Raw genomic sequence first — 115343 nt, 5'->3', positions numbered from 1 at the left:
AAAATTCGGCCAGCTCTCCCAGTTGAAATAATGATTTTTTATAATTTCCAGACATTTTGGGAAAGCATAAATAAACTTTGCTGTATCCTCAGGCGCGTTTGTGATCATGCCTGAAACGTGATCCAGATGTGCATGAGAAATAAGGAATCCTTTGATAAAACTTCTTGATACCTGATCTGCCGTGGCCGCAAAAGCACCGTTGGCAACTGCTACTTCAACTCCCTGCCGAACCGTTCCGCCATCCAGACAAACATAAGCCTCCGAATTAACCGGAGCGATCATATAAGCCGAAAGATTCCCTTCCGCACCGCCGCCTTTTACACCAAGCGGCACCACATTAAAAGCTGGTTGCGCCAGACAGTTTGAAATGAAAATCAGGTATAAAATGGATATCGAAATCAGGTTGCAAATTCGCTGTCTCATGATGATTGGATTAAGAGGTATCATAAAATAAAATCCTTCACCCAAAAGTACGGATGAAGGATTTATATTATTGTTTATTTAAAATTCAATTCGACATTCAGCTTATTAAAAGTCAGATTTAAATCCTTAAAATGCCACAGTATATCGTACGGAAATAGCACGGCCGGGTAAGTTGTAGCCACGTTTTTCGTAATAATTTTCGTCTGTCAGATTGTTTACTTTCAAAGCCAGCATATGTTTTTGGGCAATTTTGAAAGCTGCCGTGAAGTCTAGCACCATGTATTTTGGATAATCAATAACCGGATTAATCGGATCGGTATAATCGATATCCATCCGTGTTCCTATTGTACGACCAGATAAACGAAGTCGCAGCCATTTCAAATTATCATATTCCAAACCATAATTGAAGGTGTTTTTCGCCACATTCTGAATATCGCGGGTCACTTTTGACTCATCAGTGCCAATAATATCTTCCGCCGCTTTGAACATGGAAGTAGCATTTACAAAAGTTTTCAGCGAATATCTGTAATTTGATAGTGCTCCAAAATCATAAGTCACTTCCGTTTCCAAACCACGGATTTCCGCATTGGCTGCGTTGACAAAAGTCGCCCGGGATACAATCACATCTTTATTTGCCAGCGGCTCATTAACCGTTCTGATCACCTTCGCTATACGGTTGGTTACCTTTGTTGAAAAATAAGTTACGTTTGCAGACAATCCAGTTTTTGGTTTGTTAAAACTTAATCCCAAATCCCAACTCACGCTGCTTTCATTTTTCAGATCAGGGTTTCCGGCCGTCACCGCAATTCTTCCTTTTGCATCGCGCACTTCATTATATCCTGCCACACTGTAAGCATCCGTCGTCACAAATGCCCGGCCGATTGTTCCTTTCACACGCAAAGCAGGAACAAGTTCATAACTCACGCCCAGGCTTGGACTTGTAAACGGAATTGTTTTTTTCCCTGCTTTATAAGTTGGTAAAAGCGCAGTTTCCTTCACATTAAAAGTAATATTATCATAACGAACGCCCGGCTGTACCGTCAGACGGCCGAAATTCAACATCGCTTGCGCAAAAAACGCAGAAGAAATTAGTGCATATGCTGGCTGTGTCGGAGCGCGTTCGGTCGTATCGTTCGTCCACCGGCGACTTTCGGTTGAAGAATTCAAATAATCATAACCTACAATTAAAGAATGATTTCCGATTGTCCAGACATCTTTAACCTGAATACCTTTCCAGTTATTCCCAAGTTCAGCAGAACGGAAAGGAACGACAGGTTTGCCGGAAACATTCAGCGTATAATTTTTCGTATTTTCTTCCGAAGTAAAAACTTTCAGGCTCGGGTTGTGATTCCCGATTTTCCCGGTTAGCGAAACATCAAATCCTGCACGATCAACATCCTTGGTGCTTGCCTCGGTGGATCCCGAAGAAATCTCTCCCGGCGATTCTACATTTTTCGCCTGGAATTTATCACCACGAATATCAACTCTCCAATTGTCATTTAACTGGTAACCCAATCTCAAAGAGCCTGTGAAATAATGAAGTTTTGTGTAAGGTCTCGTTGCACCATCGGCCTGTGTTTCATCCACTTCCGTCTCAGGCTGGGCAGTATAGTTTTTTGTAACTTTGGTATAATCAAAGGTATCACGGAACAAATTCCACTTCCCGATCTTGTAATTTTTTGATCTTTCAAAATAGGAAAAGGACATATCATAATCCAGTTTTTTTGTCAGATTCCCGCCTGCATTCAAGCCAGCCTGATAGGATTGAAAACTGCCGTATTCCAGAAAACCGTTTCCTTTGGTATCACCTTTTGATCTTTGGGTAATAATATTAATAACCCCGCCCATCGCCTGAGAACCATACAATGAAGAAGCAGGACCTTTTAAAACTTCAATTCTTTCGACACCATTCAGATTAATCTGAGACAAATTGGTAGCCCCCGCCGCGCGGCCGTCAATCAGTAATAAAGTGCGCTGATTTAAGCCTGAAAACTGAGGCCGAAAACCACGGATACCGATTCCTGATGACAAATTCGGATATTGAATCACATCGACAGCTGCCGTTTTTCTTACAATATCTGTAAGGTCATTCGAAGGTGTCATCTCAATATCCTGACGGGTGATAATATCCAGTTTTTGAGGAATTTTTTCTTTCCTTGTTTCATAACGTGTGGCCGTTACGACAACAGGATTCAAAATATTTTCTCTTGTAGAATCAGATAAAACCACTTCCTGCGCTTCCGCGGAGAAAGTGGCGGTCATGGCTAATAGACCTGCAAATGTGAGTTGATGAATGGTGGCTTGGTAAAAATTAAAATTCATTGGGTATGGATATATAAAATGGTATGCGATTTAGCGAAACAAAAGAAAATGTACCGAGCACTATTGCCCTTCAAAAGCTCCGTATAGTGTAATCAGACCAATAATGATTGAAAAAGTGCCGACTACATAATTGATGATTTTCAAAACAGAATCCCGTTTTGCAGCGAATTTGTTGATTGAAAAAGCGAAGAAATAACCGTAAGCGGACATAGAGAAAATGATCCCGAAACTTTGCAGAATAATAATCCAGACAGCCGTGTAAGCATCACTTGCAGCCAAGGTTAATGCTACTGCGCAGGCTCCGCCAGTTCCAGCCAGTCCGTGTACCATACCAACCCAAAATGAACGGCTGAATTTTTGATCTATTATCGGTTGATCTGTCAAATCAGGCTTTCTGAAATTCCGCCGAAAGGCAACAATTCCCAACCAGATCATTAATGGTCCGATTACTAATTCAACTTTTTCAGAAATATTAAGAGAGATTGTAGATTTCAATATCAAAACCAGACAAGCGAAAAGTATCAACGTCAAAGAATGCCCGAGTGCCCAGTGCGACGACCGCCAGATCAGCTTCAGACGATCTTTGGGCTTCTGGTTTTTCTCTGTTGCCAAAACAGAAACCGCCGCCATATGGTCCGGCTCAAAAGAGTGCTGAACACCAAGAAGAAGAGAATCTACAAGTAAATAATTGATCATGTTCTTTCACATAAGTTATTGAGAAAAACCCGTTTATCATACCACGGGTAACTTATGGAAAATACAATACGAAGTAACCTGACAACAAAATACCGCTGCCAAACCAGTAACTTCACGCCTTTTTTCCCGAAAGCATTCCGAATATGATGTTAATTGGCAGGTCTTCTGGCTCGTTCAGTCTCCCAACGCCTTCCCGGTTCAATGTTGAATGAGAGAGTTTTGAATGAGAGAATGATGGAGCGCGCCAGACTTTGGCGTTATCAACCATTCTATCATTCACTCATTGAATCATTCAACATTAATTCCCCAGTGGCAAAAATGTTGTGACTTTTTTAGTGAACTTACAGCAGCGGGTACTACTCCGGATTTTCACCGGATTCCCTTTTAAGTGTAAAGCAAATATTACTTCACACACCACTTAACGGTTGCAAACTTACTATTAAATTTTTTAGAGCGTCAAAATTATTTTGCAAGAAACTAGTTTGTGCAATTGCACGAGACGTTCCAAAAGGAACGAACCGGATTATTGTCAAACGTTTTTCTACCTACGAAATGTCCCGATGGGACAAGTCCAAATCAATCATATTCCGCTAGAAACTTTTCGTCGGGAGAAATTATCATTCAACAATCCCGTTCCGATAGGAATATCTCGTCGGAAGAAAACACCATTATCATTCAACAAGCCTATTCCAATAGGAACATCTTGTCGGTAGAAATCATCACGATCGTTCATCAATCCTGTTCCGATAGGAACATCTCGTCGGTAGAAATCATCATTATCGCTCAACAAGCTTTGTTCCGATAGGAACATCTTGTGGGTAGAAATCATCACGATCGTTCATCAAGCCTGTTCCGATAGGAACATCTTGTCGGTAGAACTCATCATTTTCGTTCATCAAGCCTGTTCCGTTAGGAACATCTCGTCGATAGAATTCATCATTATCGCTCAACAAGCTTTGTTCCGATAGGAACATCTCGTCGGTAGAAAAATATATGCATTGCTTATTTTCCGCGTTCCTTCGGAACGTTTCGTGATTTCGGAACACTTGGAAACTATTCTAATTCCTTAAAAATGTATTGCTCCTCCCAATCAATATCAAAAGCGACGAGCAACTTTCTATACTCTTCCAGGAAACTTTTCTTTTGATGATGTATTTCCTGGTTTTGAATATATCTGATTACATCCGGCACTTGACTTTTTCCATATGAAAAAGCCCCATATCCTTCTTGCCAGGCAAAAGGGTATTTATTAAAATTCTGGTATTTAACCCATTTACTACTTTCGGTTTTTACATTTTGGATTAGTGAAGAAATTGATTGATGCGGACGAATTCCGGCGAAGATATGAATATGGTCAGGCATGCTGTTTATTTGAAGCATTTTATGCCGGTTTTCCTGAAATATTCCAGTAATATATTTGTGTAACTTTTCTTTCCATTCAGGTTGAATCTGTGCCTCCCTATGTTTTACAGCAAATACGAATTGTACATGAAGTTGTGTGTAAGTGTTGGCCATTATGCATTTATTTAGCGTGTGTAAAAGTTGCAATCTATTGAAAATTAAGAAGGGACCAAAAGATTATACACGCATTTTTATTAACGAAGAATCGGCACGAAACAAGCACACAAACAAGCACAGAAACAAAATCACGAAACGTTCTCCTAACGGAACGATCTCCCAGATGATATCGCCACTTTCTACCGACGAAATGTCCCAAGGGACAAAAACATTCAAACATTTAAGAGGCAGATAATGAGATAGTACTGTACTTTTTCTGTTCCGACAGGAACATTTCGTCGGTAGAAAAATTATCAGTTTCCGGATAATCGTTCCTTCGGAACGTTTCGTATAATTACCAGTTACTCCATTTAAAACCCTACATTTGCACCCCAATAAGTTCTTTTCTATATTTTTCCAACAGAAGAAGGTTTTACTATCAGTGAATTAATAGGGAATCGTGTGCAAATCACGAACTGTCGCGCAACTGTAAGTAACATCAAAAGTTTATATCAACAATGTCCACTGGGGTATTAATGTTGAATGATGGATTGAGAGAATGATAGAATGGTGGAACGGGCTGAGATTTGGCATACTCTAACATTCGATCATTCACTCATTCAAAATTCAATCATTATTCCGGGAAGGACGATATAAATGTTACAAGTCAGGAGACCTGCCTTTTTCTTTGTTGACAATGCTTTCGCGGAATGAAGCTTCGTCAGGTTTGGTGTTATAATATCCGGGCAATTTTGCCGTGGATAACCGTGCTTTTTTTGCTCGATTCTAAACCTTTTTCTCGTCTTTTCTTCTTTCCTCCGTTTGCGTTGTAAAATGCTGTAAAGAGCTTTTAACTCATCTTTCTAACCAAGTTAAAAGTATGCAAACGCAAAAAAACTGTTTCCCGCGGACTGGAAACGGCAATCTTCCTTTTCAAAAAAAACGATACAGTTTTGTGCTGAAAATCGCTTTATTTTTTCAATTATTCCTGATTAATAATGCCCTTGCACATCATTTTGGGACGCTCAAAGGCTCCATTCAAAATGAGGCAGGAGAGCCAATAATCGGAATTCATGTTAGGTTGGAAGGCACTTCTTTCGCCACGATTACGAACGAATCAGGGCATTTTGAAATCAAGAATATTCCGACTGGAAGTTATACGTTTCTGGCAAGTGGGATTGGTTATGAAGCAAAAAAAGACAACATCGAAATCAGGCAAAATGAGATAACACTTTTACAATACAAACTGAATAGCAAAACGAACGAATTGTCGGAAGTAGTGGTCAGTTCTGGTTCAAACCGTTCCTTTTCTGCGATTAATAAAATTGATGTTGCCTTGCGTGATATGCCGATTACCACATCGACAGTTTCTTTAAAAACCATTGAACAACGCGGCGTAGATGATTTGGGCGAAGCGATGAAAAATACAACCGGCGTTCGCGCAAATAATACGTATGGAGGTTTTCAACATTTTACCATTCGTGGCTTTTCAAATTTCGTCTTGCTGGTTGACGGCGTTCGTGATGAAAGACATAATATTTCAACCAGTGCACCGAATACAAATCTTGCTAATGTTGAAAGTATTGAAGTTCTGAAAGGCCCGGCATCGGTACTTTTCGGTCACTCGGCTTTGGGTGGAATTATCAATATCGCCAGAAAAAGACCCACCGCTAGCTTCAAAGCAGATTTTTCTGCTACTTATGGAAGTTTCAACACAAGACGAATACGTGCCGGGGCCGGTGGTGCGATCAGTGATAAATTACGTTACCGCGTAGATTTTGGAATGTCAGATACGGATGGCTACCGACAATCCGGATCGAATACCAACAACGGATACCTGGCGCTGGAATACACGCCAACAGACAAAGATTTATTTTATCTAACCATCGGTGCAAACAAGGATATTTATGATACTGATACCGGAATTCCAATGCTTGAAGGCAGCAAAATTATTCCCGGTCTGGATATCAATACGCGCTACAATGACCCGGCGGATATCCTGAAACATACCCGCTATGATTATCAGCTTAAATACGTCCATGAGTTTAATGAGAGGTTAAAAATATCAAATCAGCTTTCGTATTACGATGATAATATCAACTATTTTTCAACAGAGGAATTAACCCCGAATGTCACGCTGGACTCTCTCAAAAGATCTTATCCATTCTATTTCAACCATTTAACAAAGCCATTACAAAACCAGTTGGAGTTGACTTATGAATTTAATAGCGGCAATATAGGACACAAGGTGGTTGTCGGTTATTCACTGAGTTTATTGAACAGAAAAACCTACAACGGTGATGTATATGGCTCTGGAAAGAATGCGACGATCGCTATCACAAACCCAATTCTGAACCAGGGATATGTTAATTTCACAGACAAAAATTACCGGGCGACTATGGAAAACGTGCACGGAATTTATGTGCAGGACTGGATCAAAATCACGGATAATCTGAAAGCATTGGCGGGCCTGCGTTACGATATTTTCGATGGAACTTACTATACCAATTTGGTAGATACTGACAGAAATGTGACAGAAAAAGGAGCAAAATCTACTATCTCAAAAGCAGCTTTAACCTACCGCGCTGGACTGGTTTATCAGCCCATTGAACCGCTATCAGTTTATGGATCATATTCTACCTACTTCAAACCATCACGCCGCGTAGCACCGAACGGAGAGACTTTTGACCCGGAAACAGGCTATCAGGGTGAAGTGGGAAGTCGCCTGGAATTATCTTCACGATGGACAGCCAACCTTGCTTTTTACTACATGCGGAAAAATAATCAACTGGAAGCTTTGCCGGGCGGAATTTACAAAAGAATCGGATCAGCAGAATCCAAAGGTTTTGAAGCAGAGATCAATGGAAGTCTTTTTCCGGGTCTGGATTTGATTGCTGGATATACCTATTCAAAAGCAAGATATTTGCCTTATGCAAGTGGAGAAATCAATGCCGCTGCCGGAAAAAGAGTAGCTTTCGCACCAACGAATATGTTGAATGTCTGGCTGAACTATGAATTACAAACGACTGCTTTTAAGGGTTTAAGCATAGGAGCCGGGACAAATTACATGAGCGAGACATTTACTACGAGTGCTAACAATTATGCATTGCACGGCTACACCACCACGGATGTCGCAATCGGATATCGTGTTGGACGCGTCGGTCTGAGACTAAATATTAATAATGTGCTGAATGAAAAGTATTTTGCCAATGCGATTTTTGATAATCAGTTCTCACCAGGACCGACAAGAAATTTCTTGTTAAGCCTGAAATACAGTATTTAAGAAAAGGTGCAGCGCACCGAAATACTTGTAGGTATAAGTCAGATCCTCAAAGATTCCAATAGGTGCGGCTCACCGGAATAATTAACTACGATCAATTTTCATAAAAAATATAATTGCCAATAATATATAATAACTAATTCTTTAACCTGAAAAACAACAAAATTTGCCAATGTAGCTTATAAATCTCTCCCACTCCAACATTCATGAATACAGTTTAAAATCCATCAATACCAACAAACCCGATTCTTAATGTATTTTTGTTAAGACAACAATTAACGCCAATCGCCGACTCCTATGAAGCACAGATTTCTTTACCTCCTCGTATTTTTAATTCCGCTGCTCTCAGACGCACAAAATGCAGCAATGCCTGACACAGGTTGGGTTAGGAAAAACTATCAGAAAACGGAGCAATTCATTGAAATGCGGGATGGTGTAAAACTTTATACCGCCATTTATACACCAAGAGACAATGACGAAAAGTATCCGATTCTGATGCAGCGGACGCCTTATTCCTGTCGTCCTTATGGTGTAAATAATTACCGTCCCCGCATCGGACCGAATGGCATTTTGATGAAAGAAAAATACATTTTTGTTTATCAGGACGCACGTGGCCGTTATAAAAGCGAAGGAAATTTCCGGGAAATGACACCGGCGATTGACAATAAAAAAACAAATAAAGATGTCGATGAATCAAGCGATACCTATGATACGATTGAATGGCTTTTGAAAAATACGGCTTCCAATGGCAAAGTGGGGATTTATGGAATTTCCTTTCCTGGTTATTATTCCTCGGCAGCCTTGCCCGGCGCACATCCGGCTTTGAAAGCAGTTTCTCCGCAAGCTCCCATGTCGGATGAGTTTCTAGGCGATGATTGCAACCATAACGGTGCATTTTTCCTGATGGACAATTTCGGATTTTACAGCCATTTTGATGGTCCGAAAAGTGCGAACGGAGAAAGTTACAAACCATTTTTCAATGCAGATTTCAGCGATGCATATCAATATTTTCTTGATTTCGGTCCATTGAAAAAAGCCAATACCAATGCATACTTTTCAGACCCAAACAGTGTGTGGCGGCAGGTTACTTCCCACGACACGTACGACGAATTCTGGCAATCCAGAAATATCAAAAAGCATTTAAACAACATTAAACCTGCGGTAATGGTTGTAGGCGGCTGGTTTGATGCGGAAGATTTATACGGCGCTTTGAAAACATATTCTGCCATTGAAAAACAATCACCCAACAATAACACAAGATTGGTTATGGGGCCATGGACGCATGGCGGCTGGGCTTCTCCAACCTGGAAATCGTTTGCAGATTATCAGTTTGGGGCTGACTTGAACCAGTATTATCAAAACGAAATCGAGACTAAATTTTTCAATTTTTATTTGAAAGATAAAGGAGAATTCAATCAGGCAGAAGCGACAGTTTTTGAAACGGGTTCAAACCAGTGGAAAAATTATGATGTCTGGCCGCCAAAAAACAGTCAGCCGGAAACATTTTATTTCCATTCCAAAAGAAAACTTTCAGCTGAAAAACCAAAAGCAGCGAAAGCGGTTACCGAATACATCAGCGACCCTGCCAAACCTGTTCCGTATACCAACGAAATCAGCGGCGACCGGAATAATAAATACATGGCCGAAGATCAGCGTTTTGCGTCCCGCCGCCCGGATGTAATTTATTTCCAAACAGATTCTTTAACCTCGGATCTGACTTTAACCGGCGAGATAACGGCAAATCTTTTCGTCTCCATCACCGGAACGGATGCTGATTTTGTTGTAAAAGTAATTGATGTATGGCCGGATAGTTTGCCTGCACAAGTGCAACGCGGACAGCCAAAACCTATGGATATGAGTGGTTACCAGCAAATGGTGCGTGCAGAAGTATTTCGTGGAAAATTCCGTAACAGCTTCTCAAAACCGGAACCGTTTGTAAAGGATAAGGTTGAAAAAGTGTCTTTTAAACTAAACGAAGTTGCGCATACGTTCAAAAAAGGTCACCGCGTGATGGTACAAATCCAAAGCAGCTGGTTCCCCTTGGTTGACCGCAACCCACAAAAATTCATAAACATCTTCGAAGCCACTGAATCCGATTTCCAAGCCGCCAAAATCACCGTTCACCACGATCTAAAAAACAGCAGCAACATCATATTGCCCGTTTTGAAATAGGTAGATTACACAGAGGGCCGCAGAGTTCAAGGGGAGGGACACAGAGTTTTTCTTTATTTACGTAATTCTCAAAACACTCTGTGTATCTCTTTTTAGCTCTGTGAACCTCTGTGTAACCTAAAAAAAATGACTCATTTTCTGATTTCAGCTCCGTCCAGTAATTCAGGTAAGACCACGCTTACCCTCGGCCTTTTGCGGGCTTTGAAAAACAGAGGATTGAATGTTCAACCTTTCAAATGCGGGCCGGATTATATTGATACACAACACCATACAACCGCATCAGGAAATCCGGGAATAAATCTGGATACTTTCATGGCTTCGGAAGCGCATGTCCGGGATATTTATGAACATTATTCTGAGACGGCTGATGTTTCGGTAACAGAAGGAGTTATGGGACTTTTTGATGGCGCTGATAAAATGAAAGGAAGCAGTGCTGCCATTGCTGAATTGCTGGATATCCCGGTAATTCTGGTAATTAACGCCAAATCAATGGCTTATTCTGCGGCACCTTTGTTATATGGTTTTAAAAATTTTTATAAAGGAATCCGCGTTGTTGGGGCGATTTTCAACTTTGTCAGTACTATTTCGCATTACCGGTTTTTACAGGAGGCTTGCGAGGAAGTTGGAATAGAATCACTTGGTTATTTGCCAAAAAACGAAGCGTTGGCCATTCCTTCCAGGCATTTGGGATTGCACATTTCTGCTGAAACGGATTATGAAAGTATTATCGAAAAACTGGCCGAAGAAATTCCAAAAACGATAAATATTGATCGGTTACTGGAAATTTCTGCGCGAGAAATTTCGCCAAAAACCGGGCCAAAAACTGTATCTAAAAATCCTGTTTCAGCTAAAAAATATAAGATATCCATTGCCCGGGACGAAGCTTTTACTTTTACTTACCATCAAAATATCAAAGTACTTTCTTCCCTTGGCGAGATCACATTTTTTAGTCCGATTCATGATAAGGAACTTCCGGAAACAGATTTCCTATACCTGCCTGGTGGTTATCCTGAATTGTTTGCAGATGCATTAAGTGAGAATAAATCGATGCTTGAAAGTATTAAATATTACTGTTTAAATGGCGGTTTGACGTTTGCAGAATGTGGAGGTTTGATGTATTTGGGGAATGAAATTATTACTTCCGAAGGCTTGAATTTCCCAATGGCTGGCGTTCTGGATTGCTCGACTTCCATGGAAAATTCAAAATTGACATTAGGATATCGTACGATTCAATGGAATGATCTCGAAATGAAAGGACATGAATTTCATTATTCCAGATTGGTTGAAAATGCTTTGTGTGCTGAATCTGTCATTATTAAAAATGCCAAAGGAATTGAGGTGGAAACGCAGCTTTTACGAAAACTCAATACGTTTGCTTCTTATGTGCATTTGTATTGGGGAGAAAGTCTTGGCTTCATTGAATACTTATTGGAAAATTTCGCGTCTAAATGTTTCACGCAAAGTAGGTAAGGGAAATCGCAAAGAAAGCGGAGCTTCTACTTTGCGAACTTAGCGTTTTTTATCCGCGCGGCGCCCGCTTTTTTGCTTTGCGTGAAAGAAGAAATACAACACACAACTTAAATCTAAAAATGAATAAAGATGACACACTATGGAAAGGCATACTCGAAAATATCTGTGATGATTTCCTAAAATTCTTCTTCGAAGATGCCGAAAAGCTATTCGATCTGGAAAGAGGTTTTCAATTTTTAGACAAAGAACTCGAACAACTTTTCCCAACCAATGAAATTGAATCGCCCAAATTTGTAGATAAGCTTGTGAAAGTCTACACCAAAACCGGAGAAGAAGACTGGATTTTAGTACATATTGAAGTGCAGGGATATGATGATAAGGATTTTGCTAAACGAATGTTCACCTATTTTTATCGCATTCTTGACAAGTATGGAAAGCCGGTAACAGCCATCGCCATATTCACAGATACGAACAAGAAATTTCATCCTGGTGTTTATGAATACAAATATCTCGGTTCAAAAATCATTTACGAATTCAATACGTATAAAATTATTGAGCAGGATGAAACCGAACTGATTGAAAATGAAAACCCGTTTGCTATCATTGTATTAACTGTATTATTGGCACTAAAAAAGAAAAAGCTGGATGATGAAAGTTTGTTTGATCTAAAATATTCGCTGGCCAAAAATTTGCTCAGGCGAAAGATTTCAAAGAAGAAAATAGATGATTTGCTGATCTTTCTGCAACGCTACATAACCTTTGCAGATCAAGGATATAATGCTAAATTTGATAAAGAAATCGGAGAGCTAACCGGAAATCAGAAAAGTATGGGAATTAGAGAAATGGTACTCGATAAGGCTGAGAAGAAAGGTATTGAGAAAGGAGTTGAAAAAGCAACCGTCGCATTTATTATAAGTTTATGGGAAACGGGAAATCATAATGTTTCTCAAATCGCGAGTTTACTTAAAGTTTCGGAGGAATTTGTGCAAAATACTATTGCTTCAAAATAATCTGTGAAGCTTTCTTTCAAAAATAAAACACCTTACACACCATCAGCCTAAAAAGACTCCCACTCCGGAGTCTTTCTTTTTATCAACAAATGAAATAAATTTTCACGCAGAGCAGGTAAGAAAAAACGCAAAGAACACAAAGAAAAACTTTGCGACCTTCGCCCAACCCGCGCGGCGTCCGCTTCCCTGCTTTGCATGAACCCCTTGAAAACTTATGTCAGAAATAAAACGCCAACGTATCACCCGCGCAGATGGGAAAGCCATCAATCTTGTACAGCGCCGGGGACATTTGTCTTATTGTTATAACGCTTGCTGCTGCGGTCGGGTGGATCGCGGGTATGCCCCTATTCCGGTTGAATTGTACAAAAGTGAATGGCTGCGCCGGAAAATGCGGAACGTGGTGCATATGACAAAAGGCGGCTGCCTCGGTCCTTGTACGCTGGCGAATGTGGTTACGCTTTTGTTTGACGGGAATTCTGTCTGGTTTCATTCGGTGAACAGCGACTGGCAGATTATTGCCATTTTTGATTACATCGACAGCATGATCGCGGCCGATCGTTTCCTTGTTCCGCCAGCAGAATTATCTGAAAATGTATTTCAATTTTATACCTGGAAAGGCTCCGAAGCTTCCACAAAAATCGGGCAGACTCCCATGCCTACGGAAGGGATTGTGTTCCTTACCCATGCGGATACTGACTTATTAACATTGCACCGAACCATTCAGGATTTGCCGGATGATTTTCCGAAAACATTAGGCATTAACCTGATGGCCGTGAAAAGTGAAGCGCAGATGGAGCAGTTGCTCGATGGTGAAATTGCCTCAGCACAGATTATTATTCTTCGGATTCTCGGTCGGCCGAGTGCTATTCCGGGGTTTAATGAATTGATCAATCGGGCTAAGAAAAACGGACAGCATCTTATTGTCGTGAGCGGAACGGGTGATTTAAATCCTGATTTTGCAGCTGCATCTACGGTTTCTCCTGCGATTTTGCATGATGCCATGTTATATCTCCAGGCCGGCGGTTATACCAATTTTACTTCGCTGCTTTATTACCTTTCTGATCATTTATTAATGACAGGTTTTGGCTCCGAAACGCCGGTTACCTTGCCAGAACATGGCATTTACCACCCGGAACTACCCGAAAACGCTGATCTTTCCGATTGGCTCAAACGATATAATCCAGACCAGCCCACAGCCGGAATTACTTTTTACCGCTCGCACTGGACGAGTGGAAATACTGCTTTTATTGACGCGATGGTCGGCGCTTTGGAAGATCGTGATATGAATGTTTTACCCATTTTCACGTCATCACTCAAAGTTACCGATCCGGTTTCCGGACAACCTGTTGCTTTCCAGTTTTTCAATGGAGAAAAAGGTGTTCAGATTGATGTTTTGGTCAATACGCTTTCTCTTGCGATTACCGATATCCAAAAGGCAGGTTCTGATAATACCGGCGCAGAAAAAGCATTGAGTCAGCTTAACGTGCCGATTATCCAGGCCATTTCCAGTACCATGAACCGCAATGCCTGGGAATCTTCCAGTCGCGGATTAAGTACCTTGGATACCGCTATGAATGTCGCCATTCCGGAATTTGACGGGCGGATTATTACCGTTCCGATTTCTTTCAAGGAAAAAGACAGACAGGCAAAAGGATATGAAGCACTCGACAACCGCATCGATCGCGTGGCCGGAATTGCGCTACGGTTTGCCCGTTTACGTCATTTGAAAAACTCGGAGAAAAAAGTCGCTTTCATTTTTACCAATTCCAATACCAAAGCTTCCCAGATCGGAAATGCGGTCGGACTGGATGCACCGGCTTCGCTGATGAATATTTTGTATTCGATGCAGGCGGAAGGTTATCAGATCAAAAACCTGCCGGCTACCGGGACGGAATTAATTCATCAGTTAATTGACCGCTGTTCTTACGACCAGACTTACCTCACACCTGAACAACTTTCCAACGCTGCCGGTAAGGTTTCGTTTGAAAAATATGCGGGCTGGTTTGATGAATTACCGGAAGTTTTACGCCAGAAAATAACCAAACAATGGGGACAGGCACCCGGCGAAACTTATGTCCACGATGGCCATATCGCCCTCGCCGGACTTGAACTTGGTAACGCGTTCGTAGCATTGCAGCCGCCCCGTGGATATGGTATGGATCCGGATGCCATTTATCACCAGCCAGATCTCGCCCCGACGCATCATTATTACGCATTATACCGTTGGCTGCGTGATGGCTGGGATGCAGATGCGATTGTACACGTAGGAAAACACGGAACGCTGGAATGGCTTCCGGGCAAAGGAATCGGGTTGTCGGAAAACTGTTTTCCGGATGCGATTCTGGGCGATCTGCCGCTTTTTTATCCGTTTATTATCAACGATCCCGGTGAAGGTTCGCAGGCGAAACGCCGTGCTCATGCCGTGGTGGTGGATCACCTGACGCCGCCTATGACTTCCGCGGATAGTTATGGCGAACTGGCGCAGCTGACCCAGCTTGTCGATGAATATTATCAGGTGGAAACGCTCGACCCTTCAAAATTGCCTTTGCTGCAAAGACAGATCTGGGAGCTGATCAAACAGACCAATCTGGATGCCGATCTGGCTGCAATGCTGAGCCGCGACCATGGTGATCACAAGCACGATTGGGACGATGATATGACACCCGAAGGTGTGCCGGCGAGTCTGACGGAGATGGATGGAAAGGATATTGCCCACCTGATCGAGGACATCGACGGGTATTTGTGTGAACTGGGTGCAGCGCAGATCCGTAACGGTTTGCACACGCTCGGACAAATGCCGGAAGGTGACGCGCTGATCGATATGCTGCAAGCACTGACCCGACTGCCCAATGCTACGGTACCAGGTTTGCAGTCGGAAATGGCTTCGCTTTTTGGATTTGAAATAGAAGATCTTTTGCAGAAAAAAGGTCAGAAAATAGCTTCGGTTTCGCCGCAGTTTCAGTCGCTGGCCGGTCGGCCGGTGGTGACAGCGGCGGATGCGATGGAGATTATTGATGAGCTGAATAATCATTTGTTCCGGGTGCTGGCTCAGCATCGTTTTCATCCAAAATCCGTTGATCAGGTTTTGTATGAAACGCTGGATATGGCACCTTCAACGGCTGGTCTGGCAGGAATCCGGCTTGTGCTGGAATTTGTCTGTACCCAGCTGGTGCCGAATCTGGCGCGGACGGATGAAGAAATTACCAACCTCATGCACGGACTTTCCGGTGGGTATATTCCTGCCGGTCCGAGTGGCGCGCCTACACGGGGTATGGCGCATATTTTGCCAACCGGACGAAATTTTTACGCCGTAGATCCGCGCGCACTTCCGTCCAAAGCGGCCTGGGAAGTGGGCCAGCAGCTTGCACGGGAGGTTCTGGATCGTCACATGAAAGAAACAGGGCGTTATCCTGAAAGTGTCGGGATCAGTATCTGGGGCACTTCAGCGATGCGTACCCATGGGGACGATGTGGCGGAAGTGCTGGCTCTGATGGGTGCCCGGCCGGTATGGCAGCAGGAAAGCCGGCGCATTACCGGCGTGGAAATTATTTCGCTCGAAGAACTTGGCCGGCCGCGGATTGATGTGACCACCCGGATCAGTGGATTTTTCCGTGATGCTTTCCCGCATCTGATCGAATTGCTGGATGATGCCGTGCAGCAGGTTATCGCGCTGGACGAACCGCTGGACCAGAATTTTGTCCGCAAACATTACTTGAAAGATCTGGCTGAACTGCAAAAAGACAATGAATTATCGATTGAAGATGCCGAAGAACGGGCCAGTTACCGGATTTTCGGGGCGGCTCCGGGTGCTTATGGTGCGGGGATTTTGCCTTTGATCAATGAAAAAAACTGGCATGGGGATGCGGATTTTGCGCAGGCCTATGTCAACTGGGGCGGTTATGCCTATACGAAGAACGCGCAGGGTGTAGATGCCCGCAGCGAATTTCAGCAATGTCTTTCCGGCGTGGAGGTGGCGCTGCACAACCAGGACAACCGCGAACATGATATTTTTGACAGCGACGATTATCTGCAATTCCATGGCGGGATGATTGCGACCATACGCAGCCTTACCGGACAGCAGCCAAAACATTATTTCGGCGACTCGCAAAACCCGGCCCAACCGGTGGTGCGCGACCTGAAAGAGGAAACGTTGCGTGTTTTCCGTTCAAGGGTTGTGAACCCGAAATGGCTCGACAGCATCAAAAAACACGGTTACAAGGGCGGACTGGAACTTACTGCTACCGTTGACTACCTCTTCGGTTATGATGCCACAGCCAACGTGATCGACGACTGGATGTACGAAAAAGTAGCCGAAACCTACGCCCTGGACGCCAACATGCAGCAGTTTTTCGCCGAAAGCAACCCATGGGCCTTACACGCCATCGCCGAAAGATTACTCGAAGCCGCGCAAAGAGGCTTATGGGCCGAGCCGTCCGCTGAGGTTTTGCAGGGGTTGAAGGAGGTTTATCTGGAGAGTGAGGGGTTGTTGGAGGTTAGGGGGGAATAGAATTTAATACGGTAATTAAGAAATTAGATTGTTACAGTCTGATTTCTTAATTGCGTTATAATTGTTCTTGCCTATATTGGTAAAACAAATAGATAATCAAAATTAGCCTCCTTTATGAAAGCCAAATACCTTTGGATAATTGCCTTATTATTAATGATATCGCAATTTTCAATTGAACATATTTTTGTAGGAACTGGAAGTTTATCAGATCCCAATGGATTATCTAATTTAATCATTTCATTTCTGGGCAGTCTCGCCACAACAGCATTTTTCTCAATTATCTTAACTCTCGTTTTGGCTATTTTTCTTCATAGAAAATATCCGTTTACGATTAGGTTAAAAAAAATACTTCCACTCAGTTTTTGTATTATTTTAATATTATTAATTTCGACTTTGGGGTTTATGGCTTATCAAAAGGAAGTAAGAGGAATTGAATTACACCCAGTTACAGAATAGCCTTGGCATCATTACAATTCAATTTAGGAATATTTTTCAGGTATGCGTATTAGACCATGGCAACGGCTCAGGCATACCATTAGGAAATGATTGTGAGCATCGATTAAAGTATTTGCTGTCATATTCCAGTGCATGTAAAAGTAGAAGTTCAATGTACCACAATGATAACCTCAATACTTCAATTCTTACATCACTGTTAATTAAATTCAAATTCCTCCTTTTTCCTCTATTTCCATGAACTAAGGCATTTCGGATTTCTATTATTGCAGTTGGACCATTTTTTATTCTAGGTTTAATTCCTACCAAATGAGATAAACTTTCTGGAATACCATTCTTCAATTCAATTTTCTTCAGTAATAAAAATAATTTAGCCTCTGCGTTTTTGTTCTCCAATTTCTTAGCTAATACTGCGTTGACGGCCGGATCATTTTCGATAATTATCCAGTTAAATAGACCCTCCAATGCCGCTTGTGCCATAACAATTGAACCTTCAATAAAAGCTGAATTTATGTTTGCCTCTACATACCAATGAATAATTGAAATTAGTATTGAGCGATCATCTATAGAAAGCCAATATTTTCTAAATTTATTCCAAGTGTGTCCAATATGCTCAAAAGTGTCAATTGTGGACCAAGAATAAACGTATTTATAAGGTCTTACAACATAAGGCGTATAATCTCCCCATTTCAAAATACTTGATTTCCAACCTTTTAAAAAAATAGCAGAGGTATTTATACCATTTAAAAGGTGCAAGAATCTATTCAAGCAATGTAGGACCTCTCGGCCATCGTCATAATTTAACAACCCGTTCTTTTTCCGTAATTCCCCGTTATATTGTATTATATATCCACCGTTAGCTTTTAATGATGTATGCAAATCAGAATAATTTGAACACCTATCAATAATAATTTGGTATTCACCATCCTCTAAAAATATTCTGCTTTGACTTATACTTACTGTATTATTTTCAGATTTATACTTGACAGGTAAACCAATAAATTCTTTTAAATTCGGAATAGAAAAAGTAATTCTATCAACCATCTGGGAGATGTCGCCTAAATAAGAGGTATTAGAAATAGATATTCTTCCCTCAATTACCCCTAATCCAGTCTTTACATCTACTCCACTAACATCTCCAAAAACTTCCCCATTTATAACAATCTCCTTTCGGTCAATCAATAATGTCAAATTGTAGAAATCAATATTTACAAGGGGATTTCCATAAAATCTGGCCTTGAAATCTGGGAGCCACATGAACCAGATTTCTCCATCAATTTCTATTTCAATATTTGCAGTTTTTAGGATATAGATACCCTTAAAAATTAGTATTTCTTGATTGGCATGAGACATCATAACTCCATTATTTAAAAGCGACGGGAGGTCTTTAGACAAGTCTTCAACAGGATGGTTCATAATTTCTATTTATTGATTTTAGCTAACTTTATCAACAATTACATTCACTTCTGCTCACGTATGTCTTATTCCCATTGCCATTAAGATAGTAACATCCACCTTTGAGACCTAAAATTAAAGAATGTCCACTATGAGTTCCACATCCACCAGACGATGGATTTACATCGTCGGAAGACGAACAGGAAAATGCAAACACTAGAATCAAAGACAGGAGAAGACTTTTCATTATTACGTTGATTTATGATGAGGGAATAATTTATCTTCTTCTATATGAAGATCCATAACTTGATCTTGTTCCAGTACTCCGAGATTTTGATGACCCAGATTTATAACTCGAAGATTTACGTGAACGAGAAGATTTCGATGTGCTGTACTTTTTCGAAGAATATGATTTTGATGTTCTTGTTGACGAAGTCGAAGAGCCTCTTTTAACATAAGTTTTATTTCCGTTGGAATTAATATAATATCGTCCTCCGCGCGGTCCAGTGTAAATTGTAGCACCATTCGAAGGAGTATTTTTATAGGAAGAAGTGGATGAAGAACTTGCTATTTCATCATTAGATCTGTTTCGGTATAAATTCCGGTAGCTTCTTCTTGATATTCTAGCCCTAGAAATAAGTCTTGTTTTAGAAGTAAAACCAGTAATCCATACAAGCCGTTTCGAATGTCTGGCGCGAGTGCTTTTTTTGATTTTTGGAAATAAACTTTCAGATACGATTGAGATTGTATCTCCTTGTGGAATGTCAGTATATTCTTCGTCGCCAATTCCATTAGGACCGTAATTAGGTAAAGTCTCAGTAGTGACTAATTCGTAACGGGTTATATAGAAAGGGCTGCAACCGAAAACAAAAAATGAGAGAACAATCAGAAGTAAATATTTTTTCATTGAAGAGGAGGTAGTTGAGTAATTTGATGGCAATGATAGGAATTAAACAATAACTAATTAAACTTTATTTATTTAACGGTCACATCTTTAAATTCACCAAACGTTCCTACGGAACGAAAACCACATCGATCTCTCCCGGCTTCTACCAACGAAATGTCCCGATGGGACAATGACATTGGAATATTCAGGTGTTTTTGTTCCGATATGAACATTTCGTTGGTAGGAAATCGGTGTAAATTTCCGGCTGGCCGTTCCTTCGGGACGGCTCGTGTTTACTTCCGTCAGACGTGATCTGGGGGTTAGATTGAACAATTGAATATAATTAATCTAAACCAACTCAACCCTCAATCAACCCCAATCCTATTCCCATCAACCCACCAATCCACCCCCAGCACAATCACCTGCAAAACCACAAACGAAACAAACAGCATCATGATATTATCTTCCGGTGGCGGGCCGAACATGTTGTAGGCGTTGGCCAGAACGAAAAAGCCAGTCATGATCCACAGTCCCCAGTTTAATAATATCTTTTACCCAACCAACTCATACTCCTTAATCAAAGCATCCGCAGGAATATGCAGCAATTTGCTGAACTTACGGATCATGGTTAGCGAAAGTGCCTGTTTGTAGTTCAGCACTTTGCTGATTGTTCCCTTGTCGCCATATTCATTGGCGAGATCCGCGGATTTATAGCCAAAATCCGCCATTCTGATTTTGATTAATTCAATGGGATCAACCTCCGGCAAGTTGCGGTTTTCCTTTTCGTATTCTGAAATGAGATGTACCAAAAGGATTTTTTCCTTGTGATCAGCAGAATTTTTTGAAGCTCGTTTTACTTCTTCATACCGGGCAAGAGCTCTTTCATACTCCTGCTCTGTTTCTATCAAAAACCATTGTGGCTGTGTCATGTCGTTATTTTCTTTTAAATCCAGTATGATTATATCGTTTCAGCATCTATCAAATCATATTCTGAATGTGTTCCGATAAACCTAATCTCTACAATTCCATCTTCATAATCCACCTCCACAATGAGGCGGTATTTATTACCAACGATCTTGAATCTGGCTCTGTCTCCTTTAATGATTTTGGCTTTGGGGAATTCATGAAGTACATCAAAACTTCTCTTCCAAACTGCCCTTTCCACCACTGATATCCAAACGCGCAGACTTTTCCCCGAGTCGGAATGTTTACTGGCAAACTTGTCCAGTTTGCGGGAATATAATAGTATCATGTCATAAAAGGCTCTTTCTAAACGCTCCATGCACTTATTCCAATGGATTGATTATCAAGATTTTCATAACAATTACATCAATACAAATCTAGGGAAATAGTTGGCTGTTTGCCAACTATTTCACTAGATAATTTTTCATTACAATTGTATAGATAATTTTTGAATTAAAACGGCATGGTGATAATGCCTGAAACCTGAATATCAAATACCTTGACCAAAACGTTCCAATTGCTTAAAAACAGGAATTAGCGACTGGCCCTTTTCGGTAAGTACATATTCAATGTGCAAAGGTTTTTGTTTGATCACATTTTTTTGCAGTAGTCCAACGACTTCCAGCTCTTTTAACGCAACTGCCAGTGTTTGTTTGTTAGCGCCTTCACTCTGGCGAAGCAGGCTGCTGAAACGCAAGGTACCGTCCACAGCCAGGCGAAATATCTCAGGCTTCCATTTTCCGGAAAGCGACTTTAAAAGTGCCTGGGCAGGACAAGTTTCATTGGTTACCAATTCGTTTTTAGTAGCCATAAATATCTGACTTATTGCGCACTCAAAATTTAGTCCTCAACTTTACCTAAATATAGTTGGGTTATGAAAACATAAAATTGAAAATATGGAACAAAACCAACTTCCCGACGCGGAAACACTGAAAGAGCAGAAAAAGATAAAGAACAATAAATTGATCAATGCATTCCTTATTGGCATCTTTATAGGCATTACCGTGTACAGTGCGGTGAAAAATGGCTTCGGCTTTTTTACGTTTTTCCCATTGATTTTAGCTTATTTGCTATTTCATAATAGAGAAAAAATCAAAATATTATAAGTCAGAAATTCCATGCCCATCAATTTAACAGTAGTTTTTAAAAGCAAACCTGAGCATATCGAAGACGTACGTGCCATGCTTTTGAACCTGGTTGAAAAATCAAGAGAAGAAAAAGCCTGTCTGCAATATGACCTGCACCATGGTACAAAAAATCCCGAAATTTTCATTTTTCATGAAATATGGGAAAGCCAGGAAGGTCTGGACCTGCATGATCAGCAGCCTTACATCAAAAAGCTGGTTGCAGAAATTCCTGCGTTAATTCAGGAACCAGCCGCGATTTACCATACTGAATTGTTGAATTTGTAAAAGTTAATGCTAATAAACTCCGGTATTTGGACAACAATGTCAAGAAACCGGTGGCTTAAATCCTGCTGCCAGCAGGAATTTTACGAGACGTTCCTAAGGAACGAAAACCATATCAACACGCCTTAACTTCTACCAACGAAATGTCCCAATGGGACAAACATCTAACAACTAAATATCCCGATTGGACAATGGCATGGGGATATCCGGCATTTGTTCCGATAGGAACATTTCGTTGGTGGAACTTAGTTTGATTTCATGATCATTCCTTCGGAACGGTTCGTATTGGCTGCTGTTAGACAGAGTAATTAAAACTTATGCGGGCATGGTTCAATATAAACCCTCCTACTCCATCCGCAAACTCTTGATCGGATTCGCCAGTGACGCCTTCACACTTCGGAAGCCAACCGTGATTAAGGCCACAATAAAAGTGATCAGGATTGCCAGTAAAAAAATGCCAGCACCCAGTTCGATGCGGTAGGCGAAGTTGTTCAGCCAGTTTTCCATGACCCACCAGGCAAGCGGCGCTGCGAGCACAAATGCGATGAGCAGAAGTCGCAGGAATTCTTTGCCGAATGAAAAAAGAATATTCGTTGTGGTGGCATCCAACACTTTCCGAACACCGATTTCCTTCGTCTTTTGAGCAGCCATAAACGATACCAAACCGTATAATCCCAGACAACCGACAAAAATCGCTATACCGGCAAAGGCCTGAATGAGCCGCAGAAGCATGTTATCGAGCTTGTAGAGCCGCTCAATGTCTTCATCCATAAAACGGTAAGTAAATACGGAAGATGGATAAGTGGCCGTCCAGGCTTTCCGGAAACCTGCAAGTATCGGTTCCAGATTAGCTGTATTGACATTAACTGCACAACTATTGTAAACTTCCCCCCAGGTCGTAAGGCAAAGTGGCTCGATAGTCGTGCGGAATGACTTGAAATGAAAATCCTTTATCACCCCGACAATGGTACCCTTGCGATTATTAATCGTTGCAGTTTTCCCGATTACCTCCTGTGTGGAAGCCAATCCAAGGGCTTTGACTGCCGCCTCATTCAGCACATATTCCCTGACCGTGTCGGATGGATTCAAATTGCGGCCAGCCAGAACGGAAATTTTGAACGTCGGGATATAATTGTGATCTGCGGATTTGAGAGAAATGTTGAATTTTTCAGCTTCCGGTCGTGAATCAAATTGAATCGGTGTACTCCCGATGGTCTCAGTTGCTGGTGGTGAATCAAAAAAGGTCACATTTTCAACGCCTGCCATTTCCGAGAGCTGGGCTGCCAGCGAATTGGTTTTTGCCTTTTGGTTGTTCGGAACGGACAAGATTATCATGGCATCTTTTTGAAAACCCATATCAGCCTGCTGGGAATAACGCAGCTGGTTGGTCACGATAAGCGTACCGATGATCAGCAGCTGCGAAATAGCAAACTGACCCACAACCAAGCCCTTTCGCAGCGAAAAACCGCCCACGGATCTTTGAGAAAGTTTTCCCTTCAAAGCAAGTACCGGCTGGAAACGGGCCAGAATAAGACCCGGATAAGCACCGGAACAGAAAATAACGATGAGTAAAATGCCAAGAAGAAAGGCAAGCAGGTAAGTATCCGTTAAAGGATTGACGATCAGCGCAATGCTGAACCAATTATTAATAAAAGGCAAAGCCAGATAGGTCAGTCCCAGCGCGATGAGCAGCGCCAATGCTGTTATGATGCCTGTTTCTGTGATAAACTGCCAGAAAAGTGCTGCCCGCTGGCTACCAAGCACTTTACGAACACCTATTTCCCGCGCACGCCCCAAAGCCTGCGCCGTAGCCAGATTGATAAAATTCACACAAGCCGTGGCGACCAGAAACAAGCCGATAAGTGCAAAGGTCCACAGGTTTTTCTTCTCTGTATATCCACGTAATTTTGGATTAAAATGGACATCAGAAAGTGGCTGCAATTTGAAATGAAACTGTTTCGCCATTTCCTTGTCGTAATGTTTATCAGCAATATCACGAAGAATTTTGGAGTCTACCATATCGGCAGATACCCCCGGTTTCAAGCGGACAAAACACTGCATTTCTTTGTTGTAACCAAGCCACCAATCCTTTTCGACCATCCAGGGACTGTGGTCTTTCAAACTGGCAAAGGGCAGATAAATTTCCGAACGGAAGTCTGTAGTCGCCGGCAGATTACGGAGAACGCCTGTGATCCTGACAACCAGCGATTCATCGATATGTAACAGCTGCCCGATCGGGTCTTGATTTCCAAAATATTTTTTGGCGATCCGATCCGTGATCAGGGCTGTGTTAGGTTCCTGCAACGCGGTTTGTGAACTGCCTTCTATTAATGGGAAATCGAAAATGTCCAGAAACTCGGGATCTGCAAATGCGAGATCTTCTTCAAACTTTTTCTCCGGCGACAGGCTTACGACCCGTTTATTTACAAATGCAATCCTGCCCACTTTTTCTGCTACGCTATACCCGCTTCGGAACGCCTCGCCCATCGGGTTGGGAACGCCGGTACTATATGTCACCTTTTCCTTATGAAGCTCGGTATAAATGCGGTAGATCCTGTCTTCATTTGCATGAAAATGATCAAAACTCAAATGGTATTTGACCAATGTAAAAATCAAAATAGCGCAGGCGATACCCAGGCTCAGGCTTACGACATTGATAACGGTGTACGATTTGTGGCGACTGAGTTTTCTTAAAGCGACTTTAAAATAATTACTGAACATGGCTGTCGGGTTTGATGGTGAATCGAAAGTAAACTGATTACTTAACTGGGTGGAATGCGCAGGGCTGCGCCAAAGCCGGGGATGCAACAACAGCAGCATTTCCAGCACATAAAACAGCCCCGCTTTTGTTGATCCATGACTGCGAACCCGACTCTGAAATAATTCGTACAGATCGCCCAGAACTTCTTCTCGTATATGCGGGGCTGTGATGCGTCCGATCAGCCATTCCGCCCAGCATGGCGGCAGTGGTCCTTTATCTTTTCTGCTATCCATATCAATTTCCAAAAGCGGTTTCAGGGATACCACCCCACAATTCATCCCGGATTCGCCGTGCTTCCCGCAGCGACTGCTCGCCATCTGCGGTCACCGAAAACATACGCTTACGCCGCCCGCCACGCTCAGCCGTAGCCTCACCAAAACGCGACCGGACCAATCCCTTTTCCTCCAACCGCTGCATGGTCCGGTGCACAACGCCCAGGCTCATAGGTCGCTGCAAACGCTGACTCAACTCCTCCACAACAGCAACACCGTACGCATCATCATACAGCAAAGCAATGGTGAGCAAAACAACTTCTTCAAACTCTCCTAACTGGGTTCCTTTCATCGGCGGATATTACATTTTTCTGCTGGTCGAGTATATCTTTTCTCTTTGCATAGCAAATGTGAGGCCACTGGTGGGAAATTGGGTTTTGGGAGCGTAATGCGGGTTTTGGTGGATCGAGATTGTTCGTTTTTGAACGGTTGAGTGTTCGGATTTGGACGGGGATTTTCATTTGGGTCATTCCGGCGTGTTAAGATGATTAACCACCAGATGTATGGAAAAGTGGTTATAATATACTCTAAAAAAGATTGACGTTGTTTTTACACTAGCAGCAATGTTTCGCATGAAATCTAGTAAAGTATCTTTTTGAGGATAAAAAAGGAAATCTTATTGGAATCCTGGATGACTCCCTCTTGCAGTTCATGAGTGAATTCAGAATCCATTAAAAATTCACGAAACGCTCCTACGGAACGAACGCTACGTTGATATACTTCTGCCAACAAAATGTCCCAATGGCTCAATGACATTAAGATATTCAGGCATTTCTGTTCCGATAGGAACATTTCGTTGGTAGAAAGCAAAGTTTATTTCCTGGCTACCGTTCCTTCAGAACGGCTCGTATTGATGCGCACAATTTTAAATCATGCTTTACGATTGAAATTCAATCGTCCTAAAACCACATAAATTGAAACTCCTCAACCTATTTTATCTCCCGATTCCGATCCACCCACCAGGCCAATCCCAGCACCATCACCTGCAAAACGTCAAATGAAACAAATAAGACCATGACATTATCTTCCGGTGGCGGGCCGAACAGGTTGTAGCCGTTGGCCAGAAGGAAAAAGCCGGTCATGATCCACAATCCCAGGTACCCTGCGCGTTGATGGCTTTCGTGCTTTTTGCATAAATATAAATGCCGCCGAAAAAGATAATACTTGCCAGCAATGTGGTGATCATCTTATAATTCCATAAACCCATCCCTACTTTGAAATCACCAAAAGGCGTCAGAGGCAGATCCGGGATGTGGACAATCACGTCCAGAAACCAGTGGCTCAACACGGCTGCTAACGGGAATTTCACAAAACGTTCCTAAGGAACGAAAACCATATCGACACACCCAAACTCCTACCAACGAAATGTCCCCATGGGACAATTTTCTACCAACCAAATGTCCTGATGGGGACAATGAAATATTCTGCCATTTTGTTCCGATAGAAACATTTCGTTGGTAGGAAATCGGTTGAATTTCCGTCTGCCCGTTCCTTCGGAACGGTTCGTATTTGCTTCCGCCAGGCATGATGATATGGGATAACATAAAAGCCGCAGAAAAAGATGACACTTTCCAGCAATATGGTGATCATCTTATAATTCCATAAACCCATCCCTACTTTGAAATCACCAAAAGGCGTCAGAGGCAGATCCGGGATGTGGATAATCACGTCCAGAAACCAGTGGCTCAACACGGCTGCTAACGGGAATTTCACAAAACGTTCCTAGGGAACGAAAACCATATCGACACACCCAAACTCCTACCAACGAAATGTGCCCATGGGACAATTTTCTACCAACCGAATGTCCCGATGGAGACAATGAAATATTCTGCCATTTTGTTCCGATAGGAACATTTCGTTGGTAGGAAATAGGTTAAATTTCCGTCTGCCCGTTCCTTCGGAACGAAAACCATATCGACACACCCAAACTCCTACCAACGAAATGTCCCCATGGGACAATTTTCTACCAACCGAATGTCCCGATGGGGACGATGAAATATTCTGCCATTTTGTTCCGATAGGAACATTTCGTTGGTAGGAAATCGGTTAAATTTCCGTCTGCCCGTTCCTTCGGAACGGTTCGTATTGGCTTCCGTTAGGCATGATGATATGGGATAACATAAAAGCCGCAGAAAAAGATGACACTTTCCAGCAATATGGTGATCATCTTATAATTCCATAAACCCATCCCTACTTTGAAATCACCAAAAGGCGTCAAAGGCAGATCCGGGTATTTATTTTCAAAATGCGCTATCCCAATTTTATCACTTCGATAGAAATTCACCCGTGAAGATTCGTTGTTTTTGAGTTCTGAAAAAGTTGGATAAACCCAAATAATTCTATTTTGGAGTATTTCACAACTTAAAGTTTTAGAATACTATATCCAGACCCAATACCCCTACTAATCAGTAATTTAAACCCTATTTTAATGTTTAATATTTTATAATATTTTTAACTTTACCCCTAACTGTTGTTGTGACAGGAAACTTAAAAATATTGTAAAAACTTTATTTGCTCTACTTTATGAAAAAAATTTACGTTGCCTTTACCGGATTACTTTTCGCTTTTTTGATTACAGGGTCAGCTATGGCCCAAACAATCTATATTAAATGTACCGATGACAGGGACAGGGTTTTAACCTCTGGTGTGAGCCCGCAGGCAGGTACTATTTTTGATAATGGAAAAAGGGTAGATCTTAAAGATTACATGGAGGTGTCCAGTATGCAGTTTGAAACAGAACAGACTTTGAACATTGGTGCTTCCGGTTCCGGTGCAGGTGCCGGGAAAATATCATTTGGGGATTTTTCTTTCACTAAAAATGTAGATCTCGCTTCCACAAAACTATTGCAATTTCAGGCAAGTGGAATCTTAATAAAGACTGTAGAAATTATATTACAAGGCCGTTCAGGCACGGTAGAGCCTGTCGTTACGTATAAAATTCTGTTGGGCATGGCCGGGGTCAAAGGTTTTTCTGCCAGTGCCAATGGAGATTGCGGCGGATGTGTTGAAGAAAGCTATACTTTGCAATACGGAACTTTGCAAATTTTTACCTACGCTATTGCACCTGATGGCAGAGTGACTCAAAACCCTTCTCCTTTTGGCTGGGATCGTATTAAGAATATAGCTTTTTAAAAGAATATCATGCCAATTTTATATATGAATGGCTACGGGTTTATCCGATTCGTGCTGATTGCTGCTATAAGTTGGATAGCTTTGCTAGAGACTTCCATGGCAGCGGACAGCAAAAAGCCGGTACGACTGTCCAATCCTCCTGTTTCCAAAACAAAAAAGAAGGTTGATGAGATGCTCGCCAGAACAAGAGCCGGTTATTATACCAAGCGTCCTGTTAAAAACAGAAGAGACAATAAAGCAGCCAATACCCGTGTCCTTCAGGATTGCGGCTCATCATGCGCGTTAACACCTCTTCCGGTCACACTTGTAACGTTTACCGGGAAACGTCTTGATGCCAGGCAGATACAACTGGATTGGACGACGACCAGTGAAGTTAATAATGACCATTTTGTGATTGAACGAACGCTTAACCCAGCGGAAGGATTTCAAACTGCCGGATCTGTAAAGGGCCAGGGTAATGCTTCGGCCAACGTATCCTACCAATTCACTGACCCGAATCAGGAAACCAGCTACACTTACTACCGATTAAAGCAGGTCGATCTGGATGGAGGTTTTACTTACAGCAGGATTATTGCCATCAAAGGATATAGTCAGGAACTGACAATTAATGCGTATCCAAATCCGGGTACGGGTAAAGAGCTTGCCTTTATAGTGTCCGGCACTGTTAAAAAGGAAAGTATTTCAATACGCATCTACGACCAAAGAGGAAATTCGATTTATCAGAATACAAAGTATTCATTGCCTGAAAATCAGCTTATAACTTTACCAGGAGTTGCCACACAGCCTGGGTCCTATTATATACAAATCAGTGCAAAGCAACAGCAGGCAAGCAATTCGTTCATAATCACCCGTTAATTTCTTAACGCTTCCGCGTTAGGTGTAGTCTCCGGATCCCCGGCGGTTCGGAGACTAAGCCTAACAATATCATCAGCAGTAACCAAGGTCTTTCACTTAATTTGCCCAACCCTATTCCGATCCACCCACCAAGCCAATCCCAGCACAATCACCTGCAAAACGGCAAATGAAACAAATAAGACCATAACATTATCTTCTGGTGGCGGGCCGAACAGGTTATAGGCGTTGGCCAGAAGGAAAAAGCCGGTCATGATCCACAATCCCCAGATACCTTGGGCATTGATAGCTTTCGTACTTTTTGCATAAATATAAACGCCGCCGAAAAAGATAATACTTTCCAGCAATATGGTTATCGCCTTGTAATTCCATAAACCCATCCCGACTTTGAAATCACCGAAAGGCGTCAGGGGCAGGTCCGGGATGTGGACAATCACGTCCAGAAACCAGTGACTCAACACCGCGAGACCGACAACAACCGCGCTTTTGGTATCCTTTTTGAAAAACCAGAAGCTGCCGCCAACGATAAGTCCCCAGACAACTCCCATAAAAAGGCTGTGCGTATAGGGATAATGGACGAACTCAAAAGGTGTCACTTCGGTAAAACCAGGATGTATTTTCACGGTTTCAATATTGAAGAGCAATAAAAATGGCCAGAGGATATCTACAAATTCCACAGCTACAAAAAGCATGGTAAGCGAAACTTTGGGAGCGATTTTCTTCGCGGCAAGGGCGAGACCGTAATGTCCTAAAAACATGATTTCTGACTTTGATTAGTACATGACAAATGTACTGGTCGGCCAGAGCAAGCTACTTGATAAAAATCAAGAAAACGGATTTGCTGGGAAAATAAGGAGTTTTGGGGTAGTTTATTTTACGGGATTACATCAACTGCTTTCTCCGGATACGGCTGATGGTTTCGGGCGTCATACCCAGCATGGAAGCAAGGTATTGCAGCGGTACCTGATTAAAAATCTCCCGGTTTTTCTCAAAGAAAAAATGGTATCGTTCCTCGGCTGTCATGGAGATAAATGAAAAAATCCGGTCTTCCATCATTTTGAAACAATGTGCAAGAAATAACTTTTCCGTCTCCGGCCATTTCGGGATAATCTCTCCAAGTCTATTGTACTCCGCCCTTTCAATCACAAATATATCCAGGGTCGTAAGCGCCTGCATATTCCAGCGCGACGGCGTTTGGAAAAGCAAACTCGACAGATCGGCTACAAAATAACCTTGGGTCGATATCCACTGCGTCACTTCCTTGCCGTCGACGTCCGCATAAATCCGCAAAAGCCCGGATTGTATGAAACACAGCTGATTACACTTTTTGTCAGCTTTCAGGAAATAATCACCTTTATTCAAAGTTTTCTTTTTGAACAGCGCAGACACTTTCATAAGGTCGTCCTGATCAAAAGTGAAATAAGAATGGAGGTATTGTTCGAGGTCGGTCATTTTTTGGCTTTCGGCTTTCAGATGGTTGCCAGATATTAAAGTTCGGATAATTGTTAGGCCCGGGCATTTTTTCTTGCTTTAAAATTCGTGATTAGAAATCATATAACAAAGCCGGAAGTGCTTTCGTAATGATTTCTTTACCGCTAACCCCGATTTGCAATCGGGGTTGAGTTGTTTGGCGTTTGTAACGCTATTTTATTTAATCGCGTTACAAACGCTTAACCAGCAACGCCCCGATTACAAATCGGAGCGAGCGAATATTTCAGAGAAACAGCTTCTCGTATTCTTTCGGCATGGCTGAGAGCGGTTTGATTCGGATGTCTTTATAAAAAACCTCGGCGGCTTCGCTTTGCAGCTGGATTTTGCCGCTGGTCATCGGCACTTCTTTTCCATCAGATTCAATATAGCGAGAATTTTTCAACACCATCACCACATGCCCGTTCACGATATGCAGACTTTTCCCATCGACACAGATCAGTTCCAGCGTATTCCATTCTCCGGCCGGTTTTTCATAATCAACAGAGCGAAGACAGAAATAATCGCTGCCACTTTTGAAAACTCCAAAGGGCTGTTTTTCGTCGGCAACCCTGTTCATGACACCTTCCGAAGGATACGAACGGATGTCAATAGCCGAATTGGCCTGGCACCAGAAATCGCCCATATGACCTTCCATGATCTGAAATTCCTGCGAAAGCATCCATGAACGAAAATATTCCGCACCGGCAGGTCCGATGGAATGATAAAGAATACCTGAGTCGCGCAACTTCTCCTTCCTCGGCTCAAACTTATCCTTTCCCCATTTCACGAGAAGTTTCAGATGGTAGTTTTTGTACACTTCCCGGGAAATCAGGCAGCCATATATTTCACCGCTTACCCGCAGCACGGGCCCACCGGGCTCATTTAACACTGAAAAAACATGGGTCTCATCCTTGTTATAGCCAATCGGTGCAATATCGGCACCCGAGATATCTTTCGGTATTTTTCCATTATAGCCATTTTTGTGACGATAACTTAAATAAGATTCCCATTGCGACAAATCCTTGTCCAGGAGCACTGTCCACTCATCGGCCTTCTTCATGGAAGAAAGTGCAAAAACACATATAAAAATAAGAATTGGAAGGAAAATTTGTTTCATAGAGTAGCAACTGTTATCAGCATAACTGGCTATGCTGATACAAAGCTAACCAGGCGTAAATTTCGATTCGTTGTAAAAATCTAATATTTATCGGTACGTTTGTCGCTCTGTTATCCCTTTTTATGAAACGATATATACTTCATACTCCTTTCAACATTTATCACTTTGAGGCTGAGCAGTGGATGCATTCGGTGCATAAGCATACCTACTTCGAGATTATTTTTATACTAAAAGGAAAGGGTGTGCACAATATCAACGGGAATACATTCAACTATAAAAAAGGTGATGTGTTTCTTTTAGGGCCGGAAGATTTTCACGATTTCAAAATTGAAGATCTGACAGAATTCTGTTTTATTCGTTTCAATGAATTATTTAATAAAAACCACTTAATAGAAAAAGATAATCCGTGGCAGCAAATCATGAAAGCATTGCTTTACACTTCTTCCCAAAGTCGCGGTTCCATCGTTGAAGATAAAATAGAAAAACAGAAACTTCACAGCCTGCTGACGATTCTGGAAAGAGAATATGAAGATCATCAATCGCAGTATTTCGAAATCATTCGTGACAGTCTGATGCAAAGTATGATGGTTATTCTTGCCAGAAATTTGTTTGGACAAACACGATCAAAAGAAATTTTAAAAGATTCAGTCGAACCGATTTTGTTATACATAAGGCAGCATATTTACAATCCGACGGAACTGACGATGGAACATCTCGCCGGAGTTTTCAATTATGCACCTGCCTATATCAGCATCTTTTTCAAAAAACAAACCGGCGAATCTCTGAAGCAATATATCATCAAACATAAGATCAAACTCATCGAAGCCCGGCTGCTTTACAGCCAGCTATCACTTTCAGAAATTGCTGATGAATTTGGATATACGGATGAAAGCCATTTTTGCAAACAGTTCAGGAAATATACCGGAAATACCCCAACGGAGTTCAGGAGAATGGATGTAGATTAGAATTACAGTACCGCGTTAATTTTCAGATATTCAAAATCGGAAGAAAATTTGCATTTTCTAAACCAAAACGTTTACTTACTACCGTAAAAAATTCTATACACAAAACCAGTTTATTATGGGCAAGTATGTGATAACCAAGCGTGCGAATGGTGAATTTCAGTTTAACCTAAAAGCGGACAATGGCCAGGTTATTCTGGCGAGCGAAGGATACAGTGCCAAAAGTTCCTGCGAAAACGGGATAGAATCCGTAAAGAAAAACTCAACGGATGATGCGCGTTATGAAAAGAAAACTTCCTCAAACGGCAAGTACTTTTTCAGCCTGAAAGCCACGAACGGCCAGATCATTGGCAGCAGCGAAATGTACGAAAGCCAATCAGGAAGAGATAATGGAATTGAGTCCGTGAAGAAAAACGGACCAGATGGAACGGTTGACGATCAGACGGTTTAGTATATATTCTTGTTCTGAAAACTCGCAGGGCTTGGTTTCTGTGAGTTTTCAGAAAATGTAAAAATATTCTATAACATCTAATCCTATTCATTATTGAGTTTTACAGTCAGGTTTTCATCCTGCAAAACCAACCGGATCGCTGCCAGATGTGAAAACAATACCAAAGGCACAAGCACGGATGGCAGAAATACAAACGGAAATGCCAGAACCGCGATATTGGGCTGGTCGAAAGCAAACTTTTGAAACATGCCTGGAATCGATAACAAAGCATTGAAAACAATATTGAGCAGCAAAGCCAGACAAATAAAATTCCATATCAGAAGTGCAGACTTACTTAGTTTCATTTTTACAAAAACCAGATAGTAAATAACCGGAGCAGAAATACCGGAAAGAATATCAAAATTCCGGCCTTCAAAAGTCATAAGTTCCGGTACCGCTTTGTGTAGAAACAGCCAGTACAATGTCACCTCAACAGGAATTCTGATGACATGAAAAAGTGTTAATGTCCTTATATCCAACCCATCAATAAATACTTTTCCTCGTCGGATTGAGAAAAGTATAATTGTCATCGCCAAGGGTGGAATTAGTAGTAAAGCAACTCTCGGAGGCGTGGAATCAGTAGTGGCATAAAAATCTAAAATACTGATAACTGATTGAAATACAATCCATATAACAAGTAAAGCAAGAAATATTTTTGAGTAATGTGCTGCCTTAAAAAATAAGAACACGCCGACAAAAACTGTTATCCCAAAAACCAGATAAACGTAAAAAGGTAGATTTTCCATTGCGTAGAAGTTTAAGCGCAAAGGACAACATTGCCAAACGGAATCTACTTATCCTATGGCAAGAAATGTGCTTTCTTTAACTCTTTTTTTGCAAACTCCCTCCTGATTCTGCTCAACGAGGTGTCGGTTATCCCAAGATAGGAGGCGATGTATTTGAGATGCGCATATTTAAAAATCTCCTGCTCCGTGGTAATCAGGCTTTCGTAACGCTCTTCCGCACTTTTGTTAATCATCGCAAGCGTACGCTGCTTAAAAGCAACAAATTCTCTGACCAGCATTGCCCGGCCAAATTCCCTGAACTCCGGGATCGAATGAAAAAGTATATTCAGGTTATCGAATGTAATTACATAACCTTCGCATGCCGTCAGCGCCTGAATATTTTCGGTCGAAATCGTAGGCATGAAAAACGACGATGCTTCAAACACAACCCTGTTTCTGGTGTAGAAATAAGTAGTCACTTCATTGCCGTCCGTATCGAAAGTAAAGGCTCGCATCACACCTTCTGCCAGAAAGTAATACTCGTTACTGACGCTTCCTGCTTTGAGAAAATAGTCATTTTTATTAAAAGCTTTTTCCTCAAAATGTGCTGTAATTTTATCCACTACGGGCGTCGGAACAGGCATTGTACTCTGAATAAAATCTGTGAGTGGCTGTTTGTTCATAACTTTCATCCTCCGGAATTTTCGTGATGTCGCAAGTTCGTAAATAATTAGATTTCAGACTGGAATTATCCGGGTCAGTTAAAGTCCGGAATGTGCCCTTTTACAAAAAGCCTGTAATAATGCAACATTACTGCGCGTTTTAACGAATACCTTCCTACATAACCGCTCGTTTTTCCATGAAGAACAATTTTTTCATTATTCTCGCTTTGACCCTTCTGAATTCGTATGCCTGGTCACAAGATGCATATGATCGCCAAAAAGCATTAAACAGCGAAGAATTGTTTTTCAAACAAAACGTAAACAAAGTTATCTCGGGAAATGCGGGCCAGAAATATCTTGTTTTGGATGCTGCGCCCAGAGTAGGCAAATTCAGACGCTACCGGTTTTTTCCGGGAGATGTGGTCAAGTTTAGGACCAGAAATGAAAAAATACGATTTAAATCTGCGATCATTAGTATTTCTGATACTTCATTGACAATCGCAAACGAAGCGACAGGGAAAATGGATTACAGGGAAATCATGCTGAAAGATATCCGGCTATTTAAAGTTTCCAAACGAATTCCTTTCGTGACAGAAGCTTCCTACTATTTTCCGATAGCTGGTTTGCTTTACATTGGGGCAGACTATGTAAATAAGGGCGTTGACGACAAACGTTTTACGACAGACGGATCTGCATTTATTGTTGGCGCAGCTTTAATGGCAGCCGGATTTGTGTGCTATAAACTTTCATTTGCGTCCATTCCAGTGAATAACAGAAACAAGCTGAAGGTCATAGAAACATATTGAGCTACATGCTTTGCAAATTTCACTCATCAAAAAAGGGCGAAAAGCCGGCAATAAACCAGCTCTTAGCCCTTTTTTATTATTTTGATAATTGATTATTTACGCACCCATCATCTCATCCTGTCTCTCCGCATTCTCTTTCAGTTTGTTCAATGTCTCATTAAAACTCCCCTGATCCAGAATTCCCTCCGGAACGTCAAATCCTCGTACGAAATAGAAATTATCATTTTTAGAACCCTCATAATTGATCCAAAGTGCCTCTGCGTTCAAAGCTGGAAATTTCAATAATTTCAACTCGCCTTCCTCCCGTCTTTCTTTCAGATTTTCTTTCAAAAACGATACGGACCTTTCTACTTTGCTGATATAATCTGTATTTGTATTGGCTTGTATCAATTCAGGATTTGCGTCGTCTGTCGACAAATCATACAGTGCTATCGGCTGTTCTTTTTCAAATTCAATCACACGGACGGAGCCGGGTTCTTTGTTGAAATCCATTTCCCGGCCAATGTCCTTTAATCCAATTGTGTAAGTAAAGTGTGGAAAACTCAATTGAATATCAGCAGTTTTCTTTTCCACTTCAAGCTGTGGATACTGCATTTTTAGAATCGGACGAAACTCCGGAATTGGTTTCAACCATTCGGCTTTTACTACAAGGTCTTTCAGCCACATGAGATAACTATGTTTTTTGGTGAGATAACTGTGTGTCCAACTCCCGCTTCCCTGATAATTAGTACTGAACTGTGACACAGTTAATATACTTTTTCCATAAATCGGATCGTCGATATGAAAGTATTCGGTATTTAAAATCTTCGAAACTCCGTAGATAACCATAAAATGTCCGCCTCCTCCGTTCCAGCCAATCCGTGTTCCGACCACAAGTCCCTGATCAACCTGTGCTTTCACATCTGACCAGCTCATTTGTCCGCCAAAAGAAACAAAATTCTGGGTTCGCGATAAGGCTCTGTCCAGATACCAGGGAACGTTGCATGGCCCTGGAACGGGTGACGTACAACAGGTTTGTCCAAGCTCGGCGCTCGCAATTTTACACTGTGTCCAGGGGTTTAAAAGTTTTGCATAAAAATGAGAAACACTTTTGGACGTAGCTGCCCAACACCAATTTGACTGAGTCTGAAGCTCCATATTAAAGTTGAGAATTTTCGACTGGTAAAACCAGTTAAAAACACGAAAATTTTGCTCGACCGGAGTCAGAATTTGTTTTGAACTGAGATTTGAGAAATCCATTTTACTTCCGATTAAGATTAACAAAAGAGTTTATCAATATTAATCTTAGTCGTAAAGTGAATAAATCGCGGAAACATTGAGTGCAGAAAAATCGGAGAAGATGTTTATCCACCCAAGATCATATCTGCCTTATTATCCCAACCTAACTTGTTTACATATTGCTTTGGTCTTATACCCGCAGCAGGCGTAGTCCTAATTTAATAAATCCTGACAAAAAAAGAGACCGCCTGATGGCAGTCTCCTGATTCGTAATTGACCTGCTCTGATTATTGCACCGTCTTCAAAGCAGAAATAATTTTTTCAGCAACAATTTCTGCTGATGCAGGATTTTGTCCGGTGATCAGCACGCCATCACTTACCGCAAATGACTGCCAGTCCGCTCCTTTCTGATAATCCGCACCACTTTCCACCAACATATCTTCCAGCATAAACGGAACCTCGCCCGTTGATTTCCCGGCAATTTCTTCGGTGTTTGTAAATCCCGCTACTTTTTTACCTTTTACAAAAGGATCACCGTTCTCACTTTTCACATTTTTCAAAGCTGCCGGCGCATGACATACCAGGGCAACAGTTTTTCCTGCTTTGTAAAATGATTCAATGATATGGATCGAAGCTGGATTTTCAGGAAGATCCCACATCGGACCATGACCGCCAGGATAAAAAACAGCATCATATTCCGTAGCATCGATATCTTTCAAAGCGACGGTATTGTTCAGTCTTTCCTGCGCAGAGGCATCGGCGAAAAATCTTTTAACTGATTCAGTCGTAAATTCAGGTCTTGTACTTTTCGGATCAATCGGTGCTTTGCCTCCTTTTGGCGAAGCAATCGTAATTTCGATTCCTTCTGCTGTCAATAAATAATAAGGAGAAGCAAATTCTTCAATCCAGATCCCTGTTTTTGTTCCGTTGGGTACCTGATCGAAAGAGGTTACCACAAAAAGGACTTTTTTAGTTTTCATATGGTTCGTCATTTGTTTAGTTAAATTTGTGTCAGGTCCCTTCGCATTTACAATGAAAGGAATCAAACAAAGTGATAAAAAAAATGTTGTGATTTTCATAGAGGTTTCTTTTTACAAAGGTCACTAAGAATGTGCGATGAGGATAAGGAGATAGATCACTGTTTTGCTGTGACAAACATCACACCCGCCAGTCTGGAATGGCGTTTAAATTTTAAAATCGATCTCTAAAATAGATCAGTTAAACAACATGAGTTTACGATTAAGAAAACATATTGAGGAAATCATCACACTCTCGGACGCCGAGTTTGACTATATTCTCTCTCATTTTGAATTGAAGAAATTCAGAAAACATCAGTATGTAGTGCAGGAAGGAAATGATGTGGATCAGGAGTATTTTGTTTTGGAAGGCCTGCTCAAATCCACTTATCTGAACGAAGATGGGAAAGAACATATTCTTCAATTCTCTATGGAAAACTGGTGGGTTACAGATTATCAGGCTTTCAACAATCATGAGAAAGCAACCCTGAACATTGATTGCATTGAAGATGTTATTGTTTTAGTATTGACCGATTCTAATAAAAACAAACTTTGCTCAGAAATGCATAAAATGGAGCATTTTTTCAGGATAAAAACGAATACGGGTTACGTCGGCTTGCAGCAAAGGATTTTATCATTTCTCAAATTTGACGCCAGATCAAGATACATGCACCTGATCGAAAAATATCCGCAATTATATCAACGGGTACCAAAAACGCTGATGGCTTCATATCTTGGTGTTTCAAGAGAAACATTGAGCCGATTTTCAGCATGATCTCCTTTTGTGTAATTTTTTGTCAGAATAAAAAACCTAACCATATAAATAAATGCCAAAATTGACGGTAACACTTACCAGATCATGGAATAGGCGAACAAAAAAAATCGGCGTCTTTGATAATGGACAAGAGCTTGGAGTAATGTATAACGGTGAAACGTCAGAATTCGATATTCCCACCGGAAGTCATAAAATCAGCGTAAAATCCGGATGGTATGGAAGTAAGGAACTGGCTTTTACAATCGACGAAAATGAAACAAAATCCCTATCTGTTGACATTTTTAAATATGGAAATCTGATTATTAATTCCTTATCCCTCGTTCTTATTGTCCACTTTATCGCTGTCACATTTTTCAGCATACGATATTTAATCTGGTTCAATGCACCCGCGTTTTTGATCATGGGATATTTTCTAACCCTTGGACGGAATGATTACCTGGTGATCAAAGAAAAATAAGTAAGCAGACAAACCGGTAATTTTCCCGGAGAACACCGGTTGTCTGAGCGCTATGAAGCTATTTCCAATTTACATTGAAGCAAATCAGCTTCAATATTCTTTAACTGGCCGATCATTTCATCTCTGTAAGCCTGCGTTTGATTCACAAACTGTGGTATAAGATTTTTATAATAATCAATGCCGATCATCAGTTGTTCGCTGAACTTTTGAAGATATTTTTTCTTCTTTTCATTCAGCTTTTTTGCGTTCATTTCAACGTCCTTTTTGTAATAATCGACGTACAAATTCAGCTCGTTTATAAACATATTCGGACGCTTCGCCTGACTGAGCAGATCCACTTTCCCATAGATGTGATTCACCATTTCGTCCAGAGAATAAACCTTGGAAAACCAGGCCAGATTAGGCCCCGGACAAATCGAAACCGCTTTATTCTCTCTTGGTTTGATGAGATTATTTTTTAGCAAGGTAGACGTGCTTAGTCCGTCGCACAGACAAAGTTTCTCAGTGATCAGATTAAACTGTTCCTGAAAATCATCCGGGCGGGGTTCCAGTATTTCAAGTTGTTTTATTTTCAAATGCTGGTATTGTCGGGAAGCTGTGCAGATCGGTTCCGTGGTAAATTCTGTATTCGAAACCAGATATTTTTTCTGACAAGGACTTCCCGGTCTTCCTGCTGCGATGCGCTGTAAACGCTCTTTTTCAGCACTGCTTTTCTTAAAATTATTAAATAAAACGCCCAGAGGAGAAGAATTACTGATATAATAATCTTCGCTGCTTGCCTCCGCCAGATCCTTTAAAGTGGCATTATCCACATTGGTAACTTCCGGCACAAGCAAAAAAGGACTTCCCCAGCCTGTCGCATCGACTTCATAATAATTCAGCAAAAAACGATCTTCTTCCGAAGTGCCGATCCCGCCCTGAACGGTAATCCTTTGACCAGGAATTTTGTCTGTTTCATATCCTTTTGCAACAAGCGCCACGTTGTACAATCCGAAAAGCTCGGAAATCATTTCTTTTTTTTTCGTTTTAAACTCTTCCAGAATCGGGCCTAATAAATAACCTTCGGTAGCAAAAGCGTGTCCGCCGCAGTTCAGACCTGATTCGATCCGAAATTCAGAAACCCAAATGCCTTTCTTGGCGAGAAATTTCGCCTGAATAAAAGCCGACCGGAAATCGCTCACTTTCAGGATTATTTTTTTTCTAAAATCACCGTTTTTATTGGGATAAAAATCTTCGAATTTTTCCAGATAATTATATAATCTTGGATTCATTCCTGCCGAAAGAATCAGTGAGGAAGTCAATGTGCTGTTGGCAAAACCACGCAAGGCAGCCGATGCATCCGAAAATTCATCCGGCAACATTTCTCCATGAACATCCCGGTTCAGCTTATCCACTTTTGACATAATATTGACGTCAATCGCACCTTTTCTAAGATTTGCACGCAACTCCTTTTCCAATACAAGTTTCTGTCCGGCATCCTCGCAAGTCAACATCTCAACATATCGTTTTTTAAGCTGTGATGTTTCTGGCAGAAGTTCAAAATATCTGACAATTTCGTTACCTTCTTCAAAAGGCAGCCCTTTTAATGAATTGAATTGTTTATTCACAATTCTTTCCATCAAATCGAGATATGCGGTAATACGCCGGCTTCTGAAGTCTTCTGCTCCGGAATAGATCGGCTCAAAGTTTTCGCCAATTTTCAGTGTATGAAATTTCCTCATCCGCTCGATCATTTCATCATCGACGATCGAGGCGACGGAAGAAATGCCCAGATGGGAAACTTTCATAGGTGTATCGACAGAATATCCCAGTCCTAAAACGGGTATATGAAAAGTATGCGCTGTATTTTCCTGAATCATGATATTTGCTGGAAGTAATAAATTCACGATCCAAAACTATATCGAAGCAGCAAGAGAAAAATTGATTTCAGTTCGCATTATTCATGATTAAAATCATGCAGTATTATTGGTAAAAAAGCCCGTTTGCCAGCAAGAAACTGATAAACGGACTCTCCTTAACTTAATAGTCTACTATCTCCTTTCGTTGTATACGCCAACTTCTGCCAGCGCTGGCGGAGCTGTAAATTCATCTATCAAAATTCTCACTTTTCCTCCCCAGACTCTGTCAAAACGAAGGGTTTTTATTTTTTCAGGACCGGTTATCGTCTGAATGGATTTCCAGGTACCGTTTCCAAAATATTCAACACGGTATTTTTTGATTACTGCATTTCCTCCCTGGGCAATCGTGATCATGTTAAAAGATTTGTCCTGATCAAAATCAATCTCAAACCATGGATTTTTCACTTCTTTATTCGATTTCCAGGACGTGGTAAAACTATCGTCATTGGCAAAATCCATGATATCCATATCTTCGCTCCAGCTCGAATTTGTAGATTGATGCTTGGCTACATTGGACGAAATAATCGGCGCATCCATCTTTCCAAGTTTTGGCACAGTCCCCTTTTTCCAGGTATTCCCCATTTGTTCCAGCGCTTTTAAAGCGTTATCATCAATTAATCCGTCACGGTTTGGGGCGACGTTCAAAATGAAATTGCAATATGCCTGATTAAACGGAACCAGATTATTGTTTACCAGATCAACCGGATTTTTCACGGGAGATGTCGGGAAAGATTTCTTCCAGAACCATGCACTATTAATCGGCAGACACGATAGTGCGGGCAACTGATTGGTTTCTTTCGAAATATGCTGACCGGCACCTTGTTCATACGATTTGATATCGGTGTAATAAAGCGCTTCTTTCGGATATTTTGCTGCGTTCAGATCCATCAGCAAACAATTTGGCTGCAACGTTTTCACCAAAGTATAGATCTCTTCAAACGGCACATCGTCATAGGAAATTCTCGACCACGGCGCATCCCAGCCATCAATGATCAATGCAGAAATCTCGCCATATTTAGTCAGCAATTCAGTCAATTGCGCCTTTACCATATCCACGTGTTTCTTTTCGATATGTCCCGGACGAAGCTTGTGATGCGTATCCAGAATCGAATAATACAGCATCACTTTCAAACCATTTGCCCGAAAACTTTCTGCATATTCCTTTACCACATCACGCTTCAGCGGACTGTTCATCACGCTGTAATCCGTGGTTTTCGTATCCCAAATGCAGAATCCGCTATGGTGTTTTGTTGTCAGACAGCCATAGGACATCCCCGCAGATTTAGCCGCCTTAGCCCATTGATTGCAATCCAGTTTAGTCGGATTAAACATGGCAGGAGAAGCATCCGGATCGGGCCAGTCCTGATCCATGTAAGTGGGAATATTGTAATGAATAAACATTCCAAAACGAAGGTTAATAAATTCTTGCTGAAGCTGGCTTAATGGCTTCGCAGGATTTTGGGATTGGGCGGCAATTGGTGCAAGGAAAATAAGTAGGATAAGGAAGCGATTTAGCATAAAATTGGTTCAAGAGTTGTCAAGGATAGTCAGGGATTGTCACGTTTGTTGGCTTAGTAGCTTTTCAACAGATTTTTGATGATTGAATCTTTTTGGGAGGTTGTCAGCTTGGTGTTGTATTGATAAACTGAATTTTCCCAATCTCCATAAACAGAATTTGGCAAAACAATGAATCTTTTTCCGAATTCAGCGGCAGAAGCATAGGTATTTTTCATGCGTTCCGCTTCGGATTTTTTATCAAACAAAGCACTGAAATCGCCCAGATTATCGCCCATCAGCATAATAATGTTATGCGTTTCAGCAATTGTTTGTCTTCTGGATTCCTTGGAAGATACGTTTTGTTTTAAAATCAAATGATCGTTCGTTGCATCAGGAAAGCCAAAACGAACCAGATTTTCCAGTGTTCCTTTACGTTCGGCTTCTGCACGGTTTGTCAGATAAAATACTTTTATACCCTTTGAAGCAGCATATTTTAAAAAAGACAAAGCGCCCGGAACGGTATCTGCTTTCGAAAGCCCGGTCCATTGCTCCCACGACTTTTGCTCATAATCTTTTCCGACAAGCGACTGCCTCACATCGTAAGGGCTATTATCCAGAACTGTTTCATCAATATCCGTGACAATTGCCAATGGCTTTGACTGAGGCTGTAATAAAGCTTCGTCGACGCGTACATGTGCGATGTTAAATGCCTGAAAACACAATGCTTTATATTCAGCGGCGCGCTGTTGGAATAATGCTGCGAATAATTTCCCGTCGGCTGTAAGATTCAGGGAATTTGTGGAAGTAGTTGATGGCTGTTTGGAAGTGGAACATCCCAGCGCCACCGCTGCGATTATAATGAAGATTTTTTTCATAGGGCAAAGTAAATAAGTTATCACAAAGGCAACTCATAAATTTCCGAATTTACCGCAACATTCCAGTGCTTTACCTCAAACTAATCGCTTTCAGCAACAACCTTCTGCTTTGGGACGTATTGTCTAAAAAACCAGAACTGTCAAACTTATGGAACGTAAAGAATTTTTAAGAAGAGGTTTCTTATCGGCGTTGGGAACATCCTTTATCCTTCCGATCGTCGGTGCTTGCAGCGGCGATACCGTTAATCCTGTTTCCACGACCGAAACGACAACGGGTACAACGACCGGAACAACCACGGGCTCGTGTACAACAACGGCTACGGAAACGGCGGGGCCTTTCCCAACAAAAACACCAAGCTCATTGGTCATGACCGATATCACATCGGATCGCAGCGGAACAAAACTTACTGTTAAAATTACAATACAGAATAAAAATAACAGTTGTGCGGCGTTGGCGAATGCTATCGTTGATATCTGGCATTGCGATGCTGCCGGTAACTATTCCGAGTACGGAGGAACGGGAATGCAGTCTACCAATTACACCAGCGTCCACTTTTTAAGGGGCAGACAAACGACAGACGCAAACGGTTTGGTCACGTTTACAAGTATCTATCCAGGCTGGTATTCTGGTCGCGCGCCGCATATTCATGCACACATTTACAGCAGCTCGGGAACTTCTCTTTTGGTTACACAAATTGCTTTTGATCAAACGATTAACAATACGGTTTATGCGCAGGGTGTTTATAAAAGTCACGGTTTGCAGGATACCACCAATGCTAACGACAATGTTTTTAGCGACGGTGTAGGAACCGAACTTGCTTCCTTTACGGGCAGTATCACAGACGGTTATGTTTTGACACATACGATTGTTGTAAACGGTTAATAAAAACAGAATACGCTGCCGACGTAGATTTCGAATGATCTGATCAAAAACCATGACGAAGGGAATAATTCAGCTGTGTTACCGGAAAATTATCGATGCTTCTTCGGAAAAAGCCTGGGACAAATATGTCTTCGAAGATACCTGGATGGAGTTTTTCATGCAGGCCCAAACTTATACTCAGAACGGCAAATACAATACTTTTCAGGAAATTTCTGACAATGTCCCTGCCGCCAAAGGCATGACTTATGTGGTTAGCACCGCTGCCATTAATTATATCCGTCAACTCAAAGATATCGTACCCGATGTCGCCAATGTGTACGGAAAATTATGTCTGCCTTTTAAACATTTTAAGTTCGAAATTATTCATTCGGATGTGCGGGATAAAGCAAGCCATAAAGTGGCAATTTATTTTTACACCGAACCCATCACCTGGATTGACACCCTGGATGGAAAATTACTTTTGGCTTATGGCGATCAGCGGGAAGCTTTGAAATGCGGGCAAGAAGTGGAAACTGAAATGATTTCTTTACAGCCTTATCTGAATATTTCCAGCGTGATTCTTAGTTCACCAGCAGTCAGGCAAAAAGAAGATAATCTGATTTCATCATCTGAAAACAGCCCGTTATGATCACGCAGACAAAAGGACAAATATATCTGGCCGCCCAACGCGGAATTTCTCAATTATCATGGTTCCGAAGTTTCCATACGTTTAATTTCGGTTCTTATCAGGATGAATTCAGAGTGCCGTTCGGAAATTTGCAGGTATTAAATGATGATACCCTCGCAGCCGGAAAAAGCTGTATCATGAAACTTGAACAAAACACGGAGGTAATTTTGATTCCTGTTGTTGGTGCGGTGGAATTTCATAACAGCCTGGGAGAACCCGGAATTCTGGAAGCGGGCCAGTTGCAGATTTTTTCTGCAGAAAACTCGATGAATTATGAAATCACCAATCCTTACGATAAAGAATTGGTCAGCTTTATCCAGCTCTGGCTAAAAAATGACAATCCAAATTTTGTTGCTGGAAATCAGGAAGGAACGATTGAACTTGACACGAAAAATCAGCTTGTTCCACTTTTTTCACCGAAAGATGAGGGCTTGAAAATTCAACAAGAGGCGTACGCATATATTGGCAAGTATGGTGGAAGAGAAGAAGGAATTTATAAGCTTAAAAATCCGGAAAACGGAATTTTTGTTTTTATCATAGAGGGCGCTTTTGAAGTTCAAAATCGTTTGATGGAATCGCGGGACGGTTTATCGTTATGGAATCCTGAAGAATTAGAATTTGAGGCCCTGTCGAATGACGCAATTATTCTGATTTTGGAGCTGAGTATTGATAGAACTGATTTGTAAAATTTGAGCCAAGAGCAAAAAATATTAGTAAGCTAAGCCTGTCAAAACCATTTTGACAGGCTTTTTCATTCGTTGTAATAGATTTATGTGATTCTCTTGAATCGATTGTTTAATTAATCACGTATTAATTAAAAGAAATCGCAATAACCAGCGACGAAGATAAATACATTGATTTGTACCATCATTACCATAAAACAGCAATCGTTTTAGGCATAGGGGTAATATAACTTTGTATTGTCTATTAAATGGTAATATACTCAACGAGGGTGAAGCGGGCCTTTGCTCTCGTTATTACGATCATCGATCTGATTATTCAACAGATCTTAAATGAGCACTGAAAATGAATATACTTGCGAAACCGGAGCCTAAAAGTTTTCAAGAAACAGCCAGATGCCTGGATAAATGTTCGGGAAGCTGCTGCAACAGCAAAGCAGACGAACGAAATACCTCCTTATTGATGGGTCTCAATGTCGCTAATTGTTATAGCGAAGACGACCAGAATTTTCGTCTTTCCGGCATTTTTTTCAGGGAAATGTTATCAGCTGACGACCGGGAAAATTTGGTTGAAAACATTGTCAGTGCTATGAAGCGTATTGATGGACCTGAAAGCGAGCTTATTTTAAAACAAAAAATAGGCCGTTTTTTCAAGATTGATACAAAACTGGCGCTTGATGTTGCGCATGGTTTAAATGTCAGGATATCGGCAGTGCTGTTGCAGTAAACTCAAATTTAATAATGCTCGGTATTGAAACAATACCATCAAAAATATGAATTTACGGAGTTGAGAAAATCAGGTTCCTAATTATCACTATATTAGGATTATCCTTTACCTGAATTTAATTTTCGCTCCGTTTATGAAACAAATTTTCAGAAAAACAATTCCTGCGCTTTTCTTTTCACAAGTCTTATTCAGTCCCGTTTATGCACAATCCTTAATCGGTTTTGGTGCTGACGCCGCAAAGAAGGAAATCGAGCTGGAGACATCTTTTGACAAACAATTACAGGTCAATAACCTGCGGGACTGGATGAAAAGAATGACTGCTTATCCGCATCAGCTCGGTTCTGCGTATGGTTTGAACAATGCACTCTTTCTACGCGACAAACTAACTTCCTGGGGTTTTGAGGCGCATTTGGACACCGTCCATGTTTTATTTCCAACTCCGAAAGTTAGAATATTAGAGTTGACCGAACCTACAAAATTCAAAGCTTCCCTGACTGAACGCGCTGTAAAAGAAGACGCTACTTCCGGCCAAACGAAAGACGTACTCCCTCCGTATCACGCGTTCTCTGCGGATGGCGACGTTACGGCGGAACTTGTGTTCGTCAATTACGGAATCCCGGACGACTATGAAGAGCTTGCAAAACTTGGCATTGACGTAAAAGGGAAAATTGTTATCGCTAAATATGGTAATTCGTGGCGTGGTATCAAACCCAAAGTAGCTTACGAGCATGGAGCAATCGGGTGTATTATTTACTCTGATCCAAAAGAAGACGGTTTTTTCCAGGGAGAAGTTTATCCAAAAGGTCCTTTTAAAAACGACGCCGGAGCACAGCGCGGTTCTGTTGTCGATTTACCATTGGCTCCCGGCGATCCTTTGTCAAACGGCTTTATTCCGGATAAAGATAACCCTCGCCTGTCGGTAAAAGATGCGCCGAGCATGATGAAAATTCCTGTTTTACCCATTTCCTATGGAGACGCTTTGCCATTGTTAAAAGCACTTGGCGGGCAGGTTGCCCCAGCGTCCTGGCGTGGAGCTTTACCGATCACCTATCATGTGGGTCCGGGGCCGGCGAAGGTTCATTTGAAACTTGAATTTAACTTTGATATAGTTCCTGCGTATAATGTCATCGCCACATTAAAAGGAAGTGAATTTCCTGATCAATGGGTCGTCCGCGGTAATCACCACGATGCCTGGGTTTTCGGAGCGAGCGATCCTGTAAGCGGCGCGGTTGCGGAACTGGAAGAAGCAAGAATATTAGGAGAACTGGTTAAAACTGGCTGGAAACCAAAAAGAACAATCGTTTATTGCTGGTGGGACGGTGAAGAACCAGGATTGCTAGGCTCAACAGAATGGGTTGAGAAATACAAAAAAACGTTATCGGAAAAGACGGTGGTATACCTGAACACAGACGGGAACGGCCGCGGATTTTTAGGTGCCGGCGGATCGCATACGTTAGAAAAATTTGTAAATCAGGTTGGCAGGGACGTTATTGATCCTGAAAGAAATATCCCAATTATTGACCGTTTACGTTCCAGAATGATGGTTGAAGGAAATCCGACGGTCAGGCAGGATGCGAAAACAAGAGCGGATATTCGTATAGGAGCTCTTGGTTCAGGCTCAGATTACACGCCGTTCATCCAGCATTTGGGTATCGCTTCGATCAACGTTGGTTTTGGCGGTGAAGATGCCGGCGGAGATTATCACTCCATTTATGATTCTTACGACAACTATGTCCGTTTCAAAGATGGAGATTTCGCCTATGGTGCTACTTTGGCGAAAACGATGGGACGTTCTGTTTTGAGATTTGCCAATGCTGAGGTACTTCCATTCGATTTTAGTAACTTTTCAAATACCGTCCAGACCTACGCGACTGAAATAAAACGCGACCTTGAAGCGGTTCGAACGAAATCAGATGACCACAACAAGTTGGTGAAAGAAAATCGTTTTGAACTTACCGCCGATCCAAAAGAGCCTTTTACAAAACCAAAAGAAATGGTTTCCGTCCCTTATCTGAATTTTGCTCCGTTGGAAAATGCACTGGCTGTTTTGGAAAAAAGCGCTTCTGCATATTCCCAGGCGAGTACTAAAATGCCAGCGGTTCCGGCGGAAAAATTAGCTCAGCTGAATCAGATTTTATACAAAACAGAGCGTTTTTTGATCAACGATGCAGGTTTACCAAGACGTCCCTGGTATAAGCATCAGATCTATGCTCCCGGATTTTATACCGGTTATGGCGTAAAAACCCTGCCCATGATCCGCGAAGCAATTGAGCAAAAAAACTGGACAGAAGCTGAATCCGGCATTCAACGCGTCAGCGACGTATTAAAATCGTTCAGCGCTGAAATTGACAAAGCCACTGCTTTGTTGAAATAAATTGCATTAAGAAAAATCCAAAGGCTATATGCCCGGCCACTATGAATTCATAATGGCCGGGCATTTTTTTATTAATTCAAAGCTTTTGAAAACAGCCAACGTTTCCTTTAACGACAAAAAAGCATGGAATGATTTTGGTGATATAATCTTGAAAACATCTTATCAACAACCCATCAAAATCATGAAATATCTCCTTTTATTATTTTTATCAATCACCTTTTTTGTTCAGAATGCACCCGCGCAGAATACGAATTCACAGAAAAGATATATCAGAGTTCCGGCTGGTTATCTCATGGTTTTACGTCAGGGGGATGATATTTTTGAGCAGTTGGAAACGTTGGCAATGAAGGAGAAAATCAAGTCTGCAAATTTTACAGGAATGGGTTTCGTAAATGCCCGATTTGGATTTTTCAACAAGGAAACGAAAGAATATGATCCCAGAGAATTCAGCGAAGTAGAAATGGCAAGCATGAACGGTTCCGTCGCCTGGCAAAAAGAGAAGGTATCACTTCATGTGCACGGTGTGGTGACAGATAAAAGTTTTCAAGCTTTCGGAGGACATATGCTGGCGGCGACAGTCAGTACAGGTTCTGTCGAAATTATGATAACCCTTCATGATAAAAAACTGGAAAGAGTGATGGAACAGCCACTAGGAGCGAATGTTTTGAATTTGGGAAATAAGTAATTAATTCTATTGCTGCTTAAACACCGGATTTATTCTAAAGAAAGCTTTCCCTTCAAAATTCACCACATAATCCGATTTGAAATGGGTACTTTTCAAATAATAATCGGTGGTGATAATCTGAGCGCCCGAGTTGCACGCGGCTATAAAATTGCTGTTATCGTTGTTTCTGGCCTGCTGCGTATCCGCATCGGCCCTCGTACGAATGATATATCCCTTTTCTACAAGGTCCTTAATTTCCGTCAGCTTCGAATCGTTTCTAAAAAGAATAGCCGCTTCGGGCGTTCCCGGATCAGCGTTGGCAAACAGCACACGCCCTTTCAGCGATGGATGGCCGGCGATATACATATCCCGCTTGCTTCCTTTATCATCCAGAATAAACACAAATTTCCCCCTTGCCTGCTTTAAGGTCGGCCAATTGGCTTTTAGAACAGCTTCTTCAAGGGTGGCGTATTTTCCCCTGACCATATCCGGGACAATCAGATGTTCTTTTCCTAAATACTCAATAAGCGCCTTATCAACTTCATCGAAAGTTTTCGATGAAAATTTCTCAGGAACTGTCAATTCCGCATTTTTGGACGCATCATCCTTTGCTTCCATCGTAACAAAAACAGGATTATGATCAGGATGCGCTTCTGACCATTTTTTCAGTGCCTGCAAAAAATCAGAGAACGTCAGGTAATGACTGCGAAAATCGATATCCACCATATGAAAAATCTTAAAGCCAGGGGCTTTCATTGTTCCGTCCGGATCAAAGTCTTTCTGATCCTCTGCCCAGCTTAATCCTTTCGGATTAGCGTATTTCCCGCCTTTTTCATCCGCATAAATATCAATTTCCAAATTCAGCAAGCCCATATCAAGCTGGTCGATTATACTCACATGTTCATAATCAATTTTGCTCACCGAAACTGAATCTTTCCGTTGCAGCACTTTGAATAACGCCGGATCGATCGCTTTTTTATAACTATTATGAGAACCGATTACCTGAATCCTGTTCATAGGAAGATTATCCAGCTCATCATTTTTCACAAAAAACAAAATAGAAATCAGGAGCAGGCTTGACAGAAATTTCATAGAAAGAATTTGATCGATTTACGTTTTCGTATTTTTAAAAGCAAAATACAGGATGCTATTACCCGGCAAAGAAAGAATTCAACTATGAACTGAATGTCATCAGAATATTATTTTTTGCCGCCATATAAAACCTGACAATTCGTACAGTAGTAACTTCTTCTTTTAGTCTTGCCGAGATATTCTTTATGAAATGGAATCAGGCAACGCGGACAGATCTTCTTCGTATGGGCCAGCCAATGTTTTTTTAAAGTATTTTTCTTTTTCCATTCCAAAAAATCAAAACTGTAAGCGCGTGTTTCTCTTACCATTTCTTTCAGTTTAGCTTCCGGAATTTTCCCCAGCACACTCAGCGGATGCACACGAATTCTGAACAGTACTTCGTTTTTGATAATATTTCCGGAGCCTGAAAAAATTTTCTGATCAAGTAAGGCGTCGCAGATAAACATGTCAGAAGCTTTTTCCAATTTTTCCTCTGCCTTTCTGCTATTCCAGTTTTCGGACATGATATCGGCTTCCCAATCATAAATTTCTTCTGCATTTTGTTCCAGTATTTTCACCGAACAGGCATAAAAATTCAGCTCTGCTTTTTCGAATTGAAGGCTTAAACGGACCTGCATCTTTTTCCGCTCGTTGATCAGGTAAGACCCGAAAAGCATAAAATGAATGCGCAGCGTAAATCCCTCAAAACAAATCAAAAAATGTTTTCCCCAAGATCTGAAATCTATAACTTTCTGACCTATTACCCTTTCTATATCGATTTTTGCCGTTCCTTCTGCAAATTCGATATTTTCACCTTTGAGGTTCAATTCCTCAATAGCTTGTCTTAAAATCACAATTGTCGGACCTTCTGGCATTTTGCTGATTTCTAATTCGCTGAAAATTTTGATATCGTTCAGTCGTCTAAATCAATAATCAAGCCAGATTTTTCCATATCAGACCAAAAAAAATTAAATTACAGTACATTCTAATTTTCTTGAACATGGAGAACCAGGATTTAGATTCCCAGCCCGTTTTTCTACACGCAGAGCCTGTTCTCGCTGTTAAAAATATCACGGAGACTCTGGCCTACTGGCATGAAATACTCGGATTTCCACAAATGTGGACGTGGGGAGATCCGCCTGATCACGGGGGCGTTTACTGGAACGATGTATTTATTCAATTTACGTTAAATCCGCAGCTTGCATCCGTTTCAAAAGGCAACTCCATCTGGATCAAAGTTAAAAATCTGCAAGCGTTGTACCTATTTCACCAAGAGAAAAATGTGAATATAATAATGCCGATTGAAAATAAACCATGGGGCATGTCTCAGTATGTTATCCAAGAAATAAACGGCTATTATGTAAGTTTTTCATCCGCTATTACCGATCGGGAACCAGGTAAAAATCAATTCCCGGATCAGATTAAAATTGTGGACAGAGTGCCGTCGGTGGAAGAATATAAAAAGTTGATAAAGTCAGTCGGGTGGTCATCCGCCGTAACAGACGAAACGATCGCAGATCAACTTTCCAAACTAATATTTGCAGTGGTTGCAGAGAATACCCTTACCGGAGAGGCGATAGGTTGCGCGTTTCTTTTGGGAGACAATTCCAGTTTCTACTATGTAAAAGATGTTATGGTTCATCCTGACTTTCAGAAACAGCGTGTCGGTACTGCAATAATGCGGCGCTTATCCGGGTGGCTTGACAGTAACGGTCAGGACGGAGCGATGGTCGGACTTTTTACCGGTGAGAATCTTGCGGGTTTTTACAGCCAGATTGGCTTTTCAAAAGCATTTGGAATGAACAAAACGATCCGACGTAAATAGCCAGGCCGTTTTGTCATGTTCTTCAAAGGTGTCGTAGGTATGAAAGAATATTTTCAGAATCCATACCTACGACCTGATACATTGATCAACCCGGGCCGTTGCTGCCGCCTACTTTCGTAACCATGCTGCTGGTTGTAAAGGTAGAAGACTGCGTTCCTCCGGAATAGATTCCACTGGTATATAAACCGTTAAACGCTGAACCGCCAGCCACACTTCCGCCGGTAAATATTTTATAAGTTGTGCTTACCTTCAACTTTGGACTTGAAAATAACATCGTTGTAAAAGTCCGAGGAATCAGGAAAGTAAGTGTCTCCGCGGCATCACCCGACTGGATACTAAGCAACTGATTTGCAGTTCCGCCACCCAAAATGACTGACGCCTGCGTGCTCACACTCGCCGTTGGTGAACTCGTCGCGCCACCTATTCCAACCAAAACCCCTCCGGTGATTTTAAACGTATTACGATCACAGTCAAAGCCTTCCTCGGGCGATCCGGCGCCGACGGAGACAATTTTTCCTCCTGTTACTGTTAACATTCCATTGGAGTCGATACCGTCATTTGAACTGCTGTATGCGTAAATATTTCCACCGTTGATGTAAATAAATGTTCCGGCGTTCAATCCGTCATCTGCCGTCTTTACTACGATTGTCCCATTATTGATCGTGAGAATACTTTTGCTTTCAATCCCTTCACCTGCCGAAGAATTGACGGTAATTGTTCCTCCATTGATTGTCAGATAAGGATCGATTGTTGCATCTGTATCCCAGGAAGCCGCAATTCCTTTGTCGACCACGTTGATGTTGAAAGTGCCATTATTAATTACAATATAACCTTCTTCGACCTGTATGCCATCTCCGGAAGCTGTTATTGCAACCGTTCCTCCATCAGAAATAAAGGCATCGTTTGTATGGATTCCATCCGATTTAGCGCTGGTCACGGTGATATTTCCAGTGATTACCCGAACATATTCGTCACTGCAAATCGCATGTTTATAGTTTCCTTTAAGGCTCAAACTTCCATTTCCGCTAAAAATTAATTGTCCTTCGCTGAATAAAGCAGCCTTCATATCTTCCTCACCATTGGCTGTATACGTTGCTCCGTCGGTAAGTGTACTGGAGGTATTATCTGCTAAAACCAAAAATACCCTTTTCTTCGATTGCAGGTTAAGAGCCGGCCCATCGGTATTTGTGATGTTTACGCCGTTCAAGGTAAGTTTGTATTTTTTATCACTGTAAATTTTTACAGAACCATTGGTTGTCGTCCCGGAAAGTTCATATGCTACTTCAGAGGCTGTTGAAGTTATGACTACGTCCCCATTTGTCTCCGTAACCATTACTCCGCTTTCTGTCAGAGGATTAGTGATTGTTACCGTATTTCCAAAAGCAATTGTTACCGTTGTTGAAAATGTCGAATTCGCTAAAATATCCTCCTCATTGGCAGCCGTCCCTGTGTTCCCTTCCACCGTCCCTTTTGAAACCGTCGTACTGTCAATAACAAGAGAGGTACTTGTTTCGCCGTTTCCATCCTCTCCTATTATTTCGTCCTCCTTTTCCTTTGAACAGGAAGCCAGTACGACGATAATTAAGATTTTGACAATGCCCAGACATATATTCTGAAACATTGGGACGACAGGCAGTTGAAATACTCTGAGAGTATTTTTAAACTTGGAATTGAAAATCATCTTTAAATTTTTAGCTGGTGTCTGCGAATTATACTGTTTCTAAACACTATTACGCTAACATATCAAGCTTTGACGCAAAACACCGGGCAAAATTTCAAGAAAACAAAAACGCCGAAAAGCAATTGTTTTCCGGCGCAATTAATTTTACAGAATAACCATTACATCCGGATCAAGATTTTTGTCTTTATGTACATATTTCCAATCCACAATGCGGTCTTCAAGATATATGTTGTTAATATCTTCCGGATCTTTTCCGTTTTCAGTATCAACAAATGCCTTTAAAACTTTTCTGTAAACACCTTCGTGGCGTGTTCCGTTTTGATCCGTAAAAAGAACTTTTTCATGATCTGCCGGCATACTTATATTTTCCATGGTAAATTGAGAAATGGTTATAAATTTTTTGATCAAAAAGGGTGCCAGAGCTTTGCCTTGGCTCGTGAAAGACAGGTGAGCACATGTTAAGATTAATGAGATAACTATCTTTCAAGAATTATTTGACATGTAGTTACAATAACCACTGTTGCTACTGAATTTGGCCATGAATTGCCTGAATGGACTCCTGTTAGAGCTGTCAAAAATATCCGCTTTCAGAAATCTCTGAATAGTGATACCGGCGACAACAAAGGCAGAAAAGTTGCTCAAAATTAAACCTACGAATCACCGGGACCGCGTTTTTTTTCGAAGGCAAAACGTTCAGGAATTCTTGTGACTATCAAATCAATGTTAGAAAGAATTCAGTTCACAAATTTTAGATTTTCTGATACCACTGCGAGAAATTTCATTTCTGACTAATGAAGAATAATAAGTATTCATTAAACAAAGCACTTGAAATTGCAGTTATCCTTACAAAGCTGTAACTCTCAAAAACTTTCCCGAACTTTGCTTCCAATAACATGAACGTTGTTGATCGTGTTAAAACTTAATTACGGACAACTCTGTCTGTTTTCATTTTGAAATTATACAAAGGACTTATAGAAGCAACGGTTCAATCCTTGCAACACATTTTTTCCGATAAGCAGCAAGCGGATCGTGTGGTCGAAAGATTACTGAAATCGAACCCAAAATGGGGAGCGCGTGACCGGGCTTTTCTTGCTGAAAATATTTACGAAATCGTTCGCTGGTGGAGACTGATAAAGTTTTCGGCGCATTTGGAAAAGGTAACACAGTCAGCAGATTTCTGGAAAATTGTTGGCGTCTGGCAAATCATAAAGCCGGAACATCTTCAACTTGAAACTGACAACATTTTACCAGACTGGGAAGAATTTGCTGATATCGATCTGGAAAAAGTTTTAATTCGATACAAGGAAGGTTTAAAAACCAGAAAAATTGCACAATCGATTCCTGATTGGATGGATGAAGTCGGCGAAAAAGAATTGGGAGATAAATGGGAAAAAGAGATAACTGCACTGAACCATCAGGCTCCTTTTGTGCTGCGCGTCAATACTTTGAAATCGGATTTAAAATCAGTTATTTCAATTTTTGGAGAGGACAAAATTGAAACAGTTCCTGAAATCCCGAACGCCTTAGTACTGAAAAAGAGACAAAATGTTGCCGGACAGGAAGGTTTCAAAAAAGGTTTTTTCGAGGTTCAAGATGCTGGTTCGCAACTTATTCCGCCTTTTATGGATCTTCACCCAGGCCAGACAGTGATCGACGCATGTGCGGGAGCTGGCGGCAAAACACTTCAAATCGCTGCAATACTGGAAAACAAAGGCAATATTATTTCACTCGACATTGAAAATTATAAACTGGAAGAACTTCAAAAACGTGCGACAAGAAACGGAGTTAAGATTCTTTCAACCGGCGTGATCAAGTCAGAAAAAACCATTAAAGAACTCATTGACAAAGCGGACCGGCTTTTGCTGGATGTGCCTTGTTCAGGACTGGGCGTTTTACGTCGAAACCCTGATACGAAGTGGAAGTTGCAGCCAACTTTCCTTGCAACAATCAGAAATACCCAATGGCATATTCTGAGTACTTATTCCAAAATGGTGAAACGGGGTGGAAAAATGGTTTATGCCACGTGCAGCTTGCTGCCTTCCGAGTCCGAAAATCAGGTAACGCGTTTTGTGATGGAATTTGGTGATAAATGGAGATTAATTGATGAACGCCGCACGTCTACGGCCGATGAAGGTTACGACGGATTTTATATGGCGCTTCTCGAAAGAATTAAGTAACAGCTATTTCGGATTAAAGGTTATATTCCTCGCAACTAACAGACTGTGAGGAATATTATCACTAGTCCAGCATAAGGCAACATCATAAAGATCGCCCGCCATTTTTTTAGGGAAAGCCGCGGATAAAAAACTTCCCTGCCTATTTTTTCCAAAAAAGAGATTAAACCAGCCTGAGTTTGGTGGCTTAACGGCTACCATAAAAGTCTTTTTATTTTTATCAAACAAGACCAAATAAATTTCCCGTCGAGGAATCACGGCGGGTAAATTGCTAAGTTCAATGCGGACGATCGGATACAAACTGCCTGGAAAATCAGGTGAGATTTTTACTGTTTCTGATTTAAACGAAGCTTTGATTTGTTCCTTTTGCATTTGGAGCTGCTGAATCCAATTTGAAATCATTGCTTTTTCAAAAAATACCGGAAATCTGTAATGATCATAAAAATCCGCTTCCGGATCAGGAGTTGGTATGTATTGATGCAAAAAAATACCGTGCACGGGATAATTATAGCTGTCGACGATCAATTCATCATTGTGCACCCTCACTGCATTTTTATACTTCGTGTAAGCCAGAAGATTTAACATGATCGTTGCAATCAAAAATGACAGAAAAAATAACTTTTCGAGTTTGATCTGTTTAAGATTATTCAGTATAAATAAGTAAAACATCACAAAAATGCTGGCTGAATATATTTGAAAACGTATTGATAAAATGCTCTCAGCATCGTCACCGGACCGTCCGAGAGCGATCATCAAAACACAAGCCAGAACTTTGAAAAAACATATCTCAGTAAGATTGATCTGATATTTGGTCCCCTGCCTTCCGGACACCTTGTAAAATTTGAGGGCCGTAAAAAAGATATACACAAGCAAAATAAATGCGCCCGCAATAAGGGCCATCTGATATCCGTGCGAATCAGATAAAACCTTGACTATGGAACCCGAAAGAGCAACAAACCCTTTCAATACAACACTCAAAAATTGAGAAACAGGAGGAAAATGAGACGCGGATGAAAATCTGAATCCCAGAAAAAAAACATAACAATACACAATTGAGAACAGACCAAAAATCAGACTTTCCTTCTTTCTCTTTTGTATGATAAGCCAGAAAAGTGCAATCGGAATCACACTCATACCATCCAGATTTGCCATTGTCGCAGCGATTGCGAACGGTATGGAAACGTACCACATTTTTATTTTTTCCAGCTGTAAAAAATAAAGACTGTACAAAGAAAATGCGATTGACAGGGTTTGTTCAAAAGCCGTGATACTCCAAAGCTGGGTACAATAAACAATAGGCGAAAACAAAAGAATAGAAACAGGCAAAAAGAACAAATAGTCTTTCCGGAAAGATCTGTAAATCAGGAAAAACGAATGACCGAGCAGGATCAAATTCAGATAACCGAATATGATCATGGTTCTAAAATTCATGGTTCCCGAAAAGAAATTAATCACAACGCCTGCCAGCCGGGAGAAGAAAATCCGGTGGTCGTTATGTTGTTGAATCAGACTGCGAAGCAGCCCTTCGGGATGTTCATAAATATAGTTAAGTGTGAAAAGCAAGGCCTCATCGTCTGCATAAGGCATATTGACTGCGTTTTCCCAAACGTAGATACCAAACGTGATAACAGGAACAAGCAGCAGAAAAATTAGTGCCACCGAACGAGTATAAAGAGAAATCATAACGGGCAATTTTAGTTAGACAAAAAAATTGCAGTGCCGAAACAAATCCGGCACCATTACTCCTAATCCAATAATTGGTTCGTTGCTAGTGGGTTATTTATACCTAAATCTGGTACACATATGTATCTAAAAATCCATTACGGAATTTCCCGTTTGGATCATATTCTTTTGCTATTTCTTGAAAATCAGGCAATTTCTCATACAAAGTTTTAAGTTTAGCAGGAGTCATCGTAAAAAGTTTCCCCCAGTGTGGCCGCGCATTAAACGGAGCCAGTTCTTTTTCGATAACAGGCAATAATTTACTAACGGCCGGCCAGTCCTGTTTCCAGGTAAAATGTATCGCGACGCTATCTTGCCTGTAGCACGGGCTCATCCAGAAATTATCTGCGGCGATAGTCCGTATTTCAGAAGTCAGTAAATGTGGGCCTACCTGATCTGCCAGACGGGAAATAGCCATGATCGCTTCAACTGCATTTTTCCTTGGAACAAAAAATTCTGATTGTAATTCTTTTCCGCTGCTTGGGGTGAACCCCATTTTAAAATGTGGCATCCTTTCATACCAAGGTCCCGGAACGCCCATTTGTTCGGTACAGTTTTCCGCAGATAATTCAGGAATCGGATGCAAATTTTTTGTCGCCAGTCTGGCACCGAAAAGCTCGGTGTCCGGCTTATACATTTCTCCTTTTTGTATTTTTCTTTTAACCCAGATTTCTGCAATATCAAGGCTTTGCCAGTTTGTAAAAAGGCTGACACTATATCCTTTGCTTTCAATCGCATCGAAATTATCTTTCAACTGAGCCATCGGAAGATTCTCGTAGACAAACTGGTTCATTTCAAATGTCGGCTGGATATCGAGTGTCATTTTTGTTACAACCCCCAACGCACCCAGATTAACCACCGCGGCCAGAAATCTCTCGCCGTCTTTTTCTTTCGAAAGTTTGACAATCTCTCCCGTTCCGGCAACCATTTCGAATCCTGAAACAGCAGTTGCCAGATTTCCACTTTTTTCTCCTGAACCATGCGTTGCAGTTGCACAGGCTCCGGCCACAGAAATATGCGGCAAAGACGCCAGATTATGAAGCGCAAAACCTTTTTTATCAAGATAAGGGCTCAACTGGCCATATTTAATACCCGCATTTACGGTAACAGTTTTTCCATCGGAAGCAATTTCGATCGCTTCGTCTGCCTGCGTGATGGAAATGAATTCATCCTTGCTGTCCGCAATTTTATTGAAACAATGCCGTGTACCAAGCACTTTGAATTTTGGATGCTTTTTTACAAAATCCTGTACATCATTCGACGTTTTTGCCTGATATAATCTGGTCGTGCTGTATTCAAGATTGCCTGCCCAGTTTTTTAATTTTTCACCAGTCGCCCAGCCTGTTAAAGGAGAAAATAAGGGAGCTGCCATTAAAGCGGAAGATAATTTAATAAAAGTTCTTTTCTTCATTTCAATAATTTGGACATAATCAGAGAAAACAACGAATATCTCAAATATGATTTAATTACAAATTAATTGAATTTTATCACAATACAATCAATTTATTTTGACAGCTGATCAGATACGTTCTCAATCTTCCTCCTGCTCCTCTCTTTTCCGATATTCTCTGGAAATTTGCTCACCTGATTTTGCAAGATTTCTTGCCTCGATAAATATTCTTTTTACGTCCGGATAGGCGCCCCGGATATTGTTTTCCGTTCTGCTAATTGCTTCCACTAAGTCTGTAAGGCTGATATCAGTCCGAAATTGTACGTCAAGTGCCAGGAGAATTTCATTCGGCGCAAGGTGCATCGTCAACGGATAATAAACGGTTGAAACATCGGCATCTTTGTTTACCAATTCGTAAATTCCTTTCACCGTATTGCTTTCCGCACTTTCGCCGACCAGCAACTTTTTACTTTCGATTACCATAATAACGGCCACCACTGCCAGAATAACACCAATAATAATAGACGCGAGTCCGTCGAAAAGGGGATTATTAAAATAGTGACCCAGAAACACGCCCAGAAATGCAGTTATCAGCCCGGCTAAGGCGGCGGTGTCTTCATAAATTACAGCAAATAGAGACGGGTCCTTGCTTGCTCTAAGCTCTCCCCAAAACGAACCTGCGCCCTTTTGTTCGTTAAATTTCTTGACAGCAATAAACAGTGATGCGCCTTCAAAAACCATGGAAAAACTCAGTACAATATAATTCCATTTAGGATCTTTAAGTTGTTCCGGATGCCGGATGTGGGTAATCCCTTCATACATCGACATTCCGCCACCGAGCGCAAAAATCAGGATACCTACGATTAGGGACCAAAAATAAAGCTCCTTGCCGTGTCCAAAAGGATGATTTCGGTCGGCCGGTTTTTTGCTCTTGCTGATCCCAAGAAGCAAAAGTAATTCATTACCTGAATCAACTGTACTGTGAATACCTTCGGAAAGCATTGCCGAACTTCCGGTCACAGAAGCGGCGATAAATTTAATTATAGCAATACCAAAGTTGGCACCCAGCGCGCCATAGATAGGAAGTTTGGATTGTTCGGCCATTCAAAGTTATGGAGTGAATAGTATACGTTTTCAAAAGCTTAAAAAGAACTGTACCAGTGTAGTTTTCTTACATTCAGTAAACTTTCTAATTTTATACTTTTAGTATGAAAGCAATCACTTCCGGATATGAAACGTATTGATTCCATTGATTTTACGCGCGGTTTGGTCATGATTATTATGGCTTTGGACCACGTCCGGGACCTTATGCATACGACGGCATTAACTCAGGATCCGACAAATCTGGAAACAACTACGGCGGGCCTGTTTCTAACGCGATGGATCACACATCTCTGCGCGCCAACTTTCGTGTTTCTGTCCGGAACTTCCGCTTATATTTCTCTAAAAAACAGCACTGATATTCAGGCTGGCAGAAAATTTCTGATCAGCCGTGGTTTGTGGCTGATCTTGCTGGAATTCACAGTGATTACGCTTGGGCTTTGGGCTGATATCAAATTCAGAATGATGGTTTTTCAGGTAATCGGAGCGATCGGACTTGGCCTGATCTGCCTTTCTCTTATGCTGAAACTGTCGTCCAAAATAATTGGTATCATTGGCCTGATTATCATCTTGGGCCATAATTTACTGCAAAGTGTCAGTTTTAATGACAGCACTACTTTGCGTATTTTTTGGGCATTTTTGTTCAGGCTGGATGTTTTTCCGGTGACACCAAATTTTACCTTTGCCGTTCTTTATCCGTTTATTCCATGGTTCGGGATCATGCTGACGGGTTATGCCTGCGGACAGCTATTTTTACTGGAAGAAAGTAAAAGACGAAAGACTTTATTTTTGACTGGATTATACGTACTTGCCTTTTTTGTCATTCTTCGGTTTGCCAATTTTTATGGTGATCCTATCCCCTGGAAATCCCAGAAAACTCCGCTTTTCACATTTTTGTCTTTCATCAGCATATTCAAATATCCGCCATCGCTGCTCTATACATCGTTGACTTTGGGAATTATGTTTTTAACGCTTGCGGCTGCGGATGGCGTACGAAACCGACTGGTATCCATTGTTTCAGTTTATGGAAAAGTACCTTTGTTCTATTACATTCTGCATTGGTACCTTATCCATTCCCTCATGTTTCTGCTAATGTTTTACCAAGGATTTACCTGGAAAGAACTTCCTTTCGGCGCTTTTCAATTTGGGCGTCCGCCGGCTAATTCCGGTGTTGAGCTTCCTTACATTTACATGATCTGGGCATTTGTGGTAATAACCTTGTATCCGTTATGTAGATGGTACAATGGCTACAAGGCGGCGCATAGAGAGAAAAAATGGCTGCGTTACATATAATTCCGAAACCAGCCATTTTATTGCCAACGATAATTGCTGGATTATTTTTACTACCTTAAAAATAATCCAAACTAATCGATCTGATTTTACTGTACCTTTTATGAGTTCTCTTGCGCCCCGGCCATTTTACCACCAGCTTTCACATACGCTGATCGCGCTGGCACTGATCACCCTTGCCATCTATCTCGGACAAGACATTATTGTTCCGCTGGCCATGGCGGGGCTCATTGCAGTTTTACTTCATCCTGTCGAAGGCTGGTTGATGCGCAGGGGCTTCCCGAAAGTTTTAGCAATCAGCATGGCCGTTACCCTGGCAATTTTACTCGTAGCCGGCGTAACTGTTTTGCTGTCCATGCAGCTCGCTGATTTCTCTGACGAACTGCCAAAACTTAAAAAGAATATCAATGATACCTATCGCGAAATTCGCCGGTGGATCCGGCGGGAGTATAGTCTCAGTTATCGTCAGCAAGATCAGTATATCCAAAAAGCCCAGACTCAAACCCTTGAAAATTTTCAAGGAGGAGAAACGCTGGGCGTTGTAACCGGCCCGCTCGGAACTTTGATCCTCCTTCCCATTTACATTTTCCTTTTGCTTTATTACCGTGCAATGCTGATACATTTTATGATTGTGCTTTTTACACAAAAACACAAGGCAAAAGTGACCGAAGTATTACATGAGATTAAAGCTATTATTCAAAGTTACATGGTGGGATTGTTGCTCGAAACAACCTGCGTTGCAGTTTTAAATTGTGTCGGGTTATTAATTTTAAATGTTCAGTATGCAATTTTATTAGGCATCATGGCTGCAATTTTAAACCTGGTACCCTACATCGGCGGTCTTGTTGCTACAGTACTTGCGATGCTTGTCACCTTTATCAGCCATCCTGAAATTGACACAATCCTGGGCGTTGTCGGTATCTTTTTAGCAGTCCAGTTTGTAGATAATAATTTCCTTGTTCCTTTGGTTATTGGCTCAAAAGTTCGGATCAACGCATTGGTGTCCATTATCGGAGTATTAGTTGGAGGTGCGCTGGCAGGCGTTTCCGGTATGTTTCTGTCCATCCCGGCAATAGCGATGCTGAAAGTAATTTTCGATCGTGTGGAAGGACTGGAAGCCTGGGGAATATTGTTGGGAGATCAAACGCCGGAAGAAGAAAAGGGCACCCTTTTCAGGCTTGTAAAAAAGAAAAAAAGAGAGCTCACGGATGATCCTGCGGAATAGCCAATGTTACCGGACTACCTTATATCTCAAAACCGGAGCAGATGGACAGTCCGGAGAGACGATACTTTTGCAGCCAGTATCAAAATTGATTGTTCATGAAATTGTCAAAACTCTACATTTCTTTTTTCTTGTTTTTCACGGTTCACGTTTTAAAGGCACAGGAAATTTCGCTTGACCCTGTAACGGTTACCTCCTCATTAATTGAAAAACGCGCGTCCGAATCGGGACGTAATATCGCGGTAATCAAAGGAGATTATTTCCAAAATCTTCCTGTTCACAGCATTGATGATTTGTTACGTTATGTGCCTGGTGTCGAAATGCAGGCGCGCGGCCCGATGGGTTCACAAAGTGACATTGTCCTGCGGGGAGGAACATATCAGCAGGTTCTGGTTATCCTGGATGGATTAAGATTGAATGATCCCAACACAGGTCATTTCAGCAGTTATATCCCAATCGCGCCATCAGAGATCGAGCGCATTGAAGTCTTAAAAGGTGCATCTTCTGCAATTTATGGTTCTGAGGCAGTGGGTGGTGTTATCAATGTTATATCAAAAACTTTTGCAGCAAAAATTGCGGCAGCGCAAGAGGAATCCAATAATCATAAAACTGCCGTAACCGGATCTTTAAGCGGAGGCCAGTATGGATTTTTTGGCGCGAATGCCGGCGCTTTTATTCAACGTGATAAATTCGCAGCTTCTATTGGCGGCGTATCCAATAATGCTGACGGCGTTCAGCAAAGGGGTACCAACGGTTATTTTCATAATAACACTTTGTCTCTCTCAGCTAACTATGCGTTGTCACCCGAATGGAATGTGGCCTTGCGCTCGTCTTTTGACCACAGGGATTTTTCTGCTCAAAATTTCTACACGACCTCCAGAGCAGATACCGCGGATGAACAAGTAAAAACTTTCTGGAACCAGATTAAATTTGGTTATAAAAAAGGAAAATCAGCGTTTTCATTTGATGCGGGCTACAAATTTGTTCAGGATCAATATCTGTTTAATTCTACATCAATCCGCAATAATAGCAAATCAAAGTTATGGCAAGGTTTACTGACCTGGCAGCAGATCCTGACAAACAGCACAACCCTTGTTGCCGGACTTAATTTTCAAAACAAAAACATTGCTTCCAATGACCGCGGAAACCACTCGATTAATCAGCTGGCACCATTCGTTACATTGTCGCAACGAATCGGAGAGTCCTTTACCATAAGTCCATCGATCCGCTTTGACTGGCGGGAAAATATTGGAACCGAAGCAGTCCCTCAGGTTAATATTTCCTATAAACAAGAGCACTGGCAGTTGCGCGGAAGTGCGGGAAAAACCATTCGGGATGCTGATTTTACGGAGCGTTACAATAATTACAACAAACCTATCGTCAGCAACGGAAGCAGCGTTGGTGACCCATCATTGAAAGCAGAAAGTTCATTTAGCTACGAGGCTGGCGCAGACTGGTTTCTTTCAGACTTCAAGATTTCAGGGACCTTTTTTCAACGTCGCCAGGATAATCTTATCGATTACACATCAACGCCTTATGCACAGATGCCAAGAAAAGATAACCTGTCCCCAAACGGAATTTACGGCTTAGCAAAAAATGTCGCAAGCGTCAATACAACCGGAGCAGAACTCGATTTTCAGTATGCGAAAACATTAACAAATAGTCAGAAAATCTGGCTGACCACAGGCCTTACCTGGCTGAACAGCGAAAGCAGCGAGGCGACGCCTTCTTTTTACATTTCATCTCACGCCAGATTTTTGGGTAATTTCTCTGTGTTATATCAGATCTCAAACTTTTCTATTAGCGTCAACGGGATTTATAAAAATCGTGCAAAACGTGAAGCTACCGCCATTGAAGCAACCATTTCCCGAGCGTATTTTGTGCTAAACGCAAAAGCTGAATACTCGATTCTTCCGAAAACACTGTCTGCTTTTGTTCAGGCAGACAACCTCGGTGATACAAAATACAGCGATTTGCTTGGCTCAAAGATGCCCGGAAGATGGTTAATGGGCGGTTTGAAATACAATTTTACCAGATAAAATTTTTTAACAAGACAAACCGCGGAATTGTTCTTTGCTAAGAATGATCCCGCGGTTTCTTTTTGAATCAATCTTTAATTCTATGAAAGTCGTACGTTTAAAAACGATTATATTATATTGAAATAATTCCCATGTTTCGTCTGTCCATCATTTTTTCTCTTTTTTCTGTATTGACTTCGTACGGAGACTCCCTTTCGGAAAATATAAAATCCGCTAAAATGAATGTTTATTTTTTGAGCGGACTTGGAGCCGACAAAAGAGTTTTTAGTAAATTAAAACTGGATGATCGTTTTGATGTTCACTATATTGACTGGATCCCGCCAAAAAGAAAAGAGGAACTTCATGATTATGCCGCGCGATTGACCGCGCAGATGGATACCACAAAGCCTTTTCAACTGGTCGGACTATCTTTCGGTGGAATTATTGCTTCCGAACTTTCAGAAATTGTCCACCCTGAACAGATTATACTTATTTCAAGTACGTCAACGAACATCCCAATCTCAAAATTCAACCGCGGACTTATCAAATTTCTTCTATTTAGCCCGCTGGCAGCTCCCATTCTTAAATCTGCCAATTCTTTTACCTATAAATATTTTGGCGCAGACACACCCGAGTTGAAAACCCTTTTAAAACAAATCCTCCACGACACGGACAGTAAATTTTTGAAATGGGCTTTGGCGCGTATGAGTGAATGGAATCATCCGGACAAAGTCGAAAATCTCTACCATATCCATGGGGCCGCTGACAGGCTGATTCCACTGAAAATTGTAAAACCGGATATTATTATTGAAGGCGGCGGGCATTTGATGGTGTATGCACAATATCAGGAAATTTCCAAAATTTTGAATGAGCAATTAGGTGTTAAGTTGAAATAAACTTTCCTATTCACCCAACCTCGATACTACTGTTTGTAGTTTATTTTATTGACATCGAAAGCTGTCTTTAATCTCTTTAAACTTCACTACAAATAGTCATGACACAAGGAAAACTGGTAATCGGAATCATTTTGCTCGCCCTTTTACAGCTCGTAGCTTGCGAAAGAAACAATGTTGATGTTGCTACTGAGAAGGACAAATCCTTAAAGTTAAGCGGCATTGAAGCGTCCAAAGAAACAAATATCAAACGCAAAGAACCGGTCAATTTTTTACTGAATAGTGAATTACCTGCCAGCAGTTATCGTTGGAAAGTACTGCCAAATGAATATGTTTTTATCGAAAAAGGATCAGAAAATACAACGATTATTTTTGACCAAGCTGGCACCTACACCGTTGTTGCACAAGATAGTATCACCTTGGATTCTGTCTTTTTAAGTGTGTCGGTTGGAACTGAAATTTACCAGGATATTTTAGAGCCGATCAAGGGGGATGACATCATTAGCCTCACGCCAGTCACCTACGCGGATTCCGCATTTCATATTGACTTTACGGCGCTGTCGACTAATGACTATAGCTGTTCCAATAATTCTCTGACCTACTCCTTGGGTAAAACCGGCAACACCTATCAGATTAATCTTGCCGGAGTGACGATTCCGGCAGATTGTTCAGGAGAAAATTCAAAAGCGAAAAGTAAGATTGTGTTTAATTGGCTTATTCAAGAGAATGTCACCTACGGTTTAGAAATCACCTTAAACGGCAAAACCTATGAGGGCTCATTTGAAAGAAAGGGAGAAAAATATCAATTTAACTGGCCACATACCGCTGGCGTCATACTGACTGCAAAGTCGCTGTAAAACCTAACAAATCAGTAACCAAATGCCGGCGATTTCTGATTTGCAGGCATTTAACGCATAAGCTTGGAGAACTTAAAGGAAATATTAGCCGGTTGCAAGCGTAAAGAGCGACAAAGCCAGGAAAAATTGTATCGTCAGTTTTATCCTGTGCTTTTCGCCCTTTGCAAAAATTTCTTTGAAGACAAGCATGATGTCGTCACCGCTATTAATAATGGTATGATGAAGGTTTTTAAAAATCTCCATCAATACGATGCAGCAAAAGGAGAATTTTTCAACTGGATGTATACAACCGTAAGAAATGCCGCATTGACTTTATTAAGAGACAAGAAAACGCAAACTTTTGAATACGAAGAGATTACCGAAAGTATGTATTTTGAAGCGAATGAAAATCCGTTTACGGAGTTAGAATACCATGATATTGAAGTGTATTTAAATCAGTTACCTATAGCAACAAGGCGCATTTGCGGTCTTTTTTATCTGGATGGATTTTCCGTAAAAGAAATCACAGAATCGCTGGCTATTAAAGAAGGGACTGTGAAATGGCATCTGAGCGAAAGCCGCAACAGATTAAAGATTATTTTCGAAAAGTCACTGTAAAGAACTGTGAGTAAGAAAAATATACATATCAAAAAATACCTCAACAGTAATTTACCTGAACCGGAAATACAGGCGGACGACGCGTGGGCAAAAATGGATGATATGTTAAGTGTGAATCCGGTGCCTGAAACGCAGATTTCAACAATCAGTAAATTGAAATTTCTTATTAACGTCGGATTAGGTATCATCACATCAATTGGCATTGTAACGGCAATCTGGTTTTTGGTACCCGAAGAAAAGTCAAAAAATATAGTGAAGCAGGATGGTAAAACAAGTGTAAATAATTCGACGCCCGCTCAAAGCATTCCTAAGAATTCACAGAAAAAATTGGAATCCATCGTTAAAGGAGAGAAAGCAGATCGTTTAGAATATTCCCGAAATTTAAAACCAGAAGTAACAAAGGCAGGCGCAGAGGATCGGGAAAATTTTCGATTAAAAAATGATACTTTAAATTCTTCGAGAGGATTAACTAGTACAAATCCAGCTTTCCGTGATAAAGAACAGAATCATAGCGAAGCCGGTAACCGAATTGTTCAGGGAGTAACGGAAGTGAGCAGATCTTCTGTATCTAGAAGTATTAATCCTGATTTCGAAGCGGATCGTAATATTTTAACTAAACTGAGAAAAAATTCCAGAAGAAAAGAAAAAGTTGAAAATAACGAGCTAATAAGAGAACACAGCTCATTTCAACCTTACTATTCAGGAAATAATGAAGAGAAACGAGCGGAAGGAATCAGAACTAATGAAAAAAGCAGAGTCACATTTTCCACAGAGAGATTATTTCCCAACCCAATCCATTTTAATAATTTATTCTTAAAAAAAATAAACCGAATCACTTACAATCAGCCTGTAAAACATAAAAAAACAAAATATTCCAAAGAGAAAAAGCCTTTCTTTGAAACGTTACACGCAGGTTTGGAATGGAATGCTGCTTCGTCGTTCAACACTACCAAATACATTTTTAGAGGAACTGACAGTACCAGCAAACCTTATTTATTATTAATTCCCGGAATCTGGATAAGTAAAGATATTAGTGAAAAGCAACTTGTAAGATTAAGCTTTTATGCGAATCAGCCTTACTATGGCGGTTCCGGAAGAGTTCAAAGATTTGGTTCTGATTCTGCACTTTTTCATAATAATATCAATTTAATTAAAGCAACCGGGATCAATATAGCTTTGCAATATGAATATCGCTTGCTGCCGAAAATAACGGCATCGGGAGGTTTGTCTTACAGTCCGCTTCGAAAAGCACTTACACAGGATGATTATGAAAATTATCAGGGGATTATTATTCCCGGCCCCAAACTTATCCTGAACAAACAAAACATAAGCCAGTATATGCATACAAACTTGTTTATGCTTAAAACAGGTTTAACTTTTTCACCCGGCCGCTACCAGCTCGGGGCAAATATCCTAATTCCAGTTTCTAATCTATCTCTGACGCCAACATCTTCGCCGAGAACCTTAAACGGTCAATTCTTTTTCAGGTATACTATCAAATAGCGCGTGACCTGTATTTTAATTTGGATACAATCCAACGTATCAATAGCTTTGTGACTTATTAAGACTAATTACACGTTAATAGTAAATCTGAAAACCCTGACAATTCAGGGTTCGTCTTTCTTCTAGTGCTCGGTTCACTTCCGAAGGCGGGATTCGTGTTAAAAGTTGCTATGCATCAAACCGTTCAACATGAAAAAAGTCATACATTTTCTCCACTTATGGCTCGGACTAGGTTCGGGGCTTATCGTTTTTATTCTTGCTGTAACTGGCTGTATATATGCTTTTCAGGAAGAAATACAAAACGCGACACAATCCTACCGGTATGTCGAGCCTCAGAAAAAACCTTTTCTGCCGCCATCCGAATTTAAGGTGATCGGGGAGAAAGCGTTACCGAATAAAAAAATTCACAGCGTACAATATGCGGACTCCAAAACAGCGGCTGTAATTACCTATTTCAGCTTTGAGCCCGAGGAATATTACTATCTGGCCTACGCGAATCCTTATACCGGCGAGGTGCTGAAAGTTAAGAACATGGATAGCGATTTCTTTCGTTTCATCCTGATGGGACATTATTATTTATGGCTTCCTCCATCAATTGGACAGCCAATTGCTGCTTCCGCAACACTTATTTTTGCGTTCATGCTCCTTTCAGGTCTGGTACTTTGGTGGCCGAAAAACAAAGCTGCTCTCAAGCAACGTTTCACGGTAAAGTGGGGTGCCAAATGGAGGCGTAAAAATTATGACCTGCATAATGTTTTAGGTTTTTACACCATCCCTATTGCCTTAATTATCGCCGCAACAGGTTTGATTATGGGCTTTCAATGGTTTTCAAAAAGTGTTTATTGGGCAACTTCCGGAGGAGAAACAATGACGCCGTTCTATGAAGCAGAATCAAAAGGAAAGCCTGGCTCGACCGGAGAAATTCCTGTTCTAGATATTCTTTGGAAAAAAACAATGGCTGAAAATCCCCAGGCTCAGACTATTGAAATGCATTATCCCGAAACTCCAAAATCAACGATTGCAGCCGTGACCAATCCGATTGCGGGAACATACTGGAAGTGCGACTACATTTATTATGACCAATACACAATGCAGCCTATTCCAGTGACACATAATTTTGGGCGTTATCATGAAAAGTTGACGCTGGCAAACAAGATTATGCGGATGAACTACGATATCCATATTGGTGCCATTATCGGTTTACCTGGAAAAATATTGGCATTCATTATTTCCTTTATCACGGCTAGTCTGCCAGTGACCGGATTTATTATCTGGTGGGGAAGAAAGAAAAAAACAAAAAAGAGCCCGGTAAGAATCGCATTAAAAGAAGAACTTGTAAAAAATTAAAAGTTAAACGCAGAGTTCCGGGAATTTTACGCAGAGTTAAAGAAAGGTATTCTACTCTTCTTCATTACGCTTCGCAAAACTCACTTACGCTGCGTTTGATGTATATTAGAGAATGCTACTAAGAACGAATAGTGATAATCCTGATTTTTCCGGATTAACAACTGAACTGGACATTGAATTGTGCAGAATTTACAATACAAATCCGGCGGATTACGAAGAATATAACCGGATAGTAAATCTTCCCACCGTTGTGCTCGCATACGAAAATGGCTTGCCAGTGGGCTGCGGTTGCTTCAAAATCTTCGATCAAAATACGGTTGAAATCAAGCGTATGTTCATTCAGTATCATCAGAGAGGAAAAGGAATTGCAACCAAAATCCTGAAAGAACTGGAATCCTGGTCAAAAGAACTCGGATATTCGCAAGCGGTACTGGAAACAGGAAAAGGTCAGCCCCATGCCATAAAGCTTTACCAGAAATACGGCTATGTAATTACTGAAAACTACAATCAGTATGATGATCTAAAAATCAGCGTATGTCTGAAAAAAGTATTGTAAAACAAAAAGTGCGCGATGCCATCAGACATCACGCACAGTAAATAGCTATTAATCTCCTAAGTCAGGCTGACAAATTGATTGATACTCACCTTCGCTTTCAGTTCATGCAGTAAGCTGAACAATCCAAAAAACGTTCGGTTGATATAGATAAAATGTTTTGAACCACGGTTCACATTCATTTTTCTCAAATTCTTGTCATTCGCATATTTTTCTCCCAACTCAACTAATTTTCCAAAGAAAACTTCATCTGCAAAATCGAATGTTTCAGACTGGAAAGGTTGCGTGAACAAAGTCAGGATTTCATGGAAAAGCTTGGAAAAATAAGCAGTTTCCTCTGGCGTATCCTTATCTGTAAGAATTTCCAGTTCAAATAACCGGCTTCTGAATATTTCCGGATCATCCATATTTTCTTTCTCAGCCAGTTCGAAATACGGTGTGTAAAAATCTTCCGGAATCTCCTTCATGCAGCCAAAATCAATCGCAATCAAGTTGTTGTCCTTATCAACCAGGAAATTACCAGGATGCGGATCCGCATGTACTTTTCGCAATTGGTGAACCTGGAACATATAAAAATCCCAAAGTGCCTGTCCAATCTTATTCAAAGATTCCTGAGAAGCGTTTGTTTTCACAAATTCCGACAAGTGAATTCCTGTCATCCAGTCCATTGTGATTACACGTTCCGACGAAAATTCTTCGTAATATTTCGGAAAGCGAAGATTTGGAATATGCGCACATGCCTCACCAATTTCTTTGCTTTGTGCAATTTCCAGAATGTAATTTGTCTCTTCGGTCAGCTTGGTTTCAACCTCTTTAAAATACTTATCAGAGTCCTTGCTTTGAATGTTGAACATCTTCATTGCAATGGGTTTTACCAAAGCCAGATCCGACGTTATACTCTCTGCAACACCGGGATACTGAATTTTTACAGCCAATTCTTTTCCATCAGCAGTCGCCTTATGAACCTGACCAATACTAGCAGCGTTAATCGCATTCGGATTGAAAGTATCAAAAAGATCCAATGGGGATTTTCCAAAATACTTCCTGAACGTTTTGATCACCAGAGGGGCGGAAAGTGGTGGAACAGAAAACTGTGACAAAGAGAATTTTTCCACATAAGCCTGCGGCATAAAGCTCTTTTCCATACTCAACATTTGCGCCAATTTCAGAGCGCTGCCTTTCAGATTTTTCAGTCCATCGTAGATATCTTCGGCGTTGTTTGTATTCAGATTATCCCGCGCAGATTCTGGATTCGTTATTTTCTCTCCGTAGTATTTCAAATAATTTCCACCGATTTTAACACCAGTCGAGATTAATTTGGATGCACGCTGAATTTTCGAAGTAGGTATGCTGTCTATTGTTTCCATTAACTACCTCAATTTTTCTTTAATTAAAAATTTACCAAAATCGAGCACACTTTCCAACGGTGTGGTATCGATCAGATCAAAAGTTGCACGAAGTGATTTTTCAATAAAAAGATCCGTTTTTTCAAACACCACAGACTCATCGTCCAGCCAGAATTTCAATGTCACCAACAACTGAATCCATGCTCCTTCTTCCAGGCTACTTTGTTGTACTTTTTGAATCCGCTCGCTTTTTACTTTCAGATAACCCTGGCTTATCTCGCCAATGAAATGTTTGAAATGCGCTCTCAGTTCTTTCAGTTTCAATAACCCGTTCAGTTTGCTGCGATCGCTTTTTAATGCAAAAACAACATAACTTCTGTTGGCGGTTAAAATCTCGAAAAAAGTGTAGTAATAAGTGAGCAACTTATCCTTGAAGCCAAGCACGTCGACATCCGTACTTTTGTTGATCAATTCGACCGTCAGTCTATGAAAACTAACAAAAACCGATTTTTCAATCGCCTCAATCGATGAGAAGTATGCATAAAAATCCTTTTCTACAATTCCATTTCTTTTGCAGAATAAATAGACCGACTTAGGATTTTCGTTATGTTCCAGACAGTAATGGATATACATTTCTGTTATGCTGGCTGCTGTTATTTCTTTAATCTTTGTTGCCATCTTTTTTGAATTAGCTCATCTACACGATGATTTCCATTAAATTTAAACGAAAAAAAGCATACTATTCTTATTTTCTGATCTTTAAGAGGGCGACAATCCCGCATGACAAAAAGCGAGGACTATCCGATTACAACACAACTAACAAACTAAATTTTACATCAACAGCTCCCAAACCGTTCCTATGCGTTTTAAAGATTTGGTAAGAATAATTTTAATATGCTGCCTATTTGCTAACACAATTGGCTTGATTTTCATTACAGATTGGGTGCAAAAAGTTTTTGTAAACTGGCAACAGGCAATCCCCTTAGGTCTTGTCATTATTCTCATTGAATACCTGATTTTTCGCAAGCTCCTGCAACCCTTCTCAAAAGAAATTCCATATCATATGTTATTCTCTTTCAAAAAGATAGCACCAGCTATCGTCATGGGATTTTTGGTATGGATACTTCTACAGCTATGGACGCGCCGTACTTTTAATACCGGCATTGAATTTCCAGATCAGTCAAAACTGATAAGATACAGTTTGGTCTTCCTTTTTAATTCTTTTCCAAATGCACTTATTGAAGAATTTATTTTCAGGTTTTTGCCGGTTCACTATGCTGAAAAGAAAGGCTTCTCGCGTCAGCAGATGATTGGACTTGGTATTGCTGTGTCATTCATTTTCGCACTCTCGCATGTTTCAGTTTACCTGTTCCGCGATCATACGGATTGGCCGAACCTGCCTGCGATTCTATTGAGTGCTTTTTTCTATGGAATGGTTTATTTTTTTATCTACATTATTACCGGAAATATCTTTTTTACAGCGTTAATTCATGCATTTGGAAACAATCATCTTGTTCTGATCAATACGCCCAACTTCGAGGCATTTTATTTCTACACCTTCATTTTTGTAACCTTACTTTGGTATGCGGGAAAAACGTTCAGCAAAGGTTTCCGATAATCCATCATCAGTTTGTAAGTACAATTTTTCCGATATGATCGCTGCTTTCCATCAACTCATGCGCTTTTGCAGCCTCTGACATTGGAAATATTTTAAAAACAACCGGCATAAAGTGGCCTGTTTCCATTAACGGCCACACATTTTCTAAAATGTCTTTTGTCAGGGCAGTCTTGAAAATCATATCACGATTACGCAAAGTACTACCAGTAATGGTTAGCCGATTTTTCATAACAAGACTAAAATCCACATCGTCAGATGGTTCGCCGTGCGCATGTTTTACTTTGCTTCCTTTCATCGTGTTTATGAAAACAAGCCGTCCTTCCACATTAAGCAGACGAATATTTTTAGGAATATAATCTCCCCCGATCATATCCAGAATCACGTCAACACCTTCGTTTTTCAGTACTTCTTCAAAATTTTGTTCTTTATAATTAATACATAAATCTGCTCCCAATTCGATACACGCTTCACATTTTTCCTGAGAACCTGCCGTTGCAAAAACCCTGGCACCAAAAGCTTTCGCAAGCTGAATCGCCGTGATACCGATGCCGCTGCTTCCGCCATGAACGAGGAAGTTCTCGCCTTTTTTCAATTTGCCTCTTTGAAATACATTATGCCAAACAGTGAAAATGGTCTCAGGCAAAGAGGCCGCCTCGACAAAATTGAAATCTTTGGGGACGGGCAGGCAATGCTCAGCATTGACAGCCACGTATGCTGCATATCCGCCACCAGCTAAAAGTGCGCAGACAGCGTCCCCCACTTTCCATCCTGAAACAGAAGCACCTAATTCTTCAATCGTCCCTGCTACTTCCAGACCCGGGATATCCTGAGGAGCAGAAGGCGGCGGCGGGTAATTCCCCTTTCGCTGAAAAACATCAGGACGGTTGACACCGGCGGCATGCACTTTAATCAAAACTTCATCAGCCTTCAAAACCGCTAAGGGCCGATCTTCAACCACTAAAACTTCCGGCCCTCCGGGCTTCGTAATAACAACTGCTTTCATAACAATTTTATAACATTTTAGACATTTAAGGTTTCATCTCAGAAATATTTATTCCACCAAAAAACGCCCCAAAAATTTCCCTGTATACCCCGAAAAATTTTTCAAGAATCACCTTCAACTTTTCAAATATCAACCCTTATATTTCTTAGCTGTCGGATCAATAAATGTCCTTTCCAAATGGTGCAAAAGACAAACTCATTAATTTGAAATGTTGCTTCGCAAAAGGCAGGCCGATGATCGTGATCGCGAGTAAGATACCGAAAATGAGATGTGTAAGTGCGATCCATATTCCTCCTAAAAATATCCAGATGATATTGAAAAGTGTAGACAAACAACCGGTTTCACCCGGCACTTCCCTAACCTCCCGACCAAACGGCATAAGGGTAAATATTCCGATTTTAAAACATTGAATTCCAAATGGAATTCCGATAATTGTCGCACAAAGGATCAATCCTGATAGAAAATATTCTATCGCAACAAAAAGTCCGCCAAAGATAAGCCAGATGATATTTCCGATTAAATTCATAGAATGCCAATAGATAAGTTAGAAAAATCTTTCTTTTTTTTTATTATTAAATCGTCGTATTCTTGCAAATTGAATCACCCTCTGCAAAATTTCCGTGAATAAACTTTACAACTCTATAATACAAAAATTCACGCCTTACAGAATACTAATTCTATTCTCCGTCTTATTATTTCTACCCAAAGCACTGATAGAAAGTCCATCCGGTGGAGTGGACCCGTCCTGGAAAATCAGTATTAACATGGCTATTCATCAAGGCCTTACCTTTGGGAAAGACTGGGTTTTCACGTATGGCCCACTTGGTTTTTTAAGCACCCGGGTGCCTGCCTACATTGGTATAACACCGCTGATACTTTACGACATTTTCACCGCGGGAGTTCTTGTCTATATTCTGAGATACACTTTCAAAGAATTAAATAATACGGTTAAATGGTTTGTGGTGCCTTATTTAATTATGATGAGCACTCACAATTCAGAGACTACATTTCAATTATTCACCTTCTTTATTTTCCTTGTTTTTCATCATTACAGAACAAAAAGCCTGTTCTCGCTGGCGCTGGCCACAGGAATTTCGGTATTGATATTTTTTATCAAATTAAACCTGGGAATCGTCGCATCAGTCATCCTTTACTGCCACCTGTTTCTCAACATTTTCTCAGATAAGAAATCATGGATAAAAATGATCTCGTTTTTCGGTTTCCATGTGCTGGTGACCACACTTTTGGGACAAATACTCCACGTCGATCTTATCAATTACGTAAGAGGTGCACTGAGTATTATAAACAACTATAACGATGCTATGTTCAGCGTCGACTTCATTAATTTAACGGCAAGATACGCTTATTTTAATGTGGCGATTGCATCTGTTATCATTATCACGCTTGCAATCTTTTTTATCTATTCGTTACCAACAATACTGAAAAGCCACTCAGATATTTTCATTTTGCTTGTGATGCTTTTTGCCTGGTATCTTGGATTTAAACAAGGCTTTACCCGTTTTGGCTTTGCGGGCATGTCTTATCCGTTTTTTTATGGCGCACTTTTCGTCGGGATCGCTTATCTTTTTATCCAAAACCCGATTTTAAAAAAGCGTCTTGGAGACGTTTTCATGGTTTTTCTTTTTGTCTCCCCCTTCGTAAGTACCGGACTAGGTTTTTCATTCAATAAAATAACAATTCCGTATCAGGACGTTTTGTTCACAAATCTTCGGTTTCAACAGCAGGTCAGTGATCAAAAGAACCGTGTAGAGTACCATATCGACTCCGAAATCGCAAAGTCCTTTAAAGGAAAAACGGTCGATGTTGTGCCTTATGAGATAGCATATACTTTTTTCAATGACCTGCATTATAATCCACGTCCGGCAATTCAATCCTATCAGGCATATAATAATTATCTGACCAGCCTCAATTACGAAAAATACACCTCGCCAACGGCACCGGATTTCGTTTTGTATACAACAGTGGGCCCGACAGATGTGCAGCGCTACAATTTCTGGGGAGACTCAAAAACGACGCTGGCAATGCTCCAAAACTACGATTACGATACGACGACAGTTAGTAAGGATACACTTCAAATTGTTCGAAAACGTGCAAAAAGCCTTCAACTCGTAAAATCTGATCCGAAAGATCTGGCGTTCAGACTTGGTGAAGAAATACAGGTTTCGCAACAAAATAAACTAACCTGGATTGAAGTGAAAGTAAATTATTCTCTCTGGGGGAAGATAATGAGAGTTCTCGTTCAACCGCCGGTTTTACGAGTTAAAGCTACTTATGAAGATGGAACGACCGAAGTATTTAAAGCCATTATCTCTGAAATTGAGGCAGGAATGTTCCTGAAAAAACTTCAATCGAACACCGAAGCGGAACACTTTTTCAGGACGCGGGGACAAAATAAGTCCATTACCAAATTACAGTTTCTACAAAATCATTCGGGATTTCAGGATGATATTACAGCACATCTTTACGACGTTTCATTTCAATAATCAGCTAATTTTTAATGTTTTACAAATTTCCGTTTTTTAATTCTTTGACGGCGTGATCAACCGCCCGCGCAGTTAAGGCCATATACAATAGCGACGGACTTTGATTACCGGTACTCGTCATGCAGGCGCCATCTGTTACAAATACGTTTTTACAAGCATGCAGCTGATTCCACTCATTCAACATGGATGTTTCCGGGTCTTTCCCCATCCGGCAGCCACCCATTTCATGAATATCCAAGCCCGGGGCTTGCTTGTTATCGTGCTGAACGATATTTTTACACCCAGATTTTTCAAGCATTTCAGCGCTCTCCTTAAGAAAATCACGAATCATTTTCTCGTCATTTTCATCATATCCAACCGATGTGACAAGTAAAGGAATTCCCCATTGATCTTTTTCATCCTTACTCAAAGTTACCTGATTTGTCGCTTTGGGAATAGTCTCGCCCTGCATATACATATACACTTTCCAGCCACCCGGCAAGCGCATGTTTTCCTTAAGTTTTTCCCCAATTTCCGTCTGAGCCGCCTCAGTTCCCCTTGTTCGATATGCGCCCATAAAGGTTGTGAAACCACCTACGTAATCGGTGTCCTGTTGACGTAAATTTCGATAATTGGCCAAAATAGGCTCCGTCGGGTTTCTTCCGGAGTAATATTTGTTTTCGAAGCCGTCTATATCCGCAGCAACGGACGCCCGGTAGTTATGAAAAGCAACATATTTTCCTAAAACACCACTATCATTTCCAAGTCCGTTCGGGAAGCGGTCTGACTTAGAATTAAGCAAAACAAGATTGCTATTCAGCGCAGAAGCATTCAGAAAGATAACCTTTGCTGAGAATTCATGTACTTCTTTCGTATTTGCATCGATCACTTTTACGCCACCCGCTTTGCCAGTTTTTTTATTGTAGATAATCGAATGAACAACAGAATGTGGCCTGACAGTAAGATTCCCGGTTTGGGCAGCCCACGGCAACGTCGAACTTACGGAGCTGAAATAACCTCCATACGGGCAGCCGCGCATACACAAATTTCTCGCCTGACAACCTCCCCTGCCTTGTTCAATGTGGATTTTTTTCGGTTGAGTCAAATGTGCCCACCTCGCATGAACCAAATGACGGTCTTTATAATTTTCTCTAATTTTTTGCTGAACCAGTTGCTGAACACAATTTAACTCAAACGGCGGAAGATATTCTCCGTCAGGCATCGATTCCAGTCCGTCTTTATTTCCGCAAACACCAATAAATTCTTCGACATGCGAGTACCAGGGGGCCACATCTTGATAGCCAATCGGCCAGCCAATTCCATATCCAAAACGCTCGGGAGCTGTAAACTCAAACTCGCTCCAACGCTGACATGCGCGGCCCCAGGTTAGTGATTTACCTCCAACCTGATAACCCCGGATCCAGTCAAACGGTTTTTCCTGCACATAAGGATGGTCTTTATCCTGAACAAAAAAGTGTTTTGTGTCGTCGCCAAAACCGGCCGCTCTGGTTATTAAAGGGTTATCATCCAGAAACTTTTTAGTCAAATTTCCACGATGCTCGAAGTCCCAGGGGTTCAGATGTGCGGTTGGATAATCTTTGTTATGCTCCACGTTTCTTCCACGCTCCAAAACCAGCGTTTTCATTCCTTTTTCGCAAAGCTCTTTCGCCGCCCAGCCGCCGCTAATCCCGGAGCCGATTACGATGGCATCAAAAGTATTTTCAATTTTGGACATATGGAAATCGAGAATATTAGTGGAAAGATTCAGGAAATGAAGCTGATTTATTCAATTTTGATCCGGCATCTTCATCTGCTAAAATGTAGCTATTTGCATGTAACTGGATAATGGTACCAGGTATTTCGTTTGTAACCGGATGCTCAAAAACTTCTTTTAGAATCGCTGATTTTTTTTCTCCTGAAACAATTAGGACGGCCGTTTCGGCTTCCATGAAATGTTGTAAACCAAGCGTGATACCACCAGATAATGTGGTAGATTTTTGGAAATATTTTTGGGCAACGTTTACCGTTACAGGGTCCAGAACAGCCTGATGCGAATATAACGCGAAGTCGGTTCCTGGTTCGTTCAGACCAATATGCCCGTTCATTCCTAACCCAACCATCATCAGATCAACAGGGCCATTTTCTTTGATATACTGATCCATTTTCCGGCATTCCTCATCAAGATAACCAGCCATACCATCGAAGAAAATTATTTGTTCATCTTTAATTTTTAATGGGCTGAAAAATTTAGAATACATAAAATGTTTGCAGCTTCCCTCGACTTTTTCGTTCATGCCAACCCATTCATCCAATCCCACGAAACGGCACAGGTCGAAATCGATTAACTTTTCTTTTCCATAATGAACCAGATATTCGAGCATGATTAAAGGAGATTCTCCCGAAGGAAAACATAATACCGATTCAGGCTTTTTCTTGATTTGAGCAACAACGAGATCAGCCGCAGCCTTCGACATCGCGTCTTTGGAAGGATATATTTTCAGATTCATGAAACCGACTTTAAGAACAAACGAGTATACAAAAATTTGTTACTATTTATTCTTTACAAAAGTCAATTTTCATATTTAATTACTTGCAGATTTTTCTTTCCAATTAGTAATTTTCAGTTTTTCAAAAAATTCTTCCTCTTCCATCTCTAAAACTTCACCGGGCTTTAAGTCTCCCAAAACGATATCTTCAATCGAAATCCGGATCAACCTTTTGCATTTATGACCCGCAGTACCGACCATCTTCCTGACCTGATGATACTTACCTTCAGTCATCGTAAGTTTCAACCAGCTATGTGGAATATCTTCACGCTCCGGAGAAAGTTTGATCAAGCCTTTCGGCTTTTCAATAATTTCCACATCACATGGCGTAGTAACCCAATAAACATTTCCTTTAATTAAAATGGGAATACCGGTCCTGAGCTTATGAAGCGTCTCTTCGCTCACGACATTTTTCACGTGGACAACATAAGTCCGGGAATGGGGCACTTCGCCCTGAAATAATAAACGGGTAACTTTTTTATTTGTAGTTAAAATCAACAACCCTTCCGAATGACTGTCAAGACGACCAATTGCATGCGTTCCTTCCGGAAAATCAAACTTGATATCACCTAACAAACCTACATTATCAGGACTGATAAACTGGGATACCATGTTTGCCGGCTTATTAAGGATAAAGTAACGATGTTTTGTTTGCGTCATGAATAAGGCTTTAACGAAAGATTTTTTACAAAATCAAAGCTCAAATATTGTTCATTTTTACCAGAAAACAGGACATAACTTTTCATCGTAAGCCAACTTTTATGGCTGTTACAGTGGATTTTCTAAATATTTTACTTAATCTCTAACCTTCTGGTATGTAACAAAATTCAGCGGCTAATTCGTATACTTGCGACTTGGCCAAATGCATTTTCATTTATTCTTTCAGTGCAATGAATTGGGAAAAATTACTCTCGGCGAAACGCTGGGGCAGCGAAGACAAAACTATTGAAGACCAGGCGGAAGCAAGATCTGAATTCCAACGGGATTATGACCGTTTGATATTTTCATCCCCATTTCGAAGATTGCAGAACAAAACACAGGTTTTTCCTTTACCAGGAAGTATTTTTGTTCATAACAGACTGACACATAGCCTTGAAGTAGCAAGCGTCGGGCGTTCCCTCGGGCGTATTTTTTATAATCGTTTGAGAAAAAACCGTCCAAATCTGGATGATGAGCTTCCCTTAATCAGTGAAATCGGGAATATTGTTGCTGCTGCCTGCCTGGCGCACGATCTTGGAAATCCGGCTTTCGGGCATTCAGGAGAAGCCGCTATCTCCTATTATTTTACAAATGGAGCAGGATTGATTTACAAAGAAAAAGTTACAGACGCGCAATGGAAAGATCTGACCAATTTTGAAGGCAACGCAAACGCTTTCAGGATATTGACACATCCTTATGCCGGAAAGGGTTATGGAAGTTTTGCGTTAACGTATTCCACGCTCGCCTCCATTGCAAAATATCCTTGTGAATCTCTTGCAGGAAAAGATAAGACAAAGATTTACAGAAAGAAATATGGCTTTTTTCAATCGGAACAACCAGGTTTTATCAAAATCGCTACGGAGCTTGGTCTGGCAAAAGTTGAAGGTGAACATTTGATTTACAAAAGACATCCGATCGTATTTCTTGTAGAAGCTGCCGATGATATTTGTTATAATATTATCGATCTGGAAGACGCGCACCGCCTGAAAATCCTGTCATACGATGAAGTAAAAAGTTTGCTTTTACCTTTGTCAAATGATCCTAAAATTGAAGAACGACTTGATGACATTGACGATTATGATGCAAAAATCAGTCTGCTTCGGGCAAAGGCAATCAATACATTGATCGGCCAGTGTTCTGAGCTTTTTTACCGGGAACAGGAGTCAATTTTGGCAGGCGAGTTTAATCATTCTTTGATTGATCAGATTAATGAACCGTACCGCACGGTCATGAAAAATATTGAGACAATTTCGATCAAGAAAATTTACAATTACTCTTCGGTTGTACAGATTGAGGTGGCTGGTTATAAAGTCATGGGCGGGCTGCTAGAAGAATTTATACCGGCATACCTTAACAACGATTCCCACTATTCCAGAAAACTGGTGGAACTGATACCAAAACAGTTCATCACCAAAGCAACGGACGAGTATTCGAAAATCCAGACAGTGCTCGACTTTGTCTCAGGCATGACCGATTTGTATGCCGTAGAATTATTCCGAAAAATCAAGGGAATTTCCTTCCCGTCGATAAGCTAAAACCTCGCTCGATTTTGTAACCAAAAGTGAGAAATTTCATTAATCATTTATTTTCAAACCGCTTGAAAACTTTCATTATCTTGTATTCCTAATCAGGTTTAAAGCGCATTTACTCAACATGAAAATTGAACAGCTGATCTACTCTGGTGGACAATCCCCTACTGCATTTACTATAACCCCTCACCTGATTTTTGCTTTCGGACAAAGAGAAATTCTTGAAAATGATATTCTCATAAAAGAGCTTATAAAAAATTATCCTGACGCTGCTTTCACGGGTTGTTCAACATCAGGCGAGATTATGGGCGAATCCGTTAGTGACGGCAAGGTCATCTTCACTGCCATCGAATTCGAAAAGTCTAAAATTGAATCGGCAAAAGTATCGCTGAAAGATATCGGATTCAATAGTTTTGAGGCCGGAAAAAAGCTCGTTTCGCAGTTTTCAGTTGATGGTTTAAAACATGTTTTTGTTGTTTCGGATGGCTTAAAAGTGAACGGAACTGATCTTGTAAAAGGAATAGCCGAGCAACTTCCGGGCGACATTACCCTCACAGGCGGGCTCGCGGGAGACGGCCCTCATTTCTCTAAAACGGTTATTATTGAACCTGATGGCACCGTCGCTACTGAAAGTGTCGCCGCCATAGCTTTCTACGGAGAATATTTACAAATCGGTTTTGGCTCGCGGGGAGGCTGGGATAGTTTCGGGTTAGACCGTTTAGTTACAAGATCTGAAGAAAATGTGCTATTTGAAATCGACGGGCAACCAGCGCTCGATCTTTACAAATCTTTTCTCGGCGATAAGGCAAAAGATCTTCCTTCCTCAGGTCTTTTATTTCCACTTAGTATGCGCGACAGCGAAGATCGCGCGCCTGTGGTTCGCACGATTCTGGGTATTAATGAAACGGAAAAAAGTCTGACTTTCGCTGGTGACATTCCAGAGGGTTCTTTCGTCAGATTGATGAAAGCGAATACGGACCGACTCATCAATGGAGCGGAAGAAGCGGCCGTTGTTGCCAGGAATGGAAAAGTTGAGTCACCTGAATTTGCTTTACTGGTAAGCTGCGTAGGTAGAAAACTGGTTTTAAAACAAATTGTTGAAGAGGAGGTTGAATGCGTTTCAGAAGTTCTCGGCAAACCGGTTATGACGGGATTTTATTCATACGGAGAGATTGCACCTTTCAATCAAAATGCGCTGTGCGAGCTTCATAACCAAACCATGACTATCACAACATTCCGTGAATCTTAACTTATGACAGCACCAGAAACAACGGAAATAACCTATCACCGTCTCCTCAAACGTCAGATCCGAAAATCTTTGCCAGCTGAATTGGCAGAACATCCGGAAATTCAGGAATTTCTTTCGTCTGTAAATCAGGCTTACCTCGAATTTCAGGATGATATGGCCCGTGTGGAGCGAATTCTTGAGCAGAGTTCGTCTGAATTATTTAAAGCGAACCGCGAGCTGATAAAAATCGCCGATGAAAAAACGGAGGAGGCAGCTTCGACGAACAGACGCTTGGAAGAAGTGGCCAACAGTATTTCAGAAGTACTTATTCAGCTGAATAAAGAGGGAAATATCATTTACCTGAACAACGCATGGGAAAAAGTTACGGGTTTTAAAATTTCTGAAAGTTTAAATAAAAACTGGAAAGAGTTTCAGATCAGTCCTGATGCACAGGCCAGACTTGAATTCCTTTTCACCGGCCAGATCAAATCCATTCAGGAAACGTTTATTTTGAAGACTTCACATAACACAGAAAAGTGGCTGGAACTGACCATGTCGGCTCAGCTTTCTTCAAATAATGATATACTCGGATTTATTGGAACGGTAAGCGATATCACAGCCCGAAAAAAACAGGAAGCGGAAATCACAAGGATGGTTGATTGGTTCAATGAATCCAGCGAGGCCGTTCAGGTTTCCGACGAACGAGGAAAACTATTATTTATAAATCACGAAGCTTCACGACGTTTGGGGAAATCCCAGGAAGAAATTATTGGCACACATATCAGCGGAATTGAAAAAATATTTGAGGATGAAGAAAAGTGGCAGGAGCACGTCGAAGCGCTGAAAGGGATACCAAAAATGATCATTAACGGCTTTCACAAAAGGGAAGACGGATCTACTTTTCCAGTAGAAGCAAGTGTCAAGTACTATAAAACCGATGGCCAGGGATATGTTCTGGCATTTATCAGGGACATAACGGAGCGTGTAGAAGCTGACATCAAGCTGAAAACCTACATGCGCAATCTGGAACGAATCAATGCGGAACTGGATCAATTCGCTTATGTTGTAAGCCATGATCTGAAGGCTCCGTTACGTGCAATCAACAACTTGTCTGAATGGATTGAGGAAGACATCACTGACTTTTTAGAAGGCGACACGAAAGATCAGTTTCGATTATTAAGAGGACGCGTGCACCGGATGGAGAGCCTGATCAACGGGATTTTGTCGTATTCGAGAGCGGGACGGATAAAAACAAACAAGGAGAAATTTCTGGTTAAATCTGTTATCGATGACCTTTGTGAAACATTCAGTTCTAAAAAACCAATCGAATTTAAACTTGAAGGAGATCCGGATTTCGAACTGATATCTGAGAAAATTACACTCACACAGATTCTTCAGAATCTTATTTCAAACGGTATCAAATATAACGACAAACCGGATATCAAAATCACGATTGGATGGGGAGAAAACAATGATGAACCGGAATTTTTCGTGCGGGATAACGGACCGGGGATCAGTCCGGAATTCCACGACAAAATATTCGTTATTTTTCAGACGCTGCAATCCCGGGATGAGTTTGAAAGTACCGGCGTCGGACTTGCCATCGTTAAAAAAATTCTGGATGAGAAAGGTTCAAAAATTCGAATAGATTCTATAATGGGCGCTGGAACCACCTTTTATTTCACCTGGCCGGCCATTGAAAAAACAGAAGTTTAAAAATCGTTTGCCTAACCACCTGCATTAATTAGTCCCTAACTATAACAGTCTGTACAAATGTCCATTCCAAATCCTATTCCTATGACAATTTTGCTGGTTGAAGATGATGAGGTCGATATCATGAATGTCAAGCGAGCTTTTAAAAAGAACAATATATCAAATCCGCTCGTGGTTGCTCATAATGGAATTGAAGCATTGGCACTTTTACGTTCGACCGAAGCCGATGCACCGAAGCCGAGGATTATACTTCTCGATCTGAATATGCCGAAAATGGGAGGAATTGAGTTTCTTAAAGAAATTCGGCAGGATCCGGAACTTGCGGCCTTATCCGTTTTCGTTATGACTACTTCAAATGAAGATGGCGACAAGATTGATGCGTTTAATCTCAATGTTGCGGGATATATACTAAAACCGCTTTCCATGGATCGTTTTATTGCTGCGGTCTCGACATTGAAGAGTTACTGGACACTTTGCGAATACCCTGAATAGCCTCTAAACCCTCTTCTGAAAAATAATATGGCACCATTAAATATTCTGTTGGTAGAGGATGACACAATTGACGCTATGGAATTTCAGCGTGCGGTTGGAAAATGTAACATAGAAATTCAAGAAATAAGAGTTTGCAAATATGCGGAAGAAGCCATAGCCACGTTGGAAAAATGGCTGCCGACCTGCATTTTTATCGATTACCAGTTACCCAAAACCAACGGTTTACAGCTGTTAAAAAAAATAAAAAAACTTGCTCCCAAATTGCCGGTTATTGTATTGACTTCTCAGGGTGATGAGCGGATTGCTGTGGAAATGATGAAAGCCGGAGCGATGGAATATTTTCCAAAAGCAGAAATAAATGCGGAGAAGTTAACTAAAACTTTCCACACGATGAGTCAGATGTTTGATGTGGAAAAGGAAAGGGAAATTGCGCAAAAAGAGCTTGAAGAAAAAGAAGAATTCATTCAAAAAGTGGCTCAGCTTTCTCCCAATATTATTTATGTAATTGATATTGAAAAAGGAACCAATATTTTTCATAATCACCAGATCGGCGAGATTCTTGGTTATGGGGCTTCGGACAAAACCACCGGCAACGCGTTCGAATTTACCGATCTAATTGATCACCAAGATCTGGTAATTTTCAAGAAGCATTATAACCATATCAGATATAATCTGAAAGATGGTGAAGTGATCGAAAAAGAATTCCGGCTAAAACATAAAAACTGCTCCGATGTCTGGATTATAACCCGCGAAGTGCCTTTTAAAAGAAATGAATCTGGCTATGTTCAGGAGGTTTTGGGTACGGCGATTGATATCACAAGTAGAAAACTTGCAGAAAAAGAGCTTATCAAAGCAAAAAAAGAAGCTGAGGAAGCTGCGCGGATCAAGTCCGATTTTCTCTCAACGATGAGTCATGAAATACGGACACCGATGAATGCGATCATTGGTTTCACGGATTTGCTACTCACAAGCAATTTTTCTGAACAGGATTCGCAATATTTGAATACCATCAAATACTCAGCTGATAATCTTATGGTTATCCTGAATGACATCTTGGATATTTCAAAGATTGAAGCCGGAAAGTTCAGTCTGGAAAATTTTGAGTTTGATCTGCGTGAAAAACTTCAATACTTGTATCAGACATTCGAATTTAAAGCGCTGGACAAAGGGATAAAACTTTCATTTGATATTGATGAAAAACTTCCTGCAATTCTGATCGGAGATGCTTACAGGCTAAACCAGATTATGGTGAATCTGATTGGCAATGCTCTAAAATTTACCTCCGAAGGCTTTGTGAAATTAAAAATTGAGGTGGTCGGCAAACATGACGATTTGGTTGAACTGAATATCCAGGTATCCGACTCTGGTATTGGCATTTCGCAGGATAAACTAAGCATGATTTTCGACAGTTTTTCTCAGGCACATAACAATAATGCGACAAAACATTTTGGAGGAACCGGTCTTGGCCTAAGCATCACAAGAAAGATCGTTGAGCTTATGCAAGGAGAAATAAGCGCTGAGAGCCAAATAGGTGCCGGAAGTAAATTTAATGTAAGACTAACTTTCAGGCGGGGAGAAATTCTTCCCGTAACAAGTTTGCAAAGTAACGACATACCTTTTTCCTTGAAAGGATATAGTGTCATAGTCGCCGAAGATATTTTAGCGAATCAACTACTTTTAAAACACTTACTTAATAAATGGGAGGCAGATTTTGTGATCTGTAACAACGGCCAGGAAGTTTTAAGCAACTTGCGACACCGTGATTTTGATTTGATGCTGATGGACTTGCAAATGCCGGTCATGGATGGCATGACAACGATTAAAATAATCCGGAAGTCTTTCCGACATCTGGATTCCATTCCGATTGTGGCTTTCACCGCCGATACTTTTGCCCGGACAACACAGGATATTTTGGACTGCAATTTTGACGATTTTGTAACAAAACCGTTTAAGATTGAAGAATTAACCCGGGTGATTCGTAAGCAATTATCCTTGTAAAAGTCAGTTATTTTACTTAAAAAAATACCTTTCCAACTGACATCTGATCTTTAACTTAGATTTGTACTGATGCTAAATTAGCCTGATGCTACGCAGCCATCGGTTGTGATTGCTACCTTTGAGCAAAATTATTCATCATGACAAAAGTAAAGCTTACCGTTAATAACAACGGATCTCTTAAAGTTGACGGAGATTTTGAGATCGTAGATGCACAGGGAAATGTATACGGACTGGAAGGAAGAACGGTTGTTTCGATTTGCCGCTGCGGACTTTCTGCCAACAAACCATTCTGTGATGGTTCTCACAAAGGACATTTTGAGCATAATGCGGTAGCATTTAATTTGCCTCCGAAGAAAGTTTAGGTCTCGAAAAAATTCTATGCTAAATCCACTGGTTTTCAAAAGCCGGTGGATTTTTTGTTGGTATATGTTTTGATAAAACTTAATCCGCAGTCACCAGTTTGACGTATGTTATTTAAAACAAAACCTAAATAAACGATCTGTGAATTCCCAAACACGTGTCAGCATAATCATTATTCTAATTTTATTCGGAGCTTTTTTATTAACTCTTTCGGGATGTACTTTCATTGGAAATAAAGCGCATAAAAATATCATTTACGCAAAAGGAGCAGGAGCAATTCCTGATCAGCAGCTAAATATCTTCGAACCAAAAAATCCGAAGTCGCCGAAGGATGTTTTGATCTTTATTCATGGTGGAAACTGGAATTCAGGACGAAAATCCCAATACAGTCTGATCGGACGCAACTGGACGAAACACGATATCGTTTATGTCATTATTGATTACCCGTTAAGTCCAGCCGCGACTTACAAAGAGATGGCAGATTACTCAGCGAAATCTGTAAAATGGGTAAAAGAAAATATTCAGAATTATGGTGGAAACCCTGACAGAATCTTCATTTCAGGCCATTCAGCAGGCGGACATCTGGCAGCGCTCATTTCAATGGATGATCAATATTTTCAAAAATTAGACATGGCAAATCCTATCAAAGGATTAATTTTAATTGATGCGGCCGGCCTGGATATGTATGGTTATTTAATAGAAGAAAATTTTTCCAACGACAACACATATCTTAAAACTTTCACACCCGATCAGAAAAACTGGAAAAACGCTTCGCCACTTTATCATCTGCACAAAGGCATGCCGCCAATGACCATTTTCAGGGGTGGAAAGACTTACCCTTCCATCGTTTCGAGTAATGAAAAATTCATAAAGGCAATGCAGGAATTTGCTCCTGAAACACCTTATGAAATCTTGGAAAGCAAAAAACATATCCCGATGATTACACAGTTTTTCAATCCCTGGAATAAACGCTATAATCAAATTCATCGCTTCATGGAAAGTGTTGGAAATAAAGAAATTATTGTCAAAAAATGATAATGATATTTTTCCGTTGAATAAATTTTTTTGACTTAAAGTTCGTTTCAGTATCAAATTTTTACTATATTTGTGATACTAATAGTATCATCAACAAACGTTAGAACATCGATATGTCGGAAAGACTTCATGAGAAGCTTGAAATTCTTGCTGATGCGGCCAAGTACGACGTATCATGTTCATCCAGTGGAAGCAAGCGCAAAAACCACAACAAAGGATTAGGCGAAGCGACGGGAAGCGGAATTTGCCATACCTACACGGAAGATGGGCGCTGCGTTTCTCTTTTGAAAATCCTGCTCACCAATCATTGCATTTTCGACTGTGCCTATTGCGTTACAAGAAAAAGCAACGATATCAAACGAGCCGCCTTCACGGTCCAGGAAGTGGTAGACCTGACCATGAATTTCTACCGCAGAAATTATATAGAAGGACTTTTCCTGAGTTCCGGTATTTTTAAAAATGCCAATTACACAATGGAAAGGCTGGTTTCTGTTGCTAAAAAATTGCGTACAGAAAATAAATTTAATGGTTATATCCATCTCAAAACAATCCCTGGCGCAAGTGATGAGCTCATGCACGAAGCGGGTTTGTGGGCCGACAGGCTTAGCGTAAATATTGAAATTCCGACAGAAAGTGGACTAAAACTGCTGGCTCCGGATAAGAATATCAAAGATATGATCGAGCCGATGACCTATCTGAAAAAGGAGATCATCCGGACAAAAGAAGAATCGAAAATATTTAAGTCTGCACCGCTCTTTGCTCCCGCCGGACAAAGCACACAAATGATCATCGGGGCCAGTGGTGAATCAGATAAAGATATCATGCATACGGCAAATAAATTCTATAAAGGATTCAATCTGAAAAGGGTTTATTATTCCGGTTATGTGCCCATCAGCAATGATAACCGATTGCCTGGTTTAGGAAGTGCGGTTCCGGTTTTGAGGGAAAATCGCTTATACCAGACAGACTGGCTGATGCGGTTTTACGGATTTCATGTACAGGAATTGCTGAATGATCAATTCCCAAATCTTGATCCCGAAATTGACCCAAAACTTAGCTGGGCGCTCAGAAATATGGCTTTTTTCCCGGTTGATGTTAATACTGCCGACTTACAGTTAATCCTTCGCGTTCCCGGAATTGGCGTACAATCAGCACAGAAAATTGTAGGCGCCCGAAGATTTAATAAATTAGGATGGGATCATCTTAAAAAAATTGGTATTGCGCTGAACAGAGCGAAATATTTTATAACCTGCAACAGTCCGATAACCGATCGGAAGGATTATACGGAAGCAAAAATCCGGCAATTTATCCTCAACGAATCCCGAAGTAAATTCCTTACTAATGGAGGTCAGCAATACAATCTTTTCGGATAAGCCCGTTATCGTTTCATACGATGGAACCTGGTATGGCTTATTGACTGCGGTTTTTGACGCCTATTCAAAAAAGTGGAATGTTTCCGGTTTTTCAGTCATTGATCGCGAAAGCCAGTCTGATTTTTTTGCAGAAAAAGTTGTCGTCGTGACCGATGAGGCAAAGGCACAAAGAGTGTGGCTTGGACTTAAAAAGAAAGTCCCGAAAGAAAACTGCATTCAACTTTATCGTTGCTATCTCTCCGAAATCGCAGGAATAGAACTAACCATTTTTTCCTGTATCAAATTTTATTTCTCCGGTTTTGATTCGCCTCATCTGGCCTACGGAAATCCGGATGTTCTGAAAGTAAATCAGACGTCAAAAATGGTTTATAGGGAAAAACACAGAATGGAAGCCTTTGTGAGATTTCAGCGCACGGCAGATGATTTATATTATGCCGGAATTGAGCCGGATTTCAATGTTATTCCTCTTTTGAACGAACATTTCGCTGAACGTTACGCCGACCAGAATTGGCTGATTTATGATATAAAACGGAAGTATGGAATTTATTATGACCAGAATAAAGTGGAAGAAATCACACTCGATTTTTCCAATGATGCAGGAGCAAAAACATCGGTAAAAGATGTCTTCCACGATTCGGAAACATTATATCAGGAATTATGGCAGAATTATTTCAAAAATGTAAATATTCCATCACGCCGAAATATCAAGTTGCATGTACAGCATGTACCGAAGAGATATTGGAAACATTTGATTGAGAAGAAGTGAGTAGTTGGCGCAAAAATATATCGCGTTGATATTCATATGCCACCCTTTCAGGGTTCTGTTGGTCGCTTTTACCAATGTTTTTCTATAATAATGTCAACCCTTCGGGTTTGTTTCCCAAATCAGGATCATGAATAGATAATATTCTTATAGAAGTAGATTTCAATTTCCAAAACCCGAACGGATAACATTATTATTGAATCAAATTCTGATCACCCGGAACCAAAATCCCGAAGGGATGACATTATTGTAGAAATAGCGAAATGACATTCAGGCGAAAACCCAGAACGGGTAACATAATTATTTATCAATGTCATTTATCGCCCAACCGCAAAAACCCGCTCCTCAGTCAACATATAAATCTTTCTCCCCGCAACCAAATCAACTCCAAATCCACCCGTAAAAACACCAAAACTTGGTAGTATAGCCTGATTTTTATCCACAACAAAACATGGTAAACGAAAACTCTGTCTCCCTCTTCCATACGAGGTGAATACCGGATGAATATGCCCTGCAAAAACAAATTTCAATGGGTCCAATTCCACTTTTGGATGGTGTGTAAAAATGAAATTATCTTCCTCAAAATCATTTTTATAAACCTCAATGTTATTTTCCAAAAATAAACTGATTGGTAAAACATCATGATTTCCGATCACAATGATCATTTCAACAAAATGATATTTTTTTCTCCATTCCGAGAAAGTTTCCCATTCCGAATTGTATTTGCTATGAAAAAGATCGCCGAGAAAAATAATGCGTGCGCAGTTTGTATTTTCCAGTAGCTGATCAAGTCGGTCGAAGTTATTGCCTGCTGCAATTTGAGGAATTGCGATTCCTTCTTTTCTGAAATGTGTTATTTTTCCTAAATGCAGATCACCAATGAGTAATGTTTGTTTCTCCTGCCAAAAAATCGCCTTTTGTGTTAATAAATCAAAGTGGTTATTTCTAATTTCAATCTGCATCACTATACTGTTTGAGCATTTTTTGTATCCGGTCTTCCAGTTTTTCCGAGGTCAGTTGTTCTCTCAGCCGGTCTACCATGATAGGAAACGAAAAAGGCGTCGGCTTTTTCGTTTTTTTGATAATAATTTTTTGTGTAGCAATCCGGTCCAGGGCATTCCGCATCCTGACTTCCTCCAATTGATAAGTCAAAACTTCCTGATAAGCCTGATTGACAAGTAGATTGTTATTTTCATATTTGGTCATCACCGTAAACAACAACGAACTTGACGCCTGAACTTGTTTGGTTTTCATATATTTCCCGGGATATCCCTGAAACATCAACCCGGCAATAGCGGCAATTTCCCTGAATTTGCGTTTTGCCATTTCCGTCGCGTTCACGCTTTGGTAAATATCGTCAACCAAATGAGCCGTGGAAAATATATCAATTTCCTTCATGATTTTCTCCATGTCAACATACTGATCACTTAACAATTCAAAGCCATAATCATTCATCGCAACAGAAAAAGTGATCGGCGATAATTTGCTGATCCGGTATGCCAGAATAATCGACATTCCCTCATGCACCAGTCTGCCTTCAAAAGGAAAAATAAAGATATGATGGCCTTCCCGCGTTTCACATTGTTCAATCAACAATTCGCCGGTATTAGGGATCATCGACCTTTCCTGCTGTAATTCCAGCAGCGGTTTTAATTTGGACAATTCTTTTTCCTTGTGCGGATTTTCAATGGCATCTGATAATCTGTCGCGTATAAAAGCCGATAATTGGGATGATAACGGCATTCTTCCCCCCGCCCATCTTACCAGAAATCCTCTTTTGCCTTCCGCTTTTTTAACTGTGACAGTCATTTCATGGATTCTCACAAATTCTACGCTCATCCCGGCAAAGACAAAAACATCACCCGCTTTCATTCTGGTTACAAAGGATTCTTCGACCGAACCCAGATATCGTCCATGCTGAAATTTAACTTTGAGAGAGGTTTCGGAAACGATCGTCCCCATACTTAGCATATGACGATGCGCAATCCGGCGGCTGGTGACTTTATACAATCCATCAATCCTTTCAACTTTTTTATATTCGTCGTAAACCAGTAGGGACGGACTTCCGGTTGTGATATAACCCAAGAGCCATTCCCATTCTTCACGGTTTATGAACTGATAGCCATAACAATTCCTGACTTCATCAAACAGCTGTTTTTCATCAAAGCCTTCTCCGACGGCCAACGTGATCATCCATTGCGCCAAAACATCAAAAGCATGAATAACAGGCGGACGATCCTCAATGATTTGTTTTTCAACACCATCCCGTAAAGACACAGCTTCGATCAGTTCCAGTGCATTCGTCGGACAAAAATATATTTTACTGGCAACGCCCGGCTGATGCCCGCTTCGGCCTGCACGCTGAATAAACCGGGCAATACTTTTCGGACTTCCCACCTGAATGACTGTATCGACAGGACGAAAATCCACGCCCAGGTCCAAACTCGCTGTACAAATCACCAGTTTTAATTTTTCAGCATGCAAGGATTCTTCCACCCAATCCCGGATTTCCCGGTCAAGGGAAGCGTGGTGAAGTGCCATAATTCCGGCAAATTCAGGATATTTTTCAATAATGATCCGGTACCATATCTCCGTTTGTGAACGTGTATTGGTGAAAAGCAAAGTGGTCTTGCTTTTTCTGACGATATCAACGACATAGTCGATCAGTCGCGTTCCCATATAACCGGCCCAGGGAAGCGTCTCCACTTTTTCCGGCAGGATGCTTTCAACAAGAATTTTCTTCTGCGTTTTCGCTTTAATAATCACCGTATCTTCCTCCGCAGAATCCATCCCGACAATAACCTGTTTTGCTTCTTCCAGATTTCCGATGGTCGCCGAAATCCCCCACGTTTGCAAATCCGGGTTAATCGTTCTTAACCGGGCTATTGCCAGTTCGGTTTGCGTACCACGCTTGCTTCCCATAAGCTCATGCCATTCGTCAACGACAATGGTATGCAGGTTTTTAAAAGTTTCAGAGCTTCCTTTTTGGGCAAATAAAAGGTGCAGACTTTCCGGTGTGATCAGTAAAGCTTCGGGCATTTGCTTTTTCTGACTGGCTCTTTCTTTTGTACTGGTATCGCCGGAACGAACGCCAATCCTTAATGTCAGATTCATTTCCAGCGCGGCCATTTCCATATTCCGAAAAAGGTCTTTGGAAAGGGCACGCAAAGGTGTCACCCATAATATCTGTAATCCTTTACTCCTTTTCCCAGGATTTTTAGGCAGTGAATTAATATATCGTATCAAAAAAGGAATCCACAAGGAGTAAGTTTTGCCGCTCCCGGTTGGCGCATTGACCAAACCACTTTTCCCCGAAAGATAAGCTGCGGAAGCCTCCTTTTGAAAAGCCGCCCATTTCCAGTTTTTATATTTAAACCACTGCTCAACAGCGATATGTCCGCGGGATTTTGTCAAAGGGGATATAAGTTACAGAGTACCTAATATTTTGATTTGTAAAAATGTTGTTCCAGTAAAGTTTATTAAAGCATTTAACAAATCCATTTGTCTGAAGTTTATTGATTTAATACCTCCGTCATTAAATCAAATAAAGATATCGCCATCACTCCACCTCCCATGGGAAAGGTGTCTTTACCAGAGTAAACAACAAACATGCGATCGGGCTTTAAATCTTCGCAGGCGATATGAAATCCTTTTGACAACTTTGGTGAAGAATTTCTTTTGATTTCAATCGCCCATTTTTTTCCTCCTGCGAATTCCAGAATCAAGTCAATTTCCGCCCCGCCCGGACTTCCATAATAGAACGATTGGGTTCTGCTAGGAACTACTCCCAAAATATTTTCTATAACAAATCCTTCCCAACTACCACCCACTACGGGGTGCCCAAGTAAGCTATTGTAATCACCGATCGTGAGTAGCGCATGCGTAATTCCACTATCTCTCAGATATATTTTGGGACTACGTATTAATCTTTTGCCGACATTAGCAGTCCATGGTTGCAAACGCCTTACCAGAAGCAGATCTGTCATCAAATCCAGATATCTTCCAATGGTAACTCCTGAAACTTCCAGATTTCTGGCCAAATGAGAGGCATTAAGAACGCTACCCTGATTATGGGCAAGCATTGTCCAAAATCTTTCAAGGGTAGCTGCTGGAATTCGTGGCCCGAATTGAGGAATATCTCTTTCCAAATAAGTTTTAATAAAATCGTCCCGCCATGCAATACTGTCTGAATCTGAAACTGCAAGAAGACTTTCAGGAAAACCTCCCCTCAACCAGAGCATGTTCATAGCCTCAACGTTTCCCCCCGCATATTCCAGAATATCAATAGGATAAAGCTCGATGTAAGAGATTCTTCCGGCAAGGGATTCGCCAGATTGTTGCAGAAGATCCATCGACGCAGACCCGAGAAATAGGAACAATCCATATCGATTATCTTTTCTACGTTCCTGATCAATAATTCCCCGAAGTTCCATAAATAATTCCGGGAGCTTTTGTACCTCGTCCAGAATGATTAAACTTTTACGGTTTGCATCATGAAAAGACTTAAAGTCCTTTACCTTTTCAAGATCCAGACGATTTTCTAGATCCATATATATTGAAGGCTTAGATTCGGATATATTTATGGCAATTGTGGTTTTTCCGATTTGGCGTGGCCCCATCAGTGCAACAGAAGCACTTCTTCTTAGTGCGTCTTTAAGTTTTTCCTCTATCCTTCTTTTTATCATCTCTGCAAATCTAACATTTAATGTTAGATTTGCAGAGATGATAAAGGTATAATTTAATACATTATAAAAATAATCACTTATACATCTCCAAAATCCCCTTCAAACTTTCCAAAGTATCCGCCTCCGCTGCCTTTTTATCCTTTCTCCACCTCAAAATCCGTGGAAACCTTACGGCGATTCCGGATTTATGTCGTGTAGATTCATTTATTCCTTCAAACCCAATTTCAAAAACCAGCTCTGGTTTTACCGTCCTGACCGGGCCAAATTTTTCCAGAATATTGCGTTTGATAAAATAATCAACCTGACCAATTTCTACATCCGTTAAACCTGAATAAGCTTTTGCAAAAGGAATCAGCTTTCCATCTTCACCCCAGACTGCAAACGTATAATCGGTAAAAAGTTCAGCTCTCCGACCTGATCCTTTTTGTGCGTAAATCAAGACGGCGTCAACACTCAGCGGATCAATTTTCCACTTCCACCAGTCGCCCTTTTTCCGTCCGACCTGGTAGGTACTACTCTTTCTTTTGATCATAAAACCTTCCGCAATATTTTCGCGGGAAGTCGGATGCAGATCATGTAATTCACTCCATTCCTTGAATTCAACCAATGGCGATAGGTTGAAAATAGATTGGACAGGCATGTTTTTATGAATTTCTTCCAATTGCGCTCTTCGCTGCATCTGGCTTAAATTCCTGATGTCAACGCCGTTTGCTTCCATAATATCATAAGCGATAAAAGCCACAGGTGCTTCTTCCAATACTTTTTTTGACAGGTTTTTTCGGCCAATACGTGTTTGTAAGACATTGAAAGGCATTGGCTTGTTGTCAAAATAACTTACAATTTCACCATCCAGCACTGTACCATTTGGCAGGACAGTACTCAAAAAATGCAATTCGGGAAATTTGTCTGTTGATAATTCTTCACCTCTTGTCCAAATGAATAATTCGTTATTTCGGTAAATGATCTGGGAACGAATACCATCCCATTTCCACTCCACAAACCAGTCTTCCGGTGTTCCCAAATTTGAAACATCACCCTCAATCGGATAAGCAAGGAAAAATGGATAAGGCCTCGAAGCATTATCGTTTTCACCTTCATCCAGAATAAGTTTTTCAAATGTAGTTTCCAAAGGATCCCATTGCCCCATAACACGATGGGCAATCACATTGGAATCCGTAGCAGTTGCCTCTGCCAAAGCCCGGACTACCAGCGTCTGAGAAACGCCAATCCGGAAACTGCCCATCAATAACTTATTAAAAACGAAAGTTTCGTGCTGAGACAATTGCGACCAGGCCTGAAGAATATGATCATGTTTTTCTTCGTCAGTCATTTTGGGCAATAATCCCAGATAGTAAAACCATTCGGATAGAGATTTATCAGAATCATCGGATCCGTTTCTTGGTAAGATCAACGAAATCGTTTCACCCAGATCTCCGACACTCTGATAACTTTCCTGGAAAAGCCACATCGGAATATTTGCCTCCGCAGCTGCCCATTCTTTAACCTGTGTTCTATTTACTTTAAACGATGGCCGGCGACCCGTGAATAAAGTCAGCGCCCACATTTTATCTTCATCGGACGCGGACAAAAAATAATTCTTCATCAACTCAACCTTTGCATTGGTTTTGTTGGTCCGGTCCAGATTCATGAAAAGTTCAGCGAATTGTTTCATTTTTAGCGATTGGCTTTTAACGGTTAGAGGTTAGCTTAATTTCAGGTCGGGATCATCTGGAATCGGAGATAAATCTTTGTTGTTTTCAATTCCCTCGGCTTCCGGTCCGTCACCCGTTGCCCTATCCTCCGTTTCCTCTTCATTTCCATACATCGTTGTCACTTCCCCGGCTTCAATCCCGTTCTCATTCAGCCAACGTGAAAAAATACTGGTATAGCCGTGCGTGACATAAACTTTCTCAGCTCCGGATTCTATAACCGCAGTGTTCAAATCAGGCCAATCCACATGGTCACTCAGAATAAAGCCCTGATCGACTGCGCGGCGGTTTTTCGCTCCGCGCAATGCCATCCAGCCCGAACAATATCCAAGCGAATAAGGGTTGAATTTCCGTATCCAGGTACTGCTGTCAACGGATGGAGGCGCTAACACCAGCGATCCTCGAAAGAGTTTTTTATCTGTCTCCTTGGTAACCAGGGTAAGTTCGGGCAAATCATGCCCGGCTTGTCTCAACCTCTCGTTTAAAGTATAAATGGCGCCATGAGCATAAATCACTTCGTCTTTTAACTCAATACCTTTCAGGATTCGCTGCATTTTCCCCAACGAATAACCCATCAGAATACTGGCTTTATCCTGTTCTTTATTTTGCGCCCACCAGTTATCAATTTCTGAAAAAATCTCCTGTTGCGGCTGCCACTTGTAAATCGGCAACCCAAAGGTAGATTCAGTAATAAAAACGTTACATTTCACGGGTTCGAAAGGCACACAAAAGTTGTCGTCTTCCAGTTTATAATCCCCGCTGGCTACCCACACTTCACCTTTATATTCAACCCGAACCTGTGCAGAACCGATAATATGCCCGGCTGGATGTAAGGAAAAAACAACACCATTGATTACGAATTTTTCACCGTATTCAACTGTCTGCAAAGAAATATCCGGCCCCAGACGAAGCCTTAAAATGGCCTCACTATCCTTATGAGCCAGATAATGTTTACTCCCCCAACGCGCATGATCACTATGCGCATGCGTAATAATCGCACGATCCACGGGTATCCAGGGATCAATGTGGGCATCTGCCTGAGAACAGTAAATGCTTTTGCCGGTGAATTGTAAAAGTGATTGTGTCGCCATAACTTAAAATTCAATAAAAGTATGCCAATATTAAACCTCACGAGCTCACCAGATAAGACGGGAAATTGTGTTATTTTTGAAATGACTTTTTTAAAATTTGGAGTCAAATCAATAAATTCTTTCAATTCCTATTGATATGGCTATTCAGAATCAAGACAACTTACTTTCCCCAGCCGAAGAAGCTGCCCGCCACTTGCAAAATGCAAAAGAAATTCTAAGCGAAAAAGCTGGTAAAAAGGACGGTTTATATGCTGATGTTAAATATGTTAAGATGGCTGCGAGTACTGCTTATTCAGCTGCGTTGCTCATCCTGGATGAATATCTGAAACAAAAAGAAGGAGTAAAATTCATTAAACCCAAAAGCATTGAAGACTATACAAACAGGGTTGGAAAATATGACAAAAAACGGTTGAGATTATTAGTCAATGTTTACGACGAACTACATATCATTGGATATTATCATGGCACAAGATCCGTAAACACCATTCAAACCGGCCTAAGTAACGTAACCAAAATGCTCGCTTATATCTGAGGTCGCATTTAAACGCAGAGGTATGGGAGTTAAAACGCAGAGGCAAAGGAGTTCATTTTACGCTGCGTAAGCCCGCGCAAAACTCCATTACTCTGCGTTTAATTCCCTAATTTTGCCTTTCCCTTGCCACAAGGGAAAAGTAATTTTAATAATTCTTCTCTATGAAATACCCTTTTGCAGCCTTGGTTGGACAGGAAAAATTAAAGCGCGCCCTTCTATTATGTGCAATCAACCCGTCCATTGGAGGTTTATTGATCAGAGGAGAAAAAGGAACGGCGAAAAGTACTGCTGCGAGAGGATTAGCTGAAATAATGCCGTTAATTCCTAAAAATGAAACCTTTCCATTAATATTTCAGGAAAACGATTCTCAGAATATTTGTGGAGAATGTCCTGTTAATATAGAAGAAATTGCAGTCCCTTTTGTAAATCTTCCACTTGGTGCGACCGAAGACCGCGTGTTGGGAAGTCTGGACCTGGAAGGCATTTTATCAGAAAAAAAGAAAAGATTGCAGCCGGGTTTATTGGCAACTGCACACCGTGGAATTTTATATATTGATGAAGTAAATCTGCTCCCCGATCATCTGGTGGATGTTTTACTGGACGTTGCAGCGATGGGCGTTAACACAATCCAGCGCGATGGACTTTCTGAAAGTCATCCTGCAAAATTTACTTTGATCGGTACCATGAATCCGGAAGAAGGAAATCTTCGTCCACAATTTCTGGATCGTTTTGGGTTAATGGTGGATGTTGAAGCGCCTCGGGATGTCGCAGAAAGAACTGAGGTCGTGCGTCGAAGAATTAATTTTGAACATAATCCGGACGCTTTTTCTGTTCAATGGACTGCCGCTCAAAAAAGTTTACAAAACAAAATCAAAACGGCTCAGCAATTATTACCGTCCGTTATTTTGCCCGATGGTCTGCTGACGCTGATCAGCCAGCTTTGTACCGAATTAAATGTGACAAGTTTGCGGGCTGACATTGTGATGTATAAAACGGCAATAACGTTAGCTGCTTTGGATAAACGAACTACGGTTACAGCAGATGATGTGCGTCAGGCTGCTGAGATGGTGCTCATTCACCGACAGCGAAAAAAGCCGTTTGAAGGAAACAGTAAAGGAGATAACAGGCTGGATGAACTAATGCAGCAGGAACAGACGCAACAAAAAAATCAGCCAAAAGAGCAAAATCAAGCTGAATCGAAAAAAGAGGAAGAAGACCTACTACCTTCTAAGCAGTTGCCTTATGACGATCAAAATAATAACGATAACCACGAATCACCTTCTTCAAAACAAGAAAAAGTATTCGGTATAGCACCTCAAAAAGAAGCTCCTAATTTCAAAGTTGATTTAAATCCTGTTTCGCACCAGATGCCGGAAGGTAGGAGAAGCCAGGCTATTAATACAAATCGAGGGCCTGAATTAAGAGCGATCCAGGATCAATCACCAAGTGATATGTCAGTTATGGCAACGGTGCAATCTGCCTTAATCCGTGATCAGGATGATTTTCAGATTACACGAAATGACCTGCATCAAAAGGTAAGAAAAGGAAAAACGGGAAATTTAATTCTGTTTGTTGTAGATGCTTCGGGATCCATGGCGGCGAGCAGTCGGATGGAAGCGGTAAAAGGAAGTGTGCTGAGTTTGCTCACGGATGCTTACCAAAGAAGAGATATGGTCGGTGTGATTTCCTTCCGGGGTGTGGAAGCGCAGCTACTTTTGGAACCCACTTATAGCGTTGAACAGGCTGAACATGCGATGCAAAGTTTGCCAACAGGCGGAAGAACACCTTTGCCACACGCCTTGCAGCTGGCTTTCCGGTTGATTAATAAATTAAATCCGGATAAAGATTTGAAACCGCTATTGGTTATTCTCAGTGATGGGAAAGCCAATGTGCCGCTTCCGGGAGGTGGTGATGCCTGGCAGCAGACTTTACAATTATCGGGTCAATTATTCCAGGCCAATATCCCAGCTTTGGTGCTCGATACTGAAAACGATTACCTCCGTTTTGGTAGAGCCGCGGAGATGGCGAAGGTGATGGGCGCAGAATGTTTGTCGCTTGAAGAACTTTCTTCGGAGAATATCACGGTTACTATTTCCGGGCGTATTGCTTAACTTTTCACGTTATTTCACGCAAAGTGAAAAAGATAAAAAAACAAAGAACGCTAAGATTCTTTACGATCTTTGCCCTTTTTCTTATTTGCTTTGCATGAAACATTACAAAACCAAATGTCTAATCCCCGCATCCTCACCAAACCAATTATGTTCGTCGGCACTGCTTCCGATGTTGGCAAAAGTGTGATTTGTGCTGGATTTTGCAGAATTTTCAAACAGGATGGTTATCATCCCGCACCGTTCAAAGCCCAGAATATGTCTTTGAACAGCTATGTCACACCTGAGGGTTTGGAGCTTGGACGGGCACAGGCAGTGCAGGCGGAAGCAGCCGGAATTCCTTGTCATACTGATATGAATCCGGTTTTATTGAAGCCTACCAACGACCAGTCTTCCCAGGTGATTTTAAATGGAAAACCAGTAGGCAATCAGTCAGCCTATGAATATTTCAAAACCACCGACCGGGAAGAATTATTTCTTGCTGTAAAGCAGGCTTATGATCGATTATCGGCTCGGTACTCCCCTATTGTCATGGAAGGAGCGGGGAGCATTTCTGAACTAAATCTTAAAAAACGGGATATTACAAACTTGCGGATGGCGCTGCACGCAGGAGCTGCAACTTATCTGATTGGAGATATAGACCGGGGCGGAATTTTCGGAAGTGTTTATGGTACAATCGCGCTGTTGACGCCAGAAGAACGTCAGTGTATCAAAGGAATTATCGTCAACAAGTTTCGTGGTGATTCACGACTTTTTGAAGATGGAAAAAAAATGCTGGAAGAATTAACGGGCGTTCCTGTCGTCGGTGTTTTGCCGTTTTTCAGAGACATCCATATCGAAGAAGAAGACTCCGTTTCGCTTCAAAATAAATTCAATACAACGAAGGAAGGGAAAATAAATGTAGCGGTCATTTTACTGAAACGGTTATCAAATTTCACTGATTTTGACCGGCTGGAAAAAGATCCGCGCGTACATTTATTCTATACTTCGCAACCGGAAGAAATTACAAAGGCCGATATCATCATCATTCCCGGCAGTAAAAATACGCTTGATGATTTGTTGACAATCAAGAATAACGGTGCCGCCGCTGCAATTATTACTGCACATAAAAACGGCAAAAAGATCATTGGAATTTGTGGTGGCTATCAAATGATGGGAGAACTCATTGAAGATCCGGATCATGTAGAAGGTTCGCTGGAATCAGTGCCAGGGCTTGGGTTATTGCCTGTGAAAACGGTTTTAAAACCCTTAAAAACAACATTGCAGCAGCAATTCAGCTACCGGGAAAATCCGGAAGTTTGTACCGGATATGAAATTCATATGGGAGAAACGACTTCTGAAATTAACTCCCCGGTTACTGTTTTATCAAATGGAAAACCTGATGGCTACTTTTTAGATGAAAATTGCTGGGGCAGTTATCTGCATGGGATTCTGGACAATGCCGTGGTAATCGAAGATTTACTATCTGATTTTTCAAAAGAAACGGTTGCTGAAACTTTCGATTATTATCAATTTAAAGAATTACAATACGACCGGCTGGCAGATCATATCCGAGCGCATGTGGATATGGAAATGATTTATAAAAGTCTGGAATAAAAATAAAATTTATGTTACAAGGCCACGGCGACGACTCGTACCGTTATGCCCAAAAAATAATCGCAGATTTCAGTACCAATGTCTGGTATGGAGGCGAACCGTTGGGTTTGAAAGAATATATTTTTGAGCAATGGTCAGCGATAAATCGTTATCCGGAAGTGATGGCTGAAAGTCTGAGTGAAATGGTTGCGTTTCATCATCACTTAAATCCGGAACAAATTTTAATTAACAGCGGAACGACAGAAAGCATTTATCTGATCGCGCAGGCATTTGCGGGCAAAAGAACAACCATTGTAACGCCCGCTTTTGCTGAATATGAAGACGCATGCAAATTATATCAACACGATCTGATATTTTTGCCCTGGACTAAAATACAGGAATTGCCTGCATTGTCAACCGATCTGGTTTTCATTTGCAACCCAAATAATCCAACCGGAAAATCATTTTCTCAACTCGAAAATTGGGTTCAGCAAAATCCCGAAACGGTTTTTGTTGTTGATGAAGCTTTTATCGATTTCACAGTGCAAATCAATTCTTCGATATCTTTAATTAACCATTATCCAAATCTGTTGATCATGCATTCGCTCACCAAAGCTTATGCGATTCCCGGGTTACGGCTGGGTTATATTGTTGCTTCGGAAGTTTTAATCTCAAAATTGAAAAGTATAAAACAACCGTGGACAGTAAATACGATGGCGCTTCAGGCGGGGAAATTCATTTTTGAAAACTATCATAACATTCAAATCCCTTTAAAAAATCTGCTCCGTGAAAAAGAAAGATTTACAGAAAAACTGAGCCAAAATCCGGTACTGAAAATCCATGAAAGTACAACGCATTTCTTCCTGGCAGAAACATTGAAAGATGATGCATCAAAACTTAAACAATTCCTGATCGAAAAACACGGACTTTTAATTCGTGATGCGAGTAATTTCAGAGATTTAACAAAACAACATTTCCGGATCGCTGCCCTGTCGCCTGAAAAAAATAATTTGCTAATCGCAGCCCTCGACGAATGGAGAAATTATTGATCATTGCTCCGTTGGTTTTCGGTTATATTCTGGATTTAATTATCGGCGATCCTGACAACTGGCCCCATCCGGTTCGTGTATTTGGAAATGCCATTGCGGCTGGTGACAAGCTTTTGAATAAAAATTCATCCCGATTTTTAAAAGGAATGTTGCTATCGACAAGTCTTTGTCTGCTAACATTTTTCTTTTTTTATTTTTCAAACATTATACTTTTAAACATTAACCCGTGGCTTTTTATCGCTGTCAGCAGTGTTTGGGTCTGGTATGGTTTAGCAAATAATGCATTGATTACAGAAGGGCGAAATGTGTTTTTGGCTTTGGAAAAAGAAGGGTTGGAAGCCGGAAGAAAACAATTATCCCGCATCGTTGGCCGGGATACTTCTCAATTAAATGCACAGCAAATTCGGATAGCAGTTTTTGAAACAATGTCGGAAAATCTAAGCGACGGTGTTATTGCGCCATTATTTTTCTACGCAATCGGTGGCGTTCCAGCCATGATGGTTTATAAAACGATCAACACGCTGGATTCAATGATCGGTTACCGAAGCGATAAATACGAGCAATTTGGAAAATTTGCAGCCCGACTGGACGACATTGCAAACTTCATCCCGGCACGGATTACGGCATTGCTTATGGTGCTTGTAACAGTAAATTATCGCGGTCTGCAATTTGTCTTCAAATATGGAAACCGGCATAAAAGCCCAAACTCAGGTTATCCTGAATCCGCTCTGGCAGGAATTCTTGATTGTCGTTTTGGCGGTTCGAATGTCTATCATGGGAATTGGGTTGACAAACCTTTTATTGGAGAAAATGACCGGATTATTGAGCCGGGCGAGATTCGGAAAGTTATTGTCATCAACCATAAAAGCTGTTTTTTGATGGTTATGATAATCCTGGGATATTTCCTTACCGAAAATAATATTTGGTAATTTTGCTGCTATGAATGCAATTGTAATCTCCGGTGGCCCGGGATCAGGAAAAACTACTTTACTAAATGCTTTAAAGTCACGTGGTTTTAATTGTTCCGATGAAATTTCCCGTCAGCTTATTCAGGAACAAGTCAACTTAAATTCTGAAAACTTACCCTGGAAAAATCTTTCTTCCTTCGCTGAACTTGCGTTAGAACGGATGGTCGAAGAATATAAAAAATCCTTGTTGCTTGAAGAACCAACTTTTTTTGACCGGGCAATTCCTGATATAATTGCATATCTGAAAGTCGGAAATATTAGGGTAGAAAGTCAATTCAACGAGGCACTTAAAAACTATAAATATCAATCAAATGTATTTATGGCTCCACCCTGGGAAGCCATTTACATTAACGATAACGAGCGCTGGCAAACTTTTGAAGAAGCCACTGAGCTTTACAATATGCTGACGAAAACGTATCAAACTGCCGGGTATACTCTTATCGAACTTCCGAGTTGTAGTGTTGAAGAAAGAGTTGATTTCGTTCTGGAAAAATTAGAACAAAACAAATCTATTTAAAGACGCTGTCAGAATTATTGTCACAAATCACCAACCCCACATAAATCTTAGTAGTTTTGCACTCATCAGGGTAGTATCCCGGACTCAAAAAATCCGGTTACTTTAAAAGGGAATACCGGTGCAAGTCCGGAACAGTCTCCGCTGCTGTAAGTTCATAAAAACATTCATGACAATTGCCACTGGGGACAATGATTGAATAATAGAATTTTGAATAATGGAACGCTCCAAGATCTGGCTCACTCCCATTCTCACATTCACTCATTCAAAATTAAACCGGGAAGGCGTCATAGGAAATGGAACGAGTCAGAAGACCTGCCTTATTCACTTAATACGCATAGCTTTCGGAAGAAAGGCTGGTAGCACAAATGACAAAAAAACAGAAGAACTCCTTTTGGGAAGTTCGCAATGACTTTGCGTGCATTTCCACTTTTATTGCAGCTGCGAAGTTTGCGGCTTTATTATTTATCCCACTGCTATTTTTAGCAGGCTGCGGTACTTCTTCAAATCTCACTGAAAGTGCAGAAACGGCTTCTTCGGGGAAAGACTATTTTTCTGAAAAAATCCAGATTCATCATGCCAAGGGCTTCACGATCGAATACCACGATAATTTTAAGGTAATCAACATATTAAGTCCTTTCGAGAAAAGTACCGATACTGCTAAATATGTTCTGCTTCAAAGAGGCACAAAAAAGCCAAAAGGATATCCAAACAGCCAGTTTATTGAAATTCCAATCCGGAGTCTGGTAGCGATGTCGTCCATGCACGTGGGTTTGGTTGGACTTTTAGGTGAAGAAAAAATTGTAACAGGGCTTGGCAATTTGAAGTACGTTTCCAATCCTGAGATCATCAAACAAATTGAAGCTGGCAAAATTGCCGAAGTTGGAAAAGATCAGGGATTGAATGAGGAAAAATTGATCACCATGCATCCTGACCTGATCATGACGACAGGCAGTCCGGTTTCAAAAATGGAGCGATACACCACTTTAAACGCTGCTGGAATTCCTGTTTTGATTAATTCTGAATGGGTTGAAACGACGCCACTCGGCCGTGCGGAGTGGGTTAAACTTCTTGCTGCGTTGCTAAACCGGGAAGATTTTGTCAACAAGAAATTTGCCAAGATGGAAGAGGAATACAAACGTCTTGCGGCTTTATCTCAAAAAGTAAAAGCAAAACCGAGCATTATTACCGGTATGAATTCCAAAGATTCATGGTTTGTCCCGAATGGAAATAGTTATATGGCGCAGTTTTTCCGGGATGCCGGCGCAGATTATCATTGGAATAATACCAAAGCAACGGGAAGTCTGGCGTTAAATTTTGAAGCCGTTTACCCGATCGCTCTGACAGCTGATTATTGGCTGAATGTCGGGATCAGCAACTACGATAACAAAAAAGAAATTCTTGCGAAAGATCCTCGTTATACCGATTTCAAAGCTTATAAATCCGGACAGATTTACAGCTATAATAAACGTGTGAACAACCGCGGTTCGAATGATTATTGGGAATCGGGTGCTGTGAATCCGCAGATTGTTTTGTCGGATCTGATCAAAATCCTGCATCCGGAATTATTACCGGAGCATGAGCTGGTTTATTATAAGCAGGTGAATTAGGCGGTCGGCAATCGGCGGTCAGCTTCCGGCTCTTGCCACTCGAACTCTGGGCCGATTAAAATACTAGTTATGCAAATTTCTTCTCAATCTTATTCCAATTCCCGTCGGCTGATCATTATTGTTCTGTCGGTTTTGGCTGTGCTTTTTTTTCTGCTGGATATCATGCTGGGGTCGGTAAGCATTCCGTTTGGTGAAGTGGTGAGAATTGTGTTTTTGGGAGAATCGGACACTACCGCATGGTTATTTATTATTGAAAAAATACGCTTACCAAAAGCGATTACGGCCATCATTGTGGGCTGCGGATTATCCGTCAGCGGACTTCAAATGCAGACTTTATTTCGCAATCCATTAGCTGGCCCGTCCGAACTGGGTATCACGGCCGGAGCCGGGTTAGGCGTTGCAGCCGTAATGCTTACGAGCGGAAGTACCGCAAGTATTTATGCAATCCGGCAATTGGGTGTTTCCGGGAGCTGGCTGATTGTTGTGATGGCATCGCTTGGCGCCGCTTTGGTTTTGTCCATGGTTTTATTGATCGCCGGAAGAATTAAGGATAATGTTATTTTATTGATTGTCGGCGTGATGGTCGGGACGATAACGGTTTCCGTGATCAGCATCTGGCAATATTTCAGTCAGCCGGAAGAGTTGCAGGAATATATTCTATGGACTTTCGGCTCACTTGGCGGCATTGTTCAATATCATTTGTACGTACTCTCCGGCGTCGTGATCGTTGGTTTACTCATCGCTTTTTCTTCTTCAAAGGCACTAAATGCCATGTTATTAGGAGAAAATTATGCAAGAAGTATGGGTTTGACGGTTGGAAAAACCCGCTTCATTATCATGGCCAGTACCAGTTTACTCACGGGAAGTATCACCGCTTTTTGCGGCCCGATTGGTTTTGTTGGTATCGCGATTCCACATATCACCCGATCACTTTTAGGCACTTCCGATCACCGTATTTTAATTCCTTGCTGTTGTCTGGTAGGTACTGTTTTGATGCTCATTTGTGATATTATTTCTCAAATGCCGGGAACGCAGACCGTTCTGCCGATTAATGTGGTCACCTCATTATTAGGCGCGCCGGTTGTGATCTGGGTTATTGTCAGTCGCAACAATTTACGTTCTTCTTTCTCATGAACGATACGCCGCTACTATCTGCCCGGAACCTGACCATCGGTTATAAAACCGGAAAACGAGAGCCCAGAATCGTTTCAGAAGCTCTGAATCTGGACTTATGGCCGGGGCAACTGGTTTGTTTATTAGGTCCAAATGGCGCGGGAAAGTCAACGCTTATGCGAACACTTTCAGGCTTGCAGCCCGCACTTTCCGGAGAAATTATAATTGATAATGAATCTTTGGTAAATCTGAAACCTGTTGACCTTGCGCAAAAATTAAGTCTGGTTTTAACTGAGCGGATTGAGGCAGGAAATTTGACAGTCAGAGAATTGGTAGCGCTGGGGAGAACGCCTTACACCGGTTGGCTGGGCACACTTTCCGAAATTGACAAGGAAAAAATTGATTGGTCGATGGACGCTACGGATACAAAACGCTATGCCGGGCGACGAATGAACGAATTGAGTGATGGCGAGCGGCAAAAAGTGATGCTAGCCAGAGCGTTAGCGCAGGATACCAAACTGATTTTACTGGATGAGCCGACTGCCCATCTTGATCTGCCGAACCGCGTTGAAATGATGCGATTGCTGCATAACCTCGCACGACAAACCAATAAAGCTATTTTACTTTCCACCCACGAACTGGATCTGGCCCTGCAAGCTGCGGACAAGCTTTGGCTGATGCATCCGGATGGAAAACTCGTTTCCGGCGTACCGGAAGATCTGGTTTTGAATGGAAGTTTTGAAGCAGCTTTTATTAAAAACGGCTTTCACTTTGACCGTAATACCGGCACATTTACGATTCACAAAGAGGCCTCCTCTACTCCTATTTATTTATCAGGAAAAACCAATCTTGTTTTCTGGACAAAACGCGCGCTGCAACGGGAAGATTATATAGTAAGTGACGATCCTGCTTTGCCTCACAAAATTGAAATTATAGAAAGTGAAGAAAGTCCTGTCTGGGTATTTGATAATGGATTAACCTCTAAAAAGCATCTGAACATCAGCGAATTGATTGCTGATTTACAACATATCAAAAAGGTAAAATAAAATTAAAAAAACGATTTTTTATCAATGAAAATATATACTAAAAAAGGCGATAAAGGCACCACAGGTTTATTCGGCGGAAGTCGCGTTTCAAAAGATGATGTTCGGATTGAATGTATCGGAACGCTGGATGAAGCGAATTCTACCATCGGATTGCTTCGTGTAAAACTGGGAAATGATCATGAATGGCAGCCAAATCTTCATAAAATTCAGAAAGATTTGATGGATATGATGTCACATCTAGCCCGTCCTTCCGATGCGAAAAAAGAAAACAAAAATCCGATGCCGGAAGATGGTGCAGCCTTTTGTGAAAACTGGATCGATACACTGGAATCAGAAATGACCTCACCTTCTGACTATTTTTTGCTTCCGGGTGGTAATGAAGTTTCTGCCTTATGCCATGTCGCGCGCACGCAAATGCGCAGAGGAGAGCGGCGTCTGGTTTCGTTGATCAAAACCGATACGGTTCATGAGGCGATTCCTGCCTATATCAACCGTTTATCGGATTTATTTTTCACGTTGGCAAGAGCTGAAATGGACAAAGCCGGTGTTGCGGAGGAAAAATGGCAGTTGTTTTTATACAAACGTTTCAAAGCACCGGAAGAAAAATGATCATCTACATCACCGGAGGCGCACGCAGTGGGAAAAGCCGTTTTGCACAGGAAAAAGCTTTACAGCTAAGCAAATCTCCGGTGTATGTGGCCACTGCACATATCTGGGACGACAATTTTGCGGAACGTGTCCAGCTCCACAAAAATGAACGAGGACCGGAATGGACTACTTATGAATCTGAAACAAATATTCATAAACTTCCTATCCAAAATCAGGTTGTCGTTATTGATTGCGTGACGCTCTGGCTGACGAATTTGTTTGTCGCTTTTGATAACAATATCGAAAAATCGCTCGCTGCGTTTAGGGAAGAAATCGATGCAATCGCACAGCTTTCCGGCACTTTCATCATCATTTCAAACGAAATAGGAATGGGCGTACATGCCGAGACGGAAATCGGGAGAAAGTTTACGGATTTGCAAGGCTGGGCTAATCAATATGTGGCTAGTAAGGCCGAAGAAGCCATCTTCATGGTCTCCGGCTTACCTTTAAATTTAAAATGATTGGTTACACAGAGGGACACAGAGTTAAGGAGAGATACACGGAGATTTATAATCTATAAAAAAACTCCGTGTATCTCTTTTTAACTCCGTGGTTCTCTGTGTAACCTAAAAATTCAAGACTTTATGACTTTACGAGAACAGATACAGCATAAGATAAATAACAAAACAAAACCTCTCGGCGCCCTTGGGAAACTGGAAGAGGTGGCTTTGCAAATTGCTTTGATTCAGGAAACTTTGACGCCAAGTTTAGTAAAGCCGCATATAGTCGTTTTTGCAGCCAGCCATGGAATTGCCAGTGAAGGCGTGAGCGCTTACCCCTCGGAAGTTACCTTTCAAATGGTTTTGAATTTTCTCCAAGGTGGTGCTGCAATTAATGTTTTCACCAAACAAAATGGCATTGAATTAGCCTTGGTTGATGCAGGAGTTGACCATGATTTCGAGCCTGATGAAAACCTGATTGACGCTAAAATTAATCGCGGTACAAAAAGTTTTCTATCTGAGTCTGCCATGACAGAATCAGAATGTCAACGGGCGATTGAGAAAGGAAAAGAGATTGTGAAAAACATTGCCAAAACAGGCTGTAATGTGATCGGTTTTGGTGAAATGGGTATTGGAAATACTTCCTCCGCTGCGGTGATTATGAGTAAATTACTAAATATCCCGATTGAAGACTGCGTTGGAAAAGGTACCGGAGTTAATCCGGATCAGTATCAAAACAAGATCAATATTCTTATGAAAGCGATTTCAAATCATGCAGAAGTTTCAATAAATCCCATGCAGGTTTTACAAACTTTTGGCGGTTTTGAAATTGCCATGATGTGCGGCGCTTTCCTGGCAGCAGCTGAGGAAAAAATGGTTTTGATGGTCGATGGGTTTATCTCTTCGGCAGCATTTTTATGTGCTGTTAAGCTAAATCCAGCGATCAAAGATTTCGCAGTTTTTTGTCATCAATCAGAAGAAAAAGGTCATCGGATTTTACTTGAAAGCCTGAATGTCAAACCTTTGCTAAATCTGGACATGCGCCTGGGCGAGGGAACTGGCTGTGCAGTTGCTTATCCATTAATTAAAAGTGCAGTAGCATTTTTAAACGAAATGGCGAGTTTCGAAAGTGCCGGGGTGTCTGATAAATGAATTTTGTTCTGATTTCTGAGGTTACACAGAGAGCCACAGAGGAATGAAGAGATACACGGAGTTTTTATCTGCAACAATACAAAAACTTTGTGTCCCTTTCCTTATCTCCGTGGCCCTCTGTATAACCTAAAATTATTATGAAGAAAGTTAAGTATATCATTGCGGCTGTTATTGCTATCTTAATTGGTTATATCATTTACGATTCCACTTCTCAACCTACCGTCGATGATCTGAAAGGAAATTTCAAGGAAGTCGCGTTATATCGCAATCCTAATAATACGGGGCCGATTTTACGGATTTATGCCGTGACAGTCAAGGGTGAACCCTGGGAAGAAATGCAGAAATATGGTGATCTGATGCCCTATACCAAATATGGCAATACCAAAGTTTTCTTTTTTCAGGAAGGGAAGCCTGCACCTGCCTCGATCAAATTGGAGGAACCGAATTTCGATACCCAATTTCAGCTTAATTGCCTTGCCAAATATGAAAAAGATGCAAACGGACAGGTTTCTTTAACCAAAACTCCTTTTAATCAATAAGGCGAAAACTATCTTTGTAAAAAACGTTTTGACTAAAATTTCTATCTAAAATGGCTGCATTAGACATCGTAAAGCAATATTATAACGCATTCAACGAAAAAAACTTTGAAGGAATGCTCGCTCTTCTTCATCCGGAAGTTCGTCATGAACCAAACCAGGGAGAAGTTAGAGTAGGAATCGAAAAGTTTACGGAGTTTATGAAAATGATGGACGATTCGTATGAAGAAACGCTGACGGACATGGTATTTTTCACCGAACCAACCGACAAAAGAGTTTCAGTTGAATTTGTCGTAAATGGAATTTATAAAAAGGGTGACGAAGGTTTCCCGGAGGCACACGGACAAAAATACGTTCTGCCAGCCGCTGCATTTTTGGAGATAACAGACGAAAAAATCAGCAGGGTAACGACGTATTACAACCTTGAACTTTGGATTAAGCTGGTTTCTTAGGCAGTCGGCTTTCGGCAATCAGCTGTCAGACTTTGGATAGTAATAATTTTTAGGCACTACCATTTTCAAGTAAATTTAAAACGGGCGATGAACTGACAGCCAATAGCTGAAAGCCGATAGCCACAATCCTATGTCTCTTTCCTTTCTAACCAAACAAGGCCACGCCATCGAATCCGTTTTTGATGAACTGGCGAAATTGCGGATAGCTGTTTTTCGGGATTTTCCTTATTTGTATGAAGGTTCGCTGAACTATGAGAAGGAATATTTGAAGACCTATGCGAATTCGGAACGGGCCTTTTTGTTCGCCGTTTATGATGACGAGAAAATGGTTGGTGCCACTACTTGTATTCCTTTAGGTGATGAAACTGAGGAAGTCCAGGCACCTTTTAACGATGCTGGATCAGATGTTGAAAGTATCTTTTATTTTGGTGAAAGTATTTTACTTCCGCAATACCGTGGACTTGGCTTAGGGCATCGTTTTTTTGATGAACGCGAGAAACATGCAGCTGGCTTTGGCACTTATAAAACAACCTGTTTTTGTTCGGTAGAAAGAATAAATCACTTGGCCCAACCAGCAGATTATCGCCCGAATGATGCATTTTGGATCAAACGGGGATATCATAAAGTGCCTGAACTCAAAGCTACTATGGAATGGCCCGATATCGGAGAAACGGAATCAACACCGAAAACAATGATATTCTGGATGAAAGAAAGCGTTTAACTTTTGGTCTAGCAAGGGTGCAGCGCACCGTAAAATTATTCAATCTACATTCTGGAATAATCACCGCAACAACATTATCTCAACATGATCATCGCCTCCGCCAATTATCCAATAATTGAACATGCAAATTTCGACAACTGGCGTAAACATGTTGAACTTTGGGTTGTTGATGCTGTCAATAAAAATGCCGGACTTCTACTTTTTCCTGAATATGGTGCAATGGAATTGGTTAGTATTTTTTCTAGCGAAATCAGAAGTGATATCCGACGCCAGGTGATTGAGCTTGATTCTTTAAAAGATGAATTTTGCAACGTCTTTTCTGAGCTCGCCAAAAAATATAACGTCATTATTGTCGCGCCGAGCATTCCGGTGATTGAGAATGAAAGAAATGTAAACCGCGTTTATGTTTTTTCTGATAAAGGATTAATCGGTTACCAGGATAAATTCTTCATGACCCGTTTTGAAAATGAAGAATGGGGAATTCAAAGTGGTGTTAAAAATCTTACTCTTTTTGAAGCTTCATGGGGTACTTTTGGTCTTCAGATTTGCTATGACGTTGAGTTTGCCCTGGGTTCCCAACTGTTGAGTTCCATGGGTGCTTCGCTAATTTTGGCTCCAAGTTGTACCGAAACCATCCGTGGCGCTACGCGTGTACATATAGGAGCACGGGCCAGGGCGATGGAAAATCAAGTTTATACCGTTGTTTCCCAAACAGTTGGAAATGCACTTTGGTCGCCGGCTGTGGATATTAATTATGGGTTTGCAGCTTTTTATTCAACGCCCGATAAGGATATGCCGGAAGAGGGAATAATTTCCAAACTGGAACCCCAAAAAGTAGGCTGGCTTATTCAGGAGCTTGATTTTTTCAAAATAAAAACCGTCCGGGATACTGGTCAGGTTTTCAATTTCATGGATCATCAGCATCTGCATATTGGTTTAAAAAACGAAGAAATAAATATCATCCGAAAATCGGTATAGTTCGCCAGTCACTGGCAATAAACACAAACCTATGAAGCAGGAATTACGGTTCTTTTTCACTGCGCTCCAATTTTATACCCGTCTCCCTATTCCTGCCTGGATTGGTTATAGTCCGGAAGATATGAATAAATCAACCCGGTATCTTCCGCTGATCGGCTGGATTGTCGGGTTTATTTCTGGCGTTTTTCTACTTCTGGGCAGCTTTCTGATCGACCTTTCAACCGGAATTATTCTTTCCATGATTTCTTCCATTTTATTAACCGGAGCTTTTCATGAAGATGGATTTGCTGATGCCTGCGACGGTTTTGGCGGGGGGTGGACGAAAGAAAAAATTCTGGAAATTATGAAAGACAGCCGGGTTGGAACCTATGCTGTTGTCGGGCTGATTCTTTTGTTAGGACTAAAATTTTCTCTGCTTCAAGCATTAATACCATTCATCCAAAATCAACCGGTTTTGGTTTTGTTGACCTTAATAAGTGCTCACACATTAAGTAGATTTATGGCTGTGACGATGATTTTCACACACGCTTATGTACGTTTTACCAACGACAGCAAATCAAAACCGGTTGCAGAAATTGGAAGCAAAAATACACTTCTCATCGCTGCACTTTTTGCCATTGTACCTTTGCTTGCTTTGAGTTTTCTTTTGAATCAGCCGGTACTTTTACTTGTTGTCCCCTTTCTTTATCTGATTAAAATTATGCTTGCCCGATACTTCACAAAATGGATTGGTGGTTATACCGGCGATTGTCTGGGTGCCACCCAACAGGTCTGCGAAATCGGGTTTTACATGTTCACCGCTGTTTTATGGAAATTTATTTAGTCCGGCATACTACGCCATCCTTATCGCCCGGACTGATATACGGTAGGCTGGATGTTACTTTGGAAGATACATTTCCAGCTGAATTTGAAATTATCAAAACGAAACTTCCCAAAAATCAGGATATCATTTATTCCAGTCCTTCCACACGTTGTACCTTATTGGCACAAAAAATAAATCCCGTTTTTCACACGGATAACCGCCTCACCGAACTCGATTTTGGCGATTGGGAAGGTGCAACCTGGGATACTGTAAACGAAGTTGACTTAAAGATCTGGATGGATGATTTTGTTAATATCGTCGTGCCGGGTGGTGAAAGTATGCAGCAAATGTCTGTGCGTGTGCTCTCATTTTGGTCTGAATTAATACAATCCGGTCATAAAAAGGCGGTTGTTGTTACACATGGAGGTGTGATTCGGCTGATTCTTGCGCATTTACGGAACATTGAACTTGCAAAAGCTTTTGACATAAAGGTGGCTTATGGCGAGGTGGTGGTTCTTGATATAGTCTGACTTCGAATATTATTTAATCACAAATATTATCCATTCCCTGCTCGTGGGAACAACTTTTTAAGCTAGATATAGAACTCGACATTTACCTTAAACAAAGAACATGGATACTAATATTGAGATTTTAGGCGATCAGGAAGAAACTTTGGGAACAGCTGAGGATTTGAGAGAGGAGATAGCAGTGGAAGTGGTGC

General features: G+C 41.1%; 107 protein-coding genes and 3 riboswitches (2 of these 110 cut by a window edge). Of the genes, 61 read left to right on the top strand and 46 right to left on the bottom strand.

The window, feature by feature from the left end:
• The 5 genes from BMY70_RS18555 to tnpA form a co-directional block, all read right to left on the bottom strand.
• Positions 1-423: the start of an MBL fold metallo-hydrolase gene (locus tag BMY70_RS18555; RefSeq protein ID WP_090337846.1), read on the bottom strand. 534 nt of this gene lie to the left of the window's left edge; 423 of the gene's 957 nt are visible here — the first part of the coding sequence; it begins with the start codon at positions 421-423; its stop codon lies off the left edge, out of view.
• 126 nt (positions 424-549) lie between these two features.
• The gene (locus BMY70_RS18550; protein WP_090337766.1) at positions 550-2745 is read right to left on the bottom strand and encodes a TonB-dependent receptor plug domain-containing protein; all 2196 of its coding nucleotides are present in this window, start codon (positions 2743-2745) and stop codon (positions 550-552) included.
• A 60-nt stretch (positions 2746-2805) separates the two neighbouring features.
• Positions 2806-3441, bottom strand: a complete 636-nt coding sequence (locus tag BMY70_RS18545; protein ID WP_090337765.1) for a sulfite exporter TauE/SafE family protein — start codon at positions 3439-3441, stop codon at positions 2806-2808.
• A 138-nt stretch (positions 3442-3579) separates the two neighbouring features.
• Positions 3580-3875: riboswitch (cobalamin riboswitch) on the bottom strand.
• A 342-nt stretch (positions 3876-4217) separates the two neighbouring features.
• On the bottom strand, positions 4218-4415 hold the full coding sequence (locus BMY70_RS18540; RefSeq protein WP_090337764.1) for a hypothetical protein: 198 nt from the start codon (positions 4413-4415) through the stop codon (positions 4218-4220).
• A gap of 79 nt (positions 4416-4494) precedes the next feature.
• Complete coding sequence (gene tnpA, locus BMY70_RS18535; protein WP_090337763.1) at positions 4495-4956, bottom strand: IS200/IS605 family transposase; 462 nt, start codon at positions 4954-4956, stop codon at positions 4495-4497.
• Positions 4957-5349: 393 nt separating this feature from the next.
• Positions 5350-5636: riboswitch (cobalamin riboswitch) on the top strand.
• 182 nt (positions 5637-5818) lie between these two features.
• Between tnpA and BMY70_RS18530 the strand changes: the two genes are divergently transcribed.
• The 6 genes from BMY70_RS18530 (at position 5819) to BMY70_RS18505 (ending at position 17833) form a co-directional block, all read left to right on the top strand.
• Complete coding sequence (locus BMY70_RS18530) at positions 5819-8221, top strand: TonB-dependent receptor (protein WP_090337762.1); 2403 nt, start codon at positions 5819-5821, stop codon at positions 8219-8221.
• A 294-nt stretch (positions 8222-8515) separates the two neighbouring features.
• Positions 8516-10390, top strand: a complete 1875-nt coding sequence (locus BMY70_RS18525; RefSeq protein WP_090337761.1) for a CocE/NonD family hydrolase — start codon at positions 8516-8518, stop codon at positions 10388-10390.
• Between the two features lie 126 nt (positions 10391-10516).
• Positions 10517-11860, top strand: a complete 1344-nt coding sequence (locus BMY70_RS18520) for a cobyrinic acid a,c-diamide synthase CobB (RefSeq protein ID WP_090337760.1) — start codon at positions 10517-10519, stop codon at positions 11858-11860.
• 119 nt (positions 11861-11979) lie between these two features.
• Positions 11980-12870 (top strand): RpnC/YadD family protein, encoded by an 891-nt coding sequence (locus tag BMY70_RS18515; protein WP_090337758.1) that lies wholly within the window; start codon positions 11980-11982, stop codon positions 12868-12870.
• A 214-nt stretch (positions 12871-13084) separates the two neighbouring features.
• Positions 13085-17377 (top strand): cobaltochelatase subunit CobN, encoded by a 4293-nt coding sequence (locus tag BMY70_RS18510; RefSeq protein WP_090337756.1) that lies wholly within the window; start codon positions 13085-13087, stop codon positions 17375-17377.
• 114 nt (positions 17378-17491) lie between these two features.
• The gene (locus BMY70_RS18505; RefSeq protein WP_090337754.1) at positions 17492-17833 is read left to right on the top strand and encodes a hypothetical protein; all 342 of its coding nucleotides are present in this window, start codon (positions 17492-17494) and stop codon (positions 17831-17833) included.
• Positions 17834-17869: 36 nt separating this feature from the next.
• Here BMY70_RS18505 and BMY70_RS18500 read toward each other — a convergent pair whose 3' ends face one another.
• The 7 genes from BMY70_RS18500 to BMY70_RS18475 form a co-directional block, all read right to left on the bottom strand.
• Complete coding sequence (locus tag BMY70_RS18500) at positions 17870-19246, bottom strand: YopA family protein (RefSeq protein ID WP_090337752.1); 1377 nt, start codon at positions 19244-19246, stop codon at positions 17870-17872.
• Between the two features lie 256 nt (positions 19247-19502).
• Entirely contained in the window at positions 19503-20132 is a 630-nt protein-coding gene (locus BMY70_RS31345; RefSeq protein WP_143072125.1) for a hypothetical protein, read from the bottom strand.
• 93 nt (positions 20133-20225) lie between these two features.
• Positions 20226-20444 carry a hypothetical protein gene (locus BMY70_RS30700; protein ID WP_143072124.1) on the bottom strand — a complete coding sequence of 73 codons (219 nt, stop codon included), beginning with the start codon at positions 20442-20444 and terminating at the stop codon, positions 20226-20228.
• 32 nt (positions 20445-20476) lie between these two features.
• Positions 20477-20632: a hypothetical protein gene (locus BMY70_RS31095; protein WP_218148644.1), complete on the bottom strand. Its 156-nt coding sequence runs from the start codon at positions 20630-20632 to the stop codon at positions 20477-20479.
• 30 nt (positions 20633-20662) lie between these two features.
• Complete coding sequence (locus BMY70_RS18485) at positions 20663-21040, bottom strand: helix-turn-helix domain-containing protein (protein ID WP_090337747.1); 378 nt, start codon at positions 21038-21040, stop codon at positions 20663-20665.
• Positions 21041-21069: 29 nt separating this feature from the next.
• Complete coding sequence (locus BMY70_RS18480) at positions 21070-21393, bottom strand: type II toxin-antitoxin system HigB family toxin (RefSeq protein WP_229209668.1); 324 nt, start codon at positions 21391-21393, stop codon at positions 21070-21072.
• A 171-nt stretch (positions 21394-21564) separates the two neighbouring features.
• The gene (locus BMY70_RS18475; RefSeq protein ID WP_090337746.1) at positions 21565-21885 is read right to left on the bottom strand and encodes a winged helix-turn-helix transcriptional regulator; all 321 of its coding nucleotides are present in this window, start codon (positions 21883-21885) and stop codon (positions 21565-21567) included.
• 307 nt (positions 21886-22192) lie between these two features.
• On the opposite strand from BMY70_RS18475, the gene BMY70_RS18465 reads away from it, so the two are divergent.
• Positions 22193-22486, top strand: a complete 294-nt coding sequence (locus tag BMY70_RS18465) for a putative quinol monooxygenase (protein WP_090337743.1) — start codon at positions 22193-22195, stop codon at positions 22484-22486.
• A 342-nt stretch (positions 22487-22828) separates the two neighbouring features.
• Here BMY70_RS18465 and BMY70_RS18460 read toward each other — a convergent pair whose 3' ends face one another.
• The 5 genes from BMY70_RS18460 to BMY70_RS18435 all read right to left on the bottom strand — a co-directional run bounded on the left by BMY70_RS18460 (position 22829) and on the right by BMY70_RS18435 (position 27800).
• Positions 22829-25477, bottom strand: coding sequence for an ABC transporter permease (locus tag BMY70_RS18460; RefSeq protein WP_218148643.1), 2649 nt, complete (start codon positions 25475-25477; stop codon positions 22829-22831).
• A 1-nt stretch (position 25478) separates the two neighbouring features.
• Positions 25479-25808 (bottom strand): PadR family transcriptional regulator, encoded by a 330-nt coding sequence (locus BMY70_RS18455; protein ID WP_090337741.1) that lies wholly within the window; start codon positions 25806-25808, stop codon positions 25479-25481.
• A 786-nt stretch (positions 25809-26594) separates the two neighbouring features.
• On the bottom strand, positions 26595-26825 hold the full coding sequence (locus BMY70_RS18445) for a hypothetical protein (protein ID WP_143072123.1): 231 nt from the start codon (positions 26823-26825) through the stop codon (positions 26595-26597).
• Positions 26826-26902: 77 nt separating this feature from the next.
• Positions 26903-27229 (bottom strand): hypothetical protein, encoded by a 327-nt coding sequence (locus BMY70_RS18440; protein ID WP_143072122.1) that lies wholly within the window; start codon positions 27227-27229, stop codon positions 26903-26905.
• A 382-nt stretch (positions 27230-27611) separates the two neighbouring features.
• A complete protein-coding gene (locus BMY70_RS18435) occupies positions 27612-27800 on the bottom strand; it encodes a hypothetical protein (RefSeq protein ID WP_090337734.1) in 189 nt (62 codons plus the stop codon).
• A gap of 239 nt (positions 27801-28039) precedes the next feature.
• Between BMY70_RS18435 and BMY70_RS18430 the strand changes: the two genes are divergently transcribed.
• Positions 28040-28648: a type VI secretion system tube protein Hcp gene (locus tag BMY70_RS18430; protein WP_143072121.1), complete on the top strand. Its 609-nt coding sequence runs from the start codon at positions 28040-28042 to the stop codon at positions 28646-28648.
• A 9-nt stretch (positions 28649-28657) separates the two neighbouring features.
• On the top strand, positions 28658-29503 hold the full coding sequence (locus BMY70_RS18425; RefSeq protein WP_090337733.1) for a T9SS type A sorting domain-containing protein: 846 nt from the start codon (positions 28658-28660) through the stop codon (positions 29501-29503).
• Between the two features lie 92 nt (positions 29504-29595).
• Here BMY70_RS18425 and BMY70_RS18420 read toward each other — a convergent pair whose 3' ends face one another.
• The 3 genes from BMY70_RS18420 to BMY70_RS18410 all read right to left on the bottom strand — a co-directional run bounded on the left by BMY70_RS18420 (position 29596) and on the right by BMY70_RS18410 (position 32087).
• Positions 29596-30258: a hypothetical protein gene (locus BMY70_RS18420; protein ID WP_090337731.1), complete on the bottom strand. Its 663-nt coding sequence runs from the start codon at positions 30256-30258 to the stop codon at positions 29596-29598.
• A 124-nt stretch (positions 30259-30382) separates the two neighbouring features.
• Positions 30383-30952: a Crp/Fnr family transcriptional regulator gene (locus BMY70_RS18415; protein ID WP_090337729.1), complete on the bottom strand. Its 570-nt coding sequence runs from the start codon at positions 30950-30952 to the stop codon at positions 30383-30385.
• A gap of 262 nt (positions 30953-31214) precedes the next feature.
• On the bottom strand, positions 31215-32087 hold the full coding sequence (locus tag BMY70_RS18410) for a 3-keto-disaccharide hydrolase (RefSeq protein ID WP_090337727.1): 873 nt from the start codon (positions 32085-32087) through the stop codon (positions 31215-31217).
• Between the two features lie 122 nt (positions 32088-32209).
• Between BMY70_RS18410 and BMY70_RS18405 the strand changes: the two genes are divergently transcribed.
• Together BMY70_RS18405 and BMY70_RS18400 are read left to right on the top strand one after the other, a co-directional pair.
• Positions 32210-33052 carry an AraC family transcriptional regulator gene (locus tag BMY70_RS18405; RefSeq protein WP_090337723.1) on the top strand — a complete coding sequence of 281 codons (843 nt, stop codon included), beginning with the start codon at positions 32210-32212 and terminating at the stop codon, positions 33050-33052.
• Positions 33053-33167: 115 nt separating this feature from the next.
• On the top strand, positions 33168-33500 hold the full coding sequence (locus BMY70_RS18400) for a YegP family protein (RefSeq protein WP_090337721.1): 333 nt from the start codon (positions 33168-33170) through the stop codon (positions 33498-33500).
• Positions 33501-33583: 83 nt separating this feature from the next.
• Here the strand turns inward: BMY70_RS18400 and BMY70_RS18395 are convergent, their stop codons facing one another.
• Together BMY70_RS18395 and BMY70_RS18390 are read right to left on the bottom strand one after the other, a co-directional pair.
• The gene (locus tag BMY70_RS18395; RefSeq protein WP_090337719.1) at positions 33584-34285 is read right to left on the bottom strand and encodes a hypothetical protein; all 702 of its coding nucleotides are present in this window, start codon (positions 34283-34285) and stop codon (positions 33584-33586) included.
• A 53-nt stretch (positions 34286-34338) separates the two neighbouring features.
• On the bottom strand, positions 34339-34947 hold the full coding sequence (locus BMY70_RS18390) for a Crp/Fnr family transcriptional regulator (RefSeq protein WP_090337842.1): 609 nt from the start codon (positions 34945-34947) through the stop codon (positions 34339-34341).
• Between the two features lie 176 nt (positions 34948-35123).
• On the opposite strand from BMY70_RS18390, the gene BMY70_RS18385 reads away from it, so the two are divergent.
• Positions 35124-35732, top strand: coding sequence for a hypothetical protein (locus BMY70_RS18385; RefSeq protein WP_090337718.1), 609 nt, complete (start codon positions 35124-35126; stop codon positions 35730-35732).
• A 96-nt stretch (positions 35733-35828) separates the two neighbouring features.
• Here the strand turns inward: BMY70_RS18385 and BMY70_RS18380 are convergent, their stop codons facing one another.
• Together BMY70_RS18380 and BMY70_RS18375 are read right to left on the bottom strand one after the other, a co-directional pair.
• Entirely contained in the window at positions 35829-36971 is a 1143-nt protein-coding gene (locus tag BMY70_RS18380) for a papain-like cysteine protease family protein (protein WP_090337716.1), read from the bottom strand.
• A gap of 266 nt (positions 36972-37237) precedes the next feature.
• Positions 37238-37930 (bottom strand): type 1 glutamine amidotransferase domain-containing protein, encoded by a 693-nt coding sequence (locus tag BMY70_RS18375; RefSeq protein WP_090337841.1) that lies wholly within the window; start codon positions 37928-37930, stop codon positions 37238-37240.
• A 247-nt stretch (positions 37931-38177) separates the two neighbouring features.
• On the opposite strand from BMY70_RS18375, the gene BMY70_RS18370 reads away from it, so the two are divergent.
• Both BMY70_RS18370 and BMY70_RS18365 read left to right on the top strand, forming a co-directional pair.
• A complete protein-coding gene (locus tag BMY70_RS18370; protein ID WP_090337714.1) occupies positions 38178-38741 on the top strand; it encodes a Crp/Fnr family transcriptional regulator in 564 nt (187 codons plus the stop codon).
• A gap of 52 nt (positions 38742-38793) precedes the next feature.
• A complete protein-coding gene (locus BMY70_RS18365) occupies positions 38794-39198 on the top strand; it encodes a hypothetical protein (protein WP_090337712.1) in 405 nt (134 codons plus the stop codon).
• 50 nt (positions 39199-39248) lie between these two features.
• Here BMY70_RS18365 and BMY70_RS18360 read toward each other — a convergent pair whose 3' ends face one another.
• The 3 genes from BMY70_RS18360 to BMY70_RS18350 all read right to left on the bottom strand — a co-directional run bounded on the left by BMY70_RS18360 (position 39249) and on the right by BMY70_RS18350 (position 43468).
• Complete coding sequence (locus tag BMY70_RS18360; protein ID WP_090337710.1) at positions 39249-41057, bottom strand: hypothetical protein; 1809 nt, start codon at positions 41055-41057, stop codon at positions 39249-39251.
• A gap of 171 nt (positions 41058-41228) precedes the next feature.
• On the bottom strand, positions 41229-42614 hold the full coding sequence (locus tag BMY70_RS18355) for an alpha-L-fucosidase (RefSeq protein ID WP_090337708.1): 1386 nt from the start codon (positions 42612-42614) through the stop codon (positions 41229-41231).
• A gap of 53 nt (positions 42615-42667) precedes the next feature.
• A complete protein-coding gene (locus tag BMY70_RS18350; protein WP_090337707.1) occupies positions 42668-43468 on the bottom strand; it encodes a 5'-nucleotidase, lipoprotein e(P4) family in 801 nt (266 codons plus the stop codon).
• Between the two features lie 148 nt (positions 43469-43616).
• Between BMY70_RS18350 and BMY70_RS18345 the strand changes: the two genes are divergently transcribed.
• The 6 genes from BMY70_RS18345 to BMY70_RS18320 all read left to right on the top strand — a co-directional run bounded on the left by BMY70_RS18345 (position 43617) and on the right by BMY70_RS18320 (position 49484).
• Positions 43617-44351: a dioxygenase family protein gene (locus tag BMY70_RS18345; protein ID WP_090337705.1), complete on the top strand. Its 735-nt coding sequence runs from the start codon at positions 43617-43619 to the stop codon at positions 44349-44351.
• Between the two features lie 52 nt (positions 44352-44403).
• Positions 44404-44979: a hypothetical protein gene (locus BMY70_RS18340; protein ID WP_177197062.1), complete on the top strand. Its 576-nt coding sequence runs from the start codon at positions 44404-44406 to the stop codon at positions 44977-44979.
• Positions 44976-45704 carry a pirin family protein gene (locus BMY70_RS18335; RefSeq protein WP_090337703.1) on the top strand — a complete coding sequence of 243 codons (729 nt, stop codon included), beginning with the start codon at positions 44976-44978 and terminating at the stop codon, positions 45702-45704. The genes BMY70_RS18340 and BMY70_RS18335 overlap by 4 nt, the downstream gene beginning before the upstream one ends.
• A gap of 340 nt (positions 45705-46044) precedes the next feature.
• Positions 46045-46425 (top strand): catalase-related domain-containing protein, encoded by a 381-nt coding sequence (locus BMY70_RS18330; RefSeq protein WP_090337701.1) that lies wholly within the window; start codon positions 46045-46047, stop codon positions 46423-46425.
• A 133-nt stretch (positions 46426-46558) separates the two neighbouring features.
• Complete coding sequence (locus tag BMY70_RS18325) at positions 46559-48799, top strand: M28 family metallopeptidase (RefSeq protein ID WP_090337699.1); 2241 nt, start codon at positions 46559-46561, stop codon at positions 48797-48799.
• A gap of 181 nt (positions 48800-48980) precedes the next feature.
• On the top strand, positions 48981-49484 hold the full coding sequence (locus BMY70_RS18320) for a PPC domain-containing DNA-binding protein (RefSeq protein ID WP_090337840.1): 504 nt from the start codon (positions 48981-48983) through the stop codon (positions 49482-49484).
• A 6-nt stretch (positions 49485-49490) separates the two neighbouring features.
• Here BMY70_RS18320 and BMY70_RS18315 read toward each other — a convergent pair whose 3' ends face one another.
• A complete protein-coding gene (locus tag BMY70_RS18315; protein ID WP_090337698.1) occupies positions 49491-50555 on the bottom strand; it encodes a phosphatidylinositol-specific phospholipase C1-like protein in 1065 nt (354 codons plus the stop codon).
• 107 nt (positions 50556-50662) lie between these two features.
• Complete coding sequence (locus tag BMY70_RS18310) at positions 50663-51409, bottom strand: DNA-formamidopyrimidine glycosylase family protein (RefSeq protein ID WP_090337695.1); 747 nt, start codon at positions 51407-51409, stop codon at positions 50663-50665.
• 125 nt (positions 51410-51534) lie between these two features.
• On the opposite strand from BMY70_RS18310, the gene BMY70_RS18305 reads away from it, so the two are divergent.
• Positions 51535-52359: a GNAT family N-acetyltransferase gene (locus tag BMY70_RS18305; RefSeq protein ID WP_090337694.1), complete on the top strand. Its 825-nt coding sequence runs from the start codon at positions 51535-51537 to the stop codon at positions 52357-52359.
• Positions 52360-52444: 85 nt separating this feature from the next.
• Here the strand turns inward: BMY70_RS18305 and BMY70_RS18300 are convergent, their stop codons facing one another.
• Entirely contained in the window at positions 52445-53980 is a 1536-nt protein-coding gene (locus BMY70_RS18300) for a carbohydrate-binding domain-containing protein (protein ID WP_090337839.1), read from the bottom strand.
• 204 nt (positions 53981-54184) lie between these two features.
• Positions 54185-54412 carry a hypothetical protein gene (locus BMY70_RS18295; RefSeq protein ID WP_090337692.1) on the bottom strand — a complete coding sequence of 76 codons (228 nt, stop codon included), beginning with the start codon at positions 54410-54412 and terminating at the stop codon, positions 54185-54187.
• 578 nt (positions 54413-54990) lie between these two features.
• Here BMY70_RS18295 and BMY70_RS18290 point away from each other — a divergent pair.
• Complete coding sequence (locus BMY70_RS18290) at positions 54991-56217, top strand: RsmB/NOP family class I SAM-dependent RNA methyltransferase (RefSeq protein WP_090337690.1); 1227 nt, start codon at positions 54991-54993, stop codon at positions 56215-56217.
• Between the two features lie 3 nt (positions 56218-56220).
• Here BMY70_RS18290 and BMY70_RS18285 read toward each other — a convergent pair whose 3' ends face one another.
• From BMY70_RS18285 to BMY70_RS18275, 3 genes are all read right to left on the bottom strand, one after another.
• Positions 56221-57897 (bottom strand): EpsG family protein, encoded by a 1677-nt coding sequence (locus BMY70_RS18285; protein ID WP_090337689.1) that lies wholly within the window; start codon positions 57895-57897, stop codon positions 56221-56223.
• A 103-nt stretch (positions 57898-58000) separates the two neighbouring features.
• A complete protein-coding gene (locus BMY70_RS18280; RefSeq protein WP_090337687.1) occupies positions 58001-59347 on the bottom strand; it encodes a D-arabinono-1,4-lactone oxidase in 1347 nt (448 codons plus the stop codon).
• Between the two features lie 120 nt (positions 59348-59467).
• A complete protein-coding gene (locus BMY70_RS18275; RefSeq protein ID WP_090337685.1) occupies positions 59468-60430 on the bottom strand; it encodes a cation diffusion facilitator family transporter in 963 nt (320 codons plus the stop codon).
• A 126-nt stretch (positions 60431-60556) separates the two neighbouring features.
• Between BMY70_RS18275 and BMY70_RS18270 the strand changes: the two genes are divergently transcribed.
• From BMY70_RS18270 to BMY70_RS18230, 9 genes are all read left to right on the top strand, one after another.
• The gene (locus BMY70_RS18270) at positions 60557-61720 is read left to right on the top strand and encodes an acetyltransferase domain-containing protein (RefSeq protein WP_090337683.1); all 1164 of its coding nucleotides are present in this window, start codon (positions 60557-60559) and stop codon (positions 61718-61720) included.
• Positions 61721-61820: 100 nt separating this feature from the next.
• Positions 61821-62942, top strand: a complete 1122-nt coding sequence (locus BMY70_RS18265) for an AI-2E family transporter (RefSeq protein ID WP_090337681.1) — start codon at positions 61821-61823, stop codon at positions 62940-62942.
• 95 nt (positions 62943-63037) lie between these two features.
• Positions 63038-64978: a TonB-dependent receptor plug domain-containing protein gene (locus BMY70_RS18260; RefSeq protein WP_090337679.1), complete on the top strand. Its 1941-nt coding sequence runs from the start codon at positions 63038-63040 to the stop codon at positions 64976-64978.
• 218 nt (positions 64979-65196) lie between these two features.
• A complete protein-coding gene (locus tag BMY70_RS18255) occupies positions 65197-65853 on the top strand; it encodes an alpha/beta fold hydrolase (RefSeq protein WP_229209667.1) in 657 nt (218 codons plus the stop codon).
• Positions 65854-65984: 131 nt separating this feature from the next.
• Positions 65985-66707, top strand: a complete 723-nt coding sequence (locus BMY70_RS18250; protein WP_143072120.1) for a hypothetical protein — start codon at positions 65985-65987, stop codon at positions 66705-66707.
• Positions 66708-66770: 63 nt separating this feature from the next.
• Positions 66771-67304: an RNA polymerase sigma factor gene (locus BMY70_RS18245; protein ID WP_218148642.1), complete on the top strand. Its 534-nt coding sequence runs from the start codon at positions 66771-66773 to the stop codon at positions 67302-67304.
• Positions 67305-67310: 6 nt separating this feature from the next.
• A complete protein-coding gene (locus BMY70_RS18240; RefSeq protein WP_090337672.1) occupies positions 67311-68807 on the top strand; it encodes a hypothetical protein in 1497 nt (498 codons plus the stop codon).
• Positions 68808-68996: 189 nt separating this feature from the next.
• A complete protein-coding gene (locus BMY70_RS18235; RefSeq protein WP_090337670.1) occupies positions 68997-70154 on the top strand; it encodes a PepSY-associated TM helix domain-containing protein in 1158 nt (385 codons plus the stop codon).
• Positions 70155-70266: 112 nt separating this feature from the next.
• Positions 70267-70710 carry a GNAT family N-acetyltransferase gene (locus BMY70_RS18230; RefSeq protein ID WP_090337669.1) on the top strand — a complete coding sequence of 148 codons (444 nt, stop codon included), beginning with the start codon at positions 70267-70269 and terminating at the stop codon, positions 70708-70710.
• Positions 70711-70766: 56 nt separating this feature from the next.
• On the opposite strand, the gene BMY70_RS18225 is transcribed toward BMY70_RS18230, so the two are convergent.
• On the bottom strand, positions 70767-72074 hold the full coding sequence (locus tag BMY70_RS18225) for an ABC1 kinase family protein (RefSeq protein ID WP_090337667.1): 1308 nt from the start codon (positions 72072-72074) through the stop codon (positions 70767-70769).
• Positions 72075-72077: 3 nt separating this feature from the next.
• Positions 72078-72731: a TetR family transcriptional regulator C-terminal domain-containing protein gene (locus tag BMY70_RS18220; RefSeq protein WP_090337665.1), complete on the bottom strand. Its 654-nt coding sequence runs from the start codon at positions 72729-72731 to the stop codon at positions 72078-72080.
• Positions 72732-72975: 244 nt separating this feature from the next.
• On the opposite strand from BMY70_RS18220, the gene BMY70_RS18215 reads away from it, so the two are divergent.
• The gene (locus tag BMY70_RS18215) at positions 72976-73671 is read left to right on the top strand and encodes a CPBP family intramembrane glutamic endopeptidase (RefSeq protein WP_177197061.1); all 696 of its coding nucleotides are present in this window, start codon (positions 72976-72978) and stop codon (positions 73669-73671) included.
• A 7-nt stretch (positions 73672-73678) separates the two neighbouring features.
• On the opposite strand, the gene BMY70_RS18210 is transcribed toward BMY70_RS18215, so the two are convergent.
• Both BMY70_RS18210 and BMY70_RS18205 read right to left on the bottom strand, forming a co-directional pair.
• Entirely contained in the window at positions 73679-74674 is a 996-nt protein-coding gene (locus BMY70_RS18210; RefSeq protein ID WP_090337662.1) for an NAD(P)H-quinone oxidoreductase, read from the bottom strand.
• Between the two features lie 157 nt (positions 74675-74831).
• The gene (locus tag BMY70_RS18205) at positions 74832-75200 is read right to left on the bottom strand and encodes a YccF domain-containing protein (RefSeq protein WP_090337660.1); all 369 of its coding nucleotides are present in this window, start codon (positions 75198-75200) and stop codon (positions 74832-74834) included.
• A gap of 238 nt (positions 75201-75438) precedes the next feature.
• Between BMY70_RS18205 and BMY70_RS18200 the strand changes: the two genes are divergently transcribed.
• Positions 75439-77178 (top strand): hypothetical protein, encoded by a 1740-nt coding sequence (locus tag BMY70_RS18200; protein ID WP_090337658.1) that lies wholly within the window; start codon positions 75439-75441, stop codon positions 77176-77178.
• Positions 77179-77197: 19 nt separating this feature from the next.
• Here BMY70_RS18200 and BMY70_RS18195 read toward each other — a convergent pair whose 3' ends face one another.
• From BMY70_RS18195 to BMY70_RS18185, 3 genes are all read right to left on the bottom strand, one after another.
• Positions 77198-78892 carry a GMC oxidoreductase gene (locus BMY70_RS18195; RefSeq protein ID WP_090337656.1) on the bottom strand — a complete coding sequence of 565 codons (1695 nt, stop codon included), beginning with the start codon at positions 78890-78892 and terminating at the stop codon, positions 77198-77200.
• 16 nt (positions 78893-78908) lie between these two features.
• The gene (locus tag BMY70_RS18190; RefSeq protein ID WP_090337654.1) at positions 78909-79664 is read right to left on the bottom strand and encodes a glucosamine-6-phosphate deaminase; all 756 of its coding nucleotides are present in this window, start codon (positions 79662-79664) and stop codon (positions 78909-78911) included.
• Positions 79665-79739: 75 nt separating this feature from the next.
• Complete coding sequence (locus tag BMY70_RS18185) at positions 79740-80363, bottom strand: pseudouridine synthase (protein WP_090337652.1); 624 nt, start codon at positions 80361-80363, stop codon at positions 79740-79742.
• 230 nt (positions 80364-80593) lie between these two features.
• Between BMY70_RS18185 and BMY70_RS18180 the strand changes: the two genes are divergently transcribed.
• From BMY70_RS18180 to BMY70_RS18140, 9 genes are all read left to right on the top strand, one after another.
• Positions 80594-81937 (top strand): deoxyguanosinetriphosphate triphosphohydrolase, encoded by a 1344-nt coding sequence (locus BMY70_RS18180; protein ID WP_090337650.1) that lies wholly within the window; start codon positions 80594-80596, stop codon positions 81935-81937.
• A 118-nt stretch (positions 81938-82055) separates the two neighbouring features.
• On the top strand, positions 82056-83180 hold the full coding sequence (locus BMY70_RS18175) for an FIST signal transduction protein (protein ID WP_090337647.1): 1125 nt from the start codon (positions 82056-82058) through the stop codon (positions 83178-83180).
• A gap of 3 nt (positions 83181-83183) precedes the next feature.
• Positions 83184-84875, top strand: coding sequence for a PAS domain-containing sensor histidine kinase (locus tag BMY70_RS18170; RefSeq protein ID WP_090337644.1), 1692 nt, complete (start codon positions 83184-83186; stop codon positions 84873-84875).
• Between the two features lie 57 nt (positions 84876-84932).
• Complete coding sequence (locus BMY70_RS18165; protein ID WP_090337642.1) at positions 84933-85364, top strand: response regulator; 432 nt, start codon at positions 84933-84935, stop codon at positions 85362-85364.
• 27 nt (positions 85365-85391) lie between these two features.
• The gene (locus BMY70_RS18160; protein ID WP_090337640.1) at positions 85392-87362 is read left to right on the top strand and encodes a response regulator; all 1971 of its coding nucleotides are present in this window, start codon (positions 85392-85394) and stop codon (positions 87360-87362) included.
• Between the two features lie 137 nt (positions 87363-87499).
• Positions 87500-87724 carry a CDGSH iron-sulfur domain-containing protein gene (locus tag BMY70_RS18155; protein WP_090337638.1) on the top strand — a complete coding sequence of 75 codons (225 nt, stop codon included), beginning with the start codon at positions 87500-87502 and terminating at the stop codon, positions 87722-87724.
• 139 nt (positions 87725-87863) lie between these two features.
• Complete coding sequence (locus BMY70_RS18150; RefSeq protein WP_177197060.1) at positions 87864-88757, top strand: alpha/beta hydrolase; 894 nt, start codon at positions 87864-87866, stop codon at positions 88755-88757.
• 113 nt (positions 88758-88870) lie between these two features.
• The gene (locus BMY70_RS18145; protein WP_090337634.1) at positions 88871-90130 is read left to right on the top strand and encodes a putative DNA modification/repair radical SAM protein; all 1260 of its coding nucleotides are present in this window, start codon (positions 88871-88873) and stop codon (positions 90128-90130) included.
• Positions 90099-90896 carry a TIGR03915 family putative DNA repair protein gene (locus BMY70_RS18140; RefSeq protein WP_090337632.1) on the top strand — a complete coding sequence of 266 codons (798 nt, stop codon included), beginning with the start codon at positions 90099-90101 and terminating at the stop codon, positions 90894-90896. The genes BMY70_RS18145 and BMY70_RS18140 overlap by 32 nt, the downstream gene beginning before the upstream one ends.
• 314 nt (positions 90897-91210) lie before the next feature.
• On the opposite strand, the gene pdeM is transcribed toward BMY70_RS18140, so the two are convergent.
• The 5 genes from pdeM to BMY70_RS18115 all read right to left on the bottom strand — a co-directional run bounded on the left by pdeM (position 91211) and on the right by BMY70_RS18115 (position 98378).
• Positions 91211-91855 (bottom strand): ligase-associated DNA damage response endonuclease PdeM, encoded by a 645-nt coding sequence (gene pdeM / locus BMY70_RS18135; RefSeq protein ID WP_090337631.1) that lies wholly within the window; start codon positions 91853-91855, stop codon positions 91211-91213.
• Positions 91845-94307 carry a ligase-associated DNA damage response DEXH box helicase gene (locus BMY70_RS18130; protein WP_229209665.1) on the bottom strand — a complete coding sequence of 821 codons (2463 nt, stop codon included), beginning with the start codon at positions 94305-94307 and terminating at the stop codon, positions 91845-91847. The genes pdeM and BMY70_RS18130 overlap by 11 nt, the downstream gene beginning before the upstream one ends.
• 98 nt (positions 94308-94405) lie before the next feature.
• Positions 94406-95578: an ATP-binding protein gene (locus BMY70_RS18125; RefSeq protein WP_090337627.1), complete on the bottom strand. Its 1173-nt coding sequence runs from the start codon at positions 95576-95578 to the stop codon at positions 94406-94408.
• Positions 95579-95651: 73 nt separating this feature from the next.
• Positions 95652-97250, bottom strand: a complete 1599-nt coding sequence (locus tag BMY70_RS18120) for an ATP-dependent DNA ligase (RefSeq protein ID WP_090337625.1) — start codon at positions 97248-97250, stop codon at positions 95652-95654.
• 30 nt (positions 97251-97280) lie between these two features.
• Complete coding sequence (locus BMY70_RS18115) at positions 97281-98378, bottom strand: ligase-associated DNA damage response exonuclease (RefSeq protein WP_090337623.1); 1098 nt, start codon at positions 98376-98378, stop codon at positions 97281-97283.
• A 136-nt stretch (positions 98379-98514) separates the two neighbouring features.
• On the opposite strand from BMY70_RS18115, the gene BMY70_RS18110 reads away from it, so the two are divergent.
• The 19 genes from BMY70_RS18110 to BMY70_RS18020 all read left to right on the top strand — a co-directional run.
• Positions 98515-98910: a DUF5618 family protein gene (locus tag BMY70_RS18110; protein WP_090337622.1), complete on the top strand. Its 396-nt coding sequence runs from the start codon at positions 98515-98517 to the stop codon at positions 98908-98910.
• Positions 98911-99071: 161 nt separating this feature from the next.
• Positions 99072-101021: a magnesium chelatase subunit D family protein gene (locus BMY70_RS18105; protein ID WP_090337620.1), complete on the top strand. Its 1950-nt coding sequence runs from the start codon at positions 99072-99074 to the stop codon at positions 101019-101021.
• A 114-nt stretch (positions 101022-101135) separates the two neighbouring features.
• Positions 101136-102614 carry a cobyric acid synthase gene (locus tag BMY70_RS18100; RefSeq protein WP_090337618.1) on the top strand — a complete coding sequence of 493 codons (1479 nt, stop codon included), beginning with the start codon at positions 101136-101138 and terminating at the stop codon, positions 102612-102614.
• 11 nt (positions 102615-102625) lie between these two features.
• A complete protein-coding gene (locus tag BMY70_RS18095; protein ID WP_090337616.1) occupies positions 102626-103642 on the top strand; it encodes a pyridoxal phosphate-dependent aminotransferase in 1017 nt (338 codons plus the stop codon).
• A complete protein-coding gene (gene cbiB, locus BMY70_RS18090; RefSeq protein WP_090337614.1) occupies positions 103627-104571 on the top strand; it encodes an adenosylcobinamide-phosphate synthase CbiB in 945 nt (314 codons plus the stop codon). Before BMY70_RS18095 ends, cbiB begins: the two co-directional genes overlap by 16 nt.
• 10 nt (positions 104572-104581) lie before the next feature.
• Positions 104582-105127, top strand: a complete 546-nt coding sequence (locus BMY70_RS18085) for an AAA family ATPase (protein ID WP_090337612.1) — start codon at positions 104582-104584, stop codon at positions 105125-105127.
• Positions 105128-105178: 51 nt separating this feature from the next.
• Positions 105179-105461: riboswitch (cobalamin riboswitch) on the top strand.
• Positions 105462-105492: 31 nt separating this feature from the next.
• Complete coding sequence (locus BMY70_RS18080) at positions 105493-106734, top strand: ABC transporter substrate-binding protein (RefSeq protein WP_090337610.1); 1242 nt, start codon at positions 105493-105495, stop codon at positions 106732-106734.
• A 69-nt stretch (positions 106735-106803) separates the two neighbouring features.
• Positions 106804-107868 carry a FecCD family ABC transporter permease gene (locus BMY70_RS18075; RefSeq protein WP_090337608.1) on the top strand — a complete coding sequence of 355 codons (1065 nt, stop codon included), beginning with the start codon at positions 106804-106806 and terminating at the stop codon, positions 107866-107868.
• Positions 107865-108893 carry an ABC transporter ATP-binding protein gene (locus BMY70_RS18070; RefSeq protein ID WP_090337605.1) on the top strand — a complete coding sequence of 343 codons (1029 nt, stop codon included), beginning with the start codon at positions 107865-107867 and terminating at the stop codon, positions 108891-108893. The genes BMY70_RS18075 and BMY70_RS18070 overlap by 4 nt, the downstream gene beginning before the upstream one ends.
• 24 nt (positions 108894-108917) lie before the next feature.
• Entirely contained in the window at positions 108918-109502 is a 585-nt protein-coding gene (locus tag BMY70_RS18065) for a cob(I)yrinic acid a,c-diamide adenosyltransferase (RefSeq protein WP_090337603.1), read from the top strand.
• Entirely contained in the window at positions 109499-110002 is a 504-nt protein-coding gene (gene cobU / locus BMY70_RS18060; RefSeq protein ID WP_090337601.1) for a bifunctional adenosylcobinamide kinase/adenosylcobinamide-phosphate guanylyltransferase, read from the top strand. Before BMY70_RS18065 ends, cobU begins: the two co-directional genes overlap by 4 nt.
• Positions 110003-110125: 123 nt before the next feature.
• The gene (gene cobT / locus BMY70_RS18055) at positions 110126-111133 is read left to right on the top strand and encodes a nicotinate-nucleotide--dimethylbenzimidazole phosphoribosyltransferase (RefSeq protein ID WP_090337600.1); all 1008 of its coding nucleotides are present in this window, start codon (positions 110126-110128) and stop codon (positions 111131-111133) included.
• A 137-nt stretch (positions 111134-111270) separates the two neighbouring features.
• On the top strand, positions 111271-111672 hold the full coding sequence (locus BMY70_RS18050; RefSeq protein ID WP_090337598.1) for a hypothetical protein: 402 nt from the start codon (positions 111271-111273) through the stop codon (positions 111670-111672).
• Positions 111673-111722: 50 nt separating this feature from the next.
• Entirely contained in the window at positions 111723-112121 is a 399-nt protein-coding gene (locus BMY70_RS18045) for a nuclear transport factor 2 family protein (RefSeq protein ID WP_090337597.1), read from the top strand.
• Between the two features lie 130 nt (positions 112122-112251).
• Positions 112252-112842: a GNAT family N-acetyltransferase gene (locus BMY70_RS18040; protein ID WP_090337595.1), complete on the top strand. Its 591-nt coding sequence runs from the start codon at positions 112252-112254 to the stop codon at positions 112840-112842.
• Between the two features lie 84 nt (positions 112843-112926).
• Positions 112927-113820: a carbon-nitrogen hydrolase family protein gene (locus BMY70_RS18035; protein ID WP_090337593.1), complete on the top strand. Its 894-nt coding sequence runs from the start codon at positions 112927-112929 to the stop codon at positions 113818-113820.
• A gap of 31 nt (positions 113821-113851) precedes the next feature.
• A complete protein-coding gene (locus BMY70_RS18030) occupies positions 113852-114643 on the top strand; it encodes an adenosylcobinamide-GDP ribazoletransferase (RefSeq protein WP_090337591.1) in 792 nt (263 codons plus the stop codon).
• A complete protein-coding gene (cobC, locus tag BMY70_RS18025) occupies positions 114628-115152 on the top strand; it encodes an alpha-ribazole phosphatase (RefSeq protein WP_090337589.1) in 525 nt (174 codons plus the stop codon). The genes BMY70_RS18030 and cobC overlap by 16 nt, the downstream gene beginning before the upstream one ends.
• A 100-nt stretch (positions 115153-115252) precedes the next feature.
• On the top strand, positions 115253-115343 hold the start of the coding sequence (locus BMY70_RS18020) for a hypothetical protein (RefSeq protein ID WP_090337587.1). Its footprint extends 263 nt past the window's final position; the window shows 91 of its 354 coding nt (coding positions 1-91); the start codon lies at positions 115253-115255; its stop codon lies beyond the right edge, outside the window.

Origin of the sequence: Dyadobacter koreensis (assembly GCF_900108855.1) — a bacterium.
Lineage (GTDB): Bacteria > Bacteroidota > Bacteroidia > Cytophagales > Spirosomataceae > Dyadobacter > Dyadobacter koreensis.
This window is presented reverse-complemented; position numbering and strand designations above follow the sequence as displayed.

What these genes read in the sequence shown, in the direction of transcription:
- BMY70_RS18550 (WP_090337766.1), bottom strand. Translation starts at nt 2,745, where the DNA reads ATGAATTTTAATTTTTACCAAGCCACCATTCATCAACTCACATTTGCA.
- BMY70_RS18545 (WP_090337765.1), bottom strand. Translation starts at nt 3,441, where the DNA reads ATGATCAATTATTTACTTGTAGATTCTCTTCTTCTTGGTGTTCAGCAC.
- BMY70_RS18540 (WP_090337764.1), bottom strand. Translation starts at nt 4,415, where the DNA reads ATGTTCCTATCGGAACAAAGCTTGTTGAGCGATAATGATGAATTCTAT.
- tnpA (WP_090337763.1), bottom strand. Translation starts at nt 4,956, where the DNA reads ATGGCCAACACTTACACACAACTTCATGTACAATTCGTATTTGCTGTA.
- BMY70_RS18530 (WP_090337762.1), top strand. Translation starts at nt 5,819, where the DNA reads ATGCAAACGCAAAAAAACTGTTTCCCGCGGACTGGAAACGGCAATCTT.
- BMY70_RS18525 (WP_090337761.1), top strand. Translation starts at nt 8,516, where the DNA reads ATGAAGCACAGATTTCTTTACCTCCTCGTATTTTTAATTCCGCTGCTC.
- BMY70_RS18520 (WP_090337760.1), top strand. Translation starts at nt 10,517, where the DNA reads ATGACTCATTTTCTGATTTCAGCTCCGTCCAGTAATTCAGGTAAGACC.
- BMY70_RS18515 (WP_090337758.1), top strand. Translation starts at nt 11,980, where the DNA reads ATGAATAAAGATGACACACTATGGAAAGGCATACTCGAAAATATCTGT.
- BMY70_RS18510 (WP_090337756.1), top strand. Translation starts at nt 13,085, where the DNA reads ATGTCAGAAATAAAACGCCAACGTATCACCCGCGCAGATGGGAAAGCC.
- BMY70_RS18505 (WP_090337754.1), top strand. Translation starts at nt 17,492, where the DNA reads ATGAAAGCCAAATACCTTTGGATAATTGCCTTATTATTAATGATATCG.
- BMY70_RS18500 (WP_090337752.1), bottom strand. Translation starts at nt 19,246, where the DNA reads ATGAACCATCCTGTTGAAGACTTGTCTAAAGACCTCCCGTCGCTTTTA.
- BMY70_RS31345 (WP_143072125.1), bottom strand. Translation starts at nt 20,132, where the DNA reads ATGAAAAAATATTTACTTCTGATTGTTCTCTCATTTTTTGTTTTCGGT.
- BMY70_RS31095 (WP_218148644.1), bottom strand. Translation starts at nt 20,632, where the DNA reads ATGACTGGCTTTTTCGTTCTGGCCAACGCCTACAACATGTTCGGCCCG.
- BMY70_RS18485 (WP_090337747.1), bottom strand. Translation starts at nt 21,040, where the DNA reads ATGACACAGCCACAATGGTTTTTGATAGAAACAGAGCAGGAGTATGAA.
- BMY70_RS18480 (WP_229209668.1), bottom strand. Translation starts at nt 21,393, where the DNA reads ATGGAGCGTTTAGAAAGAGCCTTTTATGACATGATACTATTATATTCC.
- BMY70_RS18475 (WP_090337746.1), bottom strand. Translation starts at nt 21,885, where the DNA reads ATGGCTACTAAAAACGAATTGGTAACCAATGAAACTTGTCCTGCCCAG.
- BMY70_RS18465 (WP_090337743.1), top strand. Translation starts at nt 22,193, where the DNA reads ATGCCCATCAATTTAACAGTAGTTTTTAAAAGCAAACCTGAGCATATC.
- BMY70_RS18460 (WP_218148643.1), bottom strand. Translation starts at nt 25,477, where the DNA reads ATGGATAGCAGAAAAGATAAAGGACCACTGCCGCCATGCTGGGCGGAA.
- BMY70_RS18455 (WP_090337741.1), bottom strand. Translation starts at nt 25,808, where the DNA reads ATGAAAGGAACCCAGTTAGGAGAGTTTGAAGAAGTTGTTTTGCTCACC.
- BMY70_RS18430 (WP_143072121.1), top strand. Translation starts at nt 28,040, where the DNA reads ATGAAAAAAATTTACGTTGCCTTTACCGGATTACTTTTCGCTTTTTTG.
- BMY70_RS18425 (WP_090337733.1), top strand. Translation starts at nt 28,658, where the DNA reads ATGCCAATTTTATATATGAATGGCTACGGGTTTATCCGATTCGTGCTG.
- BMY70_RS18420 (WP_090337731.1), bottom strand. Translation starts at nt 30,258, where the DNA reads ATGTTTTTAGGACATTACGGTCTCGCCCTTGCCGCGAAGAAAATCGCT.
- BMY70_RS18415 (WP_090337729.1), bottom strand. Translation starts at nt 30,952, where the DNA reads ATGACCGACCTCGAACAATACCTCCATTCTTATTTCACTTTTGATCAG.
- BMY70_RS18410 (WP_090337727.1), bottom strand. Translation starts at nt 32,087, where the DNA reads ATGAAACAAATTTTCCTTCCAATTCTTATTTTTATATGTGTTTTTGCA.
- BMY70_RS18405 (WP_090337723.1), top strand. Translation starts at nt 32,210, where the DNA reads ATGAAACGATATATACTTCATACTCCTTTCAACATTTATCACTTTGAG.
- BMY70_RS18400 (WP_090337721.1), top strand. Translation starts at nt 33,168, where the DNA reads ATGGGCAAGTATGTGATAACCAAGCGTGCGAATGGTGAATTTCAGTTT.
- BMY70_RS18395 (WP_090337719.1), bottom strand. Translation starts at nt 34,285, where the DNA reads ATGGAAAATCTACCTTTTTACGTTTATCTGGTTTTTGGGATAACAGTT.
- BMY70_RS18390 (WP_090337842.1), bottom strand. Translation starts at nt 34,947, where the DNA reads ATGAACAAACAGCCACTCACAGATTTTATTCAGAGTACAATGCCTGTT.
- BMY70_RS18385 (WP_090337718.1), top strand. Translation starts at nt 35,124, where the DNA reads ATGAAGAACAATTTTTTCATTATTCTCGCTTTGACCCTTCTGAATTCG.
- BMY70_RS18380 (WP_090337716.1), bottom strand. Translation starts at nt 36,971, where the DNA reads ATGGATTTCTCAAATCTCAGTTCAAAACAAATTCTGACTCCGGTCGAG.
- BMY70_RS18375 (WP_090337841.1), bottom strand. Translation starts at nt 37,930, where the DNA reads ATGAAAACTAAAAAAGTCCTTTTTGTGGTAACCTCTTTCGATCAGGTA.
- BMY70_RS18370 (WP_090337714.1), top strand. Translation starts at nt 38,178, where the DNA reads ATGAGTTTACGATTAAGAAAACATATTGAGGAAATCATCACACTCTCG.
- BMY70_RS18365 (WP_090337712.1), top strand. Translation starts at nt 38,794, where the DNA reads ATGCCAAAATTGACGGTAACACTTACCAGATCATGGAATAGGCGAACA.
- BMY70_RS18360 (WP_090337710.1), bottom strand. Translation starts at nt 41,057, where the DNA reads ATGATTCAGGAAAATACAGCGCATACTTTTCATATACCCGTTTTAGGA.
- BMY70_RS18355 (WP_090337708.1), bottom strand. Translation starts at nt 42,614, where the DNA reads ATGCTAAATCGCTTCCTTATCCTACTTATTTTCCTTGCACCAATTGCC.
- BMY70_RS18350 (WP_090337707.1), bottom strand. Translation starts at nt 43,468, where the DNA reads ATGAAAAAAATCTTCATTATAATCGCAGCGGTGGCGCTGGGATGTTCC.
- BMY70_RS18345 (WP_090337705.1), top strand. Translation starts at nt 43,617, where the DNA reads ATGGAACGTAAAGAATTTTTAAGAAGAGGTTTCTTATCGGCGTTGGGA.
- BMY70_RS18340 (WP_177197062.1), top strand. Translation starts at nt 44,404, where the DNA reads ATGACGAAGGGAATAATTCAGCTGTGTTACCGGAAAATTATCGATGCT.
- BMY70_RS18335 (WP_090337703.1), top strand. Translation starts at nt 44,976, where the DNA reads ATGATCACGCAGACAAAAGGACAAATATATCTGGCCGCCCAACGCGGA.
- BMY70_RS18330 (WP_090337701.1), top strand. Translation starts at nt 46,045, where the DNA reads ATGAATATACTTGCGAAACCGGAGCCTAAAAGTTTTCAAGAAACAGCC.
- BMY70_RS18325 (WP_090337699.1), top strand. Translation starts at nt 46,559, where the DNA reads ATGAAACAAATTTTCAGAAAAACAATTCCTGCGCTTTTCTTTTCACAA.
- BMY70_RS18320 (WP_090337840.1), top strand. Translation starts at nt 48,981, where the DNA reads ATGAAATATCTCCTTTTATTATTTTTATCAATCACCTTTTTTGTTCAG.
- BMY70_RS18315 (WP_090337698.1), bottom strand. Translation starts at nt 50,555, where the DNA reads ATGAAATTTCTGTCAAGCCTGCTCCTGATTTCTATTTTGTTTTTTGTG.
- BMY70_RS18310 (WP_090337695.1), bottom strand. Translation starts at nt 51,409, where the DNA reads ATGCCAGAAGGTCCGACAATTGTGATTTTAAGACAAGCTATTGAGGAA.
- BMY70_RS18305 (WP_090337694.1), top strand. Translation starts at nt 51,535, where the DNA reads ATGGAGAACCAGGATTTAGATTCCCAGCCCGTTTTTCTACACGCAGAG.
- BMY70_RS18300 (WP_090337839.1), bottom strand. Translation starts at nt 53,980, where the DNA reads ATGTTTCAGAATATATGTCTGGGCATTGTCAAAATCTTAATTATCGTC.
- BMY70_RS18295 (WP_090337692.1), bottom strand. Translation starts at nt 54,412, where the DNA reads ATGGAAAATATAAGTATGCCGGCAGATCATGAAAAAGTTCTTTTTACG.
- BMY70_RS18285 (WP_090337689.1), bottom strand. Translation starts at nt 57,897, where the DNA reads ATGATTTCTCTTTATACTCGTTCGGTGGCACTAATTTTTCTGCTGCTT.
- BMY70_RS18280 (WP_090337687.1), bottom strand. Translation starts at nt 59,347, where the DNA reads ATGAAGAAAAGAACTTTTATTAAATTATCTTCCGCTTTAATGGCAGCT.
- BMY70_RS18275 (WP_090337685.1), bottom strand. Translation starts at nt 60,430, where the DNA reads ATGGCCGAACAATCCAAACTTCCTATCTATGGCGCGCTGGGTGCCAAC.
- BMY70_RS18270 (WP_090337683.1), top strand. Translation starts at nt 60,557, where the DNA reads ATGAAACGTATTGATTCCATTGATTTTACGCGCGGTTTGGTCATGATT.
- BMY70_RS18265 (WP_090337681.1), top strand. Translation starts at nt 61,821, where the DNA reads ATGAGTTCTCTTGCGCCCCGGCCATTTTACCACCAGCTTTCACATACG.
- BMY70_RS18260 (WP_090337679.1), top strand. Translation starts at nt 63,038, where the DNA reads ATGAAATTGTCAAAACTCTACATTTCTTTTTTCTTGTTTTTCACGGTT.
- BMY70_RS18255 (WP_229209667.1), top strand. Translation starts at nt 65,197, where the DNA reads ATGAATGTTTATTTTTTGAGCGGACTTGGAGCCGACAAAAGAGTTTTT.
- BMY70_RS18235 (WP_090337670.1), top strand. Translation starts at nt 68,997, where the DNA reads ATGAAAAAAGTCATACATTTTCTCCACTTATGGCTCGGACTAGGTTCG.
- BMY70_RS18230 (WP_090337669.1), top strand. Translation starts at nt 70,267, where the DNA reads ATGCTACTAAGAACGAATAGTGATAATCCTGATTTTTCCGGATTAACA.
- BMY70_RS18225 (WP_090337667.1), bottom strand. Translation starts at nt 72,074, where the DNA reads ATGGAAACAATAGACAGCATACCTACTTCGAAAATTCAGCGTGCATCC.
- BMY70_RS18220 (WP_090337665.1), bottom strand. Translation starts at nt 72,731, where the DNA reads ATGGCAACAAAGATTAAAGAAATAACAGCAGCCAGCATAACAGAAATG.
- BMY70_RS18210 (WP_090337662.1), bottom strand. Translation starts at nt 74,674, where the DNA reads ATGAAAGCAGTTGTTATTACGAAGCCCGGAGGGCCGGAAGTTTTAGTG.
- BMY70_RS18205 (WP_090337660.1), bottom strand. Translation starts at nt 75,200, where the DNA reads ATGAATTTAATCGGAAATATCATCTGGCTTATCTTTGGCGGACTTTTT.
- BMY70_RS18200 (WP_090337658.1), top strand. Translation starts at nt 75,439, where the DNA reads ATGGCTATTCATCAAGGCCTTACCTTTGGGAAAGACTGGGTTTTCACG.
- BMY70_RS18195 (WP_090337656.1), bottom strand. Translation starts at nt 78,892, where the DNA reads ATGTCCAAAATTGAAAATACTTTTGATGCCATCGTAATCGGCTCCGGG.
- BMY70_RS18190 (WP_090337654.1), bottom strand. Translation starts at nt 79,664, where the DNA reads ATGAATCTGAAAATATATCCTTCCAAAGACGCGATGTCGAAGGCTGCG.
- BMY70_RS18185 (WP_090337652.1), bottom strand. Translation starts at nt 80,363, where the DNA reads ATGACGCAAACAAAACATCGTTACTTTATCCTTAATAAGCCGGCAAAC.
- BMY70_RS18180 (WP_090337650.1), top strand. Translation starts at nt 80,594, where the DNA reads ATGAATTGGGAAAAATTACTCTCGGCGAAACGCTGGGGCAGCGAAGAC.
- BMY70_RS18175 (WP_090337647.1), top strand. Translation starts at nt 82,056, where the DNA reads ATGAAAATTGAACAGCTGATCTACTCTGGTGGACAATCCCCTACTGCA.
- BMY70_RS18170 (WP_090337644.1), top strand. Translation starts at nt 83,184, where the DNA reads ATGACAGCACCAGAAACAACGGAAATAACCTATCACCGTCTCCTCAAA.
- BMY70_RS18165 (WP_090337642.1), top strand. Translation starts at nt 84,933, where the DNA reads ATGTCCATTCCAAATCCTATTCCTATGACAATTTTGCTGGTTGAAGAT.
- BMY70_RS18160 (WP_090337640.1), top strand. Translation starts at nt 85,392, where the DNA reads ATGGCACCATTAAATATTCTGTTGGTAGAGGATGACACAATTGACGCT.
- BMY70_RS18155 (WP_090337638.1), top strand. Translation starts at nt 87,500, where the DNA reads ATGACAAAAGTAAAGCTTACCGTTAATAACAACGGATCTCTTAAAGTT.
- BMY70_RS18145 (WP_090337634.1), top strand. Translation starts at nt 88,871, where the DNA reads ATGTCGGAAAGACTTCATGAGAAGCTTGAAATTCTTGCTGATGCGGCC.
- BMY70_RS18140 (WP_090337632.1), top strand. Translation starts at nt 90,099, where the DNA reads ATGGAGGTCAGCAATACAATCTTTTCGGATAAGCCCGTTATCGTTTCA.
- pdeM (WP_090337631.1), bottom strand. Translation starts at nt 91,855, where the DNA reads ATGCAGATTGAAATTAGAAATAACCACTTTGATTTATTAACACAAAAG.
- BMY70_RS18125 (WP_090337627.1), bottom strand. Translation starts at nt 95,578, where the DNA reads ATGATAAAAAGAAGGATAGAGGAAAAACTTAAAGACGCACTAAGAAGA.
- BMY70_RS18120 (WP_090337625.1), bottom strand. Translation starts at nt 97,250, where the DNA reads ATGAAACAATTCGCTGAACTTTTCATGAATCTGGACCGGACCAACAAA.
- BMY70_RS18115 (WP_090337623.1), bottom strand. Translation starts at nt 98,378, where the DNA reads ATGGCGACACAATCACTTTTACAATTCACCGGCAAAAGCATTTACTGT.
- BMY70_RS18110 (WP_090337622.1), top strand. Translation starts at nt 98,515, where the DNA reads ATGGCTATTCAGAATCAAGACAACTTACTTTCCCCAGCCGAAGAAGCT.
- BMY70_RS18105 (WP_090337620.1), top strand. Translation starts at nt 99,072, where the DNA reads ATGAAATACCCTTTTGCAGCCTTGGTTGGACAGGAAAAATTAAAGCGC.
- BMY70_RS18100 (WP_090337618.1), top strand. Translation starts at nt 101,136, where the DNA reads ATGTCTAATCCCCGCATCCTCACCAAACCAATTATGTTCGTCGGCACT.
- BMY70_RS18095 (WP_090337616.1), top strand. Translation starts at nt 102,626, where the DNA reads ATGTTACAAGGCCACGGCGACGACTCGTACCGTTATGCCCAAAAAATA.
- cbiB (WP_090337614.1), top strand. Translation starts at nt 103,627, where the DNA reads ATGGAGAAATTATTGATCATTGCTCCGTTGGTTTTCGGTTATATTCTG.
- BMY70_RS18085 (WP_090337612.1), top strand. Translation starts at nt 104,582, where the DNA reads ATGAATGCAATTGTAATCTCCGGTGGCCCGGGATCAGGAAAAACTACT.
- BMY70_RS18080 (WP_090337610.1), top strand. Translation starts at nt 105,493, where the DNA reads ATGACAAAAAAACAGAAGAACTCCTTTTGGGAAGTTCGCAATGACTTT.
- BMY70_RS18075 (WP_090337608.1), top strand. Translation starts at nt 106,804, where the DNA reads ATGCAAATTTCTTCTCAATCTTATTCCAATTCCCGTCGGCTGATCATT.
- BMY70_RS18070 (WP_090337605.1), top strand. Translation starts at nt 107,865, where the DNA reads ATGAACGATACGCCGCTACTATCTGCCCGGAACCTGACCATCGGTTAT.
- BMY70_RS18065 (WP_090337603.1), top strand. Translation starts at nt 108,918, where the DNA reads ATGAAAATATATACTAAAAAAGGCGATAAAGGCACCACAGGTTTATTC.
- cobU (WP_090337601.1), top strand. Translation starts at nt 109,499, where the DNA reads ATGATCATCTACATCACCGGAGGCGCACGCAGTGGGAAAAGCCGTTTT.
- cobT (WP_090337600.1), top strand. Translation starts at nt 110,126, where the DNA reads ATGACTTTACGAGAACAGATACAGCATAAGATAAATAACAAAACAAAA.
- BMY70_RS18050 (WP_090337598.1), top strand. Translation starts at nt 111,271, where the DNA reads ATGAAGAAAGTTAAGTATATCATTGCGGCTGTTATTGCTATCTTAATT.
- BMY70_RS18045 (WP_090337597.1), top strand. Translation starts at nt 111,723, where the DNA reads ATGGCTGCATTAGACATCGTAAAGCAATATTATAACGCATTCAACGAA.
- BMY70_RS18040 (WP_090337595.1), top strand. Translation starts at nt 112,252, where the DNA reads ATGTCTCTTTCCTTTCTAACCAAACAAGGCCACGCCATCGAATCCGTT.
- BMY70_RS18035 (WP_090337593.1), top strand. Translation starts at nt 112,927, where the DNA reads ATGATCATCGCCTCCGCCAATTATCCAATAATTGAACATGCAAATTTC.
- BMY70_RS18030 (WP_090337591.1), top strand. Translation starts at nt 113,852, where the DNA reads ATGAAGCAGGAATTACGGTTCTTTTTCACTGCGCTCCAATTTTATACC.
- cobC (WP_090337589.1), top strand. Translation starts at nt 114,628, where the DNA reads ATGGAAATTTATTTAGTCCGGCATACTACGCCATCCTTATCGCCCGGA.